Genomic DNA, 115,343 nt, shown 5'->3' with positions numbered 1-115,343 from the left:
CAGAACATGCTGTACCGCTGGGTCAGCGGCAGTTCGGCGGCGGGGGCGGGCTCGACGAGCTCCCCGTCGATGCGGATGGCGAAGGTCTCCGGGTCCACGTCGATGGCCGGGAGCGCCGTGTTGTTCGGCAGGTCCGCCTTGGTGAGGTGGCGGGTGGGCCGTACGGCGACCAGTTCCCTTTCCAGGCCCAGGCGTTCGGCGAGCCCGTCCTCCAGCGCGGCGGGGGCGACGAAGCTGACCGACAGATGGGGGGCGGCGCCGGCCGCCGCGGTGGCGCGGAGCAGCACCGGCTGGGTGGTGGGGATGGCCGCGTTGGCGTCGCCGAGGGGGGCGTACACCACCATGCCGCCCTTGATCACGGCCGCCGGGCGGATGCCGAAGAAGGCGGGGTCCCAGAGCACGAGGTCGGCGAGCTTGCCCGGTTCCACGGAGCCGACGACATGGTCGATGCCATGGGCGACGGCGGGACAGATCGTGTACTTGGCGACGTAGCGGCGGGCGCGCTCGTTGTCGGCGGGGAGTGCGGAGTCCCGGTCGCCGAAGCGCTGCTTCATCACGTGGGCGACCTGCCAGGTGCGGCAGACGACTTCACCGATGCGGCCCATGGCCTGGGCGTCGGAGGAGGTGATGGAGAGGGCGCCGATGTCGTGGAGGACGTCCTCGGCGGCGATGGTGGTGGCGCGGATGCGGGACTCGGCGAAGGCCAGGTCCTCGGGGACGCGCGGGTTGAGGTGGTGGCAGACCATCAGCATGTCGAGGTGTTCGGCGACGGTGTTGACGGTGTGCGGAAGCGTCGGATTGGTGGACGCGGGAAGCACGTTGGGGTGCGAGGCGACGGTGATGATGTCGGGTGCGTGTCCGCCGCCCGCGCCTTCGGCGTGGAAGACGTGGATGCCCCGGCCGGCGATGGCGTCGAGGGTTCCCTCGACGTAGCCGACCTCGTTGAGGCTGTCGGCGTGCAGGGCGACCTGGAGGCCGTAGGCGTCGGCCGCCTTCAGCGCGGCGTCGATCGCGGCGGGGGTGGCGCCCCAGTCCTCGTGGACCTTGTAGCCTCCGGCACCGCCGAGGGCGGCCTCGCGCAGGGCGTCCTCGCCGACGGTGGAACCCTTGCCGAACAGCATGATGTTGAGCGGGACGCGGTCCAGGGACCGGTGCATCATCGCGAGGTTCCACGCGCCGGGGGTGACGGTGGTGGCCTTGGACGCCTCGGTGGCTCCGGTGCCGCCGCCGATCACGGTGGTGGTGCCGGTGGCGAGGGCCTCCTGGAGGGTTTCCGGCATCAGGAAGTGGACGTGGGTGTCGACGGCTCCGGCGGTGAGGATGCGCCCCTCGCCGGAGACCACGTCGGTGCCGGGGCCGATGATCAGGTCGGGGTGGACGCCGTCGCTGATGTCGGGGTTGCCCGAGCGGCCCAGGGCGACGATCCGGCCGGCCCGGACGCCGATGTCGGTCTTGACGATGCCCCAGTGGTCGAGGACGACCACATTGGTGATGACGAGGTCGAGGGCGCCGTCGGCGCGTGAGGTGGTGGCCTGGGCCATCGATTCACGGATGGACTTGCCACCGCCGAACACGGCCTCGTCGCCGCCGAAGCAGCGGTCCTCCTCCACCTCGATCCACAGATCGGTGTCGGCGAGACGCACGCGGTCCCCGGTGGTGGGTCCGTAGAGCGCCGCGTAGGCGGCGCGGGTCATCTGTGCCATGTCACACGGTCTCCGTCTGTGCGGTTCGGGTGCCGGGGGCGCGGGTGCCGGGCACCACGATGCCGGGGACGTGCCGACGGCCGCCGAGTTCGACGAGGGTGACGTCGGCGCCGACCCCGGGTTCGAAACGCAGCGATGTTCCTGACGGAATGTCGAGGCGGAATCCCTCGGCCGCAGCGCGGTCGAAGGAAAGCGCCGGATTCGCGTCGGAGAAATGCAGGTGCGAGCCGACCTGAATGGGCCGGTCGCCGTCATTGACAACGGTGAGCTGCAATTTGGTAAGCGTGTCGTTGATTTTCAGTACGCCGGATCCGGTCCGGATCTCACCGGGGATCACGGGATCGGAGAGGTGATCGTGACCAGCTTGCGCCCGTCGGGGAAGGTCGCCTCGACCTGGACGTCGTGCAGCATCTCGGGGACGCCTTCGAGCACGTCAGCGCGGGTCAGGACGGTGCGTCCCGCGGTCATGAGGTCGCTGACGAGGGCGCCCTCGCGGGCCCGCTCCATGACCCAGCAGGCGAGCAGGGCGACGGCCTCGGGGTAGTTGAGGCGGACGCCGCGCTCACGCCGGTCGCGGGCGACCATTCCGGCGACGCTCAGCAGCAATTTCTCCGTGTCGGACGGAGTGAGAAACATGGGAAACCTCCATGGCGGCAGTCCCCGGAATTCCCGGAATCGCCTCGGCCACGTTCCTCTTATAAGCCTCCGAGTAGGCCCGTGGCAACTCGCTCCGCACCGCAAAAAGTCCCTTTCTGGGGTTATCGACCGCCATATACGGGCAAAGTAGACAAATTTCGATCTTCAAGAAAACGTAAAGAGAGGTGGTCCCGCAGCCCCCGCCGGGGCTGCGGAACCACCTCAAATGGTTCTCTCAGCAGGTCACTTCAGGCCGAACGCCTTGATGATCTCCTGGTCGACGGCCAGACCGCCGGGGCCCTCGGCGCGCACCTTGAGCGAAACCGAGGCGGCCCCCTTCCCGGGCGTCCTGAACTTCGCGGTCCATGTGCCCGACGAGCCCTTGCGCAGCTCTGCCGCGCTCCAGGACCTGCCCTCGTCGTAGCTGACGGACAGCGAGGCCTTCGTCGCCTTCACCGCGCCGTCCAGCCACGCCTGGGTACCGGCCTCCAGACCGACCTCGGTCCACTTGCCGGCCTTGACGTCACCGGCCAGGTCGGTGTCCACGTCGTAGTCCAGCTGGAGCAGCGGGATGTCGGCCTGCTGCGGGCCGTTCTCGTCCAGGGCACCCGAGACGAAGTTCCACTCGGTGTGCGTACGGGTCGAGGTCTTCCAGGTCTCCGCGTCCCGGACGGAGTCGATGACCAGGCGGTACGGCAGCTTCTCCGCCGACAGGTCCCAGGCGTATCCGGCCCGGCCCGGTCCCTTCTTGATCAGTGTGTCGCCCTGGTAGAAGCCGTACGAGGTGGTGTCGTACTCCGCCTCCGGCATCGAGCCGGAGTGGCCCTCGCCCGAGTCGGTCCACGGGGTGATGTTGAACTGGATGTCGTTGTACGCGGTGCGGAACGGACCCCAGTAGCCGGTGCCGAGACGGGGGCCGACCACCGGTGCGAACCAGTCGTCGCGGTAGGTCCGGCCGGCCTTGTAGTCCAGGTCCGTGCTGCGCATCTCGTGCGCCGTACCGGAGGCGTCGGCACTGAGCACCGCGTGGTTCTCGTACCAGAAGGAGTCACCCGGCAGCGGGTTGACCCACTCGGTGCGGGTGCCCGGGAACTTCTCGTACTCCTCGAAGCCGACACCGGGGCCGTAGTCCGGGATGTCGTAGCGGAATCCGGCGCCGAGCGCCGCCTTGTGGCCGTAGAAGGTGTTCTCCACCTTCGCCAGCTGACGGGCCGACGGGGCGAAGGCCAGCGAGCGGTCGGGGATCGTGCCGTCGTGGCGGTCGACCAGGTCGTAGACGTAGCCCGCGAACTTCTTCTGGTCGACGGAGAGCTTCTTGCCGCGCTGCGCCGCCTTGATCAGCGTCCCGCCCGCGGTCTTCTGCACCGAGGCGACCGGGATGGTGGTCTGCTCGCCGTACGGGACGTAGGACTCCATCGCGACCCCGCGGCCGTCGTTGACGACGAAGAGCGCCTTGGCGCCCGCCGCCAGCGCGCCCGCCAGCCGCTCGGCCGGGGTGACCGCGTCGCTGCGGTTGACCACGACGGCCTTGCCCTTGGCGTTCACGCCCCGGTAGTCGGCCGCGGCGCCGTTGCCGGCGAAGACACCGGTCAGCTTCTGCTCGCTGTCCTCGGCGACGACGGAGCCGCCCTGCACGAAGGCCGGGACGTCATGGCCGTCGGCCGTCAGGCCGATCAGTTCCTCGCCCTGGCGCCAGCGGGTCAGGAAGCTGAAGCTGCCCTGGGTGACCTTCTTGGTCGGGCTCGCCCACAACTGGTCGTAGGTCAGCGGGATCTGGTACGCGTCGCGCTGGACGGTGCCGTCCGGGGCGGTGCGTGCCATGTCATAGCGCAGCTGGCGGGTCTCGGTCTCCTTCGGCGTCCGCACACTGATCTTGCGGGCCTTCGAGGCGTCGAGCGTGACGGTGGTGGCCTTGTCCAGGACCGTCTCGGGGGCCGCGAGGAACGCGATGCCCTTCGAGTCGGCCCGGTCGCCGTCGATCTCCGCGGCGGTCCAGGCCGTGTAGTTGCCCGGCGGCAGCCGCAGGGTCGTGTCACCGGAGACGTTGACGACGCCCAGCTCCGGGTCGCCGAGCGCGGCGAAGACGACCTGTCCGTCCATCGGCCTGCCCGCGCGGTCGCGGAGCTTCAGGGTCAGGTCGTAGAGCTCCTGCTCCTTGTTGAGCGCGAAACCGGTGTGCGCGACGACCGTGCCCGCCGCGTCCTTGGCGAGGACCTGGCCGGAGAACTGGGTGTTGTTCGCGACCTCGGAGGGGTCCAGCGACAGCACGGCCTCGGCGGTGGAGCCCGCCGGGACGGTCAGCGTGGAGGTGGAGAGGGTGTACGCGGCCGCGTCCGTGTCGGTGGCCAGGCTGAGCGTGACGTCCTTGTCACCCGTGTTGCGGTAGGTGATGGTCCGCTCGGTGACCGGGTCGGAGGGGCTGTGCGGCCAGTTGTACGAGGCGACCTCGACGGAGCCGGTGGCCTCGATCGTCGTGTCGATCGCCGCCTTCACATCCAGCCGGCCGGTGCCCTGCTCGTACGGGGTGTAGTCGGGCAGCGCCTTGGACGAGCTCATCAGCGCGTCCTTGATGCGCTGGCCGGACCAGTCGGGGTGACGCTGCTTCAGGATGGCCGCGGCGCCCGCGACATGCGGGGTGGCCATCGACGTACCGGACATCGACTGGTACATGCCCTCGATGCCGGGGACCGACTGCGAGGCCGCCGCGTTGATGTCGACGCCGGGGGCGGACAGGTCGGGCTTGAGGCCGTGGCTGTTGACCAGCGGGCCCATGGAGGAGAAGTCCGCCCGGTTGTCCTGCTTGTCGACGGCCGCGATGGTGAGGGCCTTCTGCGCCGAGCCGGGCGAGCCGATGGTGCCCGCGCCGTACGCGTTGCCCGCGGCGATCACGAACAGCGGACCGCCGTCGGCCGACAGGGCGTCGACGGCCTGCGACATCGGGTCGGAGCCGTCGTCCGGCACCGGGGAGCCGAGGCTCATGGAGACGACGTCGGCGCCTTCCGCCTTCGCCCACTCCATGGCTTCGATGATGCCGGAGTCGGCGCCGGAGCCCTCGTCGCCGAGGACCTTGCCGACGAGGAGGCCCGCGGCCGGCGCGACGCCCTTGTTGTCGCCCTGGGAGGCGGCACCCGAACCGGCGATGGTGGACGCGACATGCGTACCGTGGCCGTTCTTGTCGTCGACCTCCTCGCCCGGCACGAAGCTCCGGGACTCCAGGATCCGGTCCTTGACGTCCGGGTGGTCGGCGTCGATCCCGGTGTCCAGGACGGCGACCTTGGTGCCCTTGCCGTCGAAGCCCGCGGCCCACGCCTGCGGGGCGTTGACCTGCGGCACCGACTCCTTGAGCAGGGCCTCGGAGCGGCCGTCGAGCCACAGCTTCGCGATGCCGTTGTCCAGCGAACGGGCCTTGTCCGTACGCGCGATGTCGCTCCAGAAGGCGCGGGCGTCGTCCTTGTCGGCCTTCAGCGCCGCACCGTGGATGGAGCCGAGCGTCCGGACCTTGCCGGCTCCGCGCGGGGCCGCGGGCAGCGCCCTGGCCTTGCTCCCCCCGTAGGTGGCGATCAGCGGAATGCCGCCGGTGGCCGCGTCGTCGTACCCCATCCGCACCAGGGCCGAGACGTTGAACAGCCGCCGGTCGAGCTTCCCGGCCGCGAGCAGCGCGGTGGCCTCGTCGGGCAGCACGAAGAGGTCGTCGCCCGCCTGCTGGACGTGGACGCCGCCGTTCGCGCCGTCGGGGCGGTCCACGGTGACGGTGTCCTGGTTGCCGGGGCCGTCCACGTAGTGCACGACGTCCCCGGTGATCAGGGTGATGTCGTGGCTCTGGACCCGGGCCTCGTGGCGGCCCTCGGCGGAGCGCGGTGCGGAGGCGGCGGTGGCGGAGCCCGCGGCGGGGAGCATGGCGCCGCTCACGAGTGCGACGGAGGTCGCTATGAGCAGCGCTCTGCGTCCTGTACGAGCGGGTCTCGCCCGGCCGGAAACGGAGGAGGGGGAAAATGTCATGCAGCTGATCTACCGGTAAATGCGCGACTACGGTTCGGTTCCTGGCTGGCAGGAATGCGCCGTGGCGGTAATCCGCCCGGCGGCGAACGGCGCGGCGGGGGCCGGTTTCGGGCCGGGGACGGGGCCGGAGTGAGGGCCGAGGACGGGGCCGGTTTCGGGCCGGGGACGGGGCCGGAGTCACGGCCGGGGACGAGGGCGGAGACGGGGCGTGGTCGAGGCCGGAGTGAGGACCGGTTTCCCTCGGCTTCAGGCCACCGAGGCGAGCGGGGAGCCGCCTTCGTGATGGATCGGGGTGTGGGCGCCGGTGAGCGGTACGCCGCTGCCGCCACGCCGGACGGCGACGATCTCGGCGGCGATCGACAGGGCCGTCTCCTCCGGCGTACGGGCACCGAGGTCGAGGCCGATCGGCGAGTGCAGCGCGGCAAGTTCGCGCTCGGTGACACCGGCCTCGCGGAGCCGTTCGTTGCGCTCCAGGTGGGTGCGGCGCGAGCCCATCGCCCCGACGTACGCGACCGGCAACTTCAACGCCGCGGTCAGCAGGGGGACATCGAACTTGGCGTCATGGGTGAGGACACAGAGCACCGTGCGCGCGTCCACCTCGGTGGCGGCGAGGTAGCGGTGCGGCCAGTCGACCACGATCTCGTCGGCGTCCGGGAAACGGGCCCGGGTCGCGAAGACCGGCCGGGCGTCGCAGACGGTGACCCGGTAGCCGAGGAAGGAGCCGGCCCGCACGAGGGCGGCGGCGAAGTCGATGGCCCCGAACACGATCATGCGGGGCGGCGGAACGCTGGATTCTACGAGCAGTTGGACGGGCCGGCCGCAGCGGGAGCCCTCGGCGCCGATGGTGAGCGGGCCGGTGCGGCCCGCGTCCAGCATCGCCCGGGTCTCGGCCGCCGCGGTGCGGTCCAGCGCACGATGGCCGCCGAGCCCGCCCTCGTACGACCCGTCGGGGTGGACGAGGAGCGGGCGGCCGAGGAGTTCGGCCGGGCCCTCGGTGATCCTGGCGACCGCGGCCGCCGCCGCCTGCGCGGAGGCCGCGAGCGCCGCCGCGAACACCGGGCGTGCGGGGTCGTCCGCACGCACCGGTGTGACCAGGATGTCGATGACGCCGCCGCAGGTCAGACCGACCGCGAAGGCATCGTCGTCGCTGTAGCCGAACTGCTCCCGGACGGTTGTGCCGTCCTTGAGGGCCTGTTGGCACAGCTCGTACACCGCGCCCTCCACACATCCGCCGGAGACCGACCCGATGGCCGTGCCGTCACGGTCGACGGCGAGTGCGGCTCCCGGCTGCCGGGGGGCACTGCCGCCGACCGCCACCACGGTGGCCACGGCGAACTCGCGTCCCTGCCCGAGCCACCGGTGCAGCTCTTCGGCGATGTCCAGCATGTCGTGTCTCCTTGGGCGGTGTGGGGAGGGGCGGGTGTCAGTGGACGCCCAGCCAGCTCTCGATCGGATTGAGGGCGAAGTACACGATGAAGATCACCGTCAGACCCCACATGAACGCCCCGACCTCGCGCGCCCGGCCCTGGGCGAGCTTGATGGCGGCGTACGAGATGACACCCGCGGCGACACCGGTGGTGATCGTGTACGTGAAGGGCATCAGGACCACGGTGAGGAAGACCGGGATGGCGACGGAACGGTCGCCCCAGTCCACGTGCCGGGCGTTCTGCATCATCATGGCGCCGATGACGACGAGGGCGGCCGAGGCCACCTCGGTCGGCACGATCGCGGTGAGCGGGGTGAAGAACAGGCAGGCGGCGAAGAAGAGTCCGGTGATGACGGAGGCGAACCCGGTCCGGGCCCCCTCGCCGACACCGGTGGCCGACTCGACGAACACGGTCTGGCCGGAGCCTCCGGCGACACCGCCGATGGCACCGCCCGCACCGTCGATGAACAGCGCCTTGGACAGGCCCGGCATCCGGCCCTTGTCGTCGGCGAGCTTGGCCTCCGTACCGACACCGATGATGGTGGCCATGGCGTCGAAGAAGCCGGCCAGCACCAGGGTGAAGACGATCATGCCGACGGTCATCACTCCGACATCGCCCCAGCCGCCGAACTCCACATGCCCGAAGAGCGAGAAGTCGGGTGCGGAGACCGCGCTGCCGTTGAGCTCCGGCGGGCCACTGCTCCAGGACTTGGCGTCGACGTCGGCGATCGCGTTGACGGCGATGGCGATCACGGTGCCGACGACGATACCGATCAGGATCGCGCCGGGGATGTTGCGGGCCTGCAGCATGAAGATCAGCAGCAGGGTCACGCAGAAGATCAGGACGGGCCAGCCGGAGAGTTCACCGGCCGGGCCGAGCGACACCGGGGTCGCCTTGCCCTGGTGGACGAAGCCGGCCTTGTAGAGGCCGATGAGGGCGATGAAGAGCCCGATCCCCATGGTGATGCCGTGCTTGAGTGCGAGCGGGATCGCGTTCATGATCATTTCGCGCAGGCCGGTGACCACCAGGAGACAGATCACCACACCGTAGATCACACACATGCCCATGGTCTGCGGCCAGGTCATATTGGGTGCGACCTGCGAGGACAGCACGCCGGAGACGCTGAGTCCGGCGGCGAGGGCCAGCGGGACCTTGCCGACGAAACCCATCAGGAGGGTGGTCACGGCTGCCGCGAGCGCGGTCGCGGTGATCAGTCCGGGCTGGCTGAGGAGGTTGCCGTCGACGTCCTTGCCGCCGAGGATCAACGGGTTGAGCAGGAGGATGTACGCCATGGCCATGAAGGTCGTGACGCCGCCGCGCACCTCACGCGCGACCGTGGACCCTCGTTCGGATATGTGGAAGTACCGGTCGAGCCAAGATCTTCCGGCGGGGACGCGCGAGCCGGGGCCCGCGTCCTCCGCACCGGTCCTGGGCTCCACTGACTGCTGGGTCATGATGCCTGACTCCCAAGGTTCACAGGGGCACCCGCGTGGAGAGAACTGATTGCGGGATTTGGGATGACTGCGCTGGGCGGCACGACCCGGGGGACGGCCCGAGGCGAACTGTTCATGCAGGTACGGATGTACTGAGGCAGTGCGAAGGACCGCGAGCGGTGCGGTACTCGGTGTCTCCGGGCGGTGCGGTACGCGGGGAAGTGCGACGTTCACGGCACGTCGCACCGCCCGGAGGGTTCAGGAGGGAGCGGCTCAGGTGCCGGTGAGGTGCTCGGGGCGCACCGGCGTCCTGTTGAGCTCCAGCCCCGTCGCGTTCCGGATCGCCGCGAGGACGGCGGGGGTGGACGAGAGGGTCGGGGCCTCGCCGACGCCGCGGAGCCCGTACGGGGCGTGGTCGTCGGCCAGTTCGAGCACATCGACCGGGATGGTCGGGGTGTCGAGGATGGTGGGCAGCAGGTAGTCCGTGAAGGACGGGTTGCGCACCTTCGCGGTCTCCGGGTCGACGATGATCTCCTCCATGATGGCGACGCCCATGCCCTGGAGGGAGCCGCCCTGGATCTGGCCGATCACGGAGAGCGGGTTGAGTGCCTTGCCGACGTCCTGGGCACAGGCCAGTTCGATGACCTTGACCAGGCCCAGCTCGGTGTCGACCTCGACGACGGCGCGGTGTGCGGCGAAGGAGTACTGGACATGGCCGTTGCCCTGACCGGTGCGCAGGTCGAACGCCTCGGTGGGCCGGTGGCGCCACTCCAGCTCGACGTCGATGGACTCGTCCTGGAGCACATCGGCGACATCGGCGAGCACCTCGCCGCCGTCGGTGACGACCTTGCCGCCCTCCAGGAGCAGTTCGGCGGTGGCCCAGGCCGGGTGGTACGTGCCGAACCTGCGCCGTCCGAGCTCCAGGACCTGTTCGCGTACGGCCTCGCAGGAGTTCTTCACGGCGCCGCCGGTGACGTACGTCTGACGGGAGGCGGAGGTGGAGCCGGCCGAGCCGACCTGGGTGTCGGCCGGGTGGATGGTGACCTGGCTGACGCCGAGTTCGGTACGGGCGATCTGGGCGTGCACGGTGACGCCGCCCTGGCCGACCTCGGCCATCGCGGTGTGCACGGTGGCGACCGGCTCGCCGTTGATGACCTCCATCCGGACCCGTGCGGTGGAGTAGTCGTCGAAGCCCTCGGAGAAGCCGACGTTCTTCAGGCCCACCGCGTAGCCGACGCCGCGGACGACGCCTTCGCCGTGCGTGGTGTTGGAGAGGCCGCCGGGCAGGTCGCGGACGTCGACGGAGCTGCCCGCCGCGTCGACGGACAGCCACTGCCGCTCGGGCGGCAGCGGACGGGACTTGACCCGGCGCAGGAGTTCGGCGACGGGGGCGGGTGAGTCGCAGGGCTGGCCGGTCGGCAGCAAGGTGCCCTGTTCCATGGCGTTGCGCTGACGGAACTCGACCGGGTCCAGGCCCAGTTCGGCCGCCAGCTTGTCCATCTGCGCCTCGTACGCGAAGCACGCCTGGACCGCGCCGAAGCCGCGCATGGCTCCGCAGGGCGGGTTGTTGGTGTAGAGCGCGATCGCCTCGATGTCGACGTCCTCGACGGCGTAGGGGCCGACCGCGAGCGAGGAGGCGTTCCCGACGACCGCCGGGGAGGCCGACGCGTAGGCGCCGCCGTCCAGGACGATCCTGCACTTCATGTGCGTGAGCTTGCCGTCCTTGGTGGCGCCGTGCTCGTAGTGGAGCTTCGCCGGGTGCCGGTGGACGTGCCCGAAGAAGGACTCGAACCGGTTGTAGACGATCTTGACGGGCTTGCCGGTGCGCAGCGCCAGCAGGCAGGCGTGGATCTGCATCGACAGGTCCTCACGCCCGCCGAAGGCACCGCCGACGCCGGAGAGCGTCATGCGGACCTTGTCCTCGGGCAGACCGAGGACGGGGGCGATCTGACGGAGGTCGGAGTGCAGCCACTGGGTGGCGACGTACAGCTCGACGCCGCCGTCCTCGGAGGGCACGGCGAGCCCGGACTCCGGGCCGAGGAACGCCTGGTCCTGCATGCCGAAGGTGTAGTCGCCGGTGACGATGACGTCGGCCCGCGCGGCGGCCGCGTCGGCGTCGCCGCGGATGATCGGCTGGCGGTGCACGATGTTGGGGTGCGGCACATGGCCGATGTGGTGGTCGTCGCGGTCCTCGTGGATCAGGATCGCGCCGGGTGCGGTCGCGGACGCCTCGTCCGTGATGACCGGCAGTTCGACGTAGTCGATCTTGATCTTGGCCGCGGCGCGGCGGGCGGTCTCCGGGTGGTCGGCGGCGACCAGGGCCACCGGCTCACCGTGGTGGCGGACCCTGCCGTGCGCCAGGACCGGGGTGTCCTGGATCTCCAGGCCGTAGTTCTTCATCGCGGCGGGCAGGTCGTCGTAGGTCAGCACGGCGTAGACGCCGGGCGTCGCGACGGCTTCGCCGATGTCGATGGACCTGATCTCGGCGTGCGCGACGGTGGAGCGGAGCGTGTGGCCCCACAGCATGTCCTCGTGCCACATGTCGGAGGAGTACGCGAACTCTCCGGTGACCTTCAGGATGCCGTCGGGGCGCAGTGTGGACTCACCGATGCCGCCCTTGGTGGGCGAACCCTGGGTGATCTTGGTGGGCGTGCCGGCCGGGACGGTGGCGACTCGTGGATGCAGCGCCATGGCTATCGGACCGCCTCTTCCTGACGGGCGGCCGCGAGGCGGACCGCGTCGAGGATCTTCTCGTAACCGGTGCAACGGCACAGGTTCCCGGAGAGCGCCTCGCGGATGTCCTGGTCGGACGGGGAGGGGTGGGTCTCCAGCAGTTCGTCGGCCGCGACGAGCAGGCCGGGGGTGCAGAAGCCGCACTGGACGGCTCCGGCGTCGATGAACGCCTGCTGGATGGGGGACAGTTCGACGGCTTCACCGCTCTGCCCGTCGGCGGGCCCGGCCTGCCATCGCTGGGCGGCGTCGAGCGTCGTGCCGCAGGAACCGGAGGCGCAGCCGCCGCCGGGGTGGGCGTCCTCGCGGTGCTTGGCGTAGTCGGCGAGCCCCTCGACGGTGACGACCTCGCGGCCCTCGACCTGACCGGCGGCGACCAGACAGGAACAGACCGGCACACCGTCCAGGCGGACCGTGCAGGAGCCGCATTCGCCCTGCTCGCAGGCGTTCTTGGAACCGGGAAGCCCCATGCGCTCGCGCAGGACGTACAGGAGGGACTCCCCCTCCCAGACGTCGTCGGCTTCCTGCTGACGGCCGTTGACCGTGAAATTCACTCGCATGGTTATGCAGCTCCTTCAAGCGTGCGGCCCGCGCCGCGGTACTGCTCCCAGGTCCAGCCGAGCGTGCGGCGGGCCATGATGCCGACCGCGTGCCTGCGGTACTTCGCGGTGCCCCGCACGTCGTCGATCGGGTTGCAGGCGCCGGAGGCGAGGTCGGCGAACTGCTTGGCGATCGACGGGGTGATGATCCTGCCGCTCTCCCAGAACCCGCCCTCTTCGAGCGCGGCGTTCAGGAACTCCTCCGCCTCCTTGGCCCGGACCGGGGTCGGGGCGGCGGAGCCGATGCCGGTGCGGACCGTGCGGGTCCCGGGGTGCAGGGCGAGGCCGAAGGCGCAGACGGCGATGACCATCGCGTTGCGGGTGCCGACCTTGGAGTACTGCTGCGGCCCGTCGGCCTTCTTGATGTGTACGGCCCGGATCAGCTCGTCCGGGGCCAGCGCGTTGCGCTTGACGCCGGTGTAGAAGGCGTCGATGGGGATCATCCGGATGCCGCGTACGGACTCGGCCTCGACCTCGGCCCCCGCGGCGAGGAGGGCGGGGTGGGCGTCACCGGCGGGCGACGCGGTGCCGAGGTTGCCGCCGACGCCGCCGCGGTTGCGGATCTGCGGGGAGGCGACGGTGTGCGAGGCGAGCGCCAGGCAGGGCAGCTCGGCCCGCAGGTGCTCCATGATGTCGCTGTACGGGACGGAGGCGCCGAGCCGTACGTTCTCCTGGCCCACCTCCCACTCGGACAGCTCACCGATGCGGTTCAGGTCCAGGAGATACTCGGGCCGCCGGTGGTCGAAGTTGATCTCGACCATCACATCGGTGCCGCCCGCGATGGGAACAGCCGTGGGGTGCTCGGCCTTGGCGGCGAGCGCCTCCTCCCAGCTGGCGGGGCGAAGGAAGTCCATGAGTGGCTCTCTTCTTCTCAATCGGTCGTTCGCTGGGGCTGGGGACGGCCGGCCCTCGACTGGCTCGTTCATGTGTTGTTCACGCGGTGTGTGGCCCAGTACACAAGCCACGGCTCCGACCGGTGCAGTCACGGAAACACTGAAGGAGTTGGCTGGTCTCCTTGCTCGTCTTGTAGATTCGAACGAATGGCGGGAATCAGTAACCTCTCCGCAATTCACAGGTATCCCCGGTATCCCTCGTCCCACCCACTCGGCTCCCCGTCCTCCCACCCGACCGGCCGGTTCCCCCCTTCGGCCGGTCCGTACCTCCCTTCGGCCGGTCCACTCCCCCTCGATCGATCCCTCACTCCCCTCCCCCTCCCCCTCCCCTCAACCGAAAGAACGGCGGCAACGAGATGCGGCTGCGCGCACTGCTGGACACCGACGCGCTGGGCCTGCGGCTGCTCGGCGGCGAGGCCGAACTGGACCGCACGGTCCGGGGCGTCATGACCACCGACCTGCGCGACCCCAGCCGCTACCTCTCGGGAGGCGAGCTGGTCCTCACCGGTCTCGCCTGGCGCCGTGACGCGGCGGACTCGGAGCCGTTCGTCCGGATTCTGGCGGGGGCCCAGGTCGCCGGACTCGCGGCGGGCGAGGCGGAGCTCGGCGACATCCCGGGCGACCTGGTCGAGGCGTGCCGGCACCATCGCCTCCCCCTCTTCGCCGTGAACGAGACCGTGGCATTCGCAACGATCACCGAGCATGTGGTGCGCCAGGTGTCGGGCGAGCGGGCCGGGGACCTGGCGGCCGTCGTCGACCGGCACCGCAGGCTGATGACCTCGGGCCCGGCGGGCGGCGGCCCCGAGGTGGTCCTCGACCTCCTCACCTCCGACCTGGATCTTCGGGCCTGGGTGCTCTCGCCCACCGGCCGGCAGATCGCGGGGGCCGGTGAGCCGCTGACCCCCCGGGTCGGGGCCGAGCTGGCCGGACGGCATCTGGCCGCAACCCGCACCGGACGACGGGGACCGCACCGGACCACGGTGGGCGGCAGAACGTATTCACTGTTCCCGATCCGGAACACCGGCCGGGGCGCCCTGCCTGCCTCCCGCGATGTGCGCGAGTCGGTGCTCTCCGACTGGCTGCTCGCCGTCGAGGCCGACGCGAGCGACTGGCCGGCGGCCCGGCTCGATCTGCTCCAGGGCGTCACCCAGCTGATCGCCGTCGAACGCGACCGGCGCGACGCGGCCCGTACGGTACGCCGCCGGCTCGCCCAGGAGGTCCTGGAGCTGGTCCAGGCGGGCGCCGCCCCGGCCGAGATCGCGGCCAGGCTGCGGGTCGCCGCACCGGTCCTGCTGCCGGGGCTCGGGACCGCGCCGCACTGGCAGGTCGTCGTGGCCCGGGTCGACTGGACCGCCGAGGGCGCACCGGGGTCCGCCGGTTTTGCCCCCGACATCGCGGGCGGTCCCGTCGCCCAGGCGCTGCTGGAGGAGATCCTGGTGGACCCGGCCGTCAGCGGCCCGGACTCCGCCGACCGGATCGCCGTCGCGCACACGGGCGACGAGGCGATCGCCCTCGTACCGCTGTCCTCCACCGGCCCGGCCGCGGCTGCCGGAAGCCCCGTGACCGCGGGTGCCGGGAGCGCCGGGAGCGCCGGGGCGGATCCGGACGCGGCTTCCGACGAGGACGCACCGGCCGAGGGCGACCCCGCGCTCCATGCCGACGTGCTCCTGGCCACCGTCCGTGAGCCGCTCTCCGCGGGGCTCGCGGACGACGGCCGCCTGACACTGGGTGTCAGCGCGGCGGTGCATTCCGCCGAGGGGCTGCGCGGCGCCCTGGAGGAGGCCCGGCACGCCCGCCGGGTGGCGGCGGCCCGTCCGGGCCGGGTCTGCGCGGCCGGGCACCACGAGCTGGCCTCGCACGTCCTGCTGCTGCCCTTCGTGCCCGACGACGTCCGCCGGGCCTTCACCGCCCGGCTGCTGGACCCGCTGCGCGACTACGACCGGCGCCACCGCGCCGAGCTGATCGAGACGCTGGAGTCATTCCTGGACTGCGACGGTTCCTGGACCCGCTGCGCGGCCCGGCTGCACCTCCACGTCAACACGCTGCGCTACCGCGTCGGCCGCATCGAGCAGTTGACGGGACGTGACCTTTCCCGGCTGGAGGACAAGCTCGACTTCTTCCTCGCACTGCGTATGAGCTGACCTCGGGGGCCCGTCGGAGCACCGACGAGGTCCGGCTGATTGTGAATTCTTTCACCTGACATCGGCCGGACCTCTTGGCCCGGCGTGCCAATCCGTGCTGAGATGCGCCCACACTCAACAGCTCAATGGCGCGCTCGGGGAGGGCAATGTGGCGCATACCGCCATGTCTGGTTCCGGAACGACAGCCGATGACGATCCGCCGCTCCAGACAGCGGTATGGCGGCTGCGGTCACGCGCCTGCTGGACGGATGCGGCCGCTCTGCTCGAACCGCACGCGGCGACCGACCCGGCCGCCGCGCTCCAGCGGACGTCCTTGCTGACCGAGCGATGTCTCTACACCGGGCAGGGCTGGACCGACGCCGAGGACGCGCTGCGCACCGCCGAGGCCCTGGCGCACGACGACGCCGAGCGCGGTGCCGCGGCCTGTGAACGCGGTTATCTCGCCTATGCGTCGACGCTCCTCGGGACGCGCGACAGGGCCGACGAGGCCAGCGTGGCGCTGAGCAGGGCGGCGGCCCTGCTCGCTCCCGCCGCTCCGGGGCGGCCGCTGCTGGACTTCCGCCGGGGGCTGATCGCCCAGAACATCGCCGACTCCCCGCAGTCCGCGCGGGCCGCGTACCGCAGGGCGCACGCCGGTGCCACGGCCCAGGGGGACGAACTGCTGCTCTCGTTCACCTGGCGGCACCTCGCCTCCCTCGCGCTGCGGGAGGGCGAGCTGGCCGAGGCCCGGCACGGCTTCTCGGAGTCCCTGCGGATAAGGGAGGAGCTGGGCTATCTCGTGGGTACGGCCCCGGCGCTCATCTCCCTCGCGGACGCCGAGCCGGAGCCGGAGGCGGCACGGCTGCGCGCCGAGGCGGGCAGGCTCTTCCGGCTGCTCGGCGGCGTACCGACCTGGCTGGCCCCACGCCTGGAACCCCCGTCGCCGGAGACGGCCGAGGCGAACTGAGCCGGGCCGGGCGGGCGTGAAGTGACCGGTGGCCGGAGGGCCGGGCGGTCGCGGCGGTGACACGGGGGTGCCGCGCGGGCGGGTCCGCGCGGCACCCCCGCTCCCGGATCAGCCGTCCGCACCCGTGAAGTGCTCGCGTACGAGGGACTGCACGACGGCGAGGTCCTGGGCGATGAGGGCGTCGAGCAGCGCCATGTGTTCGGCGGCGTCGGCGAGCAGGTCGGCCTGGCGGGTGGCCGGGTGGCTGACCAGCGGCCACTGGGAACGGCGGTGCAGATCGTCCGCGACCATCACCAGCTGTTCGTTGCCGGAGAGCGCGAGAACCGCGCGGTGGAAGGCCCGGTCGGACTCCGCGTAGCTCGCCCGGTCGCCCACCGCGGCCGCCGCGACGGTGGCATCGGCCAGGGGGCGCAGCACGCCCCACCGGTCGGCCGGAACGGTACGGGCCAGCCGCAGCATCACCGGGACCTCGATCAGGGCGCGCACCTCGGCCAGCTCCGCCAGCTCGCGCGGTCCGCGCTCACTGACCCGGAAGCCGCGGTTCGGCACGACCTCGACGGCACCCTCGCCGGCCAGCTGCTGCATCGCCTCGCGCACCGGCGTCGCGGAGACACCGAACCGGGCGCCGAGCGCCGGGGCCGAGTAGACCTGTCCGGGCACCAGCTCACCGTCGACGAGGGCGGCGCGCAGGGCATCCAGGATCTGGCCGCGCACCGAGTGCCGCTGCACGACGCGGGGGGCGGGCGGCTCGCTGTGGGTGTGCTCCCCGCGCGCCTGCTCGGGCACCCGGACGACCGGTGGCGTGCCCGCGTACGCGTCGCAGACGTACGGCGGCCGTACGTCCTCGCGCGCCCTGCCCTGCTCCACCCGGACCTCCTCGGCCAGCCGCGGGCCCGGCTCGCGTACGCCATGCCCTTTGTGCACGATAGGCCGAGGAGGCCCCAGTTCAAACATCGATCATTTCGGGTAAGGTAAGGCTTACCTGCCAACGATCCTGATGTGGTGGTCCCCGCATGACCGTCTCCGCTCTGTTCACCAGTACCGCGGCGTCCCCCGTGACGGCCTCGTACGCGCGCCTGACCGAGGTCTTCCCCGGGCTGCGCGCCGAGGTGCTCGCGGAGGGCGAGGCGGCCCCCTCCGGGGTCGGCTGGGTGGGCGCGGCCGAGCTCGCCGGAGGCGGGGCGGCCCTCGACGCCTTCCTCGCCTGGGACAACGCGCAGGTGCTCCGGGACTACGGACAGCAGGCCCGTCCCGACGTGGTGGCCAGCTTCGGACTGCACCGCTACTCCTGGCCGGCCTGTCTGCTCGTGACGGTGCCCTGGTTCCTGCACCGGCGGGTGCCCCGGATTCCCGTGGAGGACATCTCGTTCCAGCGGGCACTGGGCCATCTCACCGTCCGCGTACGGGAGTTCGCCTGCCTGCCCGACGATCCGGCGGCCACGCTGCCCGGCGCCCGGGTGGTCCCGGACGAGGCCGCGCTGCGGGCCGAGGTGCTGGACGCCGTGGCTGAGCACATCGGTCCGGTGCTGGAGGGCTTCCAGCCCCGGATGCGTCGAGGCAAGCGGGCCCTGTGGGGCATGGCGACGGACGAGATCGTCGAGGGCCTCTGGTACATCGCCCATCTGCTCGGCGAGGAGCGCCGCGCGATGGCCGAACTGGAACTGCTGCTGCCGGGCACCACCAAGCCGTACGTCGGCACGGCCGGCTTCCGTGAACTGACCGGCCCCAACGGCGAATCGCTGCCGACCCGCGACCGGGCCAGCTGCTGCCTCTTCTACACCCTGCGCCCCGAGGACACCTGCGTCACCTGCCCGCGCACCTGCGATGACGACCGGGTGAGGAAGCTGACACCCGCTCCCTGATCCACACCGCCCGTCCAGGTGACGCAATCCGAACGCATCTCTATCGTCTCGTATGTGCGTTCGTTCAGATTCCGCCCATAGGTATCCCCAGTCACCCCAATGGCGTGCTCTTGTCCCGAAACCCCCTGAGCGGGGCGGAATTTCCGTCACGATGGCGCCCGAAACGCCCTACGTGACGCAAGGGACCGCGCATGAGACTGACCGACATATCGCTTGACTGGCTGCTTCCGGGCGCCGTACTGCTCGTGGGGGTCATGGCGGCGGTCACGGTGGTCGCGCGCGGCAAGCGCGCCGCTGGCAAGGCCGCGGCCGATGACAACTGGGAACGCAGCGAGGACCGCCGCAGGCGCAAGGAGGCCCTGTACGCCTCCGCCTCGTACGTGCTGCTCTTCTGCTGCGCGGCGGTCGCCGCCGCGCTCTCCTTCCACGGGCTCGTCGGCTTCGGCCGGCAGAACCTGAACCTCTCCGGGGGCTGGGAATACCTCGTCCCGTTCGGCCTCGACGGGGCCGCGATGTTCTGCTCGGTGCTGGCGGTCCGCGAGGCCAGCCACGGCGACGCGGCGCTCGGCTCCCGGCTGCTGGTGTGGACGTTCGCCGGTGCCGCCGCCTGGTTCAACTGGGTGCACGCGCCGCGCGGCATGGACCACGCGGGCGCCCCGCACTTCTTCGCGGGAATGTCGCTCTCGGCGGCGGTGCTCTTCGACCGTGCGCTGAAGCAGACCCGTCGGGCCGCGCTGCGCGAACAGGGCCTGGTACCAAGGCCGTTGCCGCAGATCCGGATCGTCCGGTGGCTGCGGGCGCCCCGTGAGACCTTCGGTGCCTGGTCGTTGATGCTCCTCGAAGGAGTGCGCACGCTCGACGAGGCGGTGGACGAGGTCCGGGAGGACCGGCGGGAGAAGGAGCAGGACCGGCTCCGCAGAAAGGACCAGGAGAAGCTGGACCGGGCCCGCATCAAGGCCCTGAACCGGCAGAACCGCGCCTGGGGGCGCGGTGGCCGCGAGAGCGGCCGGACGGACGTCCCCGCGATCGCTCCCGCCTCGGGCGCATCGCAGTCCGTCGCGGAGCCTGCCATAACAGAGCCGGGTCAGCTGCCTTTGCGACCCCGGCCATCCCTGCAAGCCGTACACGGCTCGAAGCCGACCGCGAACGGCTCGAACTCGAACAGTCCCGAGGCCCAGCGCCCCGGGGGTGAGTCCCGGACCGTCGACCTCACCGCCGAGGACGACACCCAGACGCTTCCCCGGCTCGACTCACTGGAACAGAAGCTCAAGGATCTGGAGCAGCAGTTCGGCTGAGGACGCCTGAGCGCTCGGACGCGAGGGCGCTCAGGATCCCGGGAGTCCCGCCTCAGGAATCCGGGAAACCGGGAGCCCGGGGTCCGGGGCCGGGGTCCGGGGGCCGGTCAGGGCTTCCCGATCTCCAACTCGAACCACACCACCTTGCCCAGCACCTGAGTCTCCACCCCCCAGGTGTCGGCGAGGCTCCGCACCAGGATGAGGCCCCTGCCGTGCGTACCGTCGTCGGCGTTCGGTACGTACGGTCCGGGCAGTCCCGACATGAAGTCCCGCACCTCCACCCGCAGTCTCCCGGGGTGCACGGTGGCCGTGACCACCGCTCCATGACGGGTGTGGATCAGCGCGTTGGTCACCAGCTCGCTCAGCAGGAGCTCAGCCTCTTCGATCCGCTCCTGCGCGGAGCGGTGACCGAGGAACTCGCGCAGCTCGCGGCGCGCCTCCCCCACCGCCGACCTGTCGGTGTGGCCGATTCTGCGGCGTATGCGATCGGGCCGGGTGGTCACCCCTGTGCCCAGGTCTTCTGTTCTCCGGTCCGCGGTATCTCGGCTTCCGCCCTGGCGCTTCGTCATTTCCCCCGCCCGCACAGTGAACCGACCTCCCCTTGTCCCGTAACTTCTCGAACACCTTCACGGGATGCATGCCCCGCACGAGCGCTGTCACGCTTGTCGACTCATCAATAGGCAAATAGGGCTGGTACGGGCACCTCGCCGAACTCCGGCATCCAGGGCCGCCCCGCGTAGGGCCCCCACCGGGAAACACGTTCGTCACACAGACGTACCTCCGGTTAACTTCCGCAGAATTCACACGAGTTGGCGTTGACGAAAGGGGATCTACGCGCGTCATCATGGTGGGTATGCGAATCCCCCCACGGATCACCATGCTCGGCGGCACCGCCGCCCTCCTGTCCGTCCTCTTCGCCTCGGGTTCGGTGACGGCGAGCGCCGCCACCCCCCTCTCCCCCACTGCCCCGCTCTCCAGCTCCGCGGTCTCCACCCCTCTCGCCGCCTCCTTCGCCTCTCCCTTCACCGTCGCCTCGGTCGGGAGCATCTGCTACTCGGACCTGCCGTCCCAGGCGCACGACACCCTCGACCTCATCGACGCGGGCGGCCCGTTCCCGTACGACCAGGACGGCACCGTCTTCCAGAACCGCGAAGGCGTCCTGCCGAGCCGGAGCACCGGGTACTACCACGAGTACACGGTCATCACCCCCGGCTCCCCGAACCGTGGCGCGCGGCGGATCGTGACCGGTGAGGAAGTCCAGGAGGACTACTACACCGGCGACCACTACGAGTCCTTCGACCTGGTCGACCACGACTGCTGATCCCGCACCCTCCGGACCGGTCCGCGCCGCCGCTCCCCCACCGGCGGCGCGGACCATCGGACCGGAGGACCCGGACGGCCCGAACGGCCCGGAGGCCCGGAGGCCCGGAAGACCGGAGGCCCGGAAGACCGGAGGCCCGGAAGACCCGGCGAGCGGGGCGGCGGCCGGGACTGCTGCCACCACCCCGCTCTTCGTGCGACCGCCGTTCCTCCCGCCCGCGGGATCACTTCCCTCGGAACGTCGGGTCAGCGGCTATCGGCCTTCGGCCGCCTCCCGCCCGTCAGAAGCGCGTCGAGACGGCGACTCCACCGAACCCCTTGACCGCGCGCAGGCTGATGTAGTGCGCACCGGCCTTCGGGTTCTGGACGGTCAGGGTGTGCTCGTTGCCGGTGCCGGTGGCCCGGCTGGTGTAGACACCGGTCGTCGCCCAACCGGTGGCGCTGTAGTAGAGGTCGGCGTCGCCGGTGCCTCCCGCCGTCGTGATCTTCAGCTGCGCGGTGCCGGCCGGGATGTAGACGTAGAGGTAGGCGTAGTCATCCGTGACGGCCGACAGGCTGCTGCGCTTGCAGTCCTTCGCCAGCTGCCTGACGTCACTGGCGGTGCACTCGGGTCCGAGGTCCACCGGGGGCTCGGTGAGGGTGCCGCAGTTACCGGCGGCGCAGGCCGTCAGCCAGGTGTTCCAGTCGGCGTCGTACCGGCTGCCGATGGTCGAGGTGAGCAGTGTGCGGGCGCCGTTCCAGTCGCCGCTGCGGTAGAGACCCAGCAGCCGGTCGACATCCGCGCGGTGCGACTGGAGCATGTAGCGGGCGGCCAGATAGCCCCAGTTGTAGACCCGGGTCTGGTCCGCGTTCTCGTAGGTGCTGTCGAACAGCGTGCGCAGGGTGTAGGTGTGGTTCCCCGCCTGCGTGATCGCACTGTCATAGGTGACCTTGCGGTACGAGTAGGAGACGTACTCCGCGAAGCCCTCCACCCACCAGATGGTCGGCGTCGCGACTCCGGCCTCGAAGTCACCGTGCATGTTGAACCGGCCGTCGAGGTAGTGCGTGTACTCGTGGTTCAGGTTCCAGATCTGGAACTCCGGGCGGACCCACTCCGCCTCGTAGGCGATGAACCGGGGCTGGTTGCCCTCCACCGCCGGGTCGCCCTCCAGGTACATCCCGCCGTTGTTCGTGTCGATTCCGTAGATCGCGCCGGCATAGGTCTGGTAGTCGGTGCTGGAGTCGAAGACCACGACCTCGATGGTGCTGTTGCGGTCGTCGGCGACCGGCCCGTTGTCCCGTGCGATGCCGTGGAAGTACGCGTCCTGGTTGCGCAGGCTGGTACAGCTGGCTTCCAGGTCGGTGGTGGATATCTGCTGGGCCAGGATCTTGATGCTGTCACTACAGGTGTGCTTGACCGGCAGAATGGCGGTCTTGAGGCGGGCGGCGAGGTCACAGGTGCCGTAGGTGGAGCAGTTGGCCCGGTCGTAGTAGTCCGCCATCTCCGCCACACCGACCCAGAGCGCGGCGGTGGGTCCGGTGATGGAGCTCTTCTTCAGCAGTGAGGCGGCCAGCGGGCTCGCCTTGCCCCGCAGAGACGCCTCCTGGAGGAAGCGGCCCAGCTCACGGCCGGCGTTGGAGGCCAGGTAGGACTGCTCGGTGCCCAGGAGGTCCAGGTGGTTCGCCGCGAAGTCGTGCAACGCGTTCAGCAGGCTGGAATCCGCCTCGACAGCGGCGACGAACGCGGGCACCTGATGTCCGCGGAAGGTCACCGTGTACACGTTGTTGACGGCGTTGAGCATGTACCAGGAGCTGTTGTAGGAGGAGTTGTAGCCCGCGAGCAGACGCTTGACAACACTCAGATAGCGGTCGTTCTGCACGGCACTGTCGATCAGGATGACCGCTTCGGACAGGGTCTCACCGTTCGCGTCGGTGACGTCCGAGGAGTGCGAGGAGGCGAAGAAGCCGTCCAGGGCGCCCTGAATCGCGGTACGGAGCGCCGGACCGTAGCTGCCGACCGTCGACGGGTCGTAGTACTGCACGTAGTAGCCGGCCCGGAGGAAGAGGACCAACTGCGGCATCCCGGTGCTGCTGTCGCCGGGATAGGCCGCCGAGCGAGCGCGCATGGCATCGGCGATGGTGACCATCTGCGCCTCACGGAAGGCGAGATAGCCGTCCTGGCCCTTGACACCGAACAGCGTGTTGACGCATGCGGTGGTGGTCGAGGTCACCTGCTGGACCAGTGCGTCGCCGGTACGGCTGGTGAAGTCACTGACGTTGCACGCCGCGGGAGCGGCGAGTCCGCGTGCCTTGGCGGCGAGTCTGGCCTTGGCGGACATGGAGGGCGCGCGCCGACTGGGTTCGGCGGCCTTGGAATCGTCGTAGTCGCGCTTGAGCGCGTCCTTGGACGCGGACTGCGGCGCCCGGTCCGCCGGCTTGAGCGATGTGACGCCGACGTGCTCGGGGTCCTCGGCGGGCTGGGTCGCGGACGCCGCCGCGGGACCGTTCGGGTCCGGGGCGGTGGGGGCCGCCGCGTCGGACGGTGCGGCGGTGGCGGTGGTGGAACGCGCCGGCGCGGACTGGGCCGGGGCCGCGAGCAGCCCTACTCCCAGACAGGCTGCCAGCATCGCGGTGGATATCCCGGTGGATATGCGGGCTGCTGCCGATGTCCGGGTGGATACGCCGGTGGATGTGCCGGTAAATCTTGGTCGAACCGATCGGTTCTTCACGTGCCGCCTCCCAGCGGAGTGGTCGCCGCGCCGGGGAGCGCGACTGTGGAGGGTTTGACAGGAGCTGGCAGCAACGGAGTTGACGGTGGCTCCGTGTGACATGAGCACGGCCTTGCGCCCTGCGATCAGTACAATGGCACATGTCACATGTCCTTCGGAAGATGCCGTGCCCATATTCATCTGCGCGCCAACTCGGTTGCACGGCAGGCGATTCCTGAGCACCCGCAGCGACCGTCTTCGATAGCCGCTCCCGTCGGGGCACGAGGCCCGCACGGCAGGAACGGTGGGCAGGTACGCCGACGGGGCGGAGCACACGGGGTCCGCGCTCAGGTTCCCGCGCGGGCCCGGCTCGGAGGCCGACAACGCGACGCGCGGGCCACCCGACGGGGCAGGGGAAATCCGACGGAATGCACCCCGAGGCGGCCGGTCCGCCGAGGCACATCCTTAAGGGCCGCCCCGTGGTCGCCGCCTCGTGGTCACCGCCTCGTGGGTCGCCCCTCACGGCCCGCATCCCCCTGTCTGGCCGACGCCCCGCCCGGCTGCCCGGACAGGGCCGGCCCCGAAATCACTTCGCCCCCGTCGGCCCCGTCCGGTACGGTCGCGGGATTGTTTTCCTTGCCGGGATTCCATGGGTTTCACGTGGGACTTCCCCGGCGAATCCCAGGCTGAGAGCAGGTTTCATCCATGGCATGTCGTATCAGTGAGCTCGTGCTCGGTTGCCACGACCCCGAGGCGCTGGCGCGGTTCTGGTGCGAGGTTCTGGACTTCGTCGTGCTCGATCGCGAGGACGGCGAGATGGTGGAGATCGGACCGCGCGAGGGGTTCGGTGGTCCGCAGCCGACGATCATTCTCAGTCGCCGGGACGAGCCGGAGAAGGGGAAGTCGCGGCTGCACATCGACGTCAACGCCACTGATCGCGATCAGGACGCCGAGCTCGAACGCCTGCTGAAGCTCGGTGCGCGCCCGGCCGACATCGGCCAGACGGGGGAGGAGCAGTGGCACGTCCTGACCGACCCCGAAGGCAATGAGTTCTGCCTGCTCAAGGCCCGGCTCAACCCGCTCTGACACGCGTCGGCGGTAGGCATGTGAGCACTCTCGGGTGCCCCCGCCCCGAAGGGCGGGGGCACCCCTCGCTCAGGCCCCCGCCGTCCCCTGGCCAACCCGCCGATGAGTGATGCGCTCGGCCCCCTCGCCCTCGCCCACTTCGCCGCCATCGGCCCAGAGCGACCGGACATGTGACATATGAGCGAGCATGCACGCCTCGGCGCGCTTCGCGTCACCCGCGACGATCAGGTCGAGCAGTTCGATGTGCTCCTCGGCCGATGCGATCAACTGGCCCGTCTCCGCGAGCCTGTTGAGACCGAAGAGCCGTGAGCGCTTACGCAGATTGCTGACCTCTTCGACCAGCCGCCGGTTCCCGGCCAGGCCGAGCAGCTCAAGGTGGAAGCGCCGGTCGGCCTCCAGGTAGGCCAGGATGTCGTGCCGGCGTGCCGCGTGGACGATCTCCAGCGCCAGGGGCCGCAGGGCCTCCAGCTCCCGGGACTTGCCGAGCCCGGCGATCCTGCCGACGGTGGGCACCTCGATCATCGCCCTGAGTTCGGTGAAGTCGTCGAGGTCCTGGTCGGTCAACTCGGTGATCCGAAAACCCTTGTTGCGTACGGCCTCGACGAGGCCCTCCCGGGCCAGGTCGAGCATGGCCTCACGTACCGGGGTCGCGGAGACTCCGAACTCCGAGGCGAGTGCGGGTGCGGAGTAGATCGTGCCCGGACGCAGGTCACCGGCTATCAGTGCCGCCCTCAGGGCATGGGCCACCCGGTCCCTCAGATGCTCCTGGGCCGAGATGGTGTTGAGGGATGAGAGGCGGGTCATATGTATTCCTCCAGCACCGAGCGGGGCCTCAGAATACAATGTCACGTTATTCATCCGACCCCCGCCGGTAAGCGCTCACCACCGGACGGTACGGCCTGCCCCGGCATTCTCACAGCGGGAAGCCCTCGGGGAAGAAGGCGGCCGGATCCAGGAAGAACCGCGCGGTGCCGGTGATCCAGGCCCGGCACGTCACCGTGGGAACGACGGCCGGGGTCCCGGCGACACCGGTCTCCTCGACAAGCCCCCCTTGAACGAGGTACCGATGAAAGATTCGTTGACGAAGGTCGTGTTCAGGGGCAGTCGGCCGCGGGCGGGCAGCTGCGCCATGCGTGCGGAGGTACCCGTCCCGCAGGCCGGACGGTGGTGACCGGACCGGTGACGGCCACCATGCCGGTCTCCACCAGCACGGTGGCCACGCCGATGGTGCCGTGACCGCACATCGGCAGCGCTCCGGACACCTCGATGTACAGGACGCCGAAGTCCGCGTCCGACCGGGTGGGCAGCTGGAGTATGGCGGCGTGGCCGCGCGGTTCGTACCTCGGCAGCGTGCGCACCGCGTCCTGGTGGTCCAGGAAGTACCGGCGCCGCTCGGGCATAGGGGTACCAGGAAGGGTCCCGACCCCACCGGTGATCACCCGCGTGGGCATTCCTCGGGTGGGCGAGCCACGGCGTGGAAGATACGACGTGTACACGAGGTACCCCTGGAACGGCCCTGCCGGAGCGCGGAGATGACAGACGCGAGGAGGTCGGGAGCGCGTCAGTTCAGGCCCTCGGCCAGCGCCTTCTCGGTGGCTGCCCGCACGGCGGCGGAGGAGGCGTCGGGCAGCGGGAACCGCGGCGGCCTGCAAGGGCCGCCGTGCCACCCGACCACGTCCATCGACGCCTTGATCGCCTGGACGAACTCCGGCTTGGAGTCCCATCGCAGCAGCGGGTGCAGCTGCCGGTAGAGCGGCAGCGCGGTGCTCAGGTCGCCGGCCACGGCGGAGCGGTACAACGTGACACAGCTCGCGGGAAGCATGTTGGGGCAGCCCGCGATCCAGCCGACGGCTCCGGCCAGCGCCAGTTCGAGCAGGACGTCGTCCGCACCGATGAGGACATCGAGACCGGGGGCCTCCTCGGCGATCTCGTACGCGCGACGCACATCACCGCTGAACTCCTTGACCGCCACGATGCTGCCCTCCTGATGGAGACGGGCCAGCAGCTGGGGGGTGAGATCCACCTTGGTGTCGTACGGGTTGTTGTAGGCGACGACCGGCAGCCCGGCCTGAGCGACCGCCGCGTAGTGGGCACGGATCGCGGTGTCGTCACAGCGGTAGCCGTTGGGAGGCAGGAGCAGAACCGAGCCCGCGCCCGCGTCGGCGGCCTGCTCGGCCCAGCGCCGTGACTCGTCGCTGCCGTAGGCGGAGACTCCGGGCATGACGCGGGCACCGTCGCCCGCCGCCGCCACGGCCACCCGTACCAGCCGGTCGCGTTCGTCGTCGGTGAGCGTCTGGTACTCCCCCAGCGAACCGTTGGGCACCACCCCGTCGCACCCTGCCTCGACGAGGCGGGCGACGTGTTCGGCGAACGCGTCGAAGTCGACGGAACGGTCCTCCTTCAGCGGCAGCGGCGTGGCGACCATGACACCGCGCCACGGACGGGTTCGGGGGGAGGTCGGGGTGTCGTTCGTCTGCATCGAGACTCCTTGAGAGAGGTGACATGTCACTGATGGCCGCGGTGCGCGGTCATCGAGCACGAGAGTGTGTACGTATGTGCCGGCCGGGCTCGTGGGCCTCAGCCCGAGCCGCTTGTCCCGCCCGGCTCGCTTGTCCCGCCCGAGCCGCTCGTCCCGCCCGGCTCGCCTGTCGCGCCCGCTCCGCCGGCGGTTTCGGCCGCGTCGGAGTCGCCCGCCGCGCCGGTGGCGGGCGGATGACCGGCGAGTACGGACAGGAGGACCGGGCACGCGAGGGCCTGCCGTCCGGGGCCCGCCCCGGACGCCGCCGGGCCGATGAGCTCACGGACCGCGAACCCGCAGGTCTGCCCCTGGCACCAGCCCATACCGGCCCGTGTGAGGAGCTTGACCGTACGGGCATCCCCGGCACCCAGTTCCGAGACCGAGGTCAGGATCCGGTCGGCGGTGACCTCTTCGCAGCGGCAGACCTCGGTGTCACCGGACAGCCACTGTCGCCAGCCGGGACGCGGCCGGTGCGCGGCACCCATGACCTCGGCGAAGGCACGCATCCGAGTCCGGGCGCGACGCAGCGCGACCGCCCTCCGGGGCAACCCGCCGTCGCTGTGGCGCGCCGTCTCCGCACGGGTCAGACGGACCACTGACAGCGCGGCCAGCTCACCTTCCACCAGGGCGAGGTGGACTCCTCCGATGCCGCCGGTCTCCCCTGCGGCCCAGACGCCGGGCACGGTGGTCCGCAACTGGGCGTCCACGACCACCCCATGTGTGCCGTCGGCACGCTCGCGGGTGGCGCAGCCCAGGGACGTGGCCAGCCCGGTGCGTGGCTCCAGCCCGTGGCCGAGGGCGACGGCGTCGCAGTCGTGGCGGCGTCCGGTGCCCGGCACCGGACGCCAGTCACGGTCCAGACGGCTGACCGTGACGCCTTCCACCCGGTGACGGCCGTGCACGGCAGTCACCGCGCTGTGCGTCCGCAGGCGTACTCCGTACCGCAGCAGCTGGGCCGCGTTGCGGGCTCCTTCCGCCAGCTTGGCCGGGTTAGCGGCCAGCGTGGTGGGCGCTCGCGCGTAGAACTCGTACCCTGCGGCCTCGACGAGCAGCGGCACCTCTGCCCCGGACCTGGCCAGGGAGATGGCCACCGCCTGGAGCAGCGGGCCGCTGCCCGCGACGACGATGCGCCGGCCCGGCAGGACCAGGCCGGATTTGAGCATCGCCTGTGCCCCGGCGGCGCCCACGACGCCCGGTGTGGTCCAGCCCGGCAACGGCAGCTGCCGCTCGTGCGATCCGGTGGCGATGAGCAGGTTCTGTGCGTCGACCACCGTCCCGATGTCCTCTTCGGTGCCGGTGACCGCGTGCAACCGCCAGCATCCACGGGCCCGTTCACCGTCCGCCCCGCCGTCCCGGCCGGAGTCCCGCTCGACGGACGGATCACCGGCCCGTTCGACCGCCCACACCTGGTGCCGTGCGAGGTGGCTGATCCGTCCGGAACGTACATGCCGGTCGAACCGGGCGGCGAGCGCGGTGAACACGTCCCAGCCGTGGTGCAGGGCCTCCGGCCGGGTGGCTCCGAGGCCGGGCGCAGGTGCGCGGTAGAACTGTCCGCCCGGCCGCGCCGCCGCGTCCAGCACGGTGACCGGGATGCCGTGGTCGGCCGCGGTCACCGCCGCCGCCATTCCGGCGGGCCCCGCGCCCACCACCGCGAGTGCCTCCGGGCGGGACGTCACGGGCGGATCCGGGAACACATCGGGTGCGGGTATGCGCTGTTCACCTCGTGAGTCCCGTCCCATGGCCGTCCCCTTCCTGTGTGGTGATCTCGTCGCCGGGTGCGGCGGGCAGCAGGCAAGCACGCTGATTGGGGCGGCCGTTCACGGTGGCCAGGCATTCGAAGCACGAGCCGATTCCGCAGAAGGCGCCGCGCGGAACGCCGTTCACACGGGATGTCCGCCAGCTCAGGATGCCCGCCCCCCACAGGGCGGCGGCGATCGTCTGGCCGGGCAGTGCGGGAATGGGGCGGGAGTCGATGAGGATCGTGAACTCCGGGTCGGGCACCGCACCGGCCAGTTCGGCGGGGGTGCGGGCGGCCGGGCGTCGGGGAAGGCGCTTCACGAGGGCTCCGATCGACTGGGAGATGACTCAGGGGCGCCGAACCGGTCGGGGCTGAACGGGCTTGGGTCGAGGGCGGGTTCCTCGCCCCGGATCGCCGCGACGACCAGCTTTCCGGTGGCGGGGGCGAGACCGATCCCCGCGCCCTCGTGTCCACAGGCGTGGTACAGGCCGGGTGCGCGGGAGTCCTGGCCGATGGCGGGCAGGTGGTCGGGCAGATACGGCCGGAAGCCGTGGTAGGCGCGCAGTACCCGGACGTCGGCCAGGAAGGGGAAGAGCGCGGCGGCCTGAGCGGCCAGCCGGCTGATCACCGGGACGGACAACGACCGGTCGAACCCCACGCGTTCCCTGCTGGCGCCGATGAGTACCGGCCCGGAGGGGGTTCCCTCGACCACGGCGGAGGTCTGGAGTGCCGCCGACCCGCTGGACACGTCGGACACGTACTCCGCCGCGTACACCTTGTGCCGGATCAGCCTCGGCAGCGGCTCGGTGACCAGGACGAACCCACGTCGCGGCAGGACCGGCAGCCGGACCCCGGCCAGGGCGGCCAGTTCGCCGCCCCAGGTCCCTGCGGCGTTGACGACGGCGGGGGCGTGCAGCTCGCGCCCACCGGTCCGCACTCCGCGTACCGCGCCACCGGGTCCGGTCAGTACGGCGGTCACCTCCTCACCGGTGTACAGCCGCGCCCCCTCGGCACGGGCGGCTTCGAGCAGATGGGCCGCGGCAAGGGCAGGCTGGACCTGCGCGTCCTGCGGATAGTGGAATCCGCCGGCCATCCCGGAGGCCAGGTGCGGTTCGAGCTCGGCCATTTCCGGCGCGGTGACCGGGCGCGCGTCGACGCCGGCCGTCCGCTGGCCGCGCGCCGTCGCGGTCAGCTGCGCCAGGGATTCCTCACCGGCCGCCACCACCAGACCGCCCTTGGTCTCGTACTCGATCTCCGGCGGTAAGGAGTCGGCCAGCTCCCGCCAGAGCGTGGCGGACAGGAGCGCGAGATCCAGCTCCGCGCCGGGCACCTTGTCGGAGACCAGGAGGTTTCCCTCGCCGGCTCCGGTGGTTCCTCCGGCGACCGGTCCCCGGTCGACGACAGCGACGGAGAGACCGGATCGGGCCGCGTAGTAAGCGCAGGCGGAACCGACGATGCCGGCACCGACGATGATGACGTCCAGGGGCTGTCTCGTGAACACGGCAGTAATATGTCACATTGCGCAGAGGGTGCCAAGAGAGCGCGCAGCAGGGAGATTTCGGGATTCACGGGCTATCGGAAGTCCTCACCGGGCATGTGAACGCGTGACGTTCCGCGCACAGATCCGGAGGCACCCGATGCACGACGACCGCACGCTGGTGGAGGGCCGCCTCGAACGCGCGCTCCACCAGTTCATCCGCCCCGCCCAGTACGCGGCCCGTACCCCGCTCGCCCTGTCCGTCTGGCACGCCCCGGGCGAACCCGTGCCCGTGACCGAGGCCCTCGACCGGACGTACGAGCCCTTCAGCGCCGGCACGGAGTGGGGCAGGCCCTGGTCCACCAGCTGGTTCCGGCTCGAAGGGGCGGTGCCCGGCGAGTGGGCGGGGCGCCGGGTCGAGGTGGTTGTCGACCCCGGGTTCTCCGGCGAGGGCCCCGGGTTCCAGGCGGAGGGCATGCTGTACGACCTTGAGGGTGTCCCTCTCAAGGGCATCCACCCGCGCAATCGCCACCTCACGGTGGCCCCGTCCGCGGCGGGCGGTGAACCGGTCGCACTGCTCCTGGAGGCGGCGGCCAATCCGTCCGTGCTGGAGCACGGCTTCACACCGACTCCGCTCGGTGACGTACTGACGGCCGGGGACCGGCCCCTGTACCGGTTCGCCTCGGCGGACCTCGCCGTACTCGACGAGGAGGTGTGGCATCTCGTCCTGGACATCGAGGTCCTGTCCGAGCTGACGCGGGAGCTGCCCGCCGACCGCTCCAGGCGGCACGAGATCCTGCGGGCGCTGGAGCGGATGCTCGACGCCCTCGATCTGCACGATGTGGCGGGCACTGCGGCGGCGGGCCGCGCCGAACTGGCCGAGGCGCTGTCCCGGCCCGCGGCGGCGAGCGCGCACCGTGTCTCGGCCGCCGGGCACGCGCACATCGATTCGGCGTGGCTGTGGCCGCTGCGCGAGACGGTACGCAAGGCGTCCCGCACCTTCGCCAATGTCACGGCACTCGCCCAGGACTACCCGGAGCTCGTCTTCGCCTGTTCGCAGGCGCAGCAGTACGCCTGGGTGAAGGAGCACCAGCCGCTGATCTGGGAGCGGATCAAGCAGGCCGTGGCGGACGGGCAGTGGTCGCCGGTCGGCTCGATGTGGGTGGAGTCCGACGCCAACATGCCCGGCGGCGAGGCACTTGCCCGGCAACTCGTGCACGGCAAGAGGTTCTTCGAGGAGGAACTGGGCGTCGAAACGGAGGAGATCTGGCTGCCGGACTCCTTCGGCTACACGGCGGCCTTCCCTCAGCTGGCCCGGCTGGCCGGGGTGCGGTGGTTCCTCACGCAGAAGCTGTCGTGGAACCAGCACAACAAGATGCCGCACCACACCTTCTGGTGGGAGGGCATCGACGGCACGCGCGTGTTCACCCACTTCCCACCGGTCGACACCTACAACGCCCAGTTCCACGCGAGTGAACTCGCCCATGCGGAGCGGAACTTCGCCGAGAAGGGGCGCGCCACCCGCTCCCTGGTGCCGTTCGGGTGGGGCGACGGAGGCGGCGGTCCCACCCGCGAGATGCTGGAGAAGGCCCGCAGGCTCCGGGACCTGGAGGGCTCACCGCGGGTGTCTATCGAGAAGCCTTCGGCCTTCTTCGCGGCGGCCGAGGAGGAGTACGGGGCGCAGGCGCCGGTCTGGTCGGGTGAGCTGTACCTGGAGTTGCACCGGGCCACGTACACCACCCAGGCCAAGACCAAGCAGGGCAACCGGCGCAGCGAACATCTCCTGCGCGAGGCCGAGTTGTGGGCCACGGCGGCGGCCCTGCGCACCCCCGGCTACCGCTATCCGTACGAGACGCTGGACCGGGTGTGGAAGACCGTCCTGCTGCATCAGTTCCATGACATCCTGCCCGGCTCGTCGATCGCCTGGGTGCACCGCGAGGCCCGCGACACCTATGAGGAGGTCCGCTCCGAGCTGGCGGACCTGGTGGCCGATGCGGTGACCTCGCTCGGTGCGGCGGAGGGACTCGTGGCGCTCAACTCCTCTCCGTACGAACGGAGTCAGGTGATTGAGCTGGACGCGGAGGCGGCCGGGGTGCTGCCGTCCGGTGCCCATGTGCAGGATCTGGGCGAAGGGCGCGCTGCGGTGCTGTCCCGGACGCCGGGGCTGGGTGCGGGGCTGCTGAACGGCTCGGCCGTTCCGGATCACCCGGTCACAGCGGCCACGGCGGCCACGGCAGTCCCGGCAGGCACGGGCGGCTCGGTCGACGCGGGGATCACGACGGTCACGGCCGACACGGAGACCACGGCCGACACGGAGACCACGACCGGCACGGCGGTCACAGCCGACGCGGCGGCGGACGACGGGATCGTGCTGGACAACGGGCTGCTGCGGATCACCGTCGACCGGGACGGTCTGGTCGCCTCGGTGCGCGACCTGGTGGCGGGCCGTGAGGTCCTGGCCCCCGGTCTGCGCGCCAACCTCCTCCAGCTGCACCCGGACCACCCCAACCAGTGGGACGCCTGGGACATCGACCGGCACTACCGGCACAGCCGTACCGATCTGACCGGCGCCGACGCCGTCTCCCTGATCGAGGAGGGGCCGTTGCGGGCCGCGGTCCGGGTGGTCCGTTCGTTCGGGAAGTCCACGATCGTTCAGGAGCTGCGGCTGGCCGCGGGAAGCCGGCAGCTCGACATCGAGACCGAGGTGGACTGGCAGGAGTCCGAGAAGGTTCTCAAGGCGGCCTTCCCGTTGGACGTCCACGCCGAACGTTCCACCGCCGAGATCCAGTTCGGCCATGTCCATCGCGCGACGCATGACAACACGGGCTGGGACGCGGCCCGTTTCGAGATCTGCGCCCACCGCTGGCTTCGGGTCGCCGAGCCGGGGTACGGCATCGCACTGCTCAACGACTCGACCTACGGCCACGACGTGACGAGGACGCCCCACGAGTCCGGGCTCGGCACGACCGTACGGCTGACACTGCTCCGCGCTCCGCACAGTCCGGACCCGGCAACAGACCTCGGCACGCACCGGTTCCGGTACGCACTGGCCCCCGGCGCCGAGGTCACCGACGCGGTACGGGAGGGCCTCGCGCTCAATCTGCCGCTTCGCGCGGCCGTGGCACCGGCCGTTCCGTCGCTCGTGGACACCGGGCATCCGGCGGTGACCGTGGAGTCCGTGAAGCTGGCCGAGGACCGCAGCGGGGACGTGATCGTACGGCTCTACGAGTCGGCCGGCGGCCGGGCCGAGACCCGCCTCAGGGTCGGATTCCCCGTCGTGGGGGCCCGGATCACCGATCTGCTGGAACGGCCGCTGCACCCGGCGGACACCGACGAGGACGGTCTCGTCCTGGCGCTGCGGCCGTTCCAGATCCTGACGGTGCGGCTGACCCCGGCGTAGGCGCGCCCCTCACCTCGGCCGCGCCCGGCCCGTGTCCCGCCCGGCTCCCGCTCCTGCCTCGCCCCTCACCGCGAGGTCAGGGGCGGGGGACGTTGCGCAGATTGGAGCGGGCCATCTGGAGCATCCGGCCCACTCCCCCGTCCAGCACGATCTTGCTGGCGGAGAGCGCGAAGCCGGTCACCATGTCCGCGCTGATCTTCGGCGGGATGGACAGGGCGTTCGGGTCGGTGACCACGTCGACCAGTGCGGGACCCTTGTGCTTGAAGGCGTCCTTGAGGGCGCCTTCAAGCTGTTTGGGCTTCTCCACCCGCACCCCGTACGCCCCGGCGGCGCGGGCGACGGCGGCGAAGTCCGGGTTCTTGTTCGTCGTGCCGAACGATGGCAGACCCGCCACCAGCATCTCCAACTCCACCATGCCCAGGGAGGAGTTGTTGAAGAGGACGACCTTCACCGGCAGGTCGTACTGGACCAGGGTGAGGAAGTCGCCCATGAGCATGGTGAATCCGCCGTCGCCGGACATCGACACGACCTGCCGGTTCCGGTCGACGAACTGGGCGCCGATCGCCTGCGGCAGCGCGTTGGCCATCGAACCATGACTGAACGAACCGATCACCCGCCGCTTGCCGTTGGGCGAGAGATAGCGGGCGGCCCATACATTGCACATCCCGGTATCGACGGTGAACACCGCGTCGTCGTCCGCGAGTTCGTCCAGCACCGAGGCGACGTACTCCGGGTGGATCGGCACATGCTTGTCGACCTTGCGGGTGTACGCCTTGACCACGCCCTCCAGCGCGTCGGCGTGCTTCTTCAGCATCCGGTCGAGGAACTTGCGGTCGGTCTTGGCCTTCACCCTCGGCGTCAGACAGCGCAGCGTCTCGCGCACATCGCCCCAGACCGCCAGATCGAGCTTGGAACGCCGGCCCAGGTGTTCGGGACGCACATCGACCTGGACGATCTTCACATCGTCCGGGAGGAAGGCGTTGTACGGGAAGTCGGTGCCGAGCAGGATCAGCAGGTCGCACTCGTTGGTCGCCTCGTAGGCGGCGCCGTAGCCGAGCAGCCCGCTCATGCCGACGTCGTACGGGTTGTCGTACTGGATCCACTCCTTGCCGCGCAGTGCGTGGCCGACCGGGGACTTCACCCGCTCCGCGAACTCCATGACCTCGGCGTGCGCGCCGGCGGTTCCGCTGCCGCAGAACAGGGTCACCCGTTTGGCCTCGTCGACCATCCGGCAGAGCTTCTCGATCTCCTCGTCCCCGGGGCGTACCGACGGGCGTGAGGTGACCAGGGCGTGTTCGATCGACTTCTCGGGGGCGGGCTGCGAGGCGATGTCACCCGGCATCGAGACGACGCTGACCCCGCCGCGGCCGATCGCGTGCTGGATGGCCGTCTGGAGAAGGCGCGGCATCTGCTGCGGGTTGGAGATCATCTCGTTGTAGTGGCTGCACTCCTGGAAGAGCAGCTCCGGATGGGTCTCCTGGAAGTAGCCGAGCCCGATCTCGCCGGAGGGGATGTGCGAGGCCAGGGCGAGTACCGGGGCCATGGAGCGGTGGGCGTCGTAGAGCCCGTTGATGAGGTGCAGATTGCCGGGGCCGCACGATCCCGCGCAGGCGGCCAGGCTGCCGGTGATCTGGGCTTCCGCACCGGCCGCGAAGGCGGCGACCTCCTCGTGCCTGACCTGGATCCAGTCGATGGCCGCGTTACGCCGGATGGCGTCGACCACCGGGTTCAGGCTGTCGCCGACCACGCCGTACATGCGCTTGACGCCCGCCCTGACGAGGATGTCGACGAACTGCTCCGAAACGTTCTGCTTGGCCATGGGTGCGCACCCTCTCTGCCTGTGCTCCGTGCACTGTCGGCTGTCCGGACTCCGGAGCCCGAAACCTCGGCCGGACGGTCTCCGGAGTCCATCAACCCACGGCCCGCGGGGTTACGCCTCCCAGACGGCGGCGCTCGTACGGTCGTCGGCGTACCCCTTGATCCGGAGCTGGGTGTCCACGAGGAAGGCGGGCAGCCCCGGTGGCGCGGGGTCCGCCCAGCGCTCCGCGAGCTCCGCGGCGAGCGCGGGCTCACCGCGCATCGGTTCGGCGAGCCCGTTGCTGCACAGCAGGAGCGTGTCCCGGGGGCGGGCCACGGACGCCCGGAACCGGAATCGCTCGGAGCGCGGCGACGGGGGGATCTCGGCATACGGGGACACGGCCGGGGACGGGGGTGTCGTGATGCGGAGGTCCATGGTCAGCCGGTTGCCGTCCCGGCTCTCCTCGCCCGGCGTACCGTCTCCCGCCGTCCAGGCCCCCACCCCGGTCCCGGTGGCCGCCGCAGCTGCTGCCCTGGGGTCTTCCGCGGTTCGGGTGGCCACCGCGGTTCTCGGGTCCACCGCGGTTCCGGGGTCCTTCGCGGTTCGGGGGTCCTTCGCGGTTCGGGTGGCCACCGCCTCCCCGACAACGGGTTCGAGGTCGTGCCAGAGGCCGTCGCGCAGCCGGAAGAGCCCGCCGCCGCCGACGCCGAAGAAGACCCGGGTCCGGCACTCGGGGTCGGCCGGGAGCAGCAGGCAGCGCAGCCCCGCGGTGTACTCGTCCGGTTCGAGGCCCAGTTCGGCGGCGCGGGCGCGCAGCTTTCCGTAGGTGCGGTCGGTGAGCCGGTGGAGGCCGGACTTCAGATCGCCTCGGCGTCCGGCCCTTATGTCCTCGGCGAGTCGTGCGTGGCTGCGGCCGACCGCGCCGGCGATCCAGCGGCAGGCATCGGCCGCCGCGAGATGTGCCCCTTCGGCGGCACGGGCGCCGCTGGCCATCGCGACGAGCACGAGGGCGTTGTCGGCGGTCCCGAAGCGGGCGGTCAGCAGGGCATCACGCCGTGGTTCGCCGCGGAAGCGCGCCGAGTCCCCTCGTACGGAGGCGGCGCGCAGGGTGTACGTGCCGTGCCGGGCGCCGTCGAGCACGGTGTCGGGGACGAGCCCGTCCAGGGTGAGCGACGTGGAGACGGGCAGGGCGGCGGGTTCGGCGTCGTAGGTCGGCGGCCGGTCTCCGAGATACCCGACGACGGGGCGAGGGGCGGGGACGGCGGCCGGCGCCCGCTCGTCGGCGTCCACGTCCGCGACGGCGTCGGGTGCCCGGCGTGGTTGCGGTGGCGAGGGTGGGGTTGGCAGCGGAGCGGCGAAGGTACGCGGCTCCGACGGCCCGGACAGCGGCTCCCAGGGTGCACGGAAGGACACGGTGGCGGGCGGAGGGGACGGAGCGGGGGACGGAGACACGGACGGCGGCGGCAAGGGGGTCGGCGGCACCTCCGGCTCCGGAGCCGACTCGGGAGCCGGATCCGGCTCCCGAGTCGACCCCACCCCCAAGCCCGGCTCGGGCCCGACCTCCAAAATCCGCTCCGGCTCCGACGGCAGGCTCCGGGGCCGGTGGGCTTCCGCCCCGGGGGCGCCGTCGCCCCCGCGCACCACCGCTGAGGTCACCGTGTCCGACACGGAGTCGAAGCGGTCGTCGAGACTGTCGGCCGTGCTGCTCGGGCCGGTGTCCGGCGCGGCCTCGTCGTACAGATCGCGCCACCAGTCGTCCTCGTGGGCGGCGGGCGTCTCCCCCTGCTGACTCATGCCCATATTGTCCACCGCGAGGGGCGCACGAAAACGGGTCATCCGCAAAATGTGGCCCGTAAACGAGGTCCGCCGGGCGGCCCCACCCCCCACGGGAAGGACGCCCGGCGGACCGGTCGGTGCGATTCGCGGTGCTGCGATTCGCGGTCGGTGCGATTCGCGGTCGGTGCGTCGTGCCGGTGTGCCGACGTCAGATGGCCGGTGTCACATTGCCGATGTGACGTGCCACTGTGACATGGCGCTGTGACATGTCAGCGGTGACTCACCGATGTGATCAACGCACCGCATAGGCGTCATTCACGGTCTGGACGACGGAGTTGCCGTTGGCGTCCGTCAGTTCGGTCTTCAGGGTGACCGCCTTGCCCGCCGCGCCCTTGTGGTTCACGGTCGCGGTCCAACGGCCGCCCTGCTGACCGGTGGTGGCCTGTGACCAGGTCTCGCCACCGTCGTACGAGAAGGAGACCTTGGCGCCGGTCAGCCTGCCGGGTGTGTAGCCGGCGTGGCCGGTGACGCCGAGGCCGATCTTCTGGCCGTCCGTGGCAGGCAGGGTCTTCGTCCCGTCCGACGGGACGTCGTAGCGGGGGAAGAGCAGCGGGATGCCCTGCGAATAGACGTCCGCCTGCCGCTCGGAGCGGAACTTCCACGTGGTCTCCGTCGCCGTGGAGCGCTTCCACACCGCCGCCGGCTGCCCGAACTTCGTGGTCGACAGGGTGAGTTCGTACGCGCGGTCCTCCGCCGGGACGGTGAACGCGCCGAACGGGTAGCCGCTGCTGCCGATCTCCTCGCCGCCGCTGGTGAGCCGCATGCTGCCGATGTCACCGAACGAGCCCTGCTCCCCGACGTGTTCGGTGTCGGTCACGAATGCGGGGGCGACCCCGATCACGTTGTCCTGGCGTTCGGCGGCGAGGGCTTCCTTTCCTGTGGCGTCGCGCGGGGCACCCGGCGTCAGGAGACCCCGGTACCACTCCTCGGTGCGCTGGTGTCCCGCCCCATAGGTACGCGTCCGGTCGGTCATGAACTCGCCCCAGGGGAAGCTGGAGGAGAGCATCTTCTGCCAGCCGCTGTCGCCCGCCGAGTAGTACTCGGTGCGCTTGCCGGGGGTGGCGAGCGTGTCGAAGCCGGAGGCGGCGAAGGTGCCGCCGTACGGCCGGGTGACCAGCAGGGTGTCGACGAAGTCGGCGGCCACGCCCATCGAGTCGTGTGTGGCGGTGACCGAACCGAGCTTCTTGTCGCGGACCTTGTACGTGCGGTCCGACGTGATCTGCCCCGTCTCGGGGAAGGCCAGGTTGTAGACGAAGGGGCTGACCGCCGTCGCCTTCCAGGACACCTCGGCCGGGCCCTTGGCCAGCGCGGCGGTCAGGACGGCGGCCTCGTCGGACGTGAGTCCGAGGACCGGCAGCGGAGCGGTGCCGTAGCCGATGCCCGGCTGCCAGTCACCCGCGGAGGGGCGGTGCACGATGAGTGCCTTGGCGCCCGCGGTCCTGGCGGCGCTCGCCTGGGTGGTGACGCCGGCGCCGTCGGGGACCTTCACCAGGGCGATCCTGCCCTTGACCCCGGCGGCCGCCAGCTCGGCGGGGGTGCCGGTGCCCGCGTCGACGACCTCGGCCCGGCCGGTGCCGTCCAGGTTGACGGAACCCGTACCCGCGGCGCGGGGATGCAGGGCCGGTCCGCCGACCAGGGAGAACTTCTCGATCTGCGGGGCGTAGGCGCGCCAGAAGCTGTCGAACTCGAAGTCGCCGTCACGGGCCTTGCCCTGGACGTCGACCAGGTAGTTCTTGACGATTCGGTTGCCGGATATGGAGCCGGAGTGCAGCCAGGCCCCGTCCCACGAGCGCCCGAAGGCAAGGGTGGTGGTGCGGGTCTCGGCGGCCCGGTCCTCGGTCTTGACCGTGAGCTTGTGCGCCTTGCGGGCGTCCAGCACCACGGTGGTGTCCTTGGTGACGTTCAGCTGCGGCCTGGCGAGGTAGCCGACGGACTCGACGAGCTGCCCGGTGGCGTCCTTCGGGTCGGGCGAGCCGATGAAGCTGGAGACGAAGTAAGCGCCGGGGCGTACCTGGTACGTCTGGTCGGCAGCGCCCTCGTTGAAGCGCCGTTCGCCGGATGCCGTGTCGGTGCCGATGACATCGAGCGAGGAGACGCCGTCGGCGGGCTTTCCGGTGCGGTCGATGAGCTTGACGCGCAGGGTGACGGTCTCGGGGGCCACGTACAGGGAGAACGGGGTGGCGGCCTTGACGCCGTCGGCGGTGGCCAGGACGCGTCCGGTGACATCGCCGTACTGGCTGCTTTCCAGGCGTGCGTCCGGGTCCAGTTCCAGGGGGACTTGGACCGTGGCGCCGGCCGGGACGGTGACGGACGTGCGGCCGAGTTCGGCGATCCTGGAGCGGACGGCCGAGCCGTCGTTCCCGGTGACGCCCGCGACCTTCAGCGACAGCTTGACCGGCTTCTTGCCCAGGTTGGTGTAGGGCACGTCGACGGTGGTGCGGTCGCTCCTGTCCTGCGGCCAGTTGAACGTGCCGCCCTGGACGGCCGGGGATCCGACGACGGCCGTGTCGATGGCCCGCGCGACATCGAGTCGCCCGGCGCCGGTCTCGCGCACATCACCGGGGACGGCGCTCTTCGCGGAGGAGACCAGGGCCGCCTTGACCTGCTGGGCGGTCCAGTCGGGGTGGCGCTGCTTCACGATCGCGGCGGCGCCCGCGACATGCGGGGTGGCCATCGACGTACCGGACATCGACTGGTAGGCGTACGGTCCGCGGCCACCCGCCGCGGCGGCCGAGATGGCGACGCCGGGAGCGGCGATCTCGGGCTTGAGGGTGTGCGAGCCGATCGCCGGGCCGCGGCTGGAGAAGTTCGCGGTGGAGTCGTCGCGGTCGACGGCGCCGACGGTCAGCACGCTGGGGGCGCAGCCGGGCGAGGAGACGGTGTTCAGCGTCGGGCCGATGTTGCCCGCCGCGACCACGAACAGGGTGTCCTTGCTGTGGCCGAGTTCCTCGGCGGCCAGGCTCATCGGGTCGGTGCAGTCGGTGGGGGCCGCGCTGCCGAGGCTCATCGAGACGACATCGGCCTTGTTGTCGACGGCCCACTGCATTCCGGCGATGATCCAGGAGGCGGCGCCGGACCCGCTGTCGTTGAGGACCTTGCCGACGAGGAGGTCCGCGCCGGGCGCGACGCCCTTCTTCTTCCCGTCGCTCGCCGCGCCGGAGCCGCCGACCGTGGACAGCGTGTGGGTGCCGTGGCCCTGGCGGTCGTCGGTGGAGTCGGAGTCGGTGAAGTTCTCCGAGGCGGTGATGCGGCCCTTGAGGTCCGGGTGTTCGGCGTCGGCGCCGGTGTCGAGTACGGCGACCTTGGTGCCCTTGCCGTCGTAGCCCGCCGCCCAGGCGAGGTCGGCTCCGACCTGCTTGGTCGACTTGTCGAGATTGGCTTCGACCTTGCGGTCGAGCCAGAGCTTCTTGAGCCCGGCTGCGGAGCGCGACCGGGGCGCGGTGAGGTCCGCCCAGAAGTCGTCGGTCCGCTTCTTGTCGGCCTGGAGCGCGACGCCGTCGATGACATCGAGGACCGCTCCGCGCTCGGCTCCGCGCGGGGTGGGCGGCGCGCTGCGTGCGGTGTCCGCCCGGTAGGTGGCGATCAGCGGCACGGTCGTGGAGTGCGCGTCGTCGTAACCCTGGCGGATCAGGCCGGTGACGTTGAAGAGTTCTTCGTCGACCGTGCCCGCGGCGAGCGCCTCGACGGCGGTGTCCGGGTAGACGTACAGGTCCTTGCCGGACTGCCGGGTCTGCACCAGGGGTACGGTGCCGTCCTCGCGGGGCAGCGCGGCGGCGGACGCGGCGCCCGAACTGTCCGTGCTCACCCGTACCTTGTCGCCCGTGACCAGGGTCACGGTGACCGGCTTCCCGCCCTTCGCGGCGGCGGCCGCACTGCCGGTCAGCGGTCTCTTCGCGGTCACGTCGTCCGGTGGCGCCGCCACGGACGGTGCGATCGCGGTGACGGCGAGGACGGCGGCGGTCGCCGCTCCCAGTGCCGTACGCGATATCGGGCGCATCGCTCTCCCCAGGTCAATCCGGAATGAAGCATCCCAAGGGGCGACATTCCAGAGGTTGTTGGTACTGCGGTGGCGCCACATTGACAGAGGGGCCACCGGTACGGGGGATGATGTGTACGGCGGGTTTACGCCGTGGCCTCTTCCCGCCACGGCCGGTCGGCCGGAGCAGGCGCGGCGGCGCGCGATCACAAACGCCCGGGGAGGGCCGGAGATGCTGGGTGCGATAGGTCTCGACGAGCGACAGGAAGCGGCGTACCGCGCACTCGTCGCGGCGGGGGCCGCGGAGCTCTCCGACCTCGCGCACCGGCTGGCGCTGCCCGAAGGGGACACCGAGCGGGCGCTGCGCAGGCTGGAGCAGCAGGGCCTGGCGGCCCAGTCATCGGCGCGGCCCGGCCGCTGGGTGGCGGCGCCTCCGGGGGTGGCGCTGGGGGCCCTGCTGATCCAGCAGCGGCACGAGCTGGAGCAGGCGGAGCTGGCGTCGGCGCTGCTCGCGGAGGAGTACCGGGCGGAGGCGAGCGAGCCGGCGGTGCACGATCTGGTGGAGGTCGTGACCGGGGCGAGTGCGGTGGCGCACCGTTTCCATCAGTTGCAGCTGGGGGCGACCTCGGAGGTCTGCGCGCTGGTCACCGGCAATCCGATCGCGGTGAGCGGCATGGACAACGAGTCCGAGGAGCGGGCGGCGACGCGGGGGGTGTCCTTCCGGGTGGTCGTGGAGCGCGAGGTGCTGTCGCTGCCGTCCGGGATCCTGGAGCTGTCGGCCGCGCTGAGCCGTGACGAGCAGTGCCGGGTGGTGGACCGGGTGCCGACGAAGCTGGTCGTCGCCGACGCGGGCCTGGCGATGGTGCCGCTGACCGGGCGCGGCGCGGAACCGGCCGCTCTGGTCGTCCATGCCAGCGGGCTGCTGGAGTCGCTGATGGGGCTGTTCGAAGCGGTGTGGCGGGAGGCCATGCCGCTGCGGCTGGGCGAGTCCGGGTGGGTACGGGAGGACGAGGTCGGGCCCGATCCGACGGATCTGGAGATCCTGTCGCTGCTGCTGGCCGGGCTGACGGACGCGAGCGTGGCGAAGCAGCTGGACCTGGGGCTGCGGACCGTACAGCGGCGGGTGAAGGGGCTGATGGAGCTGACAGGGGTCTCGACGCGGCTCCAGCTGGGCTGGCACGCGTACGAACGGGGCTGGGTGTCCCGCACCCCGCGCGCCTGAGACCGCCCCGGCCCGCGGACTCCTGTTCCAGGCCCGCGAAGCGGCTGCCGAAACGGCTCCCGGAGCCCGCTCCCCGGGACGGCCCCGGAACGGCTGCTCAAGCTGCTCCCCGGCCCGCCCCGAAGCGCTCCCGAACAGGCGTCCGTCCAGGAGTCCGCGCAGGTGGCCGGGGCTGCGCTGACGGGCGTAACCCGGCGGTCTCCGGCACGCTGGTCAGATGAGTGTGTGGCAGCTCGTCGCCGTCGGCCTGGTCATGCTGCTCGGACTGGTCGGCGTGCTGGTGCCGGGCGTGCCGGGGCAGGCGATCGTGTGGGCAGCGGTGCTCTGGTGGGCTCTGACGGACCAGGCGCCGGCCGCCTGGGGCGTACTGATCGGCGCAACCGTCGTACTGCTGCTCAACCAGGCCCTGAGACCGCTGCTGCCACCCCGCCGCCCCGGTGAGTCGGGGGCGCCCCGCAAGAGCTTGATGATCGGTGGGGTGGCGGCGATCGTGGGGTTCTTCGTGCTGCCGGTGGTGGGCGGGGTCGTGGGGTACGTCGGTGCGATCTACGGTGCCGAGCGGCTGCGGCTCGGCAGCCGGGGAGCGGGCTGGGCCTCGGTCCGCTCGGTGATGCGGGCGACCGGCTACTCGGTGCTGGTGGAGCTGTTCGCCTGTCTGCTGGTGGCGGGCGCCTGGCTGGGCGCGGTGATCCTGAGCTGAGCCGCGCCACTCCGCGTACCGGCATGGACTCATGGCTGAACACTGTCCAGAGCCACGGATACACATCCGATCTCTGCACACCTATTGACGCACAGACACCACCTGCCTACCTTCCCTGGAGATATAGCTCGGATGAATTGATGTGCTCACGCCTGCGTACGAGCCGCCAGGAGACGCCTTGCCCACAGCACCGGAACCGTCCGCCGCCATTGCCGCTCAGCCGGAGTCCCGTCCCTTTGCCGACGCCCCCGTGCCCTCCTCCCCCTCCCGAAGGGCCGTTCTCGCCACCGGCACCGCGCTCGGCGGCGCGCTGGTGGCAGGAACCGCCACCGCCGCGGTCGGCGCCACCGCGCCGTCCCCCTCCACGACCGCGCACGCCCCCGCCACCGTGCACGCCCCCGCCGACAGCTGGCGCACCGTCCTGGACGACGCCGACCTGCTCTGGCGGAAGCTGCCGAAGACCTGGTACGAGGGCCCGTATCTCGGCAACGGCCGCCTCGGCTCGGGGATCTATGCCGAACCGGGCGCACAGAGCAACGCCATCCGCTTCAACGTCCAGCACTCCGAGGTCCAGGACCACCGCCCGGAGTTCGGTTCGCTCTTCGGCCTCGCCCGGCTCCCGATCGGCCATTTCACCCTGGAGCCGGTCGGCACGATCACCGGTGTCGAGTGGTGGATGCGGCTGCGCACCGCCGAGCTCGAAGGCACCGTCACCACCACCGAGGGCACTCTGAAACTCCGCGCCCTCGTGCACTCCTCCAGCGATGTGCTCGCCGTCGAGGTCACCCCCGACGCGGGTGAGCAGGGGTTCGGCTGGGTCTTCCACCCCGCGGAAGCGATCAGTCCGCGGGCCGCGTTCAAGCCGCTCCCGGAGGGCTACACCGGCAATCCCCCGGCCGTCGTCGAACGGCACGGCGAGGTGACCGCGGCCGTCCAGCCGCTGCTCGCGGGCGGGCAGCACGCCACCGCCTGGCGGGACCACGCCCGCGGCGATGTGCGGACGCTGTACGTCACGGTCACGCACTCCCACCCGCGGACCACGGCCCGGGACCGGGCGCTGCGTACGGTGAGGACCGCATCGGCCCTCCCGTACGCGCTGCTGGCGCGGCCCCACCGGGCGTGGTGGGACCGGTTCTACCGGAAGAGCTTCCTCTCGCTGCCCGATGCCCGGCTGCAGCGCTTCTACTGGATCCAGCTGTACAAGACCGCCTCGGCGGCGCGCAGGGACGCCCCGGTGATGGCCACCTCGGGGCCCTGGCTGGAGCCCACCCCTTGGCCCAACACCTGGTGGAACCTCAACGTCCAGCTGGAGTACTGGCTGATCCACGGCTCCAACCACCTCGAACTCGACGCGGTCACCCGTGCCCTGAGCGAATTCCGCGACCAGCTCTCCCGCGAGGTGTCCGCGCCCTACCGCGCGGACTCGGCCGGTATCCCCCGTACCACCGACCCCCAACTGGTCAACGGCGCCGCGGTGGCCGAGGGCGGCTACGGCGTCGGCATCCCCGGCCGGGACGAGCCCACCCCCGAGGTCGGCAATCTGACCTGGGCGCTGCACAACGTCTGGCTGTCCTACCGGCACACCATGGACCGGTCGATCCTGCGCGACACGCTCTTCCCACTGCTGCGCAAGGCGGTCAACTACTACCTCCACTTCCTCACGCCGGGCGCGGACGGGAAGCTGCATCTCCCGGCCACGTTCTCGCCCGAGTACGGCGTGAACGCGCCGGACTGCAACTACGACCTGATGCTGCTCCGCTGGGGCTGCCGCACCCTGGTCGAGTCCGCGCGGGAACTCGGCGTGCGCGACCCGCTGACCGCCCGCTGGCAGGAGGTCCTGGCCAGGCTCGCCCCGTATCCGGTCGACGGCGACGGTTTCATGATCGGTGCCGGAGTGCCGTTCGCGAAGTCCCACCGCCACTACTCGCACATGCTCGCGGTCTACCCGCTGTACGAGATCACCGGTGCCACCGCCGGGGAACGCACCCTGATCGAGAAGTCCCTCGCCCACTGGGTCGGCTTCGAAGGCGCGCTCCAGGGCTACACCTTCACCGGCGCCGCGTCGATGTCCGCGCTGCTGGGCAAGGGCGAGGACGCGCTGAAGTACCTCGGTGAGCTGATGGGCCGGTTCATCCAGGCGAACACCATGTACAAGGAGTCGGGCCCGGTCATCGAGACCCCGCTCTCCGCCGCCCAGTCGCTGCACGACATGGTGTGCCAGTCCTGGGGTGACGTCATCAGGGTGTTCCCCGCGCTGCCCGCCGCCTGGCAGGACCTGACCGTCCACGACTTCCGCACCCAGGGGGCGTTCCTCCTCAGCGCGGTACGGGAGGCGGGCCGGACCCGCTGGCTCCGGCTGACCAGCGAGGCGGGCGCGCCCTGCGTCGTACGCCACGGCATCGAGGGGCGCGTCGAGATCCGCGACCGGCGCGGACGGCCGCTGCGTCATACGGAGGTCGCGCCCGGCACCGTACGGATCGAGCTGCGCAAGGGTGAATCCGCGCTGATCACCGCACGGGGCGACCGCCCGGACCTGACGATCCGCCCGGTCGCGTCCGACGGGGACACACCGCGCTGGGGCCTGCCCGCCTGAGCCCGCCGGACGGCGGGGCCCACGTCCCGGGGCGTCGGCATCAGGGGCGAGGCCGAACTGCTCGTCGGACCGCACGGCCTCGGCCCGCACTTCGACGGGGAGCTGATCCGCGTCCACCCGGGGAAGGTGCACAGCCGGGGCCTGGACGAGCCGGCCTGAGCGCGCACGGACGCGCCACCGCGGACCCGGGCGCCGTCACTGCGGGGACGGCGCCAGGGCCGCGTCCAGCTCCAGGTGACGCACGGCGTACGACCGCCACGGCCGCCAGGACTGCGTCGTCCCGGCGCCCCGCGCCGCGTCCGGGTCCACGTCGGGATCACCGAGCGCCCGCATCCGGATGAGCGCCGCGGTCCGCGGATCCATCCCCGGCAGCCGGAGCAGCGCCCGCTCCGCCTCGTCCCGGTCGGCCCCGGCGTCCAGCCGTACGTCCCCGTCGGCCAGCGCGGCCGCCAGGGCCACCAGCGCGGGTTCCTCCACGGCACCGGCCAGCACTCCGGGCTCGGGAAACACATGGGTGAGCCCGCCGCACGGCACGTCCAGCACCTTCCCGTACCGCTCCACCAACTCCTCGGCCCGTGCCCGCCCCACCAGCGTCCGTACGGCGAACTCCTCCGGGTCCGCGGTGCCCGGCGAGCGCAGCCCCGGCCGCGCGGCGACGAGCGGCGCGAGCCGGGGGTGGGCGCCGAGCGCCTCGTCGACGGCGTACGGATCGGCGTCCAGGTCGAGGAGCCGGCGCAGCCGCTGTACGGCGGTGGTGAGGTCGCGCAGGTCGGTCAGCTGGATCCGGGCCTCCAGCCAGGGCCCCGGGGACGCCTCGTCGACGGCGACGATGCCCGCGCCGTAGGGCAGCCGCAGCGTGCGCCGGTAGGTCCGGCGGCCGGACGGCCCGCTGATCTCCTCGATCCTTGCCACGGTCGCGGTACCGAGCAGATCGAACACCTGCCGGGCGGCGTACGGGCCGCGGTGGGCGAGCCGCAGGGGGATTCCGGCCCGGCGCCCCTCCCGCGCCCCCGCTCCGAGGCCGGTTCCGGCCTCGGTCCGCAGGGAGCTGGGCGTACGGGCGTAGATCTGGCGGATCGTGTCGTTGAACTGGCGCACACTGGCGAATCCGGCCGCGAAGGCGATCTCGGTGACCGGCAGGCCCGTGGTCTGGAGCAGGACCCGGGCGGTGTGCGAGCGCTGGGCACGGGCGAGCGCGACGGGGCCGGCGCCCAGTTCGGCGTTCAGCTGGCGCTGGACCTGCCGGGGGCTGTAGCCGAGGCGGCAGGCGAGACCGGGAACGCCTTCCCGGTCCACCACCCCGTCGCCGATCATCCGCATGGCCCGGCCGACCACATCGGCGCGTACGTTCCACTCCGCGGAGCCGGGTACGGCGTCCGGGCGGCAGCGTCTGCAGGCCCGGAAGCCGTTGCCCTGGGCGGCGGCCGCGGTCGGGTAGAACCGTACGTTCGCACGCTTGGGGGTGACGGCGGGGCAGCTCGGCCGGCAGTAGATGCCGGTGGTCACGACGGCGAAGAAGAACTCGCCGTCGAACCGTGCGTCGCGGCTGCTCACCGCCTCGTACCTGGTCTCTTCGTCCATCACACCGTCCAGTGTGCGGCAGCCGCCGCTGCCGCACTCGCGGTTTTCGGACGTCGAACCGGCCGGTGGCGACTATCGCACCCGGCCGCGCTTGGCCTGCATCGCCGCCCTCCCCTCGGCGCCCTTGCGCTTCCAGTCCCGCAGGAGCTCGGAGCGCACCCGGGCGTCGGTCTTGGCCACGATGCGCTGGTTCTCGCGCAGCAGCTTGCGGTAGCTGTCGAGGCGCCGCTCGGACAGCGACCCGTCCTCGGTGGCGGCCAGGACCGCGCAGCCGGGCTCCGCCTCGTGGGCGCAGTCCTGGAAGCGGCAGTGCCGCGCGAGGTCCTCGATCTCCGAGAAGACCTGGCCGACCCCGGCCTCCGCGTCCCACAGTCCGACCCCGCGCAGCCCGGGGGTGTCGATGAGGACGCCCCCGTGCGGCAGGACGAGGAGGTTGCGGGTCGTGGTGGTGTGCCGGCCCTTCCCGTCGACGTCGCGGGCGGCCTGCACCTCCATCACGTCCTCGCCGAGCAGCGTGTTGGCGAGGGTCGACTTGCCCGCGCCGGAGAGCCCGAGCAGCACGCTCGTACCGCCGGAGACCACGGCGGCGAACACGTCGAGCCCTTCGCCGGTGGCGGAGCTGACCGGCAGTACCTGCACTCCGGGTGCGACGGCCTCGATGTCCTGGACGAGGTGGGACAGGGTGGTCACGTCCGGCACCAGGTCGGCCTTGGTGAGCAGCACGATCGGCTGCGGATCGGTCCGCCGGGCCGCGGTGCCGTCCCCCAGCAGCGCGTCACCGCTGGAGCTGGACATGGCGAGCGCGAGGAAGCGCTCCAGCCGCCCGAGGTCGAGCTCGACCGCGAGCGAGACGCAGATGGCGATGTGATCGATGTTGGTGGCGAGCACCTGCCCTTCGGAACGCTGCGAGGACGTCGAGCGGACGAAGGCGGTACGCCGCGGCAGCAGCGTCCGTACGAACTGGGGGTCGCCGTCGGGGTCGAGGGCGACCCAGTCCCCGGTGCAGACGATCCGCATCGGGTCGCGGGGCACCACGAACGCGGTGTCCGCACGGAGTGTGCCGTCGGGGGTGACCACGTCGCACTGACCGCGGTCGACCCGCACCACGCGGCCGGGCAGGAGGCCCTGCTCGGCGTACGGGGCGAAAGCGGCCGCCCAGTCGTCGTCCCAGCCGTAAGGAGCCAGCGGGTGCGACGAGGACGGAACCGGAAGAATCGGGAAAGACAAGGGAAACCCTTCACAAGGGCGGCCCCGGCACCACGCGCTCGGCGTGGGAAAGTTCAGGAGAAGGTCAGCCGGTGGCCACGGGGGGTGAGAACGATGCTCTTCTGGTTGTGGGCAGCGCCCATCGCAACGACAGTCATCAATGTCCTCACCTCCTGGTTCCTTGCGGTATGTCGCCCCGCTGTGCGGAACGTTGCACACCATAGCCCGCCCCCGCCCGGCAGCGTCAACAGGTTTTCCACCGGCACCCGGTACGGCCTTCGCGAGGGCCGCGGCGAGGTATTCGTCGGAGATACCCGCAGATCTCCCTCGATCAGGTGAAACGGGTGCACAACGTCCGGTCTCGGGCCGTTAGGGTGCCGAGCATGACCTCACCCCAGACCGCCACCGGCACGTTCACACAAGCCCAGTTGGGCACCCAGATCCTCATCGGCTGGAGCGGCGGACACCCCGACCAGGAGCACGATGTCGCCTTCCTTCTCACCTACTCGCTGGGCGACGGGCAGGACGGCCCGGAGGTCGGCGAGGCCGCGTTGCGCACGGCCCTGACGCGCGCGGGCCTTCAGGTCGGCGGTGGCGTCCAGGACGCCACCGAGACGCCGGGACTCCAGGTGAAGCTGCTCGTCCAGGCCGGCCAGGCCGTCCTGACGATGCCGCACCTCAAGGCGCAGTACACCGTCCCCGCGGAGTGGCTGGCCGCCGCCGAGTCGCAGGGCCAGGTGTACGGGATGTTCGCCACCCGGCCGTGGCCCGAGGCGGTGCCGGGACAGCCGGTCAGCGAGGAGCAGTTGCGGGCCTTCGCGGCGAACGAGGACGTCGTGCGGACTTCCGCCCACTGCCTCCTGCCCGTACGCGCCCTGGCCTGACCCCTGGCCGCCCCGCCCGCACATGACGATGCCCACCACCCCCCGTGGAGTGGTGGGCATCGTCATGTGCGGTGCCGTGGTGACACACACGGGCGGCCCGGAGGGAGATCCTCCGGGCCGCCCGCACTCAGTGGTGTCAGTTGTTGCCGACGCCGTTGCCCGAGAGGACCGGGATGCCGTCCAGGACGTGCGACAGCGGCTCGTCGCCCTTGGCCTGGGTGGAGTTGTCGGCGCACTGCTGGTTCTGCGGGTTGGACAGGACGTTGACGTCCTGGACCGTGATCGGCACCAGGCCGATGAGCGAACCGACGTTGACCTTGGCAGGCAGCCCGATGCAGAGCTTGTTCAGCGTGCCCTGGACGAGCTGGTTCTGCGGGCTCCAGTCACCCTTGGTCACGCTGTTGCCGAAGGCCTGCGAGGCGCCATTGCCGTTGAGCGTCGTGGTGCCACCGTCATTGCCGATCGCCATGGCCGTGGGAGCCGCGGCCGCGGACAGACCGATCAGGGACACAGCCACTGCCGCGCCGGCCATCATCTTCTTCATCAAGCTTCACCTTTCGGAGCGTCCCGTTGTGGAACGTACTGAACAACCGCCGCCGACGGGATCGGTTGCGCAGTACCACTCAAATGGGTGTGATCCGGCGCAAGGTCGACGCCGCGCGGTCATGTCCCGGCGGCCTCGCCGGAGGTACGCGCCGCGGGGACGAAACGGCCACCGCGGCTCTCCGCGGGCTGGTGGGGCGCGTCCGCTCCGGGGCTCCGCCCCGCCGCCCGCCACTCGGCGACGAGCCGGTCGTAGATCGGTGTGCTGTCCTGCGCGGGCTGCTGCCCGCTGGGTGGTTGACGTCTGTCGTACTGGTCCATGCAGAGGCCCTACCCGGACCGGGAGCGAACGTCGGCCCGTACTGCGGCATCCGGACCAATCACCCGCCGCGGGCACGACGAAGGGCCAGCGCATCCGGGCTGCCGAAGAACGGTCGCCGTACGGATGGGCTGGCCCCACGCGTGATCAGGCACTGCGGACAGGCGGATTCCCGGCCGCCCCCCGTAAGCCCGGGGAACTCAGCGCCGGGGGTCCGGAGTTACGCGGCCTCAGTTGTTGCCGACACCGTTGCCCGAGAGGATCGGGATGTTGTCCAGGATGTGCGACAGAGCCTCGTCACCCTTGGCCTGGGTGGAGTTCTCGGTGCACTGCTGGTTCTGCGGCGAGGACAGGACGTTGAGGTCCTGGACCGTGATCGGCACCAGGCCGATGAGCGAGCCGAGGTTGGCCTTGGCCGGCAGGGCGATGCAGGGCTTGTTGAGCGAACCCTGGATGAGGGCGAACTGCGGGCTCCAGTCACCGTGGGTGGCGGAGTTGCCGTACGCCTGCGAGGCGCCGTTGCCGTTGATCGACGTGGTGCCGCCGTCGTTGCCGATGGCCATGGCGGAGGGGGCCGCAGCAGCGGAGACACCGACGACCGAAGCAGCTACGGCTGCCGAGGCCAGAATCTTCTTGATCATGAAAAAGCCCTTCGTGGGATAATCTTTTGCCCGCCTATCCGGAGCGTCCTGATCAACTCTGTCCGGCGGGGATTGGTTGTGCTCATTCACTCGAACGATGCTTATTTCTTCCGTGAATCCGAAGAATTCACGGAACCGGGCACCGGAGAGAATGTGAAGCGGTGGAGAACTGCGCCGTACGACGGTCAGCCGCCGAGGGGCAACCCGCCGAGCAGCGGAGCGGCGGTCTCGGCCACACCGGTGGCCCCGTTCGCCAGCTTGCCGACGGTGCCCTCCTTGTGTACCGCCTCGGCGGCACCGCCGACCGTGTCGATCAGCGGGTCCACCGCCTGCGGGGCACTGGCCATGACCTGGTTCAGGCCGCTGTCGAGGCTGAAGTTGGGGGCCGTGTCCGTCACGGCGAAAGCGGGAGCAGCCGTTCCGAGGGCGACCATGGAACCGGCAACGAGCGCGGCGGTCTTCGCGTACTTCACTTCTGGTTCCCTTCTGCGCGGCATCTGTTTCGGTCACGTTCCCGTGCCGCACACAAGGTCTCTTTACCTGTGACTTCTGCCGCTTTGCCGTGAATAACGATCCGACCATGAACGGGAAACTGTGCGGCCGCAGATTTTTCCCGCCCCCATGAGGCCGGACAATGAGTCCGGGACGAAGTCTGCACGAGAGGTGCACGGGGAAAAGGGGAAGGCCCCGGATCGACGTGCGCCGATCCGGGGCCGACCGTGGTTGGGCCGACGGCTCAACCAGTCACCATTCAGGCGTTGATACAGGTGTTGCCGAAGCTCGGGTTCAGCAGACCGACAACGTTCACGGTGTTACCGCAGGCGTTGATCGGAATGTGGACCGGGATCTGCACGACGTTGCCGGACAGCACGCCCGGGGAGCCCACGGCGATGCCCTCGGCGCCCGCGTCGGCCATGGCCGGAGCGGCGAAGCCCAGCGCCATGAGGGTTCCGGCGGCGACGGCGGCAATCTTGGTGTACTTCACTTTCGTCCCTTTCTGCGGGGGAGTCCGGAGCGATACGACTTTCGTACCGCCCGAGCGTGATGCTGAGTGCTCGCGACTCCGACGCTGTAATTCGTAACGATTAACGGCCGAGATCGAAACTCTTCCGTGAGCAGATTCTCGGGAACCGCCCGAATGACGCAGCTATCAGTCGATCCACGCCACGGGGAGGCTCATATGACGAGCAGACATACGGATGCCCGCGCATACAGCAACAGGCCCGGTCCGCTCGGTGGAGGAACGCCGGCGGTCCGGGCCTGGTCGGTGCGGCTGATCAGCCGTTGTGGGCACCGTTGCCGGAGAGGATCGGGATGCTGGACAGGATGTGCGACAGAGCCTCGTCACCCTTGGCCTGGGTGGAGTTCTCGGTGCACTGCTGGTTCTGCGGCGAGGACAGGACGTTGATGTCCTGAACCGAGATCGGCACCAGGCCGATGAGCGAACCGGCGTTGGCCTTCAGCGGCAGACCGATGCAGGGCTTGTTGAGCGAGCCCTGGATGAGACCGAACTGCGGGCTCCAGTCACCGTGGGTCTCGGCGTTGCCGTAGGCCTGCGAGGCGCCGTTGCCGTTGATCGAGGTCGTGCCGCCGTTGTCGCCGATCGCCATGGCCTGCGACGCGCCGAGACCGAGGATGGAGGCGGCGACAGCGCCCGTAGCCAGAACCTTCTTGATCACGATGAACCCTTCTCGTATCCGGTTGCCCCGTACCGGAGCCCCCTGACCAACTCACGACCCGGCAATTGGTTCTCTGCATTCACTCGAATGCCTGGCGCTCGGGGCGCATTGACCTGAGGCACGCCCGATGTCCACCCCGTCCGGGTGATCCCTTGGCCACGCGTGCGACGAATCCCCGCCCGGCCCGGTCCTATCGGCAGGGACAATCGCCGTGAAGGCGATTCGTGAAGGAATTGCGACCCTTCGACGGGGTGTTCACCGCCGGACGTCCGAGAAGTGGACGCCCCCGCCCACCCTCGACGCGGACACCCTCGGGGAACCGATCCCCCGAATACCTTTGATCCTTCTACCAATTCCCTCACCGCCCGGACCAGGACACAAACGCCTGTGCGTCATCCGTTCGGATGATTACAGAATTTCCACTGACTTCCAAGTTTCCCCCACAACTCTCGGTCGTTATGGGTGACGTCCAGCGCGCACTTGGTCAACAGCTTTCGGAATGACCTCCGCCGGAGCACACGGCCTCGACGGAGGAAGCGGCACCGCCCGACGATTCCGCGGGCGAATCGCCCATGCGAAGTGTCCTAAGGAAGGGCAATTAATGCGACAGGTCTTGAATAAAAGTATGATCGTTATGGCTGCGGCGTCGGGCATCCTGTCCGCGGCGGGCGGCTACGCGCACGCCGACGCCTCGGCCGAGGGTGCCGCTGTCGGCTCGCCGGGGGTCGGCTCCGGCAACGCCGTCCAGGTGCCGGTGCACATCCCGGTCAACGCGTGCGGCAACACGGTCAATGTGATCGCCCTGCTGAACCCGGCGTTCGGCAACGCCTGCAAGAACGTGGACTCCGGTGGCCACGGGGGCCAGAGCGGAGCCGGCGCCGAAGGTGTGGCGGCCCACTCCCCGGGCGTCCTGTCGGGGAACCTGGTCCAGGCACCCGTGGATGTCCCGGTCAACGCCTGCGGCAACGGCGTCAACGTCGTCGGACTGCTCAACCCCACCTTCGGCAACGAGTGCGCGAACGTGAGCGGCCCGGACCACCACCACCCTCCGACCGAAGAGCCGCCCACGGAGGAGCCGCCGACCGAAGAGCCGCCGGTCGATGAGCCCCCGGTCGACGAGCCGCCCGTCGACGAACCTCCGGTCGACGAGCCGCCGACGAACGAGCCGCCCGCCAACGAGCCGCCGGTCCACACGCCGCCGAACGACACCCCCCGGCCGAACCAGCCGGGCGCGCACCTCGCCGAAACCGGTTCCGCCGGTCTCGGCCTGGCCGCCGGTGCCAGCGCCGGGCTGCTGCTCGGCGGGGCGATCCTGATGCGCCGCACCCGCGGTTCGCGGGGCTGAGACCGGCCCGTCCGGTCGACGAAGGGTCCGGCAGGACAGCTGACGCTGTTCTGCCGGACCCTTCGCGTGCGAGGGGCGACACCGAGGTTCCCGGTCAACGGATGTCTGATATCTGACGCCTTGATAGCGTGGTGCCGTCGTTCGATGATCGAACGGGTTCACGAGGCGGGGAGTTCACCTATGTCCGGCACCCGGTCCGGCCGGACGCTGCTCCGGCAGGAAGTCGTCGACGGCATCAAGCGCTACATCCTTGAGGAGAAGCTGCGCCCCGGGGACCCGCTGCCCACCGAGCCGGCCCTGTGCGAGGCGCTCGGCGCCAGCCGCTCCAGCATCCGCGAGGCGGTCAAGATCCTCGCCGCGCTCGACATCGTCGAGGTGCGCCACGGGCACGGCACGTACGTCGGGCGGCTGAGCCTGTCCGCCCTGGTGGAGAGCCTGACCTTCCGTGGCCTGCTCTCCCCCGGCGATGACTTCCAGGTGCTGGCCGACCTCGTCGACGTACGCGAACTGTTCGAGCGCGGCACGGCCGATCGGATCGTCTCGCTGCTGGAACCGGAGCAACTCGACGGGCTGGACGCCCTGGTCGCGACGATGCGCGAGACCGGCGCGGGCGAGGGGACCGGCTTCGTGGAGGCGGACCGCGCCTTCCACGCCCTGCTCGTCGCCCCGCTCGGAAACGATCTGATCGGCCGGCTCTCGATGGCCTTCTGGGACGTGTACGCGATCGTCGCGCCGCACCTGGACGGCTTCACACACGCCGACGAGACGGAAACGATCACCGCCCACCAGAACATCGTGGACGCCGCACGAGCGGGCGACATCCCCGGCTTCATCACCTCACTGGGCGAGCACTACGCCCCGGTCAGACGCCGGATCTCCGAAGCCCGCGCCCGCGACGGCATCGAGGTCTGAGACCCGGCGCCTCGCCGCCCGCACCCGGGCGATGTCCACAGCGGGCCGCGCGACCGGCCGTCGAGTGGGACGATGTGCGGGTTCAGCGTCTCCCAGGGCGAGCCGGCGAAGGTGGTGGCGGCGTGGCGACAACAGCCTTGCGGATCGGGGTGGTCGGCGGCAGCATCGCCGGTTGCGCGATGGCCGTCGCGGGGATCCGGGCCGGTGCGGACGTCACCGTGTACGAGCGCAGCGACGGCGAACTCCAGGACCGGGGGTTCGGGATCGTGATCCCGCCTCCCCTGCACGAGGAACTGGTCGCGGCCGGATATCTGGACGCGGCCATGCCGACCGCCCCGGTGGCGTCCCGGATCTGGGTCACCCGGCAGCCGGGACGGTACTCCGGGCGGGAGTTCGCGCGGCAGGCCTCCGCGGTGACCCCGTGCAACTGGGGCCTGTTGTGGCGGTCGTTGCGCGCGAACACGGGCGGGGCTCGCTACCTGCGGGGGCGGCCCGTGACCGGGGTCGGGCACGCGCCGTCCGGGCGGGCGGTGATCCGTACCGCGGACGGGGAGGAGTTGTACGACATCGTCGTGGGAGCCGACGGGCACGAATCGCCGACCCGTCAGCTGCTGGCACCCGGGCTGCGTCCGACACCCGCCGGGTATCGGGTGTGGCGCGGCACCATCGCGCTGAGCACCCTCGCCGGTCATCGGCGGGAGCTGGAGCTGCTGCGCGAGGCATGGGTCACCCTCTGCTTCCGGGGCGGTCACGGGATCTTCTATCTGATCCCGGCCGGCTCCGGGGGCGTCACGCGGCGCGGCGAGTCCCGCGACCGGCTGCTGGCGTACGCCATCTACGGCCGTCCGCCCGCGTCGGGCGTCGATGTCGGGACGTACGTACGCGATATCGCCGATGAGCACTTCCCGGCGGCCTGGGCCGACATCGTCGCGCGTGGCGAGCATGTCGCCATGGCCTGCCACCCGGTCGTCGACATCCAGGTCCCCCGCACCGCACGGTCCCCGTTCCTGCTGGCCGGGGACGCGGCGGGGGTCACCCGGCCGCACACGGCCAGCGGCGCGGTCAAGGCACTCCAGGACGCGCGCGCCCTGGAGCGGGCGCTGCGGGGCGCCGCGTCACCGGCCGAGGCCCTGGAGCGGTACGCGGACGAACGCACCGCTGTGGGCGCCCACCTGGTGGAGCTGGGGCGCAGGCTGGGGCGCGCCCAGGTGGAGGAGACCCCCGACTGGGCGGCGATGGACCAGGACGACGTGGACGCGTGGTGCCGGGCCGCCTTGGCGGGGACGCGGCACTACTTGTACGGGGAGTTGGGATAGCCGGGGCCGGGGCGCGGGGTTTCCGGGCCGGGGCGCGGGGTTTCGGAGGTGCTGGACGCCAGGTCGGGGGGGAGGCGGGTTCGTGGCGCTTCTACGGGTAGAAGCGCGTCAGCGACTCCGCCACGCAGGCCGGTCTCGCGGATGCCTCCAGCTCGAAGGTGAACGCCCGGGTCATCTGAACGCCGCCGCTCGCGACCTCCCTGACCTCGGTGACCGAGGCGTGCAGCCGGACCCGGCCGCCGACCGGGACGAGCGTCGGGTAACGGACGCGGTTCACCCCATAGTTGAGGTCCCGGCCCACTCCTCGTACCTGGAGCAGTTCGCCGAACATCGGGATGCCCCAACTGAGGACCATGTACCCGTGGGCGATGGTCCGTCCGTACGGTCCGTTCGCGGCCCGCTCCACGTCGGTGTGGATCCACTGGTGGTCCCCGGACACATACGCGGGCGGTGGCGGGGGACGCGGCCACCGGTTCGGCCGCCTGCTCGTCGTGGTTGGGGCGCTTGAGGAGCAGCAGCATGCAGCCCAGGGTCAGCACGGCCTGGAAGACCGCGTACGCGATGACGGCGGCGATCGAACCGGTCCGGTTCAGCAGGAACTGGCCGATGATCGGGGTCGTCCCGCCCAGCAGGGTGCCGCAGAGCTGGTAGCACAGAGAGATGCCGGCGTACCGCAGGTGAGCGGGGAAGCGGCTGGCGAGCATGCCCGCGAGGGCCGCGTAGTAGAGGCAGTGCGGGATCGTGGCGACGGCGACACCGAGCATCGCGAGGCCGTAGTTCTCGGTGCTGATGAGGAGGAACAGGGGAGGGGGGAGGGCGCGGGGATCGGGGTGCAATGTGACATGTCGTCGCGTGGCGGCGTGACATGTCACAGTGCGGGACGCGGCGTCCTGTGCCACCACGCCCTGCGGTGTGACAGGTCACCGCGGCGACCCGGTCCGGTGTGTCAGGACGCGATGCGCTCGAAGACGGCTGCCAGGCCCTGGCCGCCGCCGATGCACATCGTCTCCAGCCCGTAGCGGGACTCACGGCGGTGCATTTCGTGGGTGAGCGTGGCGAGGAGGCGGGCGCCGGTGGCGCCGACCGGGTGGCCGAGGGAGATTCCGGATCCGTTGACGTTGATCCGCTGCTCGTGATCGGTGTCGCCCAGACCCAGTTCCCGCGTACAGGCGAGCACTTGCGCGGCGAACGCCTCGTTGAGCTCGATCAGGTCGAGGTCGGCCAGGGTGAGTCCGGCGCGGGCGAGCGCCGCACGGGTGGCCGGGACGGGGCCGATGCCCATGGTCGCGGCGGGTACTCCCGCCCGCGCGAACGAGACCAGCCGGACGAGCGGGGTCAGTCCCAGGCGTTCGGCGGTGGCCGCGCCCGTCACCAGGCAGGCGGCGGCCGCGTCGTTCTGGCCGCTCGCGTTGCCCGCGGTGACGGTCGCCCCGGGGTCGGACTTGCCCATGATCGGGCGGAGCCCGGCGAGTTGCTCGGCGGTGGTGTCGGGGCGGGGGTGTTCGTCCGCGGTCACCGACGTCTCGCCCTTGCGGGTCCGTACGGTGACGGGGACGGTCTCCGCCCCGTACCGGCCCTCGGCTGCCGCACGTGCGGCGCGCTGCTGCGAGCGCAGCGCCAGCGCGTCCTGGTCGGCGCGGCTGATCCCGTACTCCCGGCGCAGGTTCTCCGCGGTCTCGATCATGCCGCCGGGGACGGGGTGGTTGACGCCGCCCGCGGTGACCCGGCCCCGGGCCAGCGCGTCGTGGAGCTGGAGGCCGGGGCCCTTGATGCCCCAGCGCCCGTCGTGCGTGTAGTAGGGGGCGGCGCTCATCACGTCGACGCCGCCCGCGATGACGACCTCGCTGAAGCCGGCCCGGATCTGCATCGCCGCGTCGAGCACGGCCTGGAGGCCGGACCCGCAGCGCCGGTCGATCTGGGCGCCGGTGACGGTCGCGGGGAGCCCCGCGTCCAGGGCGGCGACCCTGCCGATGGCCGGCGCCTCGGCGGACGGGTAGGCGTGCCCGAGGATCACCTCGTCGACCCGGTCCGGATCGATACCGGTACGGGCGACGACCTCGGCGATGACACGCGCGGCGAGCGAGGCCGGTGTCTGCTGCGCGAACGCCCCGCCGAAACGGCCGATGGGGGTGCGCAGCGGTTCGCAGATGACGACATCGAGCGGGTCGGGCACGGCAGGGCCTTTCGCGAGGGGCGGCGGGGACGGTGCGGGTATGTGGGCGACCATCGCATCCGGCGACTGAGTCGGTCCAATATCGAATTCACCCTGGTTCGAGACGTGACCCGTCTCAATGGGGCCCTCGCCCCGTTCAGCGCGACGGCGTCGGCAGGGCCTCCTCGGCGACGGCGAGCACGGCGCGCAGCGCGGCGGAGGGATTGTCGGCACGCCAGGCCAGGGCCGCCTGACGGCGGATGGGCGGTCCGGCGAGGGGACGGTAGACGAGCCCGTTCTGCTGGATGTGCTGGCACGAGGTGACCGTGAGGGTCACACCGACTCCGGCGGCGACCAGCGCCAGGATCGTGTACGAGTCGGGGGCCTCCTGGACCACCCGCGGGTTGAACCCGGCGCCCTCGCACGCCTCGACCATCGCGTCGCGCACGGTGGAGCCGGTGTTGGCCGGGAACGAGACGAACGATTCCTCGGCCAGGACCCCGATCGGCACCGTCTCCCGCTGGGCGAGCGGGTGGTCGGAGGGCAGGGCGCACAGCAGCTCCTCCTCGTCGATCACCCGGTAGGCCACTCCCGGCTGGGTCACCGGCAGCCGGACGAACCCGAGGTCGAGCGTGCCGTCGGCGACCCGGGACAGCGCGACGTTGGCGTACGTCTGGCCGGTCATGACGAGTTCGAGGCCGGGGTGGGCGGCGCGCACGGCGCGGGTGAGCTGGGGCAGCGTCTCGTGGCTGGAGGCGCCGGCGAAACCGATGGTGACCCGGCCGTACTCACCGCGGCCCGCCGACCGGGCGGCCCGTACCGCGGTGTCGAGGTCGTCCAGGACCGTCCGTACCGGTTCCAGGAACGACTCCCCCGCGCTGGTGAGCCGTACCGAGCGGGTGTTGCGCCGGAAGAGCTGGACGCCGAGCTCCTTCTCCAGCTGCCGGATCTGCTGGCTGAGCGGGGGCTGGGCCATCTGGAGCCGCTTGGCGGCCCGGCCGAAGTGCAGCTCCTCGGCCACGGCGACGAACGCGTTCAGATGACGTAGCTCCATACCTGCGCCCCCTCCCCTTCATTCATATCCGGCACGTCTTGATCCGACCCTAATTCGGTATTGGACAGCGATCAATGGCCGCTGACACCGTGGGGCGATCTGCACGCCTAGGCCGAGGAGCACTGTGGACCGGACGGACAGGACCGACGGGGCGGACGGGGCGGACGGGACCCACGTAGTCGACGGGACCGACGGGACGGACAAGGTCATGTCGATGAAAGCGGCCGTCGCCGCCTTCGTCCACGACGGAGGCACCATCAGTCTCGAAGGCTTCACCCATCTCATCCCGACCGCCGCCGGGCACGAGATCATCCGCCAGGGCCGCCGGGACCTCACCGTCGTCCGGATGACGGCGGACATCGTGGTGGACCAGATGCTCGCGGCGGGCTGTGTCTCCCGACTGGTCTCCTCCTTCGTGGGCAACTCCTCCGCCGGTTCGCTGGGCGAGCTGCGCAGGCGGATCGAGAACGCCGACCCGGAGCCGCTGGTGTTCGAGGAGTACAGCCACTACGGGATGATCTGCCGGTATCTCGCCGGTTCGCAGCGGCTCCCCTTCTATCCGCTGCGTTCCTACGGCGGGAGCGACCTGCCGTCGGTCAATCCCGGTCTGCGCAAGGTCACCTCGCCCTATCCCGGTCCGGACGGCGAACCGGAGCGGATCTATGTCGTCCCGCCGGTCAACCCGGACGTGACGATCATCCACGCCCAGCGCGCCGACCGCCGGGGCAACACCCAGATGTGGGGACTGACCGGCATCCAGGCCGAGGCGGTGTACGCGGCGGACAAGGCGATCGTCGTCGTGGAGGAGCTCGTCGACGACGAGGTGATCCGCTCGGACCCGAACCGCACCCTGGTACCCGCCCACGCGGTCGACGCCGTCGTGGTCTGCCCGCGCGGCGCCCACCCCTCCTTCGCGCAGGGGTACTACGACCGGGACAACTCCTTCTACCGGGCCTGGTCGCGGATCAGCAAGGACCCGGACCGGCTCCAGGAGTGGCTGGACGAGTGGGTGCGCGGGACGGCCGACCACGCCGCGTACGTGGACAAGCTCGGCGAGGAGTTCTGGGCGGGGCTCGCGGTCGGCGAGGCGCTGAGCGAGCCGGTGAACTACGGACGGCGGCTGTGAGCGCGGGACACGAGAAGGAGCCGATCATGACCACGAGCAGCACGAGCGGCACAGACACGGCGGGCACGGGGGGCACGGCAGGCACGGCGGGCACGGCAGGCACGGGGGGCACCACGAAGACCACGAGCACCACAAGCACCGCCGCGGCGCCCGTCACCTCCTCCGAACTGCTCGCCGTCGTCGCCTCCCGCGAACTGGCCGCACGGCGCACGGTGTTCGCCGGAATCGGTCTGCCGACCCTCGCGACCGAGCTGGCGCATCTGACCGTCGCGCCGGAGATCGAGGTCGTGTACGAGTCCGGGGTCTGCGGCGCGCACCCCTCCCATCTGCCGGAGACCATCGCCGACGCGGTCCTGATCACGGGGGCCGAGGCGGTGCTGTCGATGCCCGCCCTGTTCGGCTGCGTCCTGCAGGGCGGCCATATCGACGTCGGGTTCCTGGGCGCCGCCCAGATCGACCGCTGGGGCAATCTCAACACCTCCGTGATCGGGGACTGGGACAGCCCGTCGGTGCGGTTGCCCGGCTCCGGCGGCGGCGTCGAGGTGATGGCCAACTCCCGTGAGGTGTTCGTGGTGATGCGCCGCCACAGCCCGCGCTCCTTCACCGACGCCCTCGACTTCTGCACCACGCCGGGACCCGACCGGGCGCTCGCCGAGGGCATTCGGCCGCTCGGCATCGGCGTCACCCGGGTCATCACCGAACTGGGCATCCTGGCCCGCGCGGGCATCGGCGAGGAGCTGCGGCTGGTCGCCGTCCACCCGGGCGTCACCGTCGAACAGGTCCGGGCCGCGACCGGCTGGGACCTCGGGGTGGCCGATACGGTCACGACGGTGCCGTCCCCCACGGCCGCGGAACTGCGGCTCCTGCGCGACGATGTCGACCCCGACCGTGTCTACCTCCGCTGAAAGGGCCTCAACTGCCATGCGTATCAGGATTGTCGGCGCCGGAGCCATGGGCCGCGGCATCGCCCAGTGGGCGGCGAGTGCCGGACACACCGTCGAACTGAGCGATGTCCGGGCACAGGCGGTGACGGACGCCCTGGACTTCGTCACGTCGATGCTGGAGCGTGCCGTGGCCAAGGGGCGGATGTCCGCGGAGGACCGTGCCGCCGCCGTGGCGCGCCTCGTCCCGCTGGACGACCCCTGGGCGGCCGGGGAGGACGTCGAACTGGTCATCGAAGCGGTACGGGAGGATCTGGCGACCAAGGCCGAGGTGTTCGGCAAGCTGGAGCGCGCGCTGCCCGCCTCGGCCCTCTTCGCGACCAACACCTCGTCGCTGTCGGTCACCCGGATCGCCGCGACGCTCCAGGATCCCTCGCGCCTCGCGGGGCTGCACTTCTTCAATCCGGTCCCGCTGATGAGGATCGTGGAGGTGGTGCCGGGCGCCGCCACCCGCCCGGAGATCCCGCCCGCGCTCACCGCGCTGGTCGAGAGCTGCGGACACCGCGCGGTCACGGTGGCGGACACCCCGGGCTTCCTGGTCAACCACGCCGGGCGCGGCCTGGTGACCGAGGCGCTGGCGCTGCTGGAGGAGTCGGTCGCCGACCCGGCCGGTATCGACCGGATCGCCCGTGACGTACTGGGCCTGCGGATGGGCCCGTTCGAGCTGATGGACCTCACCGGCCTCGATGTGACGGCCGCGGTGATCGACTCGATCTGGCAGGGCTTCCGCCACGAGGACCGGCTCCGCCCCTCGTACCTCACGCCGAACCGGGTGGCCGCCGGGCTGCACGGCCGCAAGACGGGACAGGGCTGGTTCGCGTACGGACCCGGCGTGCCCGCCACTGCCCCCGAGGCACCGGTCACGGGTGAGGCCGACAGGCCGGTGCACATCGTCGGCGCGTGCGAGCGGGCCACGGCGCTGCGGGCGGCGCTGACGGCGGCGGGAGCGGTCGTCGAGGCGGGTCCGGAGCCGTCGGCGGACGCCGTGGTGCTGGTGCCGGTCTGGGGGACGACGGTGGCGGGGGCGGTGGCCGCGCACGCGCTGCCGGCCGCCCGTACGTTCGGCGTGGACCCGCTGCCCCCGGTGGGCCGCCGCCGGGTGCTCGCGGTGACCGCCGCGTCCGATCCGGCCGCCGCACGGGACGCCCGCGCGGTGCTGGCTCGGGCCGCCGACGGTGCGGAGCCGTACGCCGTCTCGGTCGTGCGGGACACCGCCGGTTCCGTCGCCCAGCGGCTGCTGGCCTCAGTCGTGTCCGTCGCCGCGTCGATCGCGGAGCGCGGGCTGGCCACCCCGGCCGATATCGATCTGGCCGTGACGACGGGGCTCGGCTATCCCGTCGGGCCGCTGGCCTGGGGCGAGCGGATCGGCGCCGGGCGAATGCTGGAGCTCTCCCGGTCGCTGTACGCCACGACCGGCGACCCGCGCCACCGCCCGACCCGGTGGGTGACGGAACGCGCCCAGCTGGGGCGGGCGTTGACCGACCCGGGCACCTCACCCGACGCCTGCCTCGACTGACCGGAGCGGGACCGCGGGCCGCCCCGGAGAAGGGCCCGGCCCGCGGTGGCGCGGTCCGACGGACCCGTCGGCACGGTCGGCCCACCGGCCCCACCGGCCCCACCGGCTCTACTGGCCCCACCGGCCGCTCTGCCCGTCAGCCCGTCAGCCCGTCCGCCGGACCGCTGCCGGCAGTGCGGCGGCGATGAGCGCTCCGAGGCCCAGGACGCGGACTTCCGGGCGGCGCGGCGTGATCCGCTCGGCCTGCGGTCCGGTGAGCGTCGGACCGCGGGCCTGTTCGGCCGACTGACCCGGCACGCGGGTCGGCACGATCACCCGCCAGGGCTGCTCCGGGTCGTACTCGATCACCATGGACCCGCTGTTACGGGCGTTCTGGGCATCGAGCGAATGCCGGACGGTCACCCGGTACGGTTCCCCGGTCGCGGGCACGACCGTGAGGTCGAACGCGAACGAAGTGTCCGGCGACCGCGGGTCGAGCGCGGGCAGCCCTGGGTCCCTGTTCACGGCCCGCACCCCGTGGACCACGGCGGGCGCGAACGCTGGGGGCGCAGGTCCAGGGCGAAGCCCGAGAGGGTCACCCGGGAGGCCCGGGAACGCGTGGTGTGCGCCGTCGGCGTCGTGGAAGCCCACCACGACCCGGCCACGGTTGCGCCCCGCCCGTTCCCAGCCGGTCAGTTCGGCCCCGGCCACGGCGAGCCCGCGGCCCAGCGCGAGCCGGTGCAGCCCCTGGGTCCGCCGCGGACTGACCCAGCCGCCCCGAAGGGCGTACAGGCACCCGGCGACGGTGATCACCTGCGCGACGATGATCCAGTTCTCCGGCGTGAACCAGCCCACGAGCCACTCCGTGGGCTCATCAGCCGTGACGTCCCCCGCTGCGAGGGCGTCCTGCCGTCCCGCGCCGAACGCCGCACCCGCCGGGACGACGGCGACGCCGCCCGGTGCAGACAGCGCGTCGACAGCAGGCTCAGCGCCACCACGGTGGCGGCGCCCGTCATCGGCGCGCCGCCCGCCAGGTCGTCGGTGCCGCAACTGCTGACGCCACAGCTCCAGGTCACCCCCGCGCCCTCGGCCGCGGTGACAGGGAAGAGCAGCCACACCTGCCGGGCCATGAGCGCGCAGGCCACCGTGAGCGGCAGCTGCGCGACGATTCTTCCCCGTGCCATCCACGCCATCCGTGCCGTTCCCCTCGTTCCCTTCTTCCCCCCCCTGTTCGTCCCTGGTCCGGCCCGAATCCATGCCACCGGATTCACGGTGCGTGAGGGAGGCCGGGGCAGGACGAGCAGGTCGGGGCAGCCGTGACCGTTTCGTACAAGACGCCCGTGAGCCGTCACGCCTACGGTCGGTGCATGACTCCACGACTCGACGCGATCGGCATCATCACCGCGGACCTGGCCGCATCGCTCGCCTTCTACCGCCGGCTCGGGCTCGACATCCCGGCCGAGGCGGATTCCGCACCCCATGTCGAGGTGACCCTGCCCGGCGGGCAGCGTCTGCTGTGGGACACCGAGGAGGTCATCCGCTCGTTCGACCCGGAATGGCAGCGGCCGGCCGGCGGGGAGCGCCTGGGTCTCGCGTTCCTGTGCGACAGTCCCGAGGAGGTGGACGCGGTGTACGCCGATCTGACCGGCGCCGGGTACCAGGGGCATCTGAAGCCCTGGGACGCCGTGTGGGGGCAGCGCTACGCGGTCGTGCTGGACCCGGACGGCTGCGGGGTGTCGCTGTTCGCGGGCGCCTCGTAGCCGGTACGGGCGAGATACCCGCCGAGCGTCGTACCGGCCAGGTCCCGCACCTCCCTCGCGAGGTGCGCCTGGTCGGTGCAGCCCGCGAGGTGCGCGGCCTCGGCGTACGGCGTTCCCGCCCGTACGAGAGCCAGCGCCCGCTGGAGCCGCAGTACCCGGGCCAATGTCTTGGGCCCGTAGCCGAACGCCGCGAGGGAGCGGCGGTGCAGCTGGCGGGCGCCCAGCCCGACCGACCGCGCGGTGGCGGCGACGGATCGCCCCCGGCCCAGCTGTGCGGCGACGGACACCGTCAGCGGGTCGGGCGGTCCGCTGTCGGCGGCCCGGCGCAGGGCGAGGCGTTCCAGCGCGGCCGCGGGGTCGGGGTCCTGGTCGAGGTGTTCGGTGAGCCTGCGGACCTCGGCGCCGGGCCAGAGGTCGGCGAGGGCGACGCGGCGGTCGCGCAGCTCGTCGGCCGGTACGCCGAGCAGTGCGGGTGCCGTGCCGGGGGCGAAGCGGATCGCCGCGCACCGTCCGCGTTCCGCCGCGGTCACCTCGAAGGCGTGGGTGTCGGGTCCCGCGACGCGCAGCCGTCCGGGTGTCCAGATCAGGTCCATGCAGCCGTCCGGGAGGACCGGGCGGGCGGGGCCTGCGGGCCCGTCCCAGGTCCAGACGACCGCGCCGTCGAATTCCGACGCCCATTCCTTGTACGCCATGGTCACGACGCCGGCCCGACCCGCCGGGAGCGCATCCTCACAGGGGGCGGGGCCCATGGTTCTCCCCGGTGTCCCCGGTGTCCCCGGTGCCCTTCGGGGTCTCTGTGCGGTCGGGGTCCTCGGGGTCCTTGGGGGCCTTCGTTCCCTTGGGCTCCTTCTCCCTGGTCGCGTGCAGCCGGGACTTCACGTCGTCCGGCGGCAGGAAGCGTGACCAGCGCTCCGGGAACTCCGACGGCATGTACGCGTCGTCGTCATCGTCGTCGTCCCCCTGGTCGTCCCAGAAGGTGGAGCGGGTACGGGCCACGAACTCGGCGGCCTGCGCGGCCCGGACCAGTTCGTTGGCCTCGCGGGCGGCGGCGGTCGCGAGCGAGGGCCACACCCGGTCGATCGCGGCGTTGACCGCGGCACCCACCAGTACCGCGAACGCCGAGATGCCTATCCACAGCAGGACGGCGATGGGCGCGGCCAACGAGCCGTAGATCGTGGGCCCTTCGACCGTGCTGGTCAGGTAGATCCTCAGGAGGAAGCTGCCGACCACCCACATCCCGAGCGCCACGAGCGCTCCGGGTACGTCCTCGATCCATGGCGAACGCACGGGTACGGACACGTGGTAGAGCGTGGTGAGGAAGGCGATCGTCAGCAGGATGACGAGCGGCCAGTACAGGACGGCGATGACCTCGGTGCCCCAGGGGACGAACTCCACCACCCGGTCGGGGCCGACCACCAGCAGCGGCAGCACCACCGCGCCGAGCAGCAGCGCGACGACGTACAGGAGGAAGGCGAGCAGCCGGGTCTTGACGATGCCGCGCTCGCCGTCGAGTCCGTACATGACGGTGATGGTGTCGATGAAGACGTTCACCGCCCGGGAGCCGGACCACAGGGCGATGGCGAAGCCGATGGAGATGACGTCGGGGCGGGCGCCCGTCGTGACGTCGTCCAAGAGGGGTTTGGCGAAGTCGTTGACGCCCCGCTCGGACAGGACGGTCTGGGCGGCGCCGAGGATGTTGCGCTCGATGGAGGCGACCGTGGTGGTGGTCGTCCACTCGTCGACGTACCCGAGCAGTCCGATCAGTCCGAGCAGCAGCGGGGGCAGGGAGAGCAGGGTGAAGAACGCCGCCTCGGCCGCGAGTCCGAGGATGCGGTACTCGATGCACGAGTTGACGGTGTCCTTGAGCAAGTGCCACGCCATCTGCCGCTTGGATACGTTGCGGTAGAGGACTCGGGCCCGGTGGAGTCGGCCCGGTGGCCGCTCGGGTGTTTCATTTGCTGCCTGCACCTCCTTACCGTATCGGCATGGCAGCCACCACCCACACAGTGACCAATCAGGTTCCGCCGCTGGTCGGCTATGACGTCTTCGCCGCCGACCGCGCCCTCACCGAGGCCGTTGAGCGGCATGTCGCGCCCGAAGTCCTTCCCGAGGCACGGGAGGAACTGGAAGCGCTCGGCCGGTCCGCCGGCTCCGCACAGGCCCAGGAATGGGGTGCGCAGGCGAACGAGAATCCGCCGGAACTGCGTACCCATGACCGTTACGGGCACCGTATCGACGAAGTGGAGTTCCATCCGTCCTGGCACCGCCTCCTGGGCCACGCGGTCGCGGGCGGTCTCACGGACGCCTGGGGCAGGCCGGCCGGTCATGTCCGGCGCGCGGCCGGGTTCCTGGTCTGGACGCAGGCCGAGGCGGGCCACGGCTGCCCGCTGTCGATGACGCACGCGGCGGTGCCCGCGCTGCGGACCGACCCGGTGCTGGCCGCCGAGTGGGAGCCGCGGCTGACCTCGCACGTGTACGAGCAGGGGCTGCGGCCCGCCGCGGAGAAGTCCGGTGTGCTCTTCGGGATGGGCATGACGGAGAAGCAGGGCGGCACGGACGTGCGGTCCAACACCACGCGGGCCGAGCCGTTGGCGGGTGAGGGCGAGTATCTGCTCACCGGCCACAAGTGGTTCTGTTCGGCGCCGATGGCGGACGGTTTCCTGGTGCTGGCGCAGGCACCGGGCGGGCTGAGCTGCTTCCTCGTACCGCGCGTCCTGCCGGACGGAACCCGAAATGTGTTCGCCATCCAGCGCCTCAAGGACAAACTGGGCAATAAGTCCAATGCGTCCAGCGAGGTCGAGTTCGACGGGACGTGGGCGCGCCGGGTCGGCGAGGAGGGCCGCGGGGTGCGCACCATCATCGAGATGGTGGCGGCCACCCGGCTGGACTGCGTGGTCGGTTCGGCCGCGCTGATGCGGCAGGCGGTGGCGCAGGCGATCCACCACACCGCGTACCGCAGCGCGTTCGGCGGGCTGCTGATCGAGAAGCCGCTGATGCGCAACGTCCTGGCGGACCTGGCCCTGGAGTCGGAGGCGGCGACGGTCCTCGCGGTACGGCTGGCCGCCGCCTACGACGCGGACACCGAGGAGGAGCGGGCCTTCCTGCGGCTCGCGGTGCCCGCCGCCAAGTACTGGGTGACCAAGCGCTGCACGGCGGTGGTCGGCGAGGCCCTGGAGTGTCTGGGCGGCAATGGGTACGTCGAGGAGTCGGGCATGCCGCGGCTGTTGCGCGAGGCTCCGCTCAACTCGATCTGGGAGGGTTCGGGCAATGTGCAGGCCCTCGACGTCCTGCGGGCCCTCCAGCGCGAGCCGCAGGCCCTCAACGCGTTCCTCCAGGAGGTCGGCCGGGCGCGTGGCGCCGACCACCGGCTGGACGCGGCGATCAAGGACCTGCTGACCGAGCTGGCCGATCTGGAGGCGGTGGAGGCGCGGGCCCGGCGGATCGTCGAACGGATCGCGCTGGTGCTCCAGGGTTCGCTGCTGGTGCGCTGGGCGCCGCCGGAGGTCTCCGACGCGTTCTGCGCCTCACGGCTGGGCGGGGACTGGGGCACGGCCTTCGGGACGCTGCCGCACAGTCTGGATCTGGCCTCGGTGGTGGCACGGGCCCGGCCCGTCGCCCCGTAGCACCCGGAGGGAAGCTACGGAGGGTGGTGCTGCGCCGACACGGCACCACCCTCCAAGCTTGTGCAACACCGGACAACGGGCAAACAGGCCCCGTCCCACGGTGTTCTGTCACTCTCGTACGGGCCTGCGGCACATCACCAGAGTTGCAAAGGGTTGCAACCATTGTGTGGAGTGCGAAGCAACACGGACCCCGACGGCGTCGGAATGGGGTCCCCTGGGCCTCGGCTTCGGCTTTATTTTGGGGGGACACCCATGAGGGACACAGAGCCTGTCGAGGTGGCGCGGCCGGCCGCCCAGGACGCCAAGCGGGCCGCCCGGCTGCTGCACGCCGCGCGGGAGGCCCGGCTGGCGGGCGACCGTTCCGCGATCGCGCCGCGTGCGGAGATCGACGCCTCGTGGGACCGGGTGGTGCGCAGCGGGATCGATCCGGCGCAGTCGCCGGAGAGCGAGCTGCTGGAGGCGGACGAGATCGAGCACCGCCGCCGGGGGACGGCGCTCAGCGAGGTGATGCCGGTGCTGCGCCAAGGGCTGGGCTCGATCGCCGAGGCGCAGCAGATCATGGTCGTCACCGATGCAGAGGGCCGGGTGCTGTGGCGCCAGGGCCACAGCGCGGTGATACGCCGCGCCCATGACATCTGTCTGGAGGAGGGCGCCGCCTGGGCGGAGGCGTCGACCGGGACGAACGCGATCGGTACGGCGCTCGCCACCCGCGCGCCCCTCCAGGTCCACTCGGCCGAGCACTTCATCCGTGCTCTGCACTCGTGGACCTGTGCGGCGGCCCCGGTCCGTGATCCGCGGGACGGCCGGATCATGGGGATCGTCGACATCAGCGGCCCGGCGTCCACGTTCCATCCGACGGCGCTCGCCCTGGTCGGCTCGGTGGCCGGGCTCGCCGAGGGGGAGATCCGCACACGGCATCTGGTGGCGATAGAACGGCTGCGCGCGGTGGCGGCGCCGATCCTGTGCCGGCTGGGCGGCCGGGCGCTGGTGGTGGACACCCACGGCTGGCTGGCGGCGGTCACCGGCATGCCGCCGGTGGACCGGCTGCCGCTGCCGAAGTCGTTGCGGCCGGGGCGGGTGTGGCTGCCGTCGCTGGGCATGTGCCGGGTGGAGCCGCTGCCCGGTGGCTGGCTGGTGCAGGTGGCGGACGGGTCCTCGGACGGGCCGCCGCGCCGCGTGGTGCTCGATCTGAGCCGGCCGCGGGGGCTCACGATCCATGTGGTCAGCCCCGTGGGGACCTGGACGCAGCGGCTCTCGCCGCGGCACGCGGAACTGCTGTACGCGCTGGCGCTGCACCGGGAGGGGCGTACCGCTTCGGAGCTGGCGCTGGACATCTTCGGCGACCCGACCCGGACGGTGACGGTGCGGGCCGAGATCTCCCGGATGCGGCGCCATCTGGCGGAGGTGCTGGCGCACCGCCCGTACCGCTTCGGCGAGGACGTCGAGGTGGAGGTGGTCCACCCGGAGCATCCGGCCGATCTGCTGCCGCGCTCGAAGGCCCCCCTGGTGGTGGCGGCACGGCGGTCGGCCGAGCCGGTCGAGGCGGTCTGAGCGGCGGCACCCCTTCTGGGAGCGCCGGGGTCCTGGCGGCGCCTTCCGGAAGGGCCGGAGTCCGGGCGGCACCCTTCTGGAACCGTCGGGGTCCGGTCCGCACGGCCCCCGGGGTCCGGTCCGCACGGCTTCCGGCGTCCGGTCCGCCACCCCTGGTCCGCGCACCCCTGGGCGTCCGATTCGTGGGCCCGCTTTGGGCCGGAACCGCCCGTCATGGTTTTCTGGCGGCCATGAACAACGCCACGCACCCCGATGCCCCCACCGGCGAAGTGACCGTCTGGTCGCTGGAGCAGACCTCGCCCGACGACCTGCGGCCCGCCGTCGTACCGGAGGGTGATCTGCGGATCGTACGGGCGGCGGTGCCGCTGCCCGAGTTCAGCCGCTTCCTCTATACCGCGGTCGGCGGTGACATCCAGTGGACCGACCGGCTCGGCATGACGTACGCGCAGTGGCAGGAGGCCCTGGACCGTCCCGGGGCCGAGACCTGGGTGGCGTACGAGAACGGGACCCCGGCCGGGTACATCGAGCTGGACCCGCAGGACGACGGCGTGGTCGAGGTCATGTACTTCGGGCTGATCCCGGCGTTCCGGGGCCGTCGCATCGGCGGCCATCTGCTCTCTTACGGGGTGGCCCGCGCCTGGGACCTCGCCGAGCGGTGGCCGGAGCGGACGGCGACGAAGCGGGTATGGCTGCACACCTGTTCCAAGGACGGTCCGCACGCGATGGACAACTATCTGCGGCGCGGCTTCCGGCTGTTCGACACGAAGACCGAGCAGGAGCCGGAGGTGCCGTCGCCGGGCCCGTGGCCGGGGGCGCACGCTTCCTGAAAGCGTGACGCGCGACACAACGTCTCACCCATCGGGACCATCTCGTCCACATGATGGATAGTGGTGGACTGGCCCGAGATGCGCGTGACACGCTTCCGCCATGTCTGGATCTGGGATTGCCTTGGTGAGTCGACGTCACGTCGACCTCTGCCGCATGTCCAGCGCCATCTGTCCGGCGGGCTGAGAGTCCCAGCACCGCCGCGATTCCCTTACCTCTGCAACCCCCTGCGCACCGCCGCGCCTCAGCGCGAGTGTGCCGTTCAGAGCCGCCCTCCTGCAGTCCCGAAGGACGTATTGTCATGGCCGCCACCCCTGAACAGCCTGCGCCCACCACGCCCCGCCGCAAGGCCGGACGCCACCGTGGCGAGGGCCAGTGGGCGATGGGTCACCACACCCCGCTCAACGGGAACGAGCAGTTCAAGAAGGACGACGACAGTCTCAATGTGCGGACACGCATTGAGACGATCTACTCCAAGCGCGGCTTCGACTCGATCGACCCGAACGACCTTCGTGGACGTATGCGCTGGTGGGGGCTCTACACCCAGCGCAAGCCCGGCATCGACGGCGGCAAGACCGCCATCCTGGAGCCGGAGGAGCTGGACGACCGCTACTTCATGATGCGCGTCCGCATCGACGGCGGCCGGCTCACCACCGCTCAGCTGCGTGCCATCGGCGAGATCTCGCAGGACTACGCACGCGGCACCGCCGACATCACCGACCGGCAGAACATCCAGCTGCACTGGATCCGCATCGAGGACGTCCCGGCGATCTGGGAGAAGCTGGAGGCCGTCGGGCTCTCCACCACCGAGGCGTGCGGCGACTGCCCCCGCGTGATCATCGGCTCCCCGGTGGCGGGCATCGCCGCCGACGAGATCATCGACGGGACGCCCGCGGTCGACGAGATCCACGAGCGCTACATCGGCAGCAAGGAATTCTCCAACCTGCCCCGCAAGTTCAAGACCGCGATCTCCGGTTCGCCGGTGCAGGACGTGGTGCACGAGATCAACGACATCGCGTTCGTCGGCGTCGACCACCCGGAGCACGGCCCCGGCTTCGACGTCTGGGTCGGCGGTGGGCTCTCCACCAACCCGCGGTTCGCCGAACGTCTCGGCGCCTGGGTGCCGCTGGACGAGGTGCCCGATGTCTGGGCCGGTGTCATCGGGATCTTCCGCGACTACGGCTACCGGCGGCTGCGCACCCGGGCCCGGCTGAAGTTCCTGATGGCCGACTGGGGACCCGCCAAGTTCCGCCAGGTGCTGGAGGACGAGTACCTCAAGCGCCCGCTGGTCGACGGCCCCGCACCCGAACAGCCCAGCTCCCGCTGGCGCGACCACATCGGTGTGCACCAGCAGCGCGACGGCCGCTTCTACGTCGGTTTCGCCCCCCGGGTCGGCCGGGTGGACGGTTCCACCCTGGCCAAGATCGCCGATCTGGCCGCCGCCCACGGCTCGGACCGGCTGCGGACCACCGTCGAGCAGAAGATGATCATCCTCGATGTGGAGCAGGACCGGATCGAGTCGCTGACCGCCGGTCTGGAGGCCCTGGACTTCCAGGTGAAGCCCTCCCCGTTCCGGCGCGGCACGATGGCCTGCACCGGGATCGAGTTCTGCAAGCTGGCGATCGTGGAGACGAAGGCGCGCGGCGCCTCGCTCATCGACGAACTGGAGCGCCGCCTGCCGGAGTTCGAGGAGCCGCTCACCATCAACATCAACGGCTGCCCCAACGCCTGCGCCCGCATCCAGACCGCGGACATCGGTCTCAAGGGCCAGTTGATGCTCGACAGCGCGGGCAACCAGGTGGAGGGCTACCAGGTGCACCTCGGCGGTGCGCTCGGACTGGAGGCCGGGTTCGGCCGCAAGGTCCGCGGCCTGAAGGTGACTTCGGCCGAACTGCCCGACTACGTCGAGCGGGTGCTCGGCCGTTTCCAGGAGGAGCGCGAGGACGGCGAGCGCTTCGCGACCTGGGCGGCACGCGCCAGTGCGGAGTCGCTGTCATGAGCGAGCGAGCCGCGCCGTTCTACTGCCCGTACTGCGGCGACGAGGACCTGCGCCCGCACGAGACCGGGCACGGCGCCTGGGAATGTGCCTCCTGCAATCGCGCGTTCCAGCTCAAGTTCCTGGGTCTGCTGACCCGCGGGCTTCAGCGCAACGACGGGGAAGGGGACGGAATATGACGGGCACTCTGCTGGCCGGCGGACTCACCGACCGGGCGCTCGCGGAGCTGGCCGGGCGAGCCGGCCGCGAGCTGGAGGACGCCTCCGCGTCCGACATCCTGAAGTGGGCCACCGACACCTTCGGCACACGTTTTTGCGTCACGTCCTCCATGGAGGACGCGGTCGTCGCGCACCTCGCCTCCCGCGTACTGCCCGGTGTGGACGTGGTGTTCCTCGACACCGGTTACCACTTCCCCGAGACCATCGGCACCCGGGACGCCGTTCAGGCGGTGATGGACGTCAACGTCATCACGCTGACCCCACGGCAGAGCGTGGCCGAGCAGGACGCCGAGCACGGGCCGAAGCTGCACGACCGCAACCCCGACCTGTGCTGCGCCCTGCGCAAGGTCGAGCCGCTTGAGGACGGTCTGAGGTCGTACACCGCCTGGGCGACCGGGCTGCGCCGCGACGAGTCCCCCACCCGGGCGAACACCCCGGTCGTCGGCTGGGACGAGAAGCGCCGCAAGGTCAAGGTGTCGCCGATCGCGCGCTGGACCCAGGACGACGTGGACGCGTACGTGGCGGAACACGGTGTGCTCACCAACCCGCTGCTGATGGACGGATACGCCTCCGTCGGCTGCGAGCCCTGCACCCGCCGGGTGCTGGAGGGCGAGGACGCGCGGGCCGGCCGCTGGGCCGGGCGGGGCAAGACCGAGTGCGGGCTGCACGGCTGATGACGACTGATCAGGAGACTTCGATGAGCGTGACGGAGACGGGAGCCACCATCTGGCTGACCGGTCTGCCGAGCGCGGGCAAGACCACCATCGCGTACGAACTGGCGGGCCGGCTCAGGAGCGAGGGCCACCGGGTCGAGGTGCTCGACGGCGACGAGATCCGGGAGTTCCTCTCCGCGGGGCTCGGCTTCTCCCGCGAGGACCGGCACACCAACGTCCAGCGGATCGGCTTCGTCGCCGAGCTGCTGGCGGCCAACGGTGTGAAGGTGCTGGTCCCGGTCATCGCACCCTTCGCGGACAGCCGGGAGGCGGTCCGCAAGCGGCACGGGAGCGAAGGCACCACCTACCTGGAGGTGCATGTCGCCACTCCCGTCGAGGTGTGCTCCGTACGTGATGTGAAGGGGCTGTACGCCAAGCAGGCGGCGGGCGAGATCAGTGGGCTCACCGGGGTGGACGACCCCTACGAGGCACCCGAGTCGCCGGATCTGCGGATCGAATCGCACCAGCAGACCGTGCAGGAGTCCGCAGCGGCGCTCCGCGCGCTGCTCACCGAGAGGGGACTGGCGTGAGCACCGTCGCCACCGTGCCGGAAGGCACTGTCAATCCGTACGCGCTCAGCCACCTGGACTCCCTGGAGTCCGAGGCGGTGCACATCTTCCGTGAGGTGGCGGGAGAGTTCGAGCGGCCGGTGATCCTGTTCTCCGGCGGCAAGGACTCGATCCTGATGCTGCACCTGGCGCTCAAGGCGTTCGCGCCCGCTGCGGTGCCGTTCACGCTGCTGCACGTGGACACCGGGCACAACTTCCCCGAGGTCCTTGCGTACCGCGACCGCACCGTCGAGAAGTACGGACTGCGGCTGCACGTGGCCTCCGTACAGGAGTACATAGACGCCGGGAAGCTCCGCGAGCGGCCCGACGGCACCCGCAACCCGCTCCAGACGGTGCCGCTGACCGAGGCGATCCAGCAGCACCGCTTCGACGCCGTGTTCGGCGGCGGCCGACGCGACGAGGAGAAGGCGCGCGCCAAGGAGCGGGTCTTCTCGCTGCGCGACGAGTTCTCGCAGTGGGACCCGCGCCGCCAGCGCCCCGAACTGTGGCAGCTCTACAACGGCCGGCACGCCGCCGGTGAGCACGTGCGGGTCTTCCCGATCTCCAACTGGACCGAGCTGGACGTCTGGCAGTACATCGAGCGCGAGTCCATCGAGCTCCCGGAGATCTATTTCGCCCATGAGCGCGAGGTCTTCAACCGCGACGGCATGTGGCTGACGGCGGGCGGGTGGGGCGGTCCGAAGGAGCACGAGCGGACCGAGACCCGACTGGTGCGCTACCGCACGGTCGGCGACATGTCCTGCACCGGTGCCGTCGACTCCGACGCCACCACGCTGGACTCGGTGATCACCGAGATCGCCGCGTCCCGGCTCACCGAGCGGGGCGCGACCCGCGCCGACGACAAGATGTCCGAGGCCGCGATGGAAGACCGTAAGCGCGAGGGGTACTTCTAAAATGACCGGCATCAGCACCACCACCGAGCAGCTGTCGGCCACCACCCTGCTGCGGTTCGCCACGGCCGGGTCCGTCGACGACGGCAAGTCCACCCTCGTGGGGCGTCTTCTGCACGACTCCAAGTCGGTCCTCACCGACCAGCTGGAGGCCGTCGCGCACGCGTCCCGCAACCGGGGTCAGGAGACGCCGGACCTGGCGCTGCTGACCGACGGGCTGCGGGCCGAGCGCGAGCAGGGCATCACCATCGATGTCGCCTACCGCTACTTCGCCACCACCCGGCGCCGGTTCATCCTCGCCGACACCCCCGGCCATGTGCAGTACACGCGCAACATGGTGACGGGCGCCTCGACCGCCGAGCTGGCCGTCGTCCTGGTCGACGCGCGCAACGGTGTCGTCGAGCAGACCCGCAGGCACGCCGCCGTCGCCGCGCTGCTGCGCGTCCCGCATGTGGTGCTCGCCGTCAACAAGATGGACCTGGTCGAGTACGCGGAGCCGGTGTTCGCCGCGATAGCCGAGGAGTTCACCGCGTACGCCGCCTCGCTCGGCGTCCCGGAGATCACCGCGATCCCGATCTCCGCCCTGGCCGGGGACAACGTGGTGGAGCCGTCGGCCAACATGGACTGGTACGGCGGCCCGACCGTGCTGGAGCACCTGGAGACCGTGCCGGTCAGCCACGACCTCACCGCGTGCCACGCCCGCTTCCCGGTGCAGTACGTCATCCGGCCGCAGACGGCGGAGCACCCCGACTACCGCGGCTACGCGGGTCAGATCGCCGCCGGTGTGTTCCGGGTCGGCGAGAGCGTCACCGTACTGCCCTCGGGGCGTACGTCGACGATCGCCGGGATCGACGCGCTCGGCGAGAGCGTCGACATCGCGTGGGCGCCCCAGTCGGTGACCATCCGGCTGGCCGACGACATCGACGTCTCGCGCGGTGATCTGCTCGCACCGGCCGACGACGCGCCGGCGGTCACGAAGGACGTCGAGGCGACCGTCTGCCATGTGGCCGACCAGCCGCTCTCGGTGGGCCAGCGGGTGCTGCTCAAGCACACCACCCGCACGGTGAAGGCGATCGTCCAGGACATCCCGTCCCGGCTGACCCTGGACGACCTCTCCCAGCACCCGGCCCCGGGCCGGCTGGTCGCCAACGACATCGGCCGCGTCGTCGTGCGCACCGCCGAGCCGCTCGCGCTCGACGCGTACGCGGACTCCCGGCGCACCGGCTCGTTCCTCCTGATCGACCCGGCGGACGGCACCACGCTCTCGGCCGGCATGGCCGGCGCCTCGTTCGCCGCGGTCGCGCTGCCCGGCGCCGGCGAGGACCCCGCGAACGACGACGCGGAATGGGACTTCTGATGGGTATCGACGTCTTCTCCACCTTCGCGAAGGAGGGCGGCCGGGTCGGCAGCGGCGCCCTCGGCAGCGGCCAGGGCGGGGTCGGGCGATGTGCGTGATGACGTACGCGCACTGCCTGCGCGCCCGCCTGCCCCAACCGCACCGCACGCTTGACCCGTATCGCCAGTTCAGACGAAGATCTGCCGACCTCCCGGCCGCCTCCCCGGACTTCCGAGGGACGTGAGCACCGGGCCGACGAGAGGAAAACCTCCCGTGCCTGCCGCACGTACCACCGTCTCCCGCAGCCTCGCCGCTGTCGCCGCCCTGCCGCTGCTCGCCGTGGCACTCACCTCCTGCGGTTACGGTTCCGAGTCGAAGGACGACGACGCCAAGAAGGCGAACGTCTCCGCCGGTGGCAAGAAGCTCTCCGCGGACACCGTGAAGATCGGCTACTTCCCGAACCTCACGCACGCGACCGCCCTGGTCGGTATCCAGGAAGGCACCATCCAGAAGGAGCTCGGCGGTACGAAGGTCGTGCCCTCGACGTTCAACGCGGGCCCGTCCGAGATCGAGGCGCTCAACGCGGGATCGATCGACATCGGCTTCATCGGCCCCTCCCCCTCGATCAACGGCTACGCCAAGTCCCAGGGCAAGGGCCTGCGGATCATCGGCGGTTCGGCCTCCGGCGGGGTGAAGCTGGTCGTCAACCCGAAGAAGATCAAGACCCTGGACGACCTCAAGGGCAAGAAGATCGCCACCCCGCAGCTCGGCAACACGCAGGACGTCGCCTTCCTCAACTGGATATCCGAGAAGGGCTGGAAGGTCGACGCCCAGAGCGGCAAGGGCGATGTCTCCGTGGTCCGCTCGGACAACAAGGTGACACCGGACGCCTACAAGTCCGGTTCGCTGGACGGCGCCTGGGTGCCGGAGCCCACCGCGTCCAAGCTGGTCTCCGAGGGTGCGAAGGTCCTGCTCGACGAGTCGACGCTGTGGCCCGACGACAAGTTCGTGATCACGAACATCATCGTGTCGCAGAAGTTCCTCTCCGAGCACCCCGATGTCGTCGAGGCGGTGCTGCGCGGCTCGGTGAACACCAACAAGTGGATCAACGCCAACCCGGACCTGGCCAAGGCGTCCGCGAACAAGGCGCTGGAGTCCCTGAGCGGCAAGCCGCTGGCTCCCGAGATCCTCGACCCGGCGTGGAAGTCCATCCAGATCACCAACGACCCGCTGGCGGCGACGCTCGACGCACAGGCGGAGCACGCGGTGAAGGCGGGTCTGCTGGAGAAGCCGGACCTGAAGGGCATCTACGACCTGGGGCCGCTGAACAAGATCCTGAAGGCCGAGGGCCAGCCCGCGGTCAGCGACGCCGGTCTCGGCGTCAAGTAGCCCGCCCGCCCATCCGTATCAGGACTGCCGGGATCCACAGGATTCCCAGGAGGTGACGACCATGGCGACCACCACGCTCACCAAGGCCGAGGACCGCGCGACGGTCGAGCACGCCGCTCGTATCGCGCACGTCTCGAAGTCCTTCGCCGGACCCACGGGTCAGCAGCTCGTCCTGGACGACATCACGCTCGATGTCGCTCCCGGCGAGTTCGTCACCCTCCTGGGGGCCTCCGGGTGCGGAAAGTCCACGCTGCTGAACCTGGTGGCCGGACTCGACCGCCCGACCGCGGGGTCCATCGAGACCCCCGGCGGGCGGCCCGCCCTGATGTTCCAGGAGCACGCCCTCTTCCCGTGGCTGACCGCGGGAAAGAACATCGAACTGGCCCTGCGGCTGCGCGGGGTCCCCAAGCAGGACCGCCGCACGGAGGCGGAGCGGCTGCTCGAACTCGTACGGCTCGGCGGGGCGTACGGCAAGCGGGTGCACGAACTCTCGGGCGGTATGCGCCAACGGGTGGCGATGGCCCGCGCGCTCGCCCAGGACAGTCAACTTCTGCTGATGGACGAGCCGTTCGCCGCTCTCGACGCCATCACCCGCGATGTGCTGCACGACGAGCTGACCCGGATCTGGCGTGAGACGAACGCGTCGGTCCTCTTTGTCACCCACAACGTGCGTGAGGCGGTACGGCTGGCGCAGCGCGTCGTCCTGCTGTCGTCCCGGCCGGGCCGGATCGCCCGGGAGTGGACCGTCGACATCGAGCAGCCGCGCCGGATCGAGGACAAGGCGGTGGCGGAACTGTCCGTCGAGATCACCGAACAACTGCGTGGGGAGATCCGCCGACATGGCCAGCACTGACATCACGTCCGACCAGGTCCGCAAGGACGCGCCGGCCGGGCCGCCGGGCGCGGGCACGGACGACCTGGCCGGTCTGGAGGCCGGGCTCGACGCGCTGGACGCCGTCCAGGTCCGCCGGACCCCGGTGCGCGAGGTCCTGCTGCACAAGGTCCTGCCGCCCGTGCTCGCGGTGGCCCTGGTCGTGGTGATCTGGCAACTGCTGGTCCGGGCGCAGGTCACCGAGGACTACAAGCTGCCGCCGCCGTCCGCGGTGTGGGACAGCGCGGTCGACATGTGGTACCAGGGGACCTTGCTGGAGGTCGTCTGGACCAGTGTGTCGCGCGGTCTGCTCGGCTTCGTCCTGGCCGTGGCCATCGGTACGCCGCTGGGTCTGCTGGTCGCCCGGGTGCGGTTCGTCCGGGCCGCGATCGGCCCGATCCTGTCCGGGCTCCAGTCGCTGCCCTCGGTGGCGTGGGTGGCCCCGGCCGTCATCTGGCTCGGGCTGAACGACAAGATGATGTACGCGGTGATCCTGCTGGGCGCCGTCCCGTCGATCGCCAATGGTCTGGTCTCGGGGGTCGACCAGGTGCCGCCGCTGTTCCTGCGGGCGGGCCGCACGCTCGGCGCGACCAGGCTGCGCGGTACGTGGCACATCGTGCTGCCCGCCGCACTGCCCGGCTATCTCGCGGGGCTGAAGCAGGGCTGGGCGTTCTCCTGGCGTTCGCTGATGGCCGCCGAGATCATCGCCTCCTCCCCCGATCTCGGCCTGGGCCTGGGCCAGTTGCTGGAGAACGGCCGCAACAACTTCGACATGCCGGGGATCTTCCTCTCGATCCTCCTCATCCTGTTCGTCGGCATCGCGATCGACCTGCTGATCTTCAGCCCGCTGGAGCGGTGGGTGCTGCGCAGCCGCGGCCTCCTCGTCAAGAACTGACACCACACGAAGAAACCAGAGAGAACCGAGTACGCCGATGTCCACGCCCGTCCTCCTCGTCATCGCCCACGGCAGCCGCGACCCGCGGCACGCCGCGACCGTGCACGCGCTCACCGCGCGGGTCCGGGCGCTGCGGCCCGGACTGCGCGTGGAGACCGGCTTCCTGGAGTTCAACGCCCCGTCCGTGCCCAGGCTGCTGGAACGCCTGGCCGCGGAGGGGGCGGACGAGGTCGTCGCCCTCCCCCTCCTGCTCACCCGGGCCTTCCACGCCAAGACCGACATTCCGGCGGTCCTGCGTGAGGCCCGGACCGGACTGCCGCGGCTCGGTATCCGGCAGGCCGAGGTCCTCGGCCCGTCTCCCCTGCTGAACGCGGCCCTGGAACACCGGCTGTACGAGGCCGGGGTCTCCCCCGGCGACAAGGGCTCGACCGGGCTCGTCCTGGCCTCGGCGGGCTCCACAGACCCGGAGGCGATCGCAGTGATCGCTGAAATCGCGCGGGAGCTGCGGCACACCGGTTGGTGCGCCGTGCGGCCTGCGTTCGCCTCCGCCATCTCTCCGGGCCGGCTCCGGACCGAGGAAGCGGTACGAGCCCTGCGCGCCGAGGGCGTGCGGCGGGTGGCGGTGGCCCCGTACGTCATCGCGCCCGGCCGTCTGCCGGACCGCATCGCCGCGGGCGCGGAGCTGGCCGGGGCCGACGTGCTGGCCGATGTGCTCGGCCCGGCACCGGAGTTGGCGCGGCTGCTGGTACGGCGCTACGACGAGGCGCGGGCCCCACGCCGGGTGGCGCTCAGCGCATAGCGGCCGCCGGGCCGTGCAGCCGGAGCCGCTCCGCCCGGCCGCGCCCCGCGCGCTCCGCCCCGCACCGGGGCCGCCGGGAGCGGGCGATAGGATCGGCCCACCGGTTCGGCCACCCCCCGCCGACCGGCCCGGTGCCACCCGGGGGCGGACCGCCCCCGCCCGGCCGCCGCCCCGCACCGCTCTCCCCGCGCCCGCCCGATACGGGGCACACGTACGCCCGTCCACCGGCGGATACCTCGGCCGACGTGAACCGCCCGGAGGCACTCGCACCCGTACGAAAGGGCCCCACCGTGACCTCCACCGTCCCCGCCCCGGCCACCGCGCCGCATGCCCCCGCGCCCCTGCCGGTGCCGGTGATCCACGCCGACGACGTCACCCTCGTCCGGGACGGCAACGTCCTGCTCGACTCGGTCTCGCTGACGGTGCGCGGCGGTGAGCACTGGGCGCTGCTCGGTGCCAACGGTGCGGGGAAGAGCACGCTCCTCGGGCTGCTCGGGGCCCGCACCCATCCCACCCGCGGTTCGGTGCGGGTGCTGGGCCGCATGCTGGGGCAGGTGGATCTGCGGGAGCTGCGCACGCTGCTCGGACATGTCGATCCGCGCCATCCGCTGCACTCGCCTCTGTCGGTGCGCGAGGTGGTGCTCACCGGGCTGACCAACTCGGTCCAGCCGGTGCCCCGGCGGTCCGTGAGCGCGGAGCAGCGGGCCGCGGCCGACCGGCTGCTGGACACGCTGGGCATGGGTGGCAAGGAGGAGTCGCGCTGGCCCTCGCTGTCCCAGGGCGAGCGGGGCCGTACGCTCATCGCCCGCGCCCTGATGCCGCGGCCCCGGCTGCTGCTCCTCGACGAGCCGGCGACCGGTCTCGACCTCGCCGCCCGTGAGCAGCTGCTGGACAGCCTGGACACGCTGCGCGAGGAGCATCCGGAGCTGGCGACGGTGCTGGTCACCCATCATCTGGAGGAGCTTCCCGCCTCGACCACGCACGCGATGCTGCTGCGCGGTGGGCGGTGCCTTGCCTCGGGACCGGCCGACGATGTGCTGACCACGGATCAGGTGAGCGGCTGCTTCGGACACCCCGTGCGGATCGCCCGCTCGGACGGCCGGTGGACCGCACGGGCGCAGCGCGTCGGTCGCGGCTGAGGGCTCAGAACTCGGCGAACGGGTCGTCGATGAACGGGGTGGCCTGGTGGAAGTAGAGCAGCCAGCCCGCCTCGGTCAGCCGCCACAGCGAACTGCGGTGGGAGCGCAGGCCCTTGGACTCCGTGTCGAAGGTGAGATGCACCAGGTCGGTGGAGAGCTGGACCCCCCGCATCCGGGACGCGGTGAGCGGTCCGGGGCTCGGGGCGTCGTCCGCGGTGAGCGCGGCGATGATCGTTTCCCGGTTCCAGAGGCGGCCGCTGGTGCCGATCTCCCGGAACTCGGGGTGCAGCAGGGCGGCCAGGAGATCCTCGGAGGCCCGTACCACCGGGTCCAGGAGGCGAAGCTCGCCTTCGATGGCTGCGGCCACGGCGGGCGACGGCTCAGACACGTGTCATCTCCACGAGTTTCGCGACGGTGTTCCAGTTACGACTGGTGGCGGTGAGGCCCTTGTTCAGCGCGGGCCTGGACAGAGCGGCGGCCAGTCTGGAGCGGCCGAGTCCGTCGGGAGCGTACAGGTAGAGCGCACGGTCGCCGAGCCGGAACTCCTCGGGGAGGAATTTCTCCGCGTCCACCGGGGCGAAGCGCGCGGCGTCCACGGGCTGCCCGAAGTAGGTGACGTGCAGTTGCCTGCCGGCCAGCTCGGCGGCCGGGAAAGGGCAGGCGTCGGCGACGGCTCCGAGATAGGAGCCGCTGCGGACCAGGCAGCCGACGCTGAAGCCGAAGCGCCGCTCGATGGCCTGTTCCAGGGCTGCGGCGAGCGCTTCCTCGTCGTCGTTGTCGCTGCTGAAGACGGCGTTGCCGCTCTGCAGGTAGGTGGCGATGTCCCCGTGCCCCAGCTCGCCGAGCACGGTGCGCAGTTCGGCCATCGGGACCTTCTTGTGGCCGCTCACATTGATCCCGCGCAGCAGCGCCGCATACTTCAAGGTCATGGGCACACCATAGGACGATCTTTCCATGCCGCGCGGCCGCCGCGCCCCGTGGGGGAGGGCGCGGCGGCCGCGGTACGTGCGGGTGCCGGGCGGTGGCTCGTGCGCGCCACCGCCCGGCTGCCGGTCGGGCAGGTGACTACTCGACGACCTTCAGCAGCTTGTTCGCCGTTCCCTCGGTCGCGTTGGTGATGGCGTCCGGGGTGGCTCCCTCGGTGAGCGCCGTGGCGACCTCCTCCGGGGTGGCGTCCTGGTGTCCGCCCAGGTAGACGGCGGCGGCGCCGACGACGTGGGGGGTGGCCATGGACGTACCGGAGATGGTGTTCGAGCCGTCGTCGCTGTCGTTCCAGGCGGACGTGATGTCCGAGCCCGGGGCGTAGATGTCCACGACGGGGCCGTAGTTGGAGAACGACGACTGCTCGTCGTCCACGGTGGACGAGGCGACGGTGATGGCCTCGGGGACGCGGGAGGGCGAGCCCTCGCCGGCGTCGCTGGAGTCGTTGCCCGCGGCCACCGCGAAGGTGACACCGGAGGCGATGGCCTTCTGGACGGCCGCGTCGAGGGCCTCGTCGGCGCCGCCGCCGAGGCTCATGTTGGCGACGGACGGGCCCTGGTGGTTCTCGGTGACCCAGTCGATGCCGGCGACGACCTGCTCGGTGGTGCCCGAGCCCGAGTCGTCCAGGACGCGGACGGCCACGATGCTGGCCTTCTTGGCGACACCGTAGGAGGCACCGGCGATGGTGCCGGCCACGTGGGTGCCGTGTCCGTTGCCGTCGTTGGCGTCGTCGTCGTTGTCCACGGCGTCGAAGCCCGAGGTGGCCCGGCCCTCGAAGTCGCTGTGGGTGACACGGACACCGGTGTCGATGACGTACGCGGTGACACCCTCGCCGGCCGCGTCCGGGTAGGTGTACGCGTTGTCGCCGGCGGTCTCGGTCTGGTCGATCCGGTCCAGGCCCCACGACGGCGGGTTGTCCTGGGTGGCGTCGATGTGGAACTTCTTGTTCTGCACCACCTTGGAGACGGCCGGGTCGGCCGCGAGCCGCTTGGCCTCGGTCAGCGAAAGGCCGCTGGCGGAGAAGCCGTTGATGGCGGAGGAGTAGTTCCGCTTGAGCTTGCCGCCGTACTCCTTGGCGAGCTCCGCCTTGTCCGTCTTCTCGTCCAGCATCACGATGTAGCTGCCGGAGACGGCGGTCGCCGCGTCAGCGCCGTAGACCGTTCCCATCGCGGGAGCCGGCGCGGCTCCGGCGAGCGAGGTGTTCAGAAGGGTGACTCCGGCCGCTGCCGCCACTGCGGTTATCGCGGCGGTCAGCTTGATCCGGCGAGTGCGCTGCTTCATGGTCATGAAGAGGGATCTCCTCGTCATTCTTTGTGGGGGGATTGGCCCTCGGCCGGAAGATCTCCGGGGGCTGGCTCGAAACCCTGACCGATTGACGCGCGCAGATCAAGACCCTTCAGCGGCTGCGGCTTCCCCCATGAAGTTTCGCCATAGGAAATCAGCCATAGAGGCATGCCGGACGCACGCCGCCGACGGGCCTGCCGGATTCGGTTCCCGCCCTGCCATCACCAGGCACGATGCTTCTCCGGCACGACGGGAAAGCCGCCTCGGCGAGGCAGGGGACGGGAGAGTCGAGATGGCTTGAAACCGACTCTCCCGCCGCACCTTCCACCCGGCCCCGAAAACGGCCGTTCACGCCTCGGGGACGGGTGAAGACACCGCCCGTTGCGCGAAGGTCCGCAAACGTCCATGAAGGCGGGGGACGTCCGGTGAAGATCATGCGCCACTGTGTGAAGTCACCGGAACGCACGTGAAGATGCGGAAACCGGCGCCTTGGCGGTCCGTGGAGACGCCGGCTTCCGGGGCGGGGCCGAGGCGCCCACGAGCAGCGCCGCCCCGGCCCACGCATCGGTCGAACCGCACGGCTGCCGGCCGAACCGCATCGCCGCCGGCCGAACCGCACCGCTCAGGCGGGCAGTTCGGCCTCGATGAGGTCCGCCGCGCGCCGTGTGCCGCCCTCCCGGGCCATGCGCTCCCGCACCTCCGCGGCCCTGGCCGCCACCTCGGGGTCGTCCACCAGGGCCAGCACGGCGGCGCGCAGCGTCCGCGCGTCGGACTCCTCCATCGGGAGGTGGCGGGCCACGCCGAGCGCCTGGAGCATGTCGGCGTTGGCGAACTGGTCGACGGCCTGCGGGACCGCGACCATCGGCGTACCGGTGGCGAGGCCTTCCTGGCTGCCGCCCGCACCCGCGTGGGTGATGAAGGCGTCCGCCTGCTTCAGCACGGCCAGCTGCGGAACCCAGGAGCGCACCTCCACGTTCGCGGGTACGTCGCCGAGTTCGGCCGGGTCGACGTGGGCACCGATCTGGAGCACCACGTGCCAGCCGGGCAGATCACCGAAGGCCGTGACGCACTCCCGGTAGAAGGCGGGCTGCTTGGTGAACGACGAGCCGAGCGAGACCAGCAGCACCTTCTCGGCACCGGCCGGACGCCGCCACTCCCCCTGGTCGGCCCGCTCGCCCTGGCACGCGCCGACGAAGGTGTACACCTCCCGGTCCACCCGGTCGGCATGGGGCTGGAGCGCCTCGGGAATCAGGACGACCGCACGGCGCGGGCGGGCCACGAAGTCGTCGGAGGGGACATCGCCGAGACCGTTCTCCGCGAGCCAGGCCGCGAAGCGGTCGTAGTACGCCCTGCCCCGCTCGGTCCGCCTCACCTCGGCGGTCATGGGCTCGCCGATCTCCTTCCCGTATCCCTCCCAGGGAACGTGGTTGGGCCAGAGGGAGACCGCGGGGACTCCCCAGCGGTGGGCCAGGACCCGGGCAGGGTAGGAGGTGATGTCGTGCAGCACGAGGTCGGGCTCGTCCCCCTCGAAGGACGCGGCCAGTTGCGGGAGCGCCTGGACGGCGTCCGCGAGGAACGGTTCGATGTTGTCGATCAGCTCGGTGCCCCAGGCGTCGGGGTCGTCGTCGGTCGGCAGGAGCGAGGTGTAGAGCACCGGTTCGGCACCGGTGGTGGCGACCTTCTCGGCGAAGGAGGCCGGGATGGCGTAACTGACGCGGTACCCACGGGCGACGAGCTCCCGGATGACTTCGAGGCTCGGGTTCACGTGCCCGTGGGCGGCGATGGAGAACATGGCGATGTGGGCACGCGGAGATTCCGTCATGCCCGCCACCCTAGGCGAGACGAAACGTCTCGTGCAACGCGATATCCCCTCCCTGCTCAGCGCTGATAGCGGGCCAGGACCCGGTTACCGTCCTCGACCAGGCGTTTCTTCAGCTCGCCGGTGTCGATCGCCCCGCTGTAGTACTCCTGGAGCGCGGGGGTCGCCACCTTGTCCTTCCACTCGGGGTAGCCGCGTACGGACTGCGCGGGCGCCGGGCGCAGCCCCTCGGCGAGCGCGGTGCCGGTCGCCCAGCCGTTCTTCTCGGTGCGCAGGGCGGGATCGGCCAGCGCCTCGGTGCCGGTGGGGAGCATCCAGTCGCCCTTGGCGAGCCGCACCACGTTCCGCGGCTGGAGCAGGAAGTCGATGAACCGCACGGCTTCCCGCTTGTGCGGGCTGTCCTCGGCGACCGAGAGCGTCTGCGGGCTCACCCCCTGGAGCGGACCGGCGCTGCCGGCCGGGGTGGGCAGGACGGTCCACTCGAAACCCTCGGGGGCCTGCTCCACGACCTGCTGGCGGTAGGAGAACCCCAGCGGCACCATCGCGTACTTGCCGCCGAAGAATCCGGGCAGGGTGTCCGATCCCCCCATACCGAGTGCCGTGCGGGCGGCACTGCGGTCGGTGTTGACCTGGTCATGGATGGTTCCGGGGACCACGCGGTCGCCCTCGTCGAACCTGATGGTGACCTTTCCGTCCGCGGCGCGGTGGAAGAGCCTGCCACCGGCCGAGAGTCCCAGGTTCAGGGTGACGGACACCGGTTCCTTCAGCGGCCAGGCGACACCGTAGGTGCCCTTGCCCGTCAGCTTCTCGGTGACCCGGCGGAACTCCTCCCAGCTCCATGGCTCGGCGGGGGTCGGGACCCGGACCCCGGACGCCTTGATGATCTTGGTGTTGGCGATCAGGACCTTCGGTTCCTGGAGGAACGGGACGCCGTACACGCCGCCGTCGAAGGTCGCGGTCCGCCAGGACTGTTCCGGGATGTCCGTGGTCAGCCGCTCGGGCAGCAGCGTGCGCAGATCGGCGAGATAGCCCCCGTACGCGAAGTCGGCGAGGTCGTCGGAGGCGTCGTGGATGATGTCGGGAGCCTCGCCCCCCTCGAAGGAGGTGAGCAACTGGTCGTGGACGTTGTCCCAGCTGCCCTGGACGTAGTCCACCTGGATGTCGGGGTGGGCCGCGTTCCACTCCTTCACCAGTTGTCTGTTGGCGTCGACGGACTCCTTCTGCCAGGCCAGCGACTGGAAGCTCAGCCTGATCGTGCCGTCCGCGTCCGTACCGTCTCCGCCGCCGGAGCAGCCGGTGAGGAGCAGGGCCAGGGCGGTGGCCGCGGCGGTGGCCGCCCTGCGGAGCGCACGCATCAGCTCTTCACCGCCCCGGCCGTCATGCCGCCCGTGATCCGCTTCTGGATGACCGCGAAGAGGACGAGGGAGGGGAGGGTGGCGAGGAACGCGGCGGCGGCGAGCGGTCCGAGGTCGGCCACACCCTCCGCGCCGAGGAAGTGGGTGAGTACGACCGGCAAGGTCTGCTTCTCCGGTGTCTTGAGCAGGACGAGCGCGAAGAAGAACTCGTTCCATGCGGTGATGAACGCGAAGAGTGCGGTGGCGACGATCCCGGGGGCGAGCAGCGGGGCGACGACCGAGACGAGTATCCGCAGCCTGCCCGCCCCGTCGACAGCGGCGGCCTCCTCCAGTTCGGGCGGCACGGCCCGCACGTAACCGGCCAGCATCCACAGGGCGAAGGGCAGCGACCACACGACGTACACCATGATCAGCCCCCACAGGGTGTTGATCAGATGCAGGTTCTTGAGGATCAGGAAGAGCGGGATGATCACCAGGACGAACGGGAACGCCTGGCTGATCACGACCCAGCCGGTCGCCGCGGTCGACAGCCGGCCCCGGTGGCGGGCCATCACATAGGCCATGGGGGTCGCGATGACGACCGCGATCAGAGCGGCGCAGACGGCGGCGAACAGGGAGTTGGCGGCGGCCTGGAGCAGCGGCTGTTCGTCGAATGCCTGCCGGAAGTTGTCCAGGGTCGGATTCTCGGGAATCCAGGTGGGGTGGAGCGAGCCCAGTTCGCGGGCGGGCTTGAAGGCCGTGGAGATCAGCCAGAGGAACGGGAACGCCAGGAAGATCAGATAGGCCAGGAGCGCCATGTACTGCCCGGCGCGCGCGGACCTGCTGGTACGGAGGCTCATGTGTCCTCGCCTCTCCTGAGCCGGCCGGCGAGGTAGCAGGCGAGGATCACGGAGATCACCGCGACCATCACACACCCCATCGCGGCGGCGTAGCCGAACTGTCCGTAGCGGAAAGCCTCTTCGTAGGCGAAGAGCATCGGCAGCCGGGTGCGGCCGCCGGGACCGCCGCTGGTCAGGACGTAGACCAGGGCGAAGGCGTTGAAGTTCCAGATGAAGTTGAGGGCGGTGATGGAGAGCGCGACCGGCTTCAGGGCGGGCCAGGTGACGGTACGGAACCGGCGCCAGGCTCCCGCGCCGTCGAGGGCGGCGGCCTCGTGGAGTTCGTGCGGGGTGTTCTGGAGGCCGGCCAGCAGGGCGACGGTGGTCTGCGGCATGCCCGCCCAGATGCCGACCAGGATCACGGCGGGCAGCGCGGTGGCCAGTCCGGTCAGCCAGTCCCGGCCGTCGCCGAGCCCCAGATCACGGATGGTCTTGTTGAGGATGCCCGCGTCCGGGTTGTAGACGAGGCGCCACATGATGCCGACGACGACCTCGGGCATGGCCCAGGGGATGATCGCCAGCGCCCTCGCCAGCCAGCGCATCCGCAGTTTCTCGTTGAGCAGGAGGGCGAGGCCGAGCGCCAGGAAGAACTGCGGGACGGTGACGCCGACCGCCCACAGCAGGCCGATCCGGAACGAGTCCCAGAACAGGGTGTCGTGGAGCAGGTCCTGGAAGTTGAGTGCGCCGATCCACTGCGTGGACCGGGTGCGGCCCGACTGGGCGTCGGTGAAGGCCAGCGCGATGCCGTAGAGCAGCGGTCCGACACTGAGGATCAGGATCGGGATGAGCGCGGGCAGCACCAGGAACCAGGTGGCCCGGTCCCGGGCTGCCCGTCCGGCCCGGCCGTCCTGTCCGCCACGCGGGCCGCGTGGACCGGACCGCTTCGTCGCGGTCGGCAATGTCACGAATTCGACCTCTTCGCCTATATGGATGGGATTCATCCCGTTCTGGCCGCCCGGTCGGCCCCCGTCATCGTGCTGACGGTCCGTCCGTTCGTCAAGGCGGCCTGCACGGATGCGAAAATCGGAGCCATGAACGAGATGCGTGCGCGCGAGGTACTGACCGCTGCCGGACTGTCCGGCGGTGCGGAGCTGCTCGCGCTGGGCGAGAACGCGGTGTTCGGCGTCGGCGATCTGGTCGTCAAGGTCGGCCGGGACGCCACGGCGCACCCGGAGCTACGGGAGCGCGCCGACCGGGAAGTGGCGGTCGCCCAGTGGCTCGCCGCGTCCGGCGTCCCCGCCGTGCGGGCGGCCGAGCCGAAGGCCCGCCTGGTCGAGGGCCACCCCGTGACGTTGTGGCACCGGCTCCCCGACGCCGTACGCCCCGCCGAGCCGCGGGACCTCGCGCCGCTGCTCTCGCTCGTGCACGCACTGCCTTCCCCGGCCGGACTCGCCCTGCCGCGCCGTGAGCTGCTCGGCGGCGTCGAGCGCTGGCTGCGGCTCGCGGGCGACACGATCGATCCGGCCGACGCCGACTATCTGCGCGAGCGCCGCGACGGCTTCGCGGCGGCCGCGGCCGCACTGGTCCCGCATCTGCCGCCGGGGCCGATCCATGGCGACGCCCTCCCCCGTAACATCCACATCGGTCCGGAAGGCCCCGTTCTGGTCGACCTGGAGACGTTCTCCACCGATCTGCGGGAACACGACCTGGTCGTCCTCGCCCTGTCCCGGGACCGCTACGGCCTGCCCGCGCAGGCGTACGACGCCTTCACCGCGGCGTACGGATGGGACGTACGGGAGTGGGACGGCTGTGCGGTGCTGCGGGGGGCCCGGGAGACCGCGAGCTGTGCCTGGGTCTCCCAGCACGCTCCGGCCAACCCGAAGGCCCTCGCCGAGTTCCGGCGGAGGGTGGCGTCCTTGCGCGACGGCGACTCCGAGGTGCGCTGGTACCCGTTCTGAGGGCGGGGTCTTCGCTCCGGGCGGGAACGGGGCCTTCGCGCCCGGTCGCCGGAACGGCGCGGAAGGGGGCCCGGTCGCCGGAACGGCGCCGGCTGCCTCAGTCGCCGGACGGGCCCGATATGCCGGACCGGCCCGACGCGCCCGACCCGGCCGCGGCACCGGACGATCGCGCCGTCACCGCCTCCCGCAGGGGCCAGTGGCCGTCGATCACCGCGTCGGCGTTGCCCTTGCGCCGGAGGAACTGCTCGAAATCGGCCGCCCACACGGCATACCACTCGATCTGGCGCTCGTGCAGTTCGCCCGGGGTGAGCGCGGCCACCGAGCCGTGCCGCTCGGCTATGGCGTACGCCACACGTACCGCGGCCAGCGCGTCCGCCCCCGCGTCATGGGCGCCGCCGTGCACCACCCCGTACTCGACGCAGACCGCTTCGAGGGTGCGCTTGCCCTTGCGGTAGCGGTCGACGGCGCGGTCGATCGTGTACGGGTCGATGACCGGGCCGATCCCGCCGCCGCCCAGCCGGTCGCCGAGGGAGGGCAGTCCGTGCCGCCGCAACTCGGCCGTCAGCAGGGTCAGATCGAACGTCGCGTTGTACGCGACGACCGGCACGCCCTCGCGCCAGTACGCCACGAGGGTCTCGGCGATCTCGTCCGCCACCTCGCGCACCGGGCGGCCCTCCGCCGCCGCCCGCTCGCTGCTGATGCCGTGGATCGCGGAAGCCTGTGCGGGAATCCGGATGCCCGGATCCGCCAGCCAGGCCCGTCGTCGGGCCGGCTCGTCGTCGCGGCCGTGGACCGCGACGACCGCGGCGGTCACGATCCGGGCCTCCAGCGGTTCCGTCCCCGTCGTCTCCAGGTCGAAGCCGACCAGCGGCTCCCGGTGCCAGCTCATCCCGTACCTCCTTCGTGGTGCTCTCCCCCAGGTGATGAACACCCTCCCACGCACCACTGACAAGCCCGCACGGGGCGGCCTCTCAGGAGACCGGCCGCGAGTCCGTCCAGACGGACTCGAACTCCTCACGGTAGGTCTCGAACAGTCCGTGCTCACTGTCCTGCCCCACCCGGACCACCGAGCGCCCGCCGCCGCGCAGGACGAGCACGGGCGCCTCCATCCCGCGGGCCCGCCGCAGGTAGGTCTGGACGACCCCGACCGCGTCCGGCCCGTCGCCGTCCACCAGGTAGGCGGTGAAGCGCGGGGTCTCGTCGAAGACCTGGATCTGGAAGGCGCCCGGGTCGCGGAGCTTGGAGCGCACCCGGCGCATATGGAGGATGTTCATCTCCACCGAGCGGCTCAGCTCGCCCTTCTTCAGGCCCAGTTCCCGCTCCCGGCGTTTGACCGCACTGCTGGCCGGGTTGATGAAGAGCAGCCGGACCCGGCAGCCCGATTCGGCGAGCCGGACCAGCCTGCGGCCGGAGAAGTTCTGCACCAGCAGGTTGAGCCCTATGCCGATGGCGTCCAGGCGCCGCGCCCCGCCGAAGAGGTCCTCGGCGGGCAGCTGGCGCTGGAGCCGCACCCGGTCGGGGTGGACGGAGACCACATCGGCGTACCGGTCGCCGACCAGTTCCTCGACGGCGTCGACGGGCAGCCGGTCGGCGGACGGGACCGCGGCCCCGCTGCCGAGGATCTCCAGGAGCCGCGCGGAGGCCCGCTCCGCCTGGGCGAGGACCGCCTCGTTCAGCGCGCGGTTGCGGGAGACCACATTGCGGGCCACCTCCAGCTCGTCCAGGGCCAGCTCGACATCGCGCCGGTCGTCGAAATACGGCTCGAAACAGGGCCAGTGCTGGACCATCAGCTCGCGCAGCTGGGGCAGGGTGAGGAAGCTGAGGACGTTGTCGTCGGCCGGGTCGAGCAGATAGCCCTTGCGGCGCGAGACCTCGCGGACGGCGACGGCGCGCTGCACCCACTCCTGTCCGGCGGGTCCGGCCGCGGCCACCACCCAGTCCTCGCCGTGCACCGGTTCGTAGATGGGCCGGAGCACCGCGGCGACGACGGCCCGCAGCCGCTGTTCCACGAGATTCAGCCAGATATAGGCCCGCCCGGCCCGCTGCGCACGGGTGCGCACCTCGCTCCAGGCGTCGGCTCCCCAGTCGAGTTCGGCGCCGATCTCCAGAGGCTGTGCGAGGGACACCGCCCCGGGCTGGGCATCGGTCGCTTCCCCCTCGTGACCTGCGTCACCTGGGGGCAGCTCGAACCCTCCCGAGCTCACCCGCGTACCGCCTTCCACTCCCCCACCCAACGATCAAGGAAGGGTACTCCGGGAGCGGGAGCCGGTGCAGCCGGATGCGCAGGCTGGTTTCTCAACTCCCCTATGGGGTAGGCGCGTTCCCACCGGCAACATTGGGCGGAGTGAGCGGATTCATAGTGATTAACCACCCCACGACGCGCCGTGCACCGGGCCGCGGACCCGGACGTCGTGGCGGATTTCCGTCCGGGGCGGCGTCGAGGTGTCCGAAGTTGACCGGTGCTGCCGTCGGGTACGCCGGGGTACACCCGCCGGGCCCGACCGCACCGGACCGCACCGGCCGACGTGCTAGGTAGGCGCGCCTCTTTCGGGGAGTATCGGGCGCGAGAAACCCATCGCACCCGGATCAGAAGTGGAAGAGTCCTATCTATGCAGGTCTGGCCGGGACAGGCGTATCCGCTCGGCGCCACGTACGACGGCGCCGGGACCAACTTCGCGGTCTTCTCCGAGGCCGCCGACCGAATCGAGTTGTGCCTGCTGCACGACGACGGTTCCGAGACGGCGGTGGAACTGCGCGAGACCGACGCCTTTGTCCGCCATGCCTATCTGCCCGGGGTGATGCCGGGACAGCGCTACGGCTTCAGGGTGCACGGGCCGTACGAGCCGCAGCGCGGGCAGCGGTGCAATTCGGCGAAGCTGCTGCTCGATCCGTACGCGCGGGCCGTCGCCGGGAAGATCGCGTGGGGCGAGGAGGTGTACGGGTATCCGTTCGGCCGGCCCGACGCGCGCAACGACCTCGACTCGGCGCCGCACACCATGAGCTCGGTCGTGGTCAATCCGTACTTCGACTGGGGCGACGACCGGCGGCCCCGTACGGACTACCACCGCACGGTGATCTACGAGGCCCATGTGAAGGGGCTGACGATGCTCCATCCGGGGCTGCCCGAGGAGCTGCGCGGTACGTACGCGGGGCTGGCGCACCCGGAGGTGATCGCCCATCTGACGGAACTGGGGGTCACCGCGATCGAGCTGATGCCCGTTCACCAGTTCGTCCAGGACCACCGGCTGGCGGACGCGGGGCTGGCCAACTACTGGGGGTACAACACCATCGGCTTCTTCGCCCCGCACAACGCGTACGCCTCCTGGGGCGACCGCGGTGAGCAGGTGCTGGAGTTCAAGCAGGCCGTACGGGCGCTGCATCAGGCGGGTATCGAGGTCATCCTCGACGTGGTCTACAACCACACGGCCGAGGGGAACCACCTCGGTCCGACGCTCTCCTTCCGGGGCCTCGACAACGCGTCGTACTACCGCCTCACGGACGATCAGCGGTACTACATGGACACCACGGGGACCGGGAACTCCCTGCTGATGAGGTCCCCGCACGTGCTCCAGATGATCATGGACTCGCTGCGGTACTGGGTGACCGAGATGCATGTGGACGGGTTCCGGTTCGATCTGGCGGCGACCCTGGCACGGCAGTTCCACGAGGTCGACCGGCTGTCGTCGTTCTTCGACCTGGTGCAGCAGGACCCCGTGGTCAGCCAGGTGAAGCTGATCGCGGAGCCGTGGGACGTCGGTGAGGGCGGCTACCAGGTGGGGAACTTCCCGCCGCTGTGGACCGAGTGGAACGGCAAGTACCGCGACACGGTGCGGGATCTGTGGCGGGGCGAGCCGCGCACCCTGGCGGAGTTCGCGGGGCGGCTCACGGGCTCGTCGGACCTCTATCAGGACGACGGGCGGCGGCCGCTCGCCTCGATCAACTTCACCACCTGCCACGACGGGTTCACGCTGCACGACCTGGTCTCGTACAACGACAAGCGGAACGAGGCGAACGGCGAGGGCAACCGGGACGGCGAGAGCCACAACCGGTCCTGGAACTGCGGCGCGGAGGGCGACAGCGACGATCCGGAGGTTCTGGAGCTCCGTCTGCGGCAGATGCGGAACTTCATCGCCACGCTGATGCTGTCGCAGGGCGTGCCGATGCTGAGCCATGGGGACGAGTTCGCCCGTACCCAGCGGGGCAACAACAACGCGTACTGCCAGGACAACGAACTGTCCTGGGTGCACTGGCCCGATCCCGGCGGTGCCGGCTCCGACGAAGGCGGGGAGGGCGCGGGGCGGACCGGCGACGGGCTCCTGGAGTTCACCCGGGCCATGGTGTGGCTGCGCCGCGACCACCCGGTCTTCCGCCGCCGCCGGTTCTTCCACGGACGGCCGGTGGAAGGCACCCACGACGAACTCTCCGACATCGCCTGGTTCACCCCCGAGGGCGCGGAGATGACGCAGCGGGACTGGCAGGCGGCGCACGCCAAGGCCATGGCGGTCTTCCTGAACGGCCACGCGATCTCGGAGCCGGGGCCGCGGGGCGAGCGCATCTCCGACGACTCGTTCCTGCTGATGTTCAACGCGGGCGCCGACACCCTGGACTTCACCGTTCCGGTGAACCACGGGCGGCAGTGGCAGGTGATGGTCGACACCGCGCGTACGGACGGTGTGCCGCCCGGTACCGGGCCGAAGGTGTCGGCGGGTGGGCGGGTGACGCTGATCGGGCGGAGTCTGACGGTGCTGAAACGCCTGGCGTGAACACGAGGACCCCACGGAGGGCGGAGGACAAGAACGGGTGATGCTCCCGGCGACCGTGACACAGACCGCTTCCGGCTGGGTACGTACGTTCGCATGACGCCCACCGCCACGTACCGGCTCCAGCTCCAGCCGGACTTCCCCTTCTCGGCCGCCGAAGACGCGGTGCCGTATCTCGCCGCGCTCGGTGTCTCCCATCTGCATCTGTCGCCCGTCCTGGAGGCCGTCCCCGGTTCCCGGCACGGCTACGACGTCGTCGACCACAGCCGGGTCCGGGCCGAGCTGGGCGGTGAGGAGGGGCTGCGGCGGCTCGCCGCCACGGCCCGGGAGCACGGGCTCGGGCTGATCCTGGACATCGTGCCCAACCACATGGCCGCCGCGCCCCGCCACAACCGGGCGCTGTGGGAGGTCCTGCGCGAGGGCCCGGCGTCCCCGTACGCCCGCTGGTTCGACATCGACTGGACGGCGCACGGCGGCAAGGTGCTGCTGCCGGTCCTCGCCGGGCGCATCGGCGACGAGCTCGCCGGGTTCTCGGTCGACGGGGACGTGCTGCGCCACGGCGAGCAGGAGTTCCCGCTGCGCGAGGGCACGGCCGCGCTGGCGCTGCCCGAACTCCTGGACGCCCAGCACTACCGGCTCGGCTGGTGGCGGCTGGCCCGTACCGAGCTGAACTACCGGCGCTTCTTCACCGTGTCCGAGCTGATCGGGGTCCGCGTCGAGCACCCCGAGGTCTTCGACGCCACCCACGCCAAGGTGCTCGAACTGCTCCGGGAGGGCGTGCTCGACGGGCTGCGCGTCGACCACCCGGACGGACTCGCCGACCCGGCGGCCTATCTGGAACGGCTCCACCGGGCCACCGACGGCCGGTGGACGGTGGTGGAGAAGATCCTCACCGGCACCGAGCCGCTGCCCGCGGGCTGGGCGGTCGCCGGGACGACGGGGTACGACGCGCTGCACCGGATCGACGGACTGTTCACCGACCCGGCCGGTGCCGCGGAGCTGCTCGGCCGCTACCGGGACTTCGCGGGCCCGCCGGAGGACCGGGGCGGCTACTGGAAGGCCACCGTGCGCCGTGCCGCGTACCGCGTGGTGACCCATGAACTGGCCGCCGAGACCGCCTGGCTGACCCGGCTGGCGGTCGGGGTCTGCGCCGCGGACCCCGCGCTGCGCGACCACGCCCCGTGGGCGCTGCGCGCCGCCGTACGCGAACTGCTGGTCCGGATCCCGGTCTACCGCCCGTACGTCACCGCGGGCGGGCAGCTCACGGAGGTCGCCGCGTCGGCCCTTCCGGACGAGGCGGTCCGGGACGCGAAGGCCGCCTTCTCCGTGCCGCAGGAGGCGGCGGCCGTCGACGTGGTGCGGGCTCTGGCGCTGGGGCGGCTCGGCGAGGGGGCGGAACAGGCGGCGTTCTGCGCCAGGTTCGCGCAGACGGCGTCGGCGCTGCACGCCAAGTCGGTCGAGGACACCGCGTTCTACCGCTATGTCCCGCTGATCTCCGCGACCGAGGTGGGCGGCGATCCGGGGCGGCCCGCCGTGGCGCCGGAGAAGTTCCACGCGTTCTGCGCACGGCTGGCCCGGGACTGGCCCTCCACCGGCACGGTGCTGACCACGCACGACACCAAGCGCAGCGCCGACGTACGGGCCAGGATCGCGGTGCTCTCGGAGTGCCCGGAGCGATGGTCCTCGCTGGTGGCACAGTTGACGCGGGCGACGGCGGTGGCGGCGCCCGACCCCCAGCTGGCCTGGCAGGCATGGCAGTCGTCGTACGGCTGCGCGGTGCTGCCGGCCGGGGAGATGGCGGGGCGGCTGGAGCCGGCGCTGCTCAAGGCCGTGCGCGAGGCGGGACTCGTCACGAGCTGGACCGAGCCGGATCCGGGGTACGAACGGGCCGTGACGGACTTCGTCGCGGCCGGTCCGGGCAGCGCCACCGGGGCGGCGCGGACGCTGGTGACCCGGTTCGCGCGCGCGCTCGGCCCGTTCGTGCGGGCCAATGTGCTGGGGGCGGCGCTGGTGCATCTGACGATGCCGGGGGTGCCCGATCTGTACCAGGGCACCGAGCGCGAGTACATCGCGCTGGTCGACCCGGACAACCGGCGGCCGTTCCGGCGCCCCGGCGGTGTCGTGGACGCCGCCGGCAGCACCGCCGACGGCACGGACGTCTCCGACGAGAAGGCGGCGCTCACGGTGGCGGCGCTGGGGCTGCGGCGGGCGCGGCCGGAGGTGTTCGGGGAGTCGGGGACGTACGCCCCGCTGGTCGCGCGCGGTTCGGCGGCCGGGCACTGTGTGGCGTTCTGCCGGTCGGGCGAGGTGGTCACGGCGGTGACCCGGCTGTCGCTGCGGCTGGCGGAGGAGGGTGGCTGGCGGGGGACGGTGCTGGCCCTGCCGGACGCGGGTCCTTGGCAGGACGTCCTGTCGCCGGGCCGGGAGTTCTCCGGCTCCACGGTCGCGGTGGACGAGCTGTTCGCCGAGCGGCCGGTGGCGCTGCTCAGGAGGGCCGTACGAGAAGGGACCTCGGACCGCGGGTGAGCAGCCCGGTGGCGACGGGGCGGAAGCCGTCCGCCCAGCGGAGGCCGGGCATGGCGTCCAGCAGGGCGCACAGTCCGTGCTCGGCTTCGAGCCGGCCCAGCACCACGGCGGGGCAGCCCGCGGGGCCGGTGGTGAGAGCGCCCGGATCGGCGCGGAACGGGTCGAAGCGGTCGGGGGCGTCGAATCTGTCCGGGTCGCGGCCCGCCGCGCCGATCAGACAGGCGACGGGCGCCCCGGCGGGGAGCGTGCCGCCGCTGACGCGGACGTCGGTGCGGGTGCGGCGCAGGACGATCTGGACGGGCGGGTCGCGGCGCAGGGTCTCCGTCCAGGCCCCCGCGATCAGACCGGGTTCGGTGCGTACGGCGGCCAGCAGGTCGGTGTCGTCGAGCAGGTTGGCCAGGAACGAGGCGAGGGCCGTCTCGCGCAGGGCGGTGTGCCCGGCGCAGTCGGTGGCGGCGGCGGGGCGGGTGAGCCGTAGGTGGAGGGCGGTGCGCGGGAGCCGGGTGAGGTCGGGCGCGGACGGCCCGCGCACGGCGGCCGCGGCACCGGCGGGGAGCCAGCGGCAGAACTCCTCGACCAGATCGGCCTGTTGACGGCCCGCTATCCGGCGGGCGAGGACGTACGCGGTCCGCTCGACGGCCTTGCGGTGGACGGCGCTCGCCCGTGCCGCGGGCCGCGGTGGCCCTTCGTCCGGGGTGGTGCAGCCGATGGCGCCCCGGCAGAGTCCGAGCGGGGCGGGGCCGCCGAGGGGTGCGCCGTCGTGCGGACAGCCGGCGAACCGGGGATCGGTGAGCGCGGCGGCCACATCGGCGTACCTGCTGAGCAGCCAGGCGCCGAGCTCCTCGTCGTAGCAGAGCGGGAAGTCCTCGCGCAGGACGCGATAGAGCCGGAGCCGGTAGGGGTCGGTGGCCGCGCCGGGCGACAGGAGGCCGGGAGGCCCGCCCGGCTGCCGGGGGGCGCGGGCCGTGGGCAGGCGCTCGGGTCCGTCGACCGGCATCCGTACCCCCGGGGTCGGTGCGTCGCTGTCCGACGCGGGTGCCCTCAGCCGACCACCACCGGGAGCTCACCGCAGTGGGCGTACCGCCGTTCGAGTGACGGGCGGGCGGGTGCGGGGATGCGGGAGCAGGTGGGGGTACGGGGCGGGACCCGGGGCCCGGCAGCGGGGTCAGGCCGGTGGCCGGCGGGACGCGGAGCCCAGCAGCGGGTCAGGCCGGTGGCCGGAGCGTCGGGGTGGTCAGCCGGAAACTCATCCGGCCGAAGCTCACCTGGTCCCCGTCGCGCACCGGGACCGATCCGACGAGGCGCTGGCCGTTGACGCAGGTGCCGTTCGTCGAGCCGAGGTCGCGCAGCACCCATCGGCCGCCCTGCACGGTGAGCTCGGCGTGCAGCCGGGACACGGTCTCGTGGTTGAGCCGGAGTCCGTTGCCCGGATCGCGGCCTATGAGCAGCGGATGCGGGCCGGGCGCGGGCAGCAGCAGCTTCGGCAGCCGTTCGGTCTGCCAGGCCCGGCGCATCCGCCCCGGGAAGGCCGACAGACCGCCCACGGCCCGGACCAGGCTCCGGGTCCAGCGGCCGCCGGAGTCCAGGTCGGAGGTGAGCGCCGCCAGTTCCTCGGGGCCACGGGCGACGAGGGCCAGTTCCATGCGTCGCATGAAGGTGTCGTGGGAGAGCTTGCCCTGTGCGGCACCCTCTCTGAGCACGCCGAGGACACGGTCGCGCTGGGCGTCCGACAGCCGCGCGGGATACGTGTGGAACTCGAAGGAGGACGTCACAGAGTCGATTGTCGGGCCGACCGGGCCGGGGTGTCCAGAAGAACCCCGCTTTACTCGCCTGCTGACCTGCGGTGCTGCTGGCCGGAAGCCGTTGTTAGGGTCTGCGGCCTACATTCCATGAGGAGACTTTGTGACCCTTGCACCACAGGAATTGACTGTCCGTCCGCTGGCGGGACCGCAGGAACTGGACCTGTTCCGCCGTCTGTCGTACGTCCTGGACCACGAGCTGGCGGACGATCTGGCCACCGGCCGCCGCCGCCCGGAGTGGATGTGGGTGGCCCTGCGCGGCGAACGCGTCGTGGCCCGCGCCGCCTGGTGGACCTCGGAGGAGGGCGGGCAGCCGCTGGCGCTGGACTTCTTCGACCTGGACGACACCCTGCCGGAGCCGGAGCGCGGCGCGATCGGGGAACGGCTGCTGGAGACGGCGACGGCGGCGGTCCTGCCGAAGGGCGCGGCGCGTCCCGAGTACGGCCGCTTCGTGCCGCCCGACTGGCACGAGGACCCGGCGGCGCGGGATATCGTCGAGGCCCGGGTCCGGGTGATGGAACGCACCGGCGCCCGGATGCTGGTGGAGCGGCTGCGCCTGGAGTGGCGGGCCGGGACGCCGGTCCCCGCGGACAGTGGCTGGCTGGTGTTCCGGCAGGTCTCCGGGCGCGAGGATCTCGTCGCGCTGATGACGCCCGTGATGGCGGGCACCCTCGACGCGCACGGCCGGGCGGACCTGGCGTCCGGGCTGAGCGCCCGCGAGGCGGCGGAGAAGCACTACGACGAGGAACTGGCGGGCTACCGGAGCCCGCGGGACTGGTGGCGGGTGGCCGAGCTGCCCGGCGGTGAGCCGGTCGGATTCGTCGTCCCGGCCCGCAACAACTACAACCCGATCATCGCGTACATCGGTGTCGTACCGGCGCACCGCGGGCAGGGCTACATCGACGACATCCTCGCCGAGGGCACCCGGGTGCTCGCCGCACAGGGAGTGGACCGGATCAGGGCCGCGACGGACCTCGACAATGTGCCGATGGCGAAGTCCTTCGAGCGCCTGGGGTACGTGAACTTCGAGCGCTCGTTCAACATGGTCTGGGACTGACGGCCATGGTCCCGGGCTGAGGCCGGGACCACCGGCTCGCGGCGCCGGCCCGTCCCCCTCGTTAATCGGTGGACGGGCCGTCCGGCGCCGGGTTAGTGTCACCGCGCAACGTCGGACCCGATCGTGCGAAGTCGTGGAAGGAGGCGAGAGAAGTGCGTACGAGCAACTGCACCACCATCCGTAGCACCTCATTCCCGCGCTCCCGTCCCGTCCGCAGGGCGGTGTCGGACTCCGTCTGACCGGGCGCGCGGCATTCCGTCCCGGAGGACATTTCCATGACCGATCTGGTCATCCGCGCGCTCAGCGAGAGCGACGCAGAGCTTTTCGACTCCCTGCAGGACAGCGGTCTTGTCGGCCGTGCCGCGTTCGGCCACCGGTACGCCACGGTGCTGAACGGCGGAGAGTACCGCCCCGAGTGGACCTGGGTCGCCCTGCGCGACGGCACCGTGGTGGCCAGGGCCGCCTGGTGGGCGGGGCCCGATGACACCGAACCCGTCCTGCTGAACTGGTTCGACTTCGCGGACGGCGAGGACGGGGCGGGCGCCGAACTCCTGCGCCGCGCACCGTTCCACGTCGAGTACGAACTGATCCTGCCCGCGAACTGGCGGGAGGTCCCCGCGGTCACGGCCGCCGCGGAGGCCCGGATCGCCGCCGCCACGGCGAGCGGCCTGGAGCCGCTGGTCGAGCGCTACCGCTATCTCTGGACCCCGGACGACGGCCTGCCCGAGCGTCCCGGGCGGCTGACCTTCCGGCCGGAGCCCGACGACGCCGTGATCATGGAGGTCCTGCGCCGGGTCCACTCCGTCACGCTGGACGCCCACGCGCGCAAGGCGATCGAGGGTCCCGGCGGTCTTGAGGCGGCGGCCCAGGAAGAGCTGGACTTCTTCCACTGGTGCCCCTCGCCGCGTTCCTGGTGGCAGCTGGCGTACACGGCGGACGGCGCGGTGGCGGGCATCCACGTGCCCGCGCACAACCCGTCGGGCCCGTGCGTCGGTTTCATCGGGGTCGTTCCCGAAGCGCGTGGCCACGGCTACGGCTACGACCTGCTCGTGGAGTGCACGCACTTCTTGGCTGAGCAGGGCGCCGAGTTCGTCGCGGGCGCGACCGACCGGGGGAACCTGCCGATGGCGGTCGCGTTCGCCCGCGCCGGTCATCGCATCACGCAGGAACGCGTCCATCTGGCGTGAGTCCACCGGCCTCGCCGGCCCGTCGGCCGGCGAGGCACGGCAGCAGCCGCTCGGCGGGGGCCGTCACGTGCTCGCCGGGCGGTCCCGTGCGGAGCGGTCCGCGTTCAGCTCTTCTGTGCGCGGATCAGGTCGCGGTACCAGTCGTAGGACGCCTTCGGCGTCCGGCGCATCGTCTCGTGGTCGACGTGGACGAGCCCGAAGCGCTTGGCGACGCCCTCGGTCCATTCGATGTTGTCGGTGAGCGACCAGGTGAAGTAGCCGCGCACGTCGATCCCCGTGTCGATGGCGGCGCGCAGGGCGGTGAGGTGGCCTTCGAGGTAGTCGATGCGACGGTGGTCGGCGAGGGGCTCGTCGATCGCGCAGCCGTTCTCCGTGATGTACAGCGGCGGGAGCCGGTCGCCGAAGCGCCCGCGCAGCAGGGTGAGTGTCTCGTTCAGCCCTTCGGGGACGACGGGCCAGCCGAAGTCGGTCTTCTCGTAGCCCTCGATCTCGCGGATGCCGAAGGGGAGTTCGGCGGGCATGCCGAAGCCGGAGAAGGAGTCGAGGGCTTCCGGCTTGGGGGCACCGACGAGGGTGGGGTTGTAGTAGTTGACGCCGTACCAGTCGAGCGGTGCCGAGATGACTTTCAGGTCGTCCGCCACCGGGCCGGGCATCAGGGCCGCGAGGTTCTCGTCGGGGTAGCGGCCGGTGAGGATCGGATCGGCGAACAGCCAGTTGGTGAGCGTGTCGTACAGCTCCGCGCCGAAGCGGTCCTCCTCGCTGTCCCCGGCCGTCCACACGGGGGCGTGCGAGAGGGCGGCGCCGATGTTGTCGGCGCCCGCCGCGCGCAGCGCGCGGACGGCGAGGCCGTGGGCGAGCAGCTGGTGGTGGGCGGCGGGCAGCGCGTCGAAGAGGAGCGTGCGCCCGGGGGCGTGCTCACCGAGCGCGTAGCCCAGCAGGGTGACTTCGGCGGGTTCGTTGATGGTGATCCACATGGGTACGCGGTCGGCGAGCCGTTCGGCGACGATGCCCGCGTACTCGGCGAAGCGGTAGGCGGTGTCCCGGTCGAGCCAGCCGCCCGCCTCGTCCAGGGGCAGCGGGGTGTCCCAGTGGTAGAGGGTGGGGGCCGGGGTGATGCCGTGGGCGCAGAGTTCGTCGACGAGCCGGTCGTAGAAGTCGAGCCCTTCGGGGTTGACCGCTCCGCTGCCTCCGGGCACCACACGGGGCCAGCTGACGGAGAACCGGAAGGCGTCCGCCCCCAGCCCCGCGAGCAGGGCGACATCCTCGCGGTATCGCTCGTAGAAGCCGGTGCCGCGGGTGGTGTCGGTGCCGTCCTTGATCCGGCCCGGCCGCGCGGCGAAGGCGTCCCAGCCGGAGGGGCCCTTACCGGCGGTGTCGACGGCCCCCTCGGTCTGAAAAGCGGAGGCAGAGGCTCCCCAGAGGAAGCCCGGAGGGAACATCGGGACGGTCATCTCGGCCTCCAGCAGCCGTACGTATGAGCAGAACCTGGCAGGGCAATGATCAGAACCAGACCCTAATCGCCAGTAACGGGCTCGCTCTAGTGTTCCGGGGCCGTGAGCGCGACTTCCGCCGATCATGGAGCCGCCTTCGGGCGACCTGTTCATGGACGAGGAGTGGTGAATGCAGTTCGAGGTATGGGCCCCGGATGCGGAGTCGGTCGGGCTCCGGCTGTCGAGCGCGGCGGCGGGAGCGGGTGCGGGTGCGGAAGCGGGTGCCGGGAGGGTGGCTGACGCAGGGACAGGACCGGGGGCGGGGGCGGTGGAGGACGCCGCGGCGGGGGCGCGACGTGCGATGGAGCGTGATCCGGAGCGGACGGGCTGGTGGCGGGCCGAGGCGCGGGCGGTGGACGGCGACCGCTACGGCTTCGCGGTGGACGGGGGCCCCGTGCTCCCCGATCCGCGGTCCCGTCGTCAGCCGGACGGCCCGGACGGCATGAGCGCGGTCGTCGACCAGGAGGCGTACGTCTGGCGCAGCGACTGGGCGGGGAGCGGACTGCCGGGTTCGGTCCTGTACGAGCTGCACATCGGTACGTTCACCGGTGCGGGGACCTTCGACGCCGCCGCCGAACGGCTCGGACACCTCGTCGGGCTGGGCGTCACCCATGTGTCGCTGATGCCCGTCTGCCCCTTCCCCGGCACCCATGGCTGGGGGTACGAAGGGGTGTCGTTGTGGGCCGTGCACGAACCGTACGGCGGCCCGGCAGGACTGAAGCGCTTTGTCGACAGGGCGCACGAGCTGGGGCTCGCGGTGATCCTGGACGTGGTCCACAACCACCTCGGCCCGTCCGGCAACCACCTCCCGGCCTTCGGCCCGTACTTCACCGATACCCACCACACTCCCTGGGGCGCGGCGGTGAACCTCGACGCCCCGGGCTCGGACGAGGTCCGCGCGTACCTGCTGGGCAGCGCGCTCGCCTGGCTGCGGGACTACCGGCTCGACGGGCTGCGCCTGGACGCGGTGCACGCGCTCGCCGACAGCCGGGCGCTCACCTTCCTGGAGGAGCTGTCCTCGGCCGTCGACGCGCTCGCCTCGGAGGCCGGTCGGCCGCTGGCCCTGATCGCCGAGTCGGACCTCTGCGACCCGCGCACCACCACCCCCCGCGAGGCGGGCGGCATCGGGCTGCACGCCCAGTGGAACGACGACTTCCACCACGCGCTGCACACGGCGCTCACGGGCGAGTCCCAGGGCTACTACGCCGACTTCGCGCAGGCTCCGCTCGCCGCCCTGGCCAAGACGGTGACCAGCGGCTTCTTCCACAACGGGACGTACTCCAGCTTCCGGGGCCGTAGGCACGGCCGCCCCGTCGACGTCACCCGGAGCGCGGCCCACCGCTTCGTCGGGTACGCCCAGACCCATGACCAGATCGGCAACCGGGCCCTGGGCGACCGGCTCGCCGCCGCCCTCTCCCCCGGCCTCCAGGCATGCGCCGCGGCCCTGGTGCTCACCGGCCCCTTCACCCCGATGCTGTTCATGGGCGAGGAGTGGGGCGCCCGTACGCCGTGGCAGTTCTTCACCGACCACACCGACCCCGCGCTCGCGCGAGCCGTACGCGACGGCAGACGGCGGGAGTTCACGGCACACGGCTGGGCCGAGGAGGAGGTCCCCGACCCGCAGGACCCGGCGACCCGAGACCGCTCCTGTCTCGACTGGAGCGAACCGGAGCGCGAGCCGCACGCGCGCCTGCGGGCGTGGTACGTCGAACTGATCGCGCTGCGCCGGGCCATGTCCGACCTCCATGACCCGGACCTGGCCACGGTGAAGGTCGCGTACGACGAGAACGCCCGCTGGCTGGCGTACCGCAGGGGTGATCTGCGGGTCGCGGTGAATCTGGCGGACGGGCCGGCCACGATCCCCCTGGGCGGCGGCCGGAACCGGGGCGGGGGCGCACGGGTACTGGCAGCCTGGCAACCGGTCCGGCCACCGGCCGCCGACGGCCTGCTGCACCTGCCGCCGGAGTCGTGCGTGGTGCTGGCGGACGGCTGAGGGAAGCCGGGGCGGACGGCGCGGACGGTCCGGGCGACGGCGGCGCGGACGGTCCGGGCGACGCCAACGGTCCCGGCGGACCCGCCGGTTCGTGGTCCGCTCGGGCAACTCCCCGCGCTTTCCCTTGCCTTCGTGTGCACTCCAACACCTAGCGTTTCCTGTCGCAGGAAGAACACACGGAGGGAACACCATGAAGCAGCGATACCTCGGCCGGTCCGGACTGCGGGTCAGTGAACTGTGCCTGGGGGCCATGACGTTCGGCCAGGACACCGACGAGGCGAGCGCGCACCGCGTCCTCGACACGTTCACCGGGGCGGGCGGCACGTTCATCGACACCGCCGACGTCTACCAGCGGGGCGTGTCCGAGGAGATCATCGGCCGCTGGCTGAAGGGCCGCAGGCGCGACGACCTCGTCATCGCCACCAAGGTGTTCGGGACGATGGGCGAGGCGCCCAACGCGGGCGGGCTGAGCCGCAAGCACATCGTGTCGGCCGTGGAGGCGAGCCTGCGGCGGCTCGGCACGGACTACATCGACCTCTATCAGACCCATGTGTGGGACGCGACGACACCTCTTGAGGAGACCCTCGCCACACTCGATTCGCTGGTGAAGGCCGGAAAGGTGCGCTACCTCGGCGCGAGCAATGTCTCCGCCTCCCAGCTCCAGCGCGCGCAGGACCTGGCCGACCGCAACGGCTGGGAGCGCTATGTGAGCCTCCAGCCCCTCTACAACCTGCTCGCCCGCGAAGTGGAGTGGGAGCTCGCCCCGGTGAGCCGGGCGGAGGGCGTCGGCATCATTCCCTGGAGCCCGTTGCAGGGCGGCTGGCTGACCGGGAAGTACCGGCGCGGCATGACGGCCGCGGCCCCCGGCACCCGCGAGGCCCGCTACCAGGAGGAGCTGGGCCGCGAGGCGTGGCGGGAGCGGGACAACGAGGAGACCTGGCGGGTCGTGGAGACGCTGGTCGCGGTCGCGGAGGAGGGCGGGCACACCCCGGCGCAGGTGGCGCTGCGCTGGCTGCTCGGCCGGCCCGCCGTCACCGCGCCGATCGTCGGCGCCCGCAACGCCGAGCAGCTGACCGACAGTCTCGGTGCGGTGGGCTGGGAGCTGACGCCGGAGCAGACGGACCGGCTGGACACGGCGAGCGCCCGCCCGCTCCCGTACCCGTACGACGTGCTCCACCGCTTCCGGGACCGCGAGCCGCAGGACTGAGCGGCGGGGCGGACCAGGAAGGCGGATCAGGGGGACGGCGGGAGCCGGCGGGCCGGTTCCCGCCGTCCCCCGCCGTTCCCGCTGCCGGGCGCCCGGTGCTACTCGACGATCGCCAGCTCGCGCGAGGTCGTGTTCAGCCGGCGTCCGCCGTCCTCGGTGACCGTCACGATGTCCTCGATCCGGACGCCGAACCGGCCGGGGAGGTAGATGCCCGGCTCCACCGAGAAACACATGCCGGGGACCAGCGGCAGTTCCTCGCCCTCGATCATGTAGGGCGGTTCGTGGGTGGTGACCCCGATGCCGTGCCCGGTGCGGTGGATGAAGCGTTCGCCGTAGCCGAACTCGGTGATCACCGCCCGCGCCGCCCGGTCGATGTCCTGGCAGGCGGCGCCGGGACGGACCGCGTCGCAGCCCGCCTTCTGCGCCTCCCGGACGATGTCGTGCACCCGCTGCTCCTCTGCGGTGGGTTCGCCGACATGGACCGTACGGGAGGTGTCGGAGCCGTAGCCGTGCTTGAGCCCGCCGAAGTCGAGGACCACCATGTCGCCGCGCTCGATGGTGCGGTCGCCCGCCTCGTGGTGCGGGTTGGCGCCGTTGGGGCCGGAGCCGACGACGGTGAAGTCGACCTGGGAGTGCCCGAACCGCTTGAGGAGAGCGGCCAGATCGGCGGCGACGTCGGTCTCCCTGCGGCCGGAGAAACGCACCTTCAGGATCTCGCCGTACGTGGCGTCGGCGGCGGCGCCCGCTGCGGCGAGGCGGTCCAGCTCGTGCGCGTCCTTGACGGCGCGGAGCATCGGGAGGGCCTCGGTGAGGGAGGTGTAGGAGGTGGTGGGGAGGATCTTCTGGAGGCCGAGCAGATGCATCGCCCAGGCGTTGTCGCTGATCCCGTACCGCCCACCGGTGTCCAGCAGCGGGGCGGTCACCTCGTACGGGTCCTTGCCGTCGGTCCAGTCGCGCAGGGTGAGGGCCGGGGCGCCGACGGCGTGTTCGGCGTCCGGCGCCTCCAGCGTCGGGACGACGAGGACCGGGTCCTGTCCCGCCTTGAGTACGAGGAGGGTGAGCCGTTCGGTGCTCACCGGCTGGTAGCCGGTGAGGTGCACGAGGTCGGGGCCGGGCGCGACGAGGACGCCGGCGAGCCCGGCGGCCTCGGCCGCCTCGGCGGCGCGGGTCATCCGGGCGCGGTAGTCGTCGGCGGTGAAGGGGACGGGCTGGTGCGGGCTGGGCATGCGGGACCTCCTGGCGGCACGGTGCGGCACACAGCATCCTGCCCGCCCGCCGGGTGCCGCGCTAGCGGGCTCGGGGCGTGGCACCCGGATCCGGCCGGGGCGCCGGGCGCAGCCGTACGAGGAGGTCGGCCCGGTCCCGGCCGCGGTCGACCAGGCGGGCGTTCGTCCCGTCGGAGCCGGCCACCCAGCGCTCGGCGTACGGGCGGGGCTTGCCGAACCGCACATGCCGCTCGACGAGTCTGCGCACCCGCTCCTCGGGGTCGAGGTCCAGGAACCACACCTCGTCGAGCAGCCCGCGCACCGGCGCCCACGCCTCGTCGTCGTGGAGGAGGTAGTTCCCCTCGGTGACGACCAGCGGGACGTCCGGCGGGACCGGCAGGGACCCGGCGACGGGCTCCTCCAGGGCGCGGTCGAAGGCGGGCGCGTAGACGGGCCCGGTGGCGTCGGGGTCGCGCAGGCGACGCAGGAGCGCCGCGTACCCGGCGGCGTCGAAGGTGTCGGGGGCGCCCTTGCGGTCCGCGCGGCCCAGGCGGTCCAGTTCCGCACGGGCGAGGTGGAAGCCGTCCATGGGGACGAGGACGGCGCGCCCTCCGAGGGCGTCGACCAGCCGTGCGGCCAGGGTGGACTTCCCGGCTCCGGGTGGTCCCGCGATGCCGAGGATGCGTCGGTGGCCGGGAGTGGCGAGGCGCCCGGCGCGGGCCGTCAGCTCGGTGAGGTCGCTCGTGTCCATGCCGGAATTGTGCGGGGGCGGGAGGGAGGAGCGTTAGTGTTACGTATAACTCTGATGTCGCCCCTCCGGAAGGACCCGTTCATGTCCCTCATCGCCCTGGTCACCCTGGTCGTCCACGACTACGACGAAGCGATCGGCTTCTACCGCGACGCCCTCGGGTTCGAGCTGGTGGAGGACACGGACCGGGGCGACGGCTCCCGCTGGGTGGTGGTGCGCCCGCGCGGCGCCGCCGCCGGTACGGGGCTGCTGCTGGCCCGCGCCAAGGACGAGGCCCAGAGCGCGAGCGTGGGGGCGCAGACGGGTGGCCGGGTCGGGTTCTTCCTGCACACCGAGGACTTCGCGGGCGACCATGCGCGGATGCGGGCCGCCGGGGTGCGGTTCCTGGAGGAGCCCCGGCACGAGGTGTACGGCTCGGTGGCGGTCTTCGAAGACCTGTACGGCAACCGGTGGGACCTGTTGCAGCCCGCGTGAGCAGACGGAGACGTGGGTGAGCCCCGCACGAGCAGACGGAGACGTGAGTGAGCCCCGCACGAGCCGTCCGGGAACGCGCGCCTCAGTTCGTCCCCTTGCTCTCCAGATACGCCAGTACCGCCAGCACGCGGCGGTGCACCGAGCCGTCGTCCGGTTCCAGGCCGAGCTTGGCGAAGATCGAGCCGATGTGCTTGCTCACCGCGCGTTCGCTGACGACCAGTTCGGCGGCGATCGTGGCGTTCGCCTGGCCCTGCGCCATGTGCTCCAGGACCTCGCGCTCCCGGGCGGTGAGGCTCTGGAGGGGGCCCGCCGAGGACTTCCGGGTGAGCAGCTGGGAGACCACCTCCGGATCGAGGGCGGTCCCTCCGGCCGCCACCCGCTCCAGGGCCTGGAGGAACTGGTCGACCCGGCCCACCCGGTCCTTGAGCAGATAGCCGATGCCCCGGGCGCCCTGGGAGAGCAGCTCGGCGGCGTACATCTCCTCGACGTACTGCGAGAGGACCAGGATCGGCAGGTCCGGCAGCTCCACGCGGGCGGCGAGGGCGGCGCGCAGGCCCTCGTCGCGGAAGGACGGCGGCAGCCGTACGTCGAGCACGGCCACGTCCGGGCGGTGTTCGAGGAGTGCGGGCAGCACCTCGGGGCCCGTCGCCGCATCGGCCACCACCTCATGGCCCGAACTGGTGAGGAGGAGGATCAGCCCCTCCCTCAGCAGGGCGTTGTCCTCGGCGATCACAATCCGCACGGCAGCTCCACTTCGATGTCCGTCGGCCCCCCGATGGGGCTGCTGATCCGGGTGGTGCCGTCCAGGGCGGCGACCCGCCGCCGGATTCCCACCAGCCCGCTGCCGGCGCGTTCGTTCGCGCCGCCGTGCCCATCGTCGCCGATGATCACCCGCAGGGTGTCGGGGCCCCGGTCGATCCGGACCCGGGCCGCCGTGGCACCACTGTGCTTGCTGATGTTGGTGAACGCCTCGGCGACCACGAAGTACGCCGCCGCCTCGATCGCGGCGGGCAGCCGCCGCCCGTCCTCGACGCTGTCCAGGTCCGCCTCGACGGGGACCGCCACATCGGCGGCCAACGCCCGTACCGCACCGGCCAGTCCGCGGTCCGTCAGGATGGGCGGGTGGATGCCGCGCACCACGTGCCGGAGCTCGGCGAGCGCCTCGTCGGCACCGTCCTGGGCCTCGTCCAGCCGGGTGCGGGCAGCGTCGGGATCACGGTCGATGAGCTGCTTGGCCAGTCCGATCCGCATCGACAGGGCGACGATCCTGGCCTGCGCTCCGTCGTGCAGATCCCGTTCGATGCGGCGCAGTTCGGCACCGTGGGCCGCGACGGCCCCGGCCCGGCTCTCGGTCAGCTGGGCGACCCGTTCGGAGAGCATGTCGGACGGTGCGGAGGCGAGCAGGGACCGGGTCCAGGTCGCCGACAGATCGGCGAGCACGGGGAACCAACGCAGCACCCAGCCGGGCCGTTCGGGCATCGGGGTGCCGTACTCGTCGGCCCTGCGCCGGTCCAGGAGGCGCGCGAGAGACAGCGCGACCCCGTCCACGAGGAGCGCGATCGGCCACAGCACCATCGTGAGGTAGCCCACACCCATGCCCAGGAGGGTCTGCACGGGCAGCCACAGCACATCGCGCCAGGTCGTGGAGTCGGTGAGTACGCGCCTGACCCGCTCGGACAGTTCCCCGCCGTCCAGCGGCGGATACTGCTTCGGCCGGAACACGAGACCGAGCCGGGCGGCCGCCCGGCGTCGCTCGGACTCGGCGAGTCCGCGGAGCAGTTTGGCGGCTTCCGGCAGCGCGGGAAGCCCGATGATCACTGCGGCGAACATCAGGACGGCCACCACCAGGAACGCGCTCAGATAGGTGAGCAGCGACACGGCGAGGCCGATGAAGAGGTAGTGCGACGCCTCCCACGCACGCCGGATGGCGGTCGTCAGCGAGGCGGGATCGGAGCTCATGACAGGTCACGTTACGGGGGCCGGCCCACCGTGTGAGTGGGGCGGTCCCCCGACCGGGGGTGTAGCAGGCTGCACCCCCGGTCCGGTAGTGCGCACCCTCGCTGCCGGATCGTCCGCCGCATAGCGTTTACGCAGGTCAAGCGTTACGAGGAAGACGGAAAGAACGGTGAAGGCAACGGTGAACACGGTCATGACGACACAGGCGGCCGCGCTCAGCCTGGAGTCGGTGAGCCGACGCTACGGGCGACGTGGCAGCGGCCGGGAGGCGACGGCCCTGGACATGGTCAGCTGTGCGGTCCCGGTCGGCAGTTTCACCGCGGTGGTGGGTCCCTCGGGGTCGGGCAAGAGCACGTTCCTCCAGTGCGCGGCGGGGCTGGACCGGCCGACCTCGGGGACGGTACGGATCGGCGGCACGGATCTCGGCTCGCTCTCCGAGGCGGCGCTGACCCGGCTGCGCCGGGACCGGATCGGTTTCGTCTTCCAGTCGCACGCCCTCAACCTGGTGTCCTCGCTCTCCATCGAGGAGAACGTGGTGCTGCCGCTGGTGCTGGCGGGTGCCGATCCCGCCGGTACGGAGGTGCTGGCCCGGGGCCGGGACCTGCTGGCCCGGGTCGGGCTCGCGGGGCGCGGCGGTGACGGGCCCGCGACGCTTTCGGGCGGGCAGCAGCAGCGGGTGGCGGTGGCCAGGGCGCTGGTCACGGACCCGGACGTGATCTTCGCGGACGAGCCCACGGCGTCCCTGGACCCGGAGTCGGCGACGCTGGTGCTGGGGCTGCTGCGGGACGCGGTGCGGACCGACGGCCGGACGGTCGTCATGGTCACCCATGACCCGGTCGCGGCGAGCTGGGCGGACAACGTCCTGACGATGGACGGCGGGCGGCTGCGATGAACAGAGCCGTACGCGACAGCAGGAGCACGGGCGCCCACGGGGCCGCGACCGTGGGCGGCGGAAAGGCGTCGGGTGCACGCGAGCCCGGGACCGCGCGCGACAGGAGGAAGGACCCGCGCGATCCGCCGGCCGTACGGCACGGGTCGCGGCGGGCGTCCGCGTTCCTCGCCCGGCGCTCGCTGCCCGCGCACCGCCGGGCCTGGGCCGCGGTGATCGCGGCGACGGCCGCAGCGGCGGCACTGATCGGCGCGTTCGCTTTCGTTCTCGGTTCGCTGCTGGTGGCCACGCCGCCGGTCGACCGGTACGCGGGCGCCGACGCGGTGGTGGCCGCCGACCAGAAGGTGTCGTACACCGCGAAGCCCTGGGGCAGTGAACCGAGGACCGCGACGGCGTACCTGTCGGAACGGGCCCGGCTCGACCGGTCCCTGCTGGCGAAGGCGGCGGGGGCCGACGGGGTCGCCCGTGCCGTCGCGGACGACTCCGTGCCGGTGACCGTGGGCGGCGGGACACCCGCGGTCGGCCGTTCCTGGCCGTCCGCGGTGCTGACCCCTTACGAGCTGACCGGGGGCCGGGCCCCGGAGGCCGCGACCGACGTGGTCCTGGACACGGCGCTGGTACCGGCCGGAATCGGGCCGGGCGACAGGGTGGAGCTCCAGGTCGACGGGGCCGCCAGGTCCTACACCCTCACCGGTGTCGCCGACACGGGGCACCGGGGGAAGGGCGCCCCGGCCGTGTTCTTCACCGAGCGGCGGCTGACCGCGCTGGCCGGGCATCCGGACACCGTCGACGCGATCGGGATCGTCGCGAAGGAGGGGGTCGCGGCCGACACCCTGCGGGACTCGGTGGACAGGGCGCTCCCCGAGCGTGCCGCCGCCGGTTCCGACCGCGGGGTGCGGGTCCTGACCGGTACGGAGCGGGGCGAGGCGGAGCAGTTGGGCGCGCTCGGCGGGCGCGGCGATCAGCTGGCCCTGCTGGGGTCGATAGGCGGCACCGTGCTGATGGTGGCGCTGCTGGTGATCGGCTCCACGCTGTCCCAGGCGATCCACCAGCGGTCCGGTGAACTGGCCCTGCTGCGGGCGGTCGGGGCGACGCCCCGCCAGCTCAGGTCGGCGATCGGCCGGGAGGCGGGCCGGATCTCCGCCACCGCCGCGGTGCTGGGCGGCATCGGAGCCGTACCGCTGGGTCTCGCGATGCGGTCGCTGCTGACCACGGACGCGCTGCCGCTGCCGGTACCCGTGTGGCTGCCGGTCGCTGCGGCCGGGGCTGCCGCGCTGATCGTCACCGTGCTCGTGCGGCCGGTGGCGATGCTGGCCGCCCGGGGCATCACGAAGCTGCGGCCCGCCGCGGCCCTGGGGGCGGCGAGCTCCCCCGAACCGAGCGAACCGGGCCGCTTCCGTACGATCACCGGCCTGGTCCTGGCCTTCTCGGGAGTCGGTTCGGCCGGTCTCGCCACGTCGCAGAGCGGCCAGACCGCGGCGGTCGCGGCATCGGGCGCGGCGACCTCGCTGGTCATCGCGGTGGCGTTGCTGGGTCCGTGGATCGCACGGGTCGCGATGCGGATCCTCGGCACTCCGGTGCGCAAGGCCGGCGGGGTCTCCGGCTTCCTGGCCGCGCGGACCGCCTCCGCGCACACCCGGCGGCTCGGTGCGGCGCTCACGCCGATCGTGCTGGTGGTCGCCTTCGTCTGCGTACAGCTGGCGGCCGGTACGACGATGGAGCGGGCCGCCGACCGGCAGGCCGCCGCCGCGCTGCGGGCGGACCTGGTGGCGACGGCGCCGGGCGCCGGGCTGCCGGCCGGAGCGGCGCAAGCGGTCCGTGGAGCGCCGGGCGTCACGGCGGCGACGGGCGTGCTGCGCTCCAGCGTCGTCCTCGCCCACCGCGAGGTCGGCGAACCGAAGCTGAGCAACCTGCCCGTGCTGGGCGTGACGGCCTCCCAGCTGTCCGGCACCCTCGACCCCGAGGTCACGTCGGGCGACCTGGAACGGCTCACCGGGCGGGGCACGGTCGCGGTCGGCGCGGAGCGGGCGGACAGCCTCGGCGTCTCCACCGGCGACACGGTGGAACTGCGGCTGGGGGACGGTACGAAGGCGAAGCTCCGGGTGGTCGCGGTGTACGAACGCTCCCTGGGCCTCGGCGAGTTCATGCTCCCGCGCGAGGCACTGGCGGCGCATGTCTCGGCGGCGCGCGACGCGAGTCTCCTGATCGGGACCGACCCGCGTTCCGGGGCTGCGGCCACCGCTGCCGTACGGAAGGCGCTGGCGCCGTACAGCGGGGTGCTGGTCCGGCCCGCCGGGGCGAACGACGTACGGATCGCTCCGGCCGTGTCGGACGAGGACAACGCCATGGTCATCATCGGGGTGGGGGTGATCGGCGGCTTCGCGCTGCTGTCCGTGATCAGCACGCTCGCCCTGATCACGACCGGTCGGCGCGGTGAGTTCCGGCTGCTCCGGATGGTCGGCACGGGGCGTGGGCAGCTGCGGCGGATGCTGGTGCTGGAGACCGGTCTGGTGACGGTCGCGGGGCTGGTGATCGGCACGGTGGTCGCGGCGGTCCCGCTCACCGCGTTCGCGGTGTCGGCGACGGGTTCGGCGCCGTACATGCCGCCCGCGCAGTACGGGGTGCTGGTGGCGGCGGTGACCGTGGCCGCGCTGGCGGCGACGGTGGTGCCGGGTTCGTCCGGTGGCCGCTTCGTCCTCAAGCGGCGCAAGGGCTGAGGCCGGGCGGAAGCGGGGGCCGGGCGGAAGCCGCAGCTGAAGCCGAAGCTGAAACGAAGGCGCACGGGCGCCGGGTGGGTCTGAGGTTCGGGCCCGCCCGGTGCACGGGTGTCCGCGACGACCTTCAGGCGTCCCGGACCGACACCGCTCCCAGCGCGTCCAGGACCGGGCTGATCAGTGGGTGTCCCTCCGCCCCCTGCCGTACCGCCGCGAAGACGCGTCGCGTCGGGGCGCTGCCCTGGACGGGGCGCACGACCACCCCGCTCAGCTCCGTCCCCCGCAGCGCGGACCTCGGGACGAGTGCCACTCCGGCGCCCGCCCCGGCCAGCGCGACCACCGCGCGGAAGTCGTCCGAGGAGTGTTCGAGCATCGGCTCGAAACCGGCGAACTCACAGGCCAGGACCACCACGTCGTGGCAGGGGTTGCCGGGGTACGGTCCGATCCAGGGGTCCTTCGCGAGGTCGGCGACCGCCACCTGTTCCTGACCGGCCAGCCGGTGCCCCAGGGGCAGCACCGCGTCGAACGGCTCCGAGTAGAGCGGCACCCGCGTCAGCCGCAGGTCGTCCTCGGCGGGCGCGCCCCGGTATTCGACGGCGACCGCCACATCCACCTGCCGGTCCAGCACCATCGGGACGCTCGCGTCGCCCTCGGCGTCCTGGACGCGGACCCGGATACCGGGGGCGGTGCGGGACAGTTCACGGAGCGCGGGGGCCAGGACCAGGCCGATGCCGGTGGCGAACGCGGCGACCGTGACCGTACCGGCGACACCCGCGCTGTACGCGGCGAGCTCCGCCTCGGCCCGCTCCAGCTGGGCCAGCACCGCGTTGGTGTGGGTCAGCAGGATCTCCCCCGGCGCGGTGAGCCGCGCACCGCGCGCACCGCGTTCGACGAGCCGGTGGCCGGTCTCCTGCTCCAGGGCGGCGAGCTGCTGGGAGACGGCCGAGGGCGTCAGATACAGCGCGGCGGCGGCCGCGGTCACCGTACGGTGGTCCGCCACCGCACGCAGGATTCGCAGCCGCCGTGCATCGATCATGCGCCTATTGTCCCAGGTCGCGTGGGACTTCCCGGACATCCCGAACCGGGGCCCGGGGCCCGGACGCCCCCGGGCCGGCGCGGTGGCCCGCGGTGAGGGGGGAAGCCCGGCGCGGGATCCCGGCCCGACGCCCGGACCACGGGCCCGGACCGGCGTCCCGGCCGTGGGCCCCGGCCCGGCCTCCCGGACCGAGGCTCCGGTACCGCTACTCGCCGAGCGCCGCCCGCGCGTCGACGAACGCGTCCACGGCACGGTTCACGTCGTCGGTGGAGTGCGCTGCCGAGAGCTGGACGCGGATGCGGGC

General features: G+C 71.5%; 94 protein-coding genes and 5 pseudogenes (2 of these 99 running past the window's edge). 44 read left to right on the top strand and 55 right to left on the bottom strand.

Going from position 1 to position 115,343, the window contains the following annotated elements; translation table 11 throughout:
* The 9 genes from OG251_RS32290 to OG251_RS32250 all read right to left on the bottom strand — a co-directional run.
* Nucleotides 1–1,703, bottom strand: the 5' portion of a protein-coding gene (locus OG251_RS32290; protein ID WP_326680403.1) for an urease subunit alpha. 1 nt of this gene lie to the left of the window's left edge; 1,703 of the gene's 1,704 nt are visible here — the first part of the coding sequence; the start codon lies at nucleotides 1,701–1,703; only part of the stop codon is in view: it crosses the left edge, with 2 bases visible at nucleotides 1–2.
* A gap of 1 nt (nucleotide 1,704) precedes the next feature.
* On the bottom strand, nucleotides 1,705–2,040 hold the full coding sequence (gene ureB / locus OG251_RS32285) for an urease subunit beta (RefSeq protein WP_326680402.1): 336 nt from the start codon (nucleotides 2,038–2,040) through the stop codon (nucleotides 1,705–1,707).
* Nucleotides 2,037–2,339 (bottom strand): urease subunit gamma, encoded by a 303-nt coding sequence (locus OG251_RS32280; RefSeq protein ID WP_326680401.1) that lies wholly within the window; start codon nucleotides 2,337–2,339, stop codon nucleotides 2,037–2,039. Before OG251_RS32280 ends, ureB begins: the two co-directional genes overlap by 4 nt.
* A gap of 243 nt (nucleotides 2,340–2,582) precedes the next feature.
* Nucleotides 2,583–6,236 carry a S8 family serine peptidase gene (locus OG251_RS32275; RefSeq protein ID WP_326681489.1) on the bottom strand — a complete coding sequence of 1,218 codons (3,654 nt, stop codon included), beginning with the start codon at nucleotides 6,234–6,236 and terminating at the stop codon, nucleotides 2,583–2,585.
* Between the two features lie 348 nt (nucleotides 6,237–6,584).
* Entirely contained in the window at nucleotides 6,585–7,724 is a 1,140-nt protein-coding gene (locus tag OG251_RS32270; RefSeq protein WP_326680400.1) for an XdhC/CoxI family protein, read from the bottom strand.
* A 37-nt stretch (nucleotides 7,725–7,761) separates the two neighbouring features.
* Nucleotides 7,762–9,219, bottom strand: coding sequence for an NCS2 family permease (locus OG251_RS32265; RefSeq protein WP_326680399.1), 1,458 nt, complete (start codon nucleotides 9,217–9,219; stop codon nucleotides 7,762–7,764).
* 252 nt (nucleotides 9,220–9,471) lie between these two features.
* The gene (locus OG251_RS32260; RefSeq protein ID WP_326680398.1) at nucleotides 9,472–11,889 is read right to left on the bottom strand and encodes a xanthine dehydrogenase family protein molybdopterin-binding subunit; all 2,418 of its coding nucleotides are present in this window, start codon (nucleotides 11,887–11,889) and stop codon (nucleotides 9,472–9,474) included.
* A gap of 2 nt (nucleotides 11,890–11,891) precedes the next feature.
* Nucleotides 11,892–12,488, bottom strand: a complete 597-nt coding sequence (locus OG251_RS32255; RefSeq protein WP_326680397.1) for a (2Fe-2S)-binding protein — start codon at nucleotides 12,486–12,488, stop codon at nucleotides 11,892–11,894.
* A gap of 2 nt (nucleotides 12,489–12,490) precedes the next feature.
* The gene (locus OG251_RS32250) at nucleotides 12,491–13,381 is read right to left on the bottom strand and encodes an FAD binding domain-containing protein (protein ID WP_326680396.1); all 891 of its coding nucleotides are present in this window, start codon (nucleotides 13,379–13,381) and stop codon (nucleotides 12,491–12,493) included.
* A 395-nt stretch (nucleotides 13,382–13,776) separates the two neighbouring features.
* Between OG251_RS32250 and OG251_RS32245 the strand changes: the two genes are divergently transcribed.
* Complete coding sequence (locus OG251_RS32245) at nucleotides 13,777–15,561, top strand: PucR family transcriptional regulator ligand-binding domain-containing protein (RefSeq protein WP_326680395.1); 1,785 nt, start codon at nucleotides 13,777–13,779, stop codon at nucleotides 15,559–15,561.
* A gap of 163 nt (nucleotides 15,562–15,724) precedes the next feature.
* Nucleotides 15,725–16,507: a hypothetical protein gene (locus OG251_RS32240; RefSeq protein ID WP_326680394.1), complete on the top strand. Its 783-nt coding sequence runs from the start codon at nucleotides 15,725–15,727 to the stop codon at nucleotides 16,505–16,507.
* A 108-nt stretch (nucleotides 16,508–16,615) separates the two neighbouring features.
* Here the strand turns inward: OG251_RS32240 and OG251_RS32235 are convergent, their stop codons facing one another.
* Nucleotides 16,616–17,374 carry a GntR family transcriptional regulator gene (locus OG251_RS32235; RefSeq protein ID WP_326681488.1) on the bottom strand — a complete coding sequence of 253 codons (759 nt, stop codon included), beginning with the start codon at nucleotides 17,372–17,374 and terminating at the stop codon, nucleotides 16,616–16,618.
* Nucleotides 17,375–17,520: 146 nt separating this feature from the next.
* Here OG251_RS32235 and OG251_RS32230 point away from each other — a divergent pair, with 146 nt between their 5' ends.
* The gene (locus tag OG251_RS32230) at nucleotides 17,521–18,369 is read left to right on the top strand and encodes a (2Fe-2S)-binding protein (RefSeq protein ID WP_326680393.1); all 849 of its coding nucleotides are present in this window, start codon (nucleotides 17,521–17,523) and stop codon (nucleotides 18,367–18,369) included.
* A 191-nt stretch (nucleotides 18,370–18,560) separates the two neighbouring features.
* Entirely contained in the window at nucleotides 18,561–19,664 is a 1,104-nt protein-coding gene (locus OG251_RS32225) for a DUF2637 domain-containing protein (protein ID WP_326680392.1), read from the top strand.
* Between the two features lie 107 nt (nucleotides 19,665–19,771).
* Here OG251_RS32225 and OG251_RS32220 read toward each other — a convergent pair whose 3' ends face one another.
* Entirely contained in the window at nucleotides 19,772–20,134 is a 363-nt protein-coding gene (locus OG251_RS32220) for an ATP-binding protein (RefSeq protein WP_326681487.1), read from the bottom strand.
* Between the two features lie 383 nt (nucleotides 20,135–20,517).
* Between OG251_RS32220 and OG251_RS32215 the strand changes: the two genes are divergently transcribed.
* Complete coding sequence (locus OG251_RS32215; RefSeq protein WP_326680391.1) at nucleotides 20,518–20,985, top strand: ribonuclease; 468 nt, start codon at nucleotides 20,518–20,520, stop codon at nucleotides 20,983–20,985.
* 280 nt (nucleotides 20,986–21,265) lie between these two features.
* Here OG251_RS32215 and OG251_RS32210 read toward each other — a convergent pair whose 3' ends face one another.
* Nucleotides 21,266–23,590 (bottom strand): M9 family metallopeptidase, encoded by a 2,325-nt coding sequence (locus OG251_RS32210; protein ID WP_326680390.1) that lies wholly within the window; start codon nucleotides 23,588–23,590, stop codon nucleotides 21,266–21,268.
* Between the two features lie 786 nt (nucleotides 23,591–24,376).
* Here OG251_RS32210 and OG251_RS32205 point away from each other — a divergent pair.
* A complete protein-coding gene (locus OG251_RS32205) occupies nucleotides 24,377–24,757 on the top strand; it encodes a VOC family protein (protein WP_326680389.1) in 381 nt (126 codons plus the stop codon).
* A 69-nt stretch (nucleotides 24,758–24,826) separates the two neighbouring features.
* On the opposite strand, the gene OG251_RS32200 is transcribed toward OG251_RS32205, so the two are convergent.
* From OG251_RS32200 to OG251_RS32175, 6 genes and pseudogenes are all read right to left on the bottom strand, one after another.
* Nucleotides 24,827–25,561 (bottom strand): GntR family transcriptional regulator, encoded by a 735-nt coding sequence (locus OG251_RS32200; protein ID WP_326680388.1) that lies wholly within the window; start codon nucleotides 25,559–25,561, stop codon nucleotides 24,827–24,829.
* A gap of 109 nt (nucleotides 25,562–25,670) precedes the next feature.
* Nucleotides 25,671–26,240, bottom strand: a pseudogene (locus OG251_RS32195) (proline racemase family protein).
* 78 nt (nucleotides 26,241–26,318) lie between these two features.
* Nucleotides 26,319–27,236, bottom strand: coding sequence for a dihydrodipicolinate synthase family protein (locus tag OG251_RS32190; protein ID WP_326680387.1), 918 nt, complete (start codon nucleotides 27,234–27,236; stop codon nucleotides 26,319–26,321).
* Nucleotides 27,237–27,334: 98 nt separating this feature from the next.
* Nucleotides 27,335–29,014, bottom strand: coding sequence for an NAD(P)/FAD-dependent oxidoreductase (locus OG251_RS32185; RefSeq protein ID WP_442818389.1), 1,680 nt, complete (start codon nucleotides 29,012–29,014; stop codon nucleotides 27,335–27,337).
* On the bottom strand, nucleotides 28,992–29,333 hold the full coding sequence (locus OG251_RS32180) for a (2Fe-2S)-binding protein (protein ID WP_326680385.1): 342 nt from the start codon (nucleotides 29,331–29,333) through the stop codon (nucleotides 28,992–28,994). The genes OG251_RS32185 and OG251_RS32180 overlap by 23 nt, the downstream gene beginning before the upstream one ends.
* Nucleotides 29,330–30,514: an NAD(P)/FAD-dependent oxidoreductase gene (locus tag OG251_RS32175; RefSeq protein ID WP_326680384.1), complete on the bottom strand. Its 1,185-nt coding sequence runs from the start codon at nucleotides 30,512–30,514 to the stop codon at nucleotides 29,330–29,332. The genes OG251_RS32180 and OG251_RS32175 overlap by 4 nt, the downstream gene beginning before the upstream one ends.
* A gap of 136 nt (nucleotides 30,515–30,650) precedes the next feature.
* Here OG251_RS32175 and OG251_RS32170 point away from each other — a divergent pair, with 136 nt between their 5' ends.
* On the top strand, nucleotides 30,651–33,890 hold the full coding sequence (locus tag OG251_RS32170; RefSeq protein ID WP_326680383.1) for an alpha-mannosidase: 3,240 nt from the start codon (nucleotides 30,651–30,653) through the stop codon (nucleotides 33,888–33,890).
* 76 nt (nucleotides 33,891–33,966) lie between these two features.
* Here OG251_RS32170 and OG251_RS32165 read toward each other — a convergent pair whose 3' ends face one another.
* The 3 genes from OG251_RS32165 to OG251_RS32155 all read right to left on the bottom strand — a co-directional run bounded on the left by OG251_RS32165 (nucleotide 33,967) and on the right by OG251_RS32155 (nucleotide 41,521).
* On the bottom strand, nucleotides 33,967–35,709 hold the full coding sequence (locus tag OG251_RS32165) for a pyruvate dehydrogenase (RefSeq protein WP_326680382.1): 1,743 nt from the start codon (nucleotides 35,707–35,709) through the stop codon (nucleotides 33,967–33,969).
* A 111-nt stretch (nucleotides 35,710–35,820) separates the two neighbouring features.
* Nucleotides 35,821–37,482 carry a protein phosphatase 2C domain-containing protein gene (locus OG251_RS32160; protein ID WP_326680381.1) on the bottom strand — a complete coding sequence of 554 codons (1,662 nt, stop codon included), beginning with the start codon at nucleotides 37,480–37,482 and terminating at the stop codon, nucleotides 35,821–35,823.
* Nucleotides 37,483–37,756: 274 nt separating this feature from the next.
* Entirely contained in the window at nucleotides 37,757–41,521 is a 3,765-nt protein-coding gene (locus OG251_RS32155; protein WP_326680380.1) for a S8 family peptidase, read from the bottom strand.
* Between the two features lie 211 nt (nucleotides 41,522–41,732).
* Here OG251_RS32155 and OG251_RS32150 point away from each other — a divergent pair, with 211 nt between their 5' ends.
* From OG251_RS32150 to OG251_RS32135, 4 genes and pseudogenes are all read left to right on the top strand, one after another.
* A complete protein-coding gene (locus tag OG251_RS32150) occupies nucleotides 41,733–42,722 on the top strand; it encodes a helix-turn-helix domain-containing protein (protein WP_326680379.1) in 990 nt (329 codons plus the stop codon).
* 217 nt (nucleotides 42,723–42,939) lie between these two features.
* On the top strand, nucleotides 42,940–43,422 hold the full coding sequence (locus OG251_RS32145) for a DUF456 domain-containing protein (RefSeq protein WP_326680378.1): 483 nt from the start codon (nucleotides 42,940–42,942) through the stop codon (nucleotides 43,420–43,422).
* Between the two features lie 250 nt (nucleotides 43,423–43,672).
* A complete protein-coding gene (locus OG251_RS32140) occupies nucleotides 43,673–46,015 on the top strand; it encodes a glycosyl hydrolase family 95 catalytic domain-containing protein (RefSeq protein WP_326681486.1) in 2,343 nt (780 codons plus the stop codon).
* A gap of 27 nt (nucleotides 46,016–46,042) precedes the next feature.
* Nucleotides 46,043–46,174 (top strand): annotated as a pseudogene (locus OG251_RS32135) (PPOX class F420-dependent oxidoreductase); the annotation flags it as partial.
* A 36-nt stretch (nucleotides 46,175–46,210) separates the two neighbouring features.
* On the opposite strand, the gene OG251_RS32130 reads toward OG251_RS32135, so the two are convergent.
* Together OG251_RS32130 and rsgA are read right to left on the bottom strand one after the other, a co-directional pair.
* The gene (locus OG251_RS32130; RefSeq protein WP_326681485.1) at nucleotides 46,211–47,596 is read right to left on the bottom strand and encodes a DNA-3-methyladenine glycosylase 2 family protein; all 1,386 of its coding nucleotides are present in this window, start codon (nucleotides 47,594–47,596) and stop codon (nucleotides 46,211–46,213) included.
* 72 nt (nucleotides 47,597–47,668) lie between these two features.
* Nucleotides 47,669–48,823: a ribosome small subunit-dependent GTPase A gene (gene rsgA, locus OG251_RS32125; protein WP_326680377.1), complete on the bottom strand. Its 1,155-nt coding sequence runs from the start codon at nucleotides 48,821–48,823 to the stop codon at nucleotides 47,669–47,671.
* A gap of 362 nt (nucleotides 48,824–49,185) precedes the next feature.
* Here rsgA and OG251_RS32120 point away from each other — a divergent pair, with 362 nt between their 5' ends.
* Entirely contained in the window at nucleotides 49,186–49,686 is a 501-nt protein-coding gene (locus OG251_RS32120; RefSeq protein ID WP_073719183.1) for a DUF5949 family protein, read from the top strand.
* 136 nt (nucleotides 49,687–49,822) lie between these two features.
* Here OG251_RS32120 and OG251_RS32115 read toward each other — a convergent pair whose 3' ends face one another.
* The 6 genes from OG251_RS32115 to OG251_RS32090 all read right to left on the bottom strand — a co-directional run bounded on the left by OG251_RS32115 (nucleotide 49,823) and on the right by OG251_RS32090 (nucleotide 52,868).
* On the bottom strand, nucleotides 49,823–50,230 hold the full coding sequence (locus tag OG251_RS32115) for a rodlin (protein ID WP_073719182.1): 408 nt from the start codon (nucleotides 50,228–50,230) through the stop codon (nucleotides 49,823–49,825).
* A gap of 119 nt (nucleotides 50,231–50,349) precedes the next feature.
* Entirely contained in the window at nucleotides 50,350–50,550 is a 201-nt protein-coding gene (locus tag OG251_RS32110; RefSeq protein WP_326680376.1) for a hypothetical protein, read from the bottom strand.
* Between the two features lie 228 nt (nucleotides 50,551–50,778).
* The gene (locus tag OG251_RS32105; protein ID WP_073719180.1) at nucleotides 50,779–51,189 is read right to left on the bottom strand and encodes a rodlin; all 411 of its coding nucleotides are present in this window, start codon (nucleotides 51,187–51,189) and stop codon (nucleotides 50,779–50,781) included.
* 185 nt (nucleotides 51,190–51,374) lie between these two features.
* Nucleotides 51,375–51,662: a hypothetical protein gene (locus OG251_RS32100; protein ID WP_326680375.1), complete on the bottom strand. Its 288-nt coding sequence runs from the start codon at nucleotides 51,660–51,662 to the stop codon at nucleotides 51,375–51,377.
* Nucleotides 51,663–51,940: 278 nt separating this feature from the next.
* Nucleotides 51,941–52,174 (bottom strand): chaplin, encoded by a 234-nt coding sequence (locus tag OG251_RS32095; RefSeq protein WP_326680374.1) that lies wholly within the window; start codon nucleotides 52,172–52,174, stop codon nucleotides 51,941–51,943.
* Nucleotides 52,175–52,466: 292 nt separating this feature from the next.
* On the bottom strand, nucleotides 52,467–52,868 hold the full coding sequence (locus OG251_RS32090) for a rodlin (RefSeq protein ID WP_073719177.1): 402 nt from the start codon (nucleotides 52,866–52,868) through the stop codon (nucleotides 52,467–52,469).
* 625 nt (nucleotides 52,869–53,493) lie between these two features.
* Here OG251_RS32090 and OG251_RS32085 point away from each other — a divergent pair.
* From OG251_RS32085 to OG251_RS32075, 3 genes are all read left to right on the top strand, one after another.
* Nucleotides 53,494–54,213 carry a chaplin gene (locus OG251_RS32085; protein WP_326680373.1) on the top strand — a complete coding sequence of 240 codons (720 nt, stop codon included), beginning with the start codon at nucleotides 53,494–53,496 and terminating at the stop codon, nucleotides 54,211–54,213.
* Between the two features lie 180 nt (nucleotides 54,214–54,393).
* Nucleotides 54,394–55,125: a FadR/GntR family transcriptional regulator gene (locus OG251_RS32080; RefSeq protein WP_326680372.1), complete on the top strand. Its 732-nt coding sequence runs from the start codon at nucleotides 54,394–54,396 to the stop codon at nucleotides 55,123–55,125.
* A gap of 122 nt (nucleotides 55,126–55,247) precedes the next feature.
* On the top strand, nucleotides 55,248–56,441 hold the full coding sequence (locus OG251_RS32075; protein ID WP_326680371.1) for an FAD-dependent monooxygenase: 1,194 nt from the start codon (nucleotides 55,248–55,250) through the stop codon (nucleotides 56,439–56,441).
* A 91-nt stretch (nucleotides 56,442–56,532) separates the two neighbouring features.
* On the opposite strand, the pseudogene OG251_RS32070 reads toward OG251_RS32075, so the two are convergent.
* From OG251_RS32070 to OG251_RS32055, 4 genes and pseudogenes are all read right to left on the bottom strand, one after another.
* Nucleotides 56,533–56,886, bottom strand: a pseudogene (locus OG251_RS32070) (MaoC family dehydratase); the annotation flags it as partial.
* 1 nt (nucleotide 56,887) lies between these two features.
* Nucleotides 56,888–57,250 (bottom strand): annotated as a pseudogene (locus OG251_RS32065) (MFS transporter); the annotation flags it as partial.
* 137 nt (nucleotides 57,251–57,387) lie between these two features.
* Nucleotides 57,388–58,614: an acetyl-CoA C-acetyltransferase gene (locus tag OG251_RS32060; RefSeq protein ID WP_326680370.1), complete on the bottom strand. Its 1,227-nt coding sequence runs from the start codon at nucleotides 58,612–58,614 to the stop codon at nucleotides 57,388–57,390.
* 136 nt (nucleotides 58,615–58,750) lie between these two features.
* Nucleotides 58,751–59,647, bottom strand: coding sequence for a LysR substrate-binding domain-containing protein (locus OG251_RS32055; RefSeq protein WP_326680369.1), 897 nt, complete (start codon nucleotides 59,645–59,647; stop codon nucleotides 58,751–58,753).
* 208 nt (nucleotides 59,648–59,855) lie between these two features.
* On the opposite strand from OG251_RS32055, the gene OG251_RS32050 reads away from it, so the two are divergent.
* Genes OG251_RS32050 through OG251_RS32040 form a run of 3 tightly spaced genes read left to right on the top strand, consistent with a single transcriptional unit; the run spans nucleotide 59,856 to nucleotide 63,230 of the window.
* Nucleotides 59,856–60,773 (top strand): CoA transferase subunit A, encoded by a 918-nt coding sequence (locus OG251_RS32050; protein ID WP_326681484.1) that lies wholly within the window; start codon nucleotides 59,856–59,858, stop codon nucleotides 60,771–60,773.
* A gap of 26 nt (nucleotides 60,774–60,799) precedes the next feature.
* Complete coding sequence (locus OG251_RS32045; protein ID WP_326680368.1) at nucleotides 60,800–61,678, top strand: CoA-transferase subunit beta; 879 nt, start codon at nucleotides 60,800–60,802, stop codon at nucleotides 61,676–61,678.
* Nucleotides 61,679–61,694: 16 nt separating this feature from the next.
* A complete protein-coding gene (locus OG251_RS32040) occupies nucleotides 61,695–63,230 on the top strand; it encodes a 3-hydroxyacyl-CoA dehydrogenase (RefSeq protein WP_326680367.1) in 1,536 nt (511 codons plus the stop codon).
* Between the two features lie 144 nt (nucleotides 63,231–63,374).
* On the opposite strand, the gene OG251_RS32035 is transcribed toward OG251_RS32040, so the two are convergent.
* Together OG251_RS32035 and OG251_RS32030 are read right to left on the bottom strand one after the other, a co-directional pair.
* Nucleotides 63,375–64,064, bottom strand: a complete 690-nt coding sequence (locus OG251_RS32035) for a hypothetical protein (RefSeq protein ID WP_326680366.1) — start codon at nucleotides 64,062–64,064, stop codon at nucleotides 63,375–63,377.
* A complete protein-coding gene (locus OG251_RS32030) occupies nucleotides 64,019–64,393 on the bottom strand; it encodes a hypothetical protein (RefSeq protein WP_326680365.1) in 375 nt (124 codons plus the stop codon). Before OG251_RS32030 ends, OG251_RS32035 begins: the two co-directional genes overlap by 46 nt.
* 183 nt (nucleotides 64,394–64,576) lie before the next feature.
* Between OG251_RS32030 and OG251_RS32025 the strand changes: the two genes are divergently transcribed.
* The gene (locus OG251_RS32025; protein WP_326680364.1) at nucleotides 64,577–64,969 is read left to right on the top strand and encodes a VOC family protein; all 393 of its coding nucleotides are present in this window, start codon (nucleotides 64,577–64,579) and stop codon (nucleotides 64,967–64,969) included.
* Here the strand turns inward: OG251_RS32025 and OG251_RS32020 are convergent.
* Nucleotides 64,909–65,661: a DUF6597 domain-containing transcriptional factor gene (locus OG251_RS32020; RefSeq protein ID WP_326680363.1), complete on the bottom strand. Its 753-nt coding sequence runs from the start codon at nucleotides 65,659–65,661 to the stop codon at nucleotides 64,909–64,911. The genes OG251_RS32025 and OG251_RS32020 overlap by 61 nt on opposite strands.
* Nucleotides 65,662–65,698: 37 nt before the next feature.
* The gene (locus OG251_RS32015; protein ID WP_326680362.1) at nucleotides 65,699–66,937 is read right to left on the bottom strand and encodes a YihY/virulence factor BrkB family protein; all 1,239 of its coding nucleotides are present in this window, start codon (nucleotides 66,935–66,937) and stop codon (nucleotides 65,699–65,701) included.
* Between the two features lie 17 nt (nucleotides 66,938–66,954).
* On the opposite strand from OG251_RS32015, the gene OG251_RS32010 reads away from it, so the two are divergent.
* The 15 genes from OG251_RS32010 to OG251_RS31940 all read left to right on the top strand — a co-directional run bounded on the left by OG251_RS32010 (nucleotide 66,955) and on the right by OG251_RS31940 (nucleotide 81,783).
* Nucleotides 66,955–68,592, top strand: coding sequence for an acyl-CoA dehydrogenase family protein (locus OG251_RS32010; protein WP_326680361.1), 1,638 nt, complete (start codon nucleotides 66,955–66,957; stop codon nucleotides 68,590–68,592).
* A 252-nt stretch (nucleotides 68,593–68,844) separates the two neighbouring features.
* Nucleotides 68,845–70,143: a GAF domain-containing protein gene (locus OG251_RS32005; RefSeq protein ID WP_326680360.1), complete on the top strand. Its 1,299-nt coding sequence runs from the start codon at nucleotides 68,845–68,847 to the stop codon at nucleotides 70,141–70,143.
* 230 nt (nucleotides 70,144–70,373) lie between these two features.
* The gene (locus tag OG251_RS32000) at nucleotides 70,374–70,970 is read left to right on the top strand and encodes a GNAT family N-acetyltransferase (RefSeq protein ID WP_326680359.1); all 597 of its coding nucleotides are present in this window, start codon (nucleotides 70,374–70,376) and stop codon (nucleotides 70,968–70,970) included.
* Nucleotides 70,971–71,070: 100 nt separating this feature from the next.
* Nucleotides 71,071–71,154 (top strand): putative leader peptide, encoded by an 84-nt coding sequence (locus OG251_RS31995; RefSeq protein WP_323137987.1) that lies wholly within the window; start codon nucleotides 71,071–71,073, stop codon nucleotides 71,152–71,154.
* 115 nt (nucleotides 71,155–71,269) lie between these two features.
* Nucleotides 71,270–72,967 carry a nitrite/sulfite reductase gene (locus OG251_RS31990; protein WP_326680358.1) on the top strand — a complete coding sequence of 566 codons (1,698 nt, stop codon included), beginning with the start codon at nucleotides 71,270–71,272 and terminating at the stop codon, nucleotides 72,965–72,967.
* Nucleotides 72,964–73,143 (top strand): hypothetical protein, encoded by a 180-nt coding sequence (locus OG251_RS31985; protein WP_073719163.1) that lies wholly within the window; start codon nucleotides 72,964–72,966, stop codon nucleotides 73,141–73,143. Before OG251_RS31990 ends, OG251_RS31985 begins: the two co-directional genes overlap by 4 nt.
* The gene (locus tag OG251_RS31980; RefSeq protein ID WP_326680357.1) at nucleotides 73,140–73,856 is read left to right on the top strand and encodes a phosphoadenylyl-sulfate reductase; all 717 of its coding nucleotides are present in this window, start codon (nucleotides 73,140–73,142) and stop codon (nucleotides 73,854–73,856) included. Before OG251_RS31985 ends, OG251_RS31980 begins: the two co-directional genes overlap by 4 nt.
* Complete coding sequence (gene cysC / locus OG251_RS31975; RefSeq protein ID WP_073719161.1) at nucleotides 73,856–74,425, top strand: adenylyl-sulfate kinase; 570 nt, start codon at nucleotides 73,856–73,858, stop codon at nucleotides 74,423–74,425. The genes OG251_RS31980 and cysC overlap by 1 nt, the downstream gene beginning before the upstream one ends.
* Nucleotides 74,422–75,357, top strand: a complete 936-nt coding sequence (gene cysD, locus OG251_RS31970) for a sulfate adenylyltransferase subunit CysD (protein WP_326680356.1) — start codon at nucleotides 74,422–74,424, stop codon at nucleotides 75,355–75,357. The genes cysC and cysD overlap by 4 nt, the downstream gene beginning before the upstream one ends.
* Before the next feature lie 10 nt (nucleotides 75,358–75,367).
* Complete coding sequence (locus OG251_RS31965; protein ID WP_326681483.1) at nucleotides 75,368–76,711, top strand: sulfate adenylyltransferase subunit 1; 1,344 nt, start codon at nucleotides 75,368–75,370, stop codon at nucleotides 76,709–76,711.
* 252 nt (nucleotides 76,712–76,963) lie between these two features.
* Nucleotides 76,964–78,079 (top strand): aliphatic sulfonate ABC transporter substrate-binding protein, encoded by a 1,116-nt coding sequence (locus tag OG251_RS31960; protein WP_326680355.1) that lies wholly within the window; start codon nucleotides 76,964–76,966, stop codon nucleotides 78,077–78,079.
* A 61-nt stretch (nucleotides 78,080–78,140) separates the two neighbouring features.
* Complete coding sequence (locus OG251_RS31955) at nucleotides 78,141–78,932, top strand: ABC transporter ATP-binding protein (protein WP_326680354.1); 792 nt, start codon at nucleotides 78,141–78,143, stop codon at nucleotides 78,930–78,932.
* The gene (locus OG251_RS31950) at nucleotides 78,919–79,845 is read left to right on the top strand and encodes an ABC transporter permease (RefSeq protein ID WP_326680353.1); all 927 of its coding nucleotides are present in this window, start codon (nucleotides 78,919–78,921) and stop codon (nucleotides 79,843–79,845) included. Before OG251_RS31955 ends, OG251_RS31950 begins: the two co-directional genes overlap by 14 nt.
* A 37-nt stretch (nucleotides 79,846–79,882) precedes the next feature.
* Nucleotides 79,883–80,644, top strand: a complete 762-nt coding sequence (locus OG251_RS31945) for a sirohydrochlorin chelatase (protein WP_326680352.1) — start codon at nucleotides 79,883–79,885, stop codon at nucleotides 80,642–80,644.
* A gap of 341 nt (nucleotides 80,645–80,985) precedes the next feature.
* Entirely contained in the window at nucleotides 80,986–81,783 is a 798-nt protein-coding gene (locus tag OG251_RS31940) for an ABC transporter ATP-binding protein (protein ID WP_326681482.1), read from the top strand.
* 4 nt (nucleotides 81,784–81,787) lie between these two features.
* On the opposite strand, the gene OG251_RS31935 is transcribed toward OG251_RS31940, so the two are convergent.
* From OG251_RS31935 to OG251_RS31905, 7 genes and pseudogenes are all read right to left on the bottom strand, one after another.
* Entirely contained in the window at nucleotides 81,788–82,171 is a 384-nt protein-coding gene (locus tag OG251_RS31935) for a nuclear transport factor 2 family protein (RefSeq protein WP_326680351.1), read from the bottom strand.
* Nucleotides 82,164–82,712 (bottom strand): DUF1697 domain-containing protein, encoded by a 549-nt coding sequence (locus OG251_RS31930; RefSeq protein ID WP_326680350.1) that lies wholly within the window; start codon nucleotides 82,710–82,712, stop codon nucleotides 82,164–82,166. The genes OG251_RS31935 and OG251_RS31930 overlap by 8 nt, the downstream gene beginning before the upstream one ends.
* Before the next feature lie 136 nt (nucleotides 82,713–82,848).
* Entirely contained in the window at nucleotides 82,849–84,051 is a 1,203-nt protein-coding gene (locus OG251_RS31925) for a S8 family peptidase (RefSeq protein ID WP_326680349.1), read from the bottom strand.
* 619 nt (nucleotides 84,052–84,670) lie between these two features.
* Nucleotides 84,671–85,913 (bottom strand): annotated as a pseudogene (gene mgt / locus OG251_RS31920) (macrolide-inactivating glycosyltransferase).
* A gap of 13 nt (nucleotides 85,914–85,926) precedes the next feature.
* Nucleotides 85,927–87,222, bottom strand: coding sequence for an ABC transporter substrate-binding protein (locus OG251_RS31915; protein ID WP_326680347.1), 1,296 nt, complete (start codon nucleotides 87,220–87,222; stop codon nucleotides 85,927–85,929).
* Complete coding sequence (locus tag OG251_RS31910) at nucleotides 87,222–88,061, bottom strand: carbohydrate ABC transporter permease (RefSeq protein WP_326680346.1); 840 nt, start codon at nucleotides 88,059–88,061, stop codon at nucleotides 87,222–87,224. Before OG251_RS31910 ends, OG251_RS31915 begins: the two co-directional genes overlap by 1 nt.
* Nucleotides 88,058–89,041, bottom strand: coding sequence for a carbohydrate ABC transporter permease (locus tag OG251_RS31905; RefSeq protein WP_326680345.1), 984 nt, complete (start codon nucleotides 89,039–89,041; stop codon nucleotides 88,058–88,060). The genes OG251_RS31910 and OG251_RS31905 overlap by 4 nt, the downstream gene beginning before the upstream one ends.
* A gap of 90 nt (nucleotides 89,042–89,131) precedes the next feature.
* On the opposite strand from OG251_RS31905, the gene OG251_RS31900 reads away from it, so the two are divergent.
* Nucleotides 89,132–89,998, top strand: a complete 867-nt coding sequence (locus OG251_RS31900) for a phosphotransferase enzyme family protein (protein WP_326680344.1) — start codon at nucleotides 89,132–89,134, stop codon at nucleotides 89,996–89,998.
* A gap of 97 nt (nucleotides 89,999–90,095) precedes the next feature.
* Here OG251_RS31900 and OG251_RS31895 read toward each other — a convergent pair whose 3' ends face one another.
* On the bottom strand, nucleotides 90,096–90,887 hold the full coding sequence (locus OG251_RS31895; RefSeq protein ID WP_326680343.1) for a 3'-5' exonuclease: 792 nt from the start codon (nucleotides 90,885–90,887) through the stop codon (nucleotides 90,096–90,098).
* 82 nt (nucleotides 90,888–90,969) lie between these two features.
* A complete protein-coding gene (locus OG251_RS31890; RefSeq protein ID WP_073719349.1) occupies nucleotides 90,970–92,202 on the bottom strand; it encodes an SAV2148 family HEPN domain-containing protein in 1,233 nt (410 codons plus the stop codon).
* Between the two features lie 405 nt (nucleotides 92,203–92,607).
* Between OG251_RS31890 and glgX the strand changes: the two genes are divergently transcribed.
* Nucleotides 92,608–94,761, top strand: coding sequence for a glycogen debranching protein GlgX (gene glgX / locus OG251_RS31885; protein WP_326680342.1), 2,154 nt, complete (start codon nucleotides 92,608–92,610; stop codon nucleotides 94,759–94,761).
* 93 nt (nucleotides 94,762–94,854) lie between these two features.
* Entirely contained in the window at nucleotides 94,855–97,284 is a 2,430-nt protein-coding gene (gene treY / locus OG251_RS31880) for a malto-oligosyltrehalose synthase (protein ID WP_326680341.1), read from the top strand.
* Here the strand turns inward: treY and OG251_RS31875 are convergent.
* On the bottom strand, nucleotides 97,244–98,281 hold the full coding sequence (locus OG251_RS31875) for a cytochrome P450 (RefSeq protein ID WP_326680340.1): 1,038 nt from the start codon (nucleotides 98,279–98,281) through the stop codon (nucleotides 97,244–97,246). The genes treY and OG251_RS31875 overlap by 41 nt on opposite strands.
* Nucleotides 98,282–98,489: 208 nt before the next feature.
* On the bottom strand, nucleotides 98,490–99,056 hold the full coding sequence (locus tag OG251_RS31870; RefSeq protein WP_326680339.1) for a DUF1707 and FHA domain-containing protein: 567 nt from the start codon (nucleotides 99,054–99,056) through the stop codon (nucleotides 98,490–98,492).
* Nucleotides 99,057–99,186: 130 nt separating this feature from the next.
* On the opposite strand from OG251_RS31870, the gene OG251_RS31865 reads away from it, so the two are divergent.
* Nucleotides 99,187–100,140: a GNAT family N-acetyltransferase gene (locus OG251_RS31865; protein ID WP_326680338.1), complete on the top strand. Its 954-nt coding sequence runs from the start codon at nucleotides 99,187–99,189 to the stop codon at nucleotides 100,138–100,140.
* Between the two features lie 275 nt (nucleotides 100,141–100,415).
* Nucleotides 100,416–101,327 carry a GNAT family N-acetyltransferase gene (locus OG251_RS31860; RefSeq protein ID WP_326680337.1) on the top strand — a complete coding sequence of 304 codons (912 nt, stop codon included), beginning with the start codon at nucleotides 100,416–100,418 and terminating at the stop codon, nucleotides 101,325–101,327.
* 104 nt (nucleotides 101,328–101,431) lie between these two features.
* Here OG251_RS31860 and OG251_RS31855 read toward each other — a convergent pair whose 3' ends face one another.
* Nucleotides 101,432–102,778, bottom strand: coding sequence for a GH1 family beta-glucosidase (locus tag OG251_RS31855; RefSeq protein WP_326680336.1), 1,347 nt, complete (start codon nucleotides 102,776–102,778; stop codon nucleotides 101,432–101,434).
* A gap of 340 nt (nucleotides 102,779–103,118) precedes the next feature.
* On the opposite strand from OG251_RS31855, the gene treZ reads away from it, so the two are divergent.
* Nucleotides 103,119–104,810, top strand: a complete 1,692-nt coding sequence (gene treZ / locus OG251_RS31850; protein WP_326681481.1) for a malto-oligosyltrehalose trehalohydrolase — start codon at nucleotides 103,119–103,121, stop codon at nucleotides 104,808–104,810.
* A gap of 190 nt (nucleotides 104,811–105,000) precedes the next feature.
* Nucleotides 105,001–106,017 carry an aldo/keto reductase gene (locus OG251_RS31845; RefSeq protein WP_326680335.1) on the top strand — a complete coding sequence of 339 codons (1,017 nt, stop codon included), beginning with the start codon at nucleotides 105,001–105,003 and terminating at the stop codon, nucleotides 106,015–106,017.
* A 98-nt stretch (nucleotides 106,018–106,115) separates the two neighbouring features.
* Here OG251_RS31845 and OG251_RS31840 read toward each other — a convergent pair whose 3' ends face one another.
* Nucleotides 106,116–107,243, bottom strand: coding sequence for an aminopeptidase P family protein (locus tag OG251_RS31840; protein WP_326680334.1), 1,128 nt, complete (start codon nucleotides 107,241–107,243; stop codon nucleotides 106,116–106,118).
* Nucleotides 107,244–107,304: 61 nt separating this feature from the next.
* Nucleotides 107,305–107,973 carry a nucleoside/nucleotide kinase family protein gene (locus tag OG251_RS31835; protein ID WP_326680333.1) on the bottom strand — a complete coding sequence of 223 codons (669 nt, stop codon included), beginning with the start codon at nucleotides 107,971–107,973 and terminating at the stop codon, nucleotides 107,305–107,307.
* A gap of 81 nt (nucleotides 107,974–108,054) precedes the next feature.
* Between OG251_RS31835 and OG251_RS31830 the strand changes: the two genes are divergently transcribed.
* On the top strand, nucleotides 108,055–108,444 hold the full coding sequence (locus OG251_RS31830) for a VOC family protein (RefSeq protein WP_326680332.1): 390 nt from the start codon (nucleotides 108,055–108,057) through the stop codon (nucleotides 108,442–108,444).
* Nucleotides 108,445–108,526: 82 nt separating this feature from the next.
* Here the strand turns inward: OG251_RS31830 and OG251_RS31825 are convergent, their stop codons facing one another.
* Nucleotides 108,527–109,186 (bottom strand): response regulator transcription factor, encoded by a 660-nt coding sequence (locus OG251_RS31825; protein ID WP_326680331.1) that lies wholly within the window; start codon nucleotides 109,184–109,186, stop codon nucleotides 108,527–108,529.
* A complete protein-coding gene (locus OG251_RS31820) occupies nucleotides 109,174–110,403 on the bottom strand; it encodes a sensor histidine kinase (RefSeq protein WP_326680330.1) in 1,230 nt (409 codons plus the stop codon). The genes OG251_RS31825 and OG251_RS31820 overlap by 13 nt, the downstream gene beginning before the upstream one ends.
* Nucleotides 110,404–110,593: 190 nt before the next feature.
* Here OG251_RS31820 and OG251_RS31815 point away from each other — a divergent pair, with 190 nt between their 5' ends.
* Together OG251_RS31815 and OG251_RS31810 are read left to right on the top strand one after the other, a co-directional pair.
* Entirely contained in the window at nucleotides 110,594–111,292 is a 699-nt protein-coding gene (locus tag OG251_RS31815) for an ABC transporter ATP-binding protein (protein WP_326680329.1), read from the top strand.
* On the top strand, nucleotides 111,289–114,006 hold the full coding sequence (locus OG251_RS31810; RefSeq protein ID WP_326680328.1) for an ABC transporter permease: 2,718 nt from the start codon (nucleotides 111,289–111,291) through the stop codon (nucleotides 114,004–114,006). The genes OG251_RS31815 and OG251_RS31810 overlap by 4 nt, the downstream gene beginning before the upstream one ends.
* A 124-nt stretch (nucleotides 114,007–114,130) precedes the next feature.
* Here the strand turns inward: OG251_RS31810 and OG251_RS31805 are convergent, their stop codons facing one another.
* A complete protein-coding gene (locus OG251_RS31805; protein WP_326680327.1) occupies nucleotides 114,131–115,039 on the bottom strand; it encodes a LysR family transcriptional regulator in 909 nt (302 codons plus the stop codon).
* A gap of 205 nt (nucleotides 115,040–115,244) precedes the next feature.
* Nucleotides 115,245–115,343, bottom strand: partial view of a glycine C-acetyltransferase gene (locus OG251_RS31800; protein ID WP_073719135.1) — the final stretch only. It continues 1,095 nt past the right edge of the window; the window shows 99 of its 1,194 coding nt (coding positions 1,096–1,194); its start codon lies beyond the right edge, outside the window; its stop codon occupies nucleotides 115,245–115,247.

It is taken from the genome of Streptomyces sp. NBC_01237 (assembly GCF_035917275.1).
Lineage (GTDB): Bacteria > Actinomycetota > Actinomycetes > Streptomycetales > Streptomycetaceae > Streptomyces.
This window is presented reverse-complemented; position numbering and strand designations above follow the sequence as displayed.

Bases quoted from the DNA above. Each gene is read 5' to 3' on its own strand.
- OG251_RS32190 (WP_326680387.1), bottom strand. From the start codon at position 27,236: ATGCAGACGAACGACACCCCGACCTCCCCCCGAACCCGTCCGTGGCGC.
- OG251_RS32130 (WP_326681485.1), bottom strand. From the start codon at position 47,596: ATGGACGAAGAGACCAGGTACGAGGCGGTGAGCAGCCGCGACGCACGG.
- OG251_RS31910 (WP_326680346.1), bottom strand. From the start codon at position 88,061: ATGAGCCTCCGTACCAGCAGGTCCGCGCGCGCCGGGCAGTACATGGCG.
- OG251_RS31855 (WP_326680336.1), bottom strand. From the start codon at position 102,778: ATGACCGTCCCGATGTTCCCTCCGGGCTTCCTCTGGGGAGCCTCTGCC.
- OG251_RS32030 (WP_326680365.1), bottom strand. From the start codon at position 64,393: ATGGCACGGGGAAGAATCGTCGCGCAGCTGCCGCTCACGGTGGCCTGC.
- OG251_RS31955 (WP_326680354.1), top strand. From the start codon at position 78,141: ATGGCGACCACCACGCTCACCAAGGCCGAGGACCGCGCGACGGTCGAG.
- OG251_RS32085 (WP_326680373.1), top strand. From the start codon at position 53,494: ATGATCGTTATGGCTGCGGCGTCGGGCATCCTGTCCGCGGCGGGCGGC.
- OG251_RS31805 (WP_326680327.1), bottom strand. From the start codon at position 115,039: ATGATCGATGCACGGCGGCTGCGAATCCTGCGTGCGGTGGCGGACCAC.
- OG251_RS32155 (WP_326680380.1), bottom strand. From the start codon at position 41,521: ATGCGCCCGATATCGCGTACGGCACTGGGAGCGGCGACCGCCGCCGTC.
- OG251_RS32145 (WP_326680378.1), top strand. From the start codon at position 42,940: ATGAGTGTGTGGCAGCTCGTCGCCGTCGGCCTGGTCATGCTGCTCGGA.
- treZ (WP_326681481.1), top strand. From the start codon at position 103,119: ATGGAGCGTGATCCGGAGCGGACGGGCTGGTGGCGGGCCGAGGCGCGG.
- OG251_RS32225 (WP_326680392.1), top strand. From the start codon at position 18,561: ATGAGACTGACCGACATATCGCTTGACTGGCTGCTTCCGGGCGCCGTA.
- OG251_RS31950 (WP_326680353.1), top strand. From the start codon at position 78,919: ATGGCCAGCACTGACATCACGTCCGACCAGGTCCGCAAGGACGCGCCG.
- OG251_RS32185 (WP_442818389.1), bottom strand. From the start codon at position 29,014: ATGGGACGGGACTCACGAGGTGAACAGCGCATACCCGCACCCGATGTG.
- OG251_RS32120 (WP_073719183.1), top strand. From the start codon at position 49,186: ATGACCTCACCCCAGACCGCCACCGGCACGTTCACACAAGCCCAGTTG.
- OG251_RS32260 (WP_326680398.1), bottom strand. From the start codon at position 11,889: ATGGCGCTGCATCCACGAGTCGCCACCGTCCCGGCCGGCACGCCCACC.
- OG251_RS31810 (WP_326680328.1), top strand. From the start codon at position 111,289: ATGAACAGAGCCGTACGCGACAGCAGGAGCACGGGCGCCCACGGGGCC.
- OG251_RS31905 (WP_326680345.1), bottom strand. From the start codon at position 89,041: ATGAATCCCATCCATATAGGCGAAGAGGTCGAATTCGTGACATTGCCG.
- OG251_RS31860 (WP_326680337.1), top strand. From the start codon at position 100,416: ATGACCGATCTGGTCATCCGCGCGCTCAGCGAGAGCGACGCAGAGCTT.
- OG251_RS32025 (WP_326680364.1), top strand. From the start codon at position 64,577: ATGACTCCACGACTCGACGCGATCGGCATCATCACCGCGGACCTGGCC.
- OG251_RS32200 (WP_326680388.1), bottom strand. From the start codon at position 25,561: ATGACCCGCCTCTCATCCCTCAACACCATCTCGGCCCAGGAGCATCTG.
- OG251_RS32270 (WP_326680400.1), bottom strand. From the start codon at position 7,724: ATGCTGGACATCGCCGAAGAGCTGCACCGGTGGCTCGGGCAGGGACGC.
- OG251_RS32160 (WP_326680381.1), bottom strand. From the start codon at position 37,482: ATGAGTCAGCAGGGGGAGACGCCCGCCGCCCACGAGGACGACTGGTGG.
- OG251_RS31830 (WP_326680332.1), top strand. From the start codon at position 108,055: ATGTCCCTCATCGCCCTGGTCACCCTGGTCGTCCACGACTACGACGAA.
- OG251_RS31845 (WP_326680335.1), top strand. From the start codon at position 105,001: ATGAAGCAGCGATACCTCGGCCGGTCCGGACTGCGGGTCAGTGAACTG.
- OG251_RS32240 (WP_326680394.1), top strand. From the start codon at position 15,725: ATGTCTGGTTCCGGAACGACAGCCGATGACGATCCGCCGCTCCAGACA.
- OG251_RS32250 (WP_326680396.1), bottom strand. From the start codon at position 13,381: ATGGACTTCCTTCGCCCCGCCAGCTGGGAGGAGGCGCTCGCCGCCAAG.
- OG251_RS32110 (WP_326680376.1), bottom strand. From the start codon at position 50,550: ATGGACCAGTACGACAGACGTCAACCACCCAGCGGGCAGCAGCCCGCG.
- OG251_RS32050 (WP_326681484.1), top strand. From the start codon at position 59,856: ATGTCGATGAAAGCGGCCGTCGCCGCCTTCGTCCACGACGGAGGCACC.
- OG251_RS32005 (WP_326680360.1), top strand. From the start codon at position 68,845: ATGAGGGACACAGAGCCTGTCGAGGTGGCGCGGCCGGCCGCCCAGGAC.
- treY (WP_326680341.1), top strand. From the start codon at position 94,855: ATGACGCCCACCGCCACGTACCGGCTCCAGCTCCAGCCGGACTTCCCC.
- OG251_RS31840 (WP_326680334.1), bottom strand. From the start codon at position 107,243: ATGCCCAGCCCGCACCAGCCCGTCCCCTTCACCGCCGACGACTACCGC.
- OG251_RS32020 (WP_326680363.1), bottom strand. From the start codon at position 65,661: ATGGCGTACAAGGAATGGGCGTCGGAATTCGACGGCGCGGTCGTCTGG.
- OG251_RS32165 (WP_326680382.1), bottom strand. From the start codon at position 35,709: ATGGCCAAGCAGAACGTTTCGGAGCAGTTCGTCGACATCCTCGTCAGG.
- OG251_RS32040 (WP_326680367.1), top strand. From the start codon at position 61,695: ATGCGTATCAGGATTGTCGGCGCCGGAGCCATGGGCCGCGGCATCGCC.
- OG251_RS32280 (WP_326680401.1), bottom strand. From the start codon at position 2,339: ATGTTTCTCACTCCGTCCGACACGGAGAAATTGCTGCTGAGCGTCGCC.
- OG251_RS32230 (WP_326680393.1), top strand. From the start codon at position 17,521: ATGACCGTCTCCGCTCTGTTCACCAGTACCGCGGCGTCCCCCGTGACG.
- glgX (WP_326680342.1), top strand. From the start codon at position 92,608: ATGCAGGTCTGGCCGGGACAGGCGTATCCGCTCGGCGCCACGTACGAC.
- OG251_RS31915 (WP_326680347.1), bottom strand. From the start codon at position 87,222: ATGCGTGCGCTCCGCAGGGCGGCCACCGCCGCGGCCACCGCCCTGGCC.
- OG251_RS32265 (WP_326680399.1), bottom strand. From the start codon at position 9,219: ATGACCCAGCAGTCAGTGGAGCCCAGGACCGGTGCGGAGGACGCGGGC.
- OG251_RS32255 (WP_326680397.1), bottom strand. From the start codon at position 12,488: ATGCGAGTGAATTTCACGGTCAACGGCCGTCAGCAGGAAGCCGACGAC.
- OG251_RS31895 (WP_326680343.1), bottom strand. From the start codon at position 90,887: ATGAGCTGGCACCGGGAGCCGCTGGTCGGCTTCGACCTGGAGACGACG.
- OG251_RS32170 (WP_326680383.1), top strand. From the start codon at position 30,651: ATGCACGACGACCGCACGCTGGTGGAGGGCCGCCTCGAACGCGCGCTC.
- OG251_RS32245 (WP_326680395.1), top strand. From the start codon at position 13,777: ATGCGGCTGCGCGCACTGCTGGACACCGACGCGCTGGGCCTGCGGCTG.
- OG251_RS31925 (WP_326680349.1), bottom strand. From the start codon at position 84,051: ATGACCATGAAGCAGCGCACTCGCCGGATCAAGCTGACCGCCGCGATA.
- OG251_RS32055 (WP_326680369.1), bottom strand. From the start codon at position 59,647: ATGGAGCTACGTCATCTGAACGCGTTCGTCGCCGTGGCCGAGGAGCTG.
- cysC (WP_073719161.1), top strand. From the start codon at position 73,856: ATGACGACTGATCAGGAGACTTCGATGAGCGTGACGGAGACGGGAGCC.
- OG251_RS32275 (WP_326681489.1), bottom strand. From the start codon at position 6,236: ATGCTCCCCGCCGCGGGCTCCGCCACCGCCGCCTCCGCACCGCGCTCC.
- OG251_RS31875 (WP_326680340.1), bottom strand. From the start codon at position 98,281: ATGCCGGTCGACGGACCCGAGCGCCTGCCCACGGCCCGCGCCCCCCGG.
- OG251_RS32150 (WP_326680379.1), top strand. From the start codon at position 41,733: ATGCTGGGTGCGATAGGTCTCGACGAGCGACAGGAAGCGGCGTACCGC.
- OG251_RS31985 (WP_073719163.1), top strand. From the start codon at position 72,964: ATGAGCGAGCGAGCCGCGCCGTTCTACTGCCCGTACTGCGGCGACGAG.
- OG251_RS31990 (WP_326680358.1), top strand. From the start codon at position 71,270: ATGGCCGCCACCCCTGAACAGCCTGCGCCCACCACGCCCCGCCGCAAG.
- OG251_RS32045 (WP_326680368.1), top strand. From the start codon at position 60,800: ATGACCACGAGCAGCACGAGCGGCACAGACACGGCGGGCACGGGGGGC.
- OG251_RS31900 (WP_326680344.1), top strand. From the start codon at position 89,132: ATGAACGAGATGCGTGCGCGCGAGGTACTGACCGCTGCCGGACTGTCC.
- OG251_RS32215 (WP_326680391.1), top strand. From the start codon at position 20,518: ATGCGAATCCCCCCACGGATCACCATGCTCGGCGGCACCGCCGCCCTC.
- OG251_RS32115 (WP_073719182.1), bottom strand. From the start codon at position 50,230: ATGAAGAAGATGATGGCCGGCGCGGCAGTGGCTGTGTCCCTGATCGGT.
- OG251_RS32080 (WP_326680372.1), top strand. From the start codon at position 54,394: ATGTCCGGCACCCGGTCCGGCCGGACGCTGCTCCGGCAGGAAGTCGTC.
- OG251_RS31835 (WP_326680333.1), bottom strand. From the start codon at position 107,973: ATGGACACGAGCGACCTCACCGAGCTGACGGCCCGCGCCGGGCGCCTC.
- OG251_RS32105 (WP_073719180.1), bottom strand. From the start codon at position 51,189: ATGATCAAGAAGATTCTGGCCTCGGCAGCCGTAGCTGCTTCGGTCGTC.
- OG251_RS32010 (WP_326680361.1), top strand. From the start codon at position 66,955: ATGGCAGCCACCACCCACACAGTGACCAATCAGGTTCCGCCGCTGGTC.
- OG251_RS31820 (WP_326680330.1), bottom strand. From the start codon at position 110,403: ATGAGCTCCGATCCCGCCTCGCTGACGACCGCCATCCGGCGTGCGTGG.
- OG251_RS31815 (WP_326680329.1), top strand. From the start codon at position 110,594: ATGACGACACAGGCGGCCGCGCTCAGCCTGGAGTCGGTGAGCCGACGC.
- OG251_RS32210 (WP_326680390.1), bottom strand. From the start codon at position 23,590: ATGCTGGCAGCCTGTCTGGGAGTAGGGCTGCTCGCGGCCCCGGCCCAG.
- OG251_RS31945 (WP_326680352.1), top strand. From the start codon at position 79,883: ATGTCCACGCCCGTCCTCCTCGTCATCGCCCACGGCAGCCGCGACCCG.
- OG251_RS31930 (WP_326680350.1), bottom strand. From the start codon at position 82,712: ATGACCTTGAAGTATGCGGCGCTGCTGCGCGGGATCAATGTGAGCGGC.
- OG251_RS32000 (WP_326680359.1), top strand. From the start codon at position 70,374: ATGAACAACGCCACGCACCCCGATGCCCCCACCGGCGAAGTGACCGTC.
- OG251_RS31995 (WP_323137987.1), top strand. From the start codon at position 71,071: ATGTCTGGATCTGGGATTGCCTTGGTGAGTCGACGTCACGTCGACCTC.
- OG251_RS31980 (WP_326680357.1), top strand. From the start codon at position 73,140: ATGACGGGCACTCTGCTGGCCGGCGGACTCACCGACCGGGCGCTCGCG.
- OG251_RS32205 (WP_326680389.1), top strand. From the start codon at position 24,377: ATGGCATGTCGTATCAGTGAGCTCGTGCTCGGTTGCCACGACCCCGAG.